The organism is Delftia sp. UME58 (genome assembly GCF_014170385.1).
GTDB lineage: Bacteria > Pseudomonadota > Gammaproteobacteria > Burkholderiales > Burkholderiaceae_C > Comamonas > Comamonas acidovorans.
Genome location: NZ_LZZV01000105.1, coordinates 1 through 113,574, shown reverse-complemented (window position 1 = coordinate 113,574; position 113,574 = coordinate 1). Strand labels below are relative to the sequence as shown.

Genomic DNA, 113,574 nt, shown 5'->3' with positions numbered 1-113,574 from the left:
TCGCGGTGGCCATGCATGTCTGATCTTCCCGACCTGGCGCAGACGCTGACCAAGGCGCCGCCGAGGCGCGCGCGCACGAGCAAGGGCGAAGCCCGGCGCCAGCGGCTGCTGGAGGTCGCCGCGCAGTCGTTTCTTGAACATGGCTACGCGGGCACTTCCGTCGGCCAGATCGTCGGGCAGGCCAAGGGCTCCGTGGCCACGGCGTACCAGCTCTTCGGCAGCAAGGAGGGCCTGCTGGCAGAGGTGCTGTGCCGTGAACTGGATGTGCTGGCTGGCATCGTCTTCGCAGCCATGCCCGGCGAGCAGTCTGCGCACGCGCGGCCGGTGCGCAGCGCCCTGCCGCTGCTGGCCCAGCGCCTGCTGGCAGCCTCGCTGGCCCCTCGTTCGCTGGCGTTCTACCGCCTGCTGACCACGGAATGCGAGCGCCTGCCGAAACTCATCGCCGACCTCATGGCGGCCGCAGACGACAGCATCTACGCGCCGCTGCAGGCCTGCCTGAGCCGGGCGGTGCAGCGTGGCGAGTTGGCCGTCGACGACCCGCACCAGGCAGCCCGGCTGCTGGGATACCAGATTCAGGGCATTGCCGCCGAAGCCCGGCTGGTGGCCGACTACCCTGCCACGCCGACGGTGCAGCACCGCCAGGCGTGCGAGTATGGGGTGCAGGCCTTTTTGCGTGCGTTCAGTGTTTGACCTGCGCGTGATCGCGCGCCATGTCTCGCACGACGAGTACAGGCGGGCCGTGGAGCAGTTGCCCGCCGCGCACCCAGGGCCTGCGAGGGGTCCAATGAGAACGGTTCTCAGTACAATCGCGACCCGTGCCTTTCCTCTCCATCCTGTCCGCTTCCTGCTCCTGGTCGGCAACCCGGGCCGCGCGCCTGTCTGCGGGAGCGGGCTCGTGAGCACGCGTGCGCCAGGCGCAGGCGATGAGACTTCGCTCTCGCTGCTGGCCCGCGTCTATGCGCGCTGGCATCAGCCGCTGCGGCGCCTGCTGGGGCGGCAGTTGCGCAACCGCGAGGATGCCGAGGATGCGGTGCAGGAAGTGTTCGTTCGCTACGCGGCCTCGGGCAAGGCGCTGCCGCCCGAGGAGCAGGAGCCCTATCTGCGCGTGATCGCGCGCCATGTCTCGCACGATGCCTGGCATGGTGCGGGCGGTGCGGCGCGGCGCGAAATGGTCTCGCTCGACGAGCACAGGCAGGCCGTGGAGCAGTTGCCGGCCGCGCAAGAGGCCGACCCTGCGCACGCGGCACACCAGCGCGAGCGCCTGCAGCGACTGGAGCAGGCCATGGCGGAGTTGCCCGCGCGCCGCCGCGAGGCCTTCATGCTGCACAGCATCGAAGGCCTGACGCAGACCGAGGTGGCCCAGCGCATGGGCATCTCGCGGCGCATGGTCTACAACCATGTGACGCTGGCGCTGGCCTACTGCGAACTGCGCGTGCAGTATGCGAGCGCGCAGGAGATGCGGCTCATGCAGGCGCTGCTGGAACCCTTGGCCGGGACCGACGAGGCATCGGAGGGGCCGGCATGACGCTGACCCCCGAACTCGTCGAGCTGCATGCCCGGGCCTCGGCCTATTTCGTGCGCCGCCGCGCCGCCGACTGGACCGGCGCGGACGAGCGCGAGTTCGATGCCTGGCTGGCCGCCGATGCCCGGCATCGCCGCATCTACGACAGCCTGGGCCGCACGGCCCTGGATCTGCAGCAACTGCGCAGGCCCAGGCTGGCGGCCGATGCGGCGAGCCCGATGCCGGTCCGCGCCGCGTCCGCATCGCCCGGAGTGCGGCAGCAGGCCCCGGCACCGCGTGCACAGGGGCGGCGGGCCTTCGTTCCGGCCCTGCTGTCCGTTGCCCTGCTGGGCGCCCTGGGCGGCTGGAATTGGTGGGACAACCATCCCGGCCATGTGAGTGAAATCGCCACCGGCCCCGGCCAGGTGCGCGAGGTCGAATTGCCCGACGGCTCCAAGGTCACGCTGAATTTTTCCTCCAGGCTGCAGGTGCGCTACTACCCGCGCCGCCGCGAGACGGTGCTGGACCAGGGCGAGGCCTTCTTCCAGGTCGCCGCCGACCGCTCGCGGCCCTTCACCGTGGACAGCGGCGCCAGCCAGGTCCGCGTGGTGGGCACGGCCTTCAATGTGCGCGCTGGGCCGCCCGCGCTGGTGGTGAAGGTGCTGGAGGGCAAGGTGGAACTGCGTCCCGATCGCCATTCGCCGGACGGCCTGCGCCTGCTGCTGGGCGCGGGCGCAGGCATGTCCGTCGATGCCCGCGACGGCACACGGCAGCCGCTGGCCGCAGGCGCGGACACGGTAGGTGACTGGCGCAGCGGCCATTTGGTGTTCCAGCAGGCGCCGTTGACGCAGGTGGCTGCCGACCTGGCACGCTACCTGGGCCAGCCCGTGCGTGTGGACGGCGATGCGCGGCTGGCCGCGCTGTCCGTGTCCGGTGTGGCGCTGACCGGCAAGCCCGAGGTCTTTCTGCGCTCGCTGCCCCATTTGTTGCCGGTTCGGGTGCAGGCAGAGGCGCAAGGCGTCTGGCGGATCTCGGCGTACTGAGTGCGCCTTCCCCCTCCTCCCTCTGTTTGTAAATAAATGTAAATAATCCGTTTTCCTGGCCTCGCCACGTTCCCACTTTGGCACGAAAGCGGGTTTTACCTTCATGGAGGGCGGGTTTTCTCGCCTCCATGGTTGCCAGCCAGGCCGCTGCCCAGTGCACAGCTCAGCCAACAACCGCGACGGCCGCGCACGCGCGTGGCGGGTGGACGCTCAACTGTCTGCCTGCCACCCACCGCGCACACCGCGACAGCGGGCAATGGACAAAGTGCAGCAGGAGCAGGGATGCAAGCAGGAAAAGAACACGGCAGCGCCGCCATGGGCGCGGGCATTTGGGGAGGAGAGTTTCAGCACAGGGGCAGGCCATGGCGGCGGGCAAGGATGCCGTCGCTGGTGGCCGCAGCCCTGGTTGCGCTGGCGCAGCCTGCGGTGCAGGCGCAGCAGCCATCGTCCGTGCAGGCGGGGCAGGCGGGGCAGGCGGGCCAGGCAGGGGAGCTGGCCTTCAGCATCGCGCCCCAGCCGCTGGCCGGCGCGCTGCGCCAGTTCACGCAGCAGGCCCAGCACCAGGTGCTGTTCGATCCGCAGATCGTTGCAGGCCGCACTTCGCCGGCCTTGCAGGGCCGCTTCACGCCGCGCCAGGCGCTGGACCGGCTGCTGGCCGGCACGGGCGTGACCGTGATCGACGCCGTACCGGGTGCCTACACGCTGAAGGCACCCGCCAGGGAGCCGTCGCCGGCAGCCGATGCGGCGCTGGGCACGGTGCTGGTCACGGCCCAGGCGCACGCTGGCGATACCACGGAGGGTTCGGGCTCCTACGCGGCCTCGCGCGTGTCGCTGGGCAAGGGGCAGAGCGTGCGCGAGACGCCGCAGTCCATTTCCGTGGTCACGCGTCAGCGCATCGAGGACCAGGGGCTGGTCTCCGTGGGCGACGTGATGCAGCAGACCACGGGCGTGACGGTGGACTACGCAGGCTCGGGTGGCCTGGGCGGCACGGCCAACAGCTTTTACGCGCGGGGCTTCCAGATCCGCAATGTCCAGATCGACGGTGCGGCGGTGGATGCCTTCAGCCAGGGCACCTTCGACCCCAACATGGCCATGTACGACAGCGTGCAGGTGATCCGCGGAGCGGACGGCCTGTACAGCGGCAATGGCGAGCCCGGCGGCTCCATCAACCTGGTGAGAAAGCGCCCCACGGCCCAGCCCCAGATGCTGGCCTCGGCCTCGGTGGGCAGCTGGAACCAGCGCCGGGCCGAACTTGATGTGGCGGGTCCCCTGGCTGCCGATGGCCGGGTGCGCGGCCGCGCCGTGCTGGCGCACAGCGACCGCGAGTTCTTCTATGACTACGCCGATGCGCGCAACACCTTGCTCTACGGCATCGTGGAAGCCGATCTCACGCCGGCGACCAAGCTGACCCTGGGCGGCAGCTACGACAGGTCGGCCAGCCTGCCCTGGCGCAGCGGCCTGCCGCGCGCGGCCAATGGCGACGATCTGCACCTGCCGCGCAGCACGGCGCTGATGGCCGGCTGGGGCCACTACGACAGAACCAACAAGGAACTGTTTGCCCAGCTGGAGCAGCGGCTGGAAGGCGACTGGCGCGTCCGTGCCCATGCCAACTACGTCAAGGTCGACAGCGACAGCCGTCTGGCGGACATGTCCGGGGCGGTGGACCCCTCGACCGGCCTGGGCGCGACGCTCAGCGGGTTCTCCAACGACTTCTATTCCACCAAGAAGGCGCTGGATGCCAACGTCAGCGGAACGTTCTCTCTGCTGGGGCGCAGGCACCGGCTGCTGCTGGGCGCGGACTGGGCCAAGATCCGCGACACGCAGGACACCTTTCTTTCCGAGGTGGATATGCCGGCAGGGGGGATCAGTGTGTTCGGCTTCGACCCGGGCGCCATTCCCTTGCCCAGCTTCGTCTGGAAGACGCGCAGCTTCGCGGGCTATGGCGCCACGCAGAAGGGCCTGTACGGCCGGCTCAACCTGAGCCTGACGGACCGGCTGACGGCCATCGTCGGCGCACGCCGCGCCAGCTATGCAACGCAGACGCCCTGGCTGCGCTTCGACCGGGCCGGCAATCTCACCAGCCGCATCGTGTCGTCCTATAGCGAGAGCGGCATCTTCACGCCCTATGGCGGCCTGGTCTACGACATCGACGACCGCTGGACGGCCTATGGCAGCGTCGCCGAGATCCACAAGTCCCAGGCCAATCAGCTGGGCGGGCCCTTGCCCGGCACGCCGCTGGACCCCATCAAGGGCCGCAATTTCGAGCTGGGTGCCAAGGGCGAGTTCAATGAAGGCCGTCTGCTGGCCTCCATGGCCCTGTACCGCATCGAGCGCAATGGCGAGGCCGTGGCCGATCCCTCCTACCCCAACACCGACATCGGCGACGCGGGCCTGAACTGCTGCTGGCTGAGCAAGGGCAAGGTGGTCAGCCAGGGCGTGGAAGGCGAGATCTCGGGCGAGCTGGCGCGCGGCTGGCAGCTGTTTGCCGGCTACACCTTCAACCGCAACCACAACAAGACGCCGGGCATCGAAGGCATCTACCACTCCGTCACGCCCAAGCATCTGTTCAAGCTGTGGAGCACCTACCGCCTGCCCGGCGAGCTGTCGCAATGGACGATTGGCGGCGGTGCCAATATCCAGAGCGCGCATTTCGTCAGCGGCTCGGCCAATGCCTTCAATCCTGACACGGGCAAGTTCGACGGCGCGGCCGTGCCCTTCAAGTTCAGCCAGGGCGGCTATGCCGTGTGGAATGCCAGCGTGCAGTACCGCATCAACCGCAACTGGCAGGCCGTGCTCAACCTGAACAACCTGTTCGACAAGGTCTACTACCGCACAGTGGGCACCAGCGGCGGCAACAACTGGTATGGCGAGCCACGCAACGTGATGCTGACGCTGCGCGGTAGTTTTTGAAGACCCCCTGAGGCGCTGCGCGCCTTCCCCCTGAAGGGGGACGACACCCTCGGTGCGAGGCGGCTCTTCCTCGGTGTCTCTGGTTCTGGAGCGCGCCGGTTTGCGAAGGGGCGGGCATCAAGGCCTAATCCTTATAGAATGAGAATCTTTCTCATTCATGTGGCGCACGGTTGCACGTGCTGCCGCGCCAGGAGCCTGTCTTGCCCGCCGCCCCCGCCGCTTTGCACCAAGAGGTCGATACGCTGTACCGCGTCCACCATGGCTGGCTCCAGGGCTGGTTGCGGCGGCGATTGGGCAACTCCACGGAGGCGGCCGATCTGGCGCAGGACACTTTCATGCGCCTGCTCGCGCGCAGCGAGCCCATTGCCGCACGCGAGCCGCGTGCCTTTCTGACCACGGTGGCGCAGGGTGTGGTGGCCAATTTCATGCGGCGCAGGCAGATCGAAGAGGCGTACCTGGCCACGCTGGCGCACTTGCCCGAGCCGCAGGTGCCGGGCCCCGAGACGCGCGCCATCCTGCTGGAGACGCTGGTCGAGCTGGACCGCCGCCTGGACACGCTGGCGCCGCCCGTGCGCCGTGCCTTCCTGCTGTCGCAGCTCGACGGCATGAAGCAGGCCGACATCGCGGCCGAGCTGCAGCTGTCGCTGGCCACCGTGCAGCGCCATATCGCCAAGGCCGCGCACTGCTGCTTCTTCGGCGGCTGAGCGCCAGCCCATGACCGAATTCCGCCACGCATCCACCGGCCTGCCCGTTTTTGAAGGCCCACCCGTTTCAGAAGCCGTTAGCCTGCAGGCCGTGCAATGGCTGGTGGCTCTGCAGGCCTGCGATGCCGGCGAGGACACGCAGGCCTCGTGGCGGCGCTGGCGTGCCGATCATCCCGACCATGAGCGCGCCTGGCGGCACATCGAGGCCTGCGGCCTGCACCTGCGCGATCTGCCCGCACCGCTGGCGCATGGGGCGCTGCAGCCGCGCCACAGCCGTGCGCGCGGCCGGCGCCAGGCCATGAAGCTGCTGGCCCTGGCTGCGTTCACGGGCAGCAGCGCCTGGTGGATACAAGGCGGCGATTGGCGCGAATGGTCGGCCGACCACCGCACGGCCACCGGCGAGCGCCAGGCACTGACCCTGGCCGATGGCACGCGCATCCACCTGAACACGGCAAGCGCCATCGACGTGCGCTTTGACGCCGGCCAGCGCCTGCTGCGGCTGCTGGGCGGCGAGGTGCTGGTCACCACGGCCAGCGACCCGCAGGCCCGCCCCTTTCTGGTTGAAACCGCGCAAGGGCGGCTGCGTGCGCTGGGCACGCGCTTTGCGGTGCGCCAGCGCGATGGCGCCAGCCATGTGGCCGTCTATGAGGGCGCGGTCGAGGTGCGGCCGGCCGACGCCCCGCAGGCCGTGCGCATTCTGGCCGCGGGCGAGCAGGCCGGCTTTGACCTCCGTGCCGTGGACGCACCCCAGCCCGCCGACGAACTGGCCGCCGCCTGGAGCACAGGCCTGCTGGCCGCGCGGGACATGCCGCTGACCGACTTCATTGCCGAGCTGGCGCGCCACCGCAGGGGCCGCCTGGCCTGCGATCCCGCGCTCGCCTCGCTGCGCGTCTCGGGCATGTATCCGCTGGACGATACCGACCGCGTGCTCGACATGCTGGTGCGCACCCAGCCCGTCGAGCTGACCGGCTTTGGCCGCTACTGGCTGACCGTGCGCGCCCGGCAGAACCGGACATGAGCCAAGACAGGCTGGATGGTTGTTGTTGTTGCGAATTGTTGCAATTTGATCAATGCCTGGACCCGTTGGCATGAGGTGTTTTCTTTTCTCGCGTGGCAAGTCCTGAAGAAGCCACTTTTCAGGGAAGAGATATTCCATGGTCCAACGACTTGCTCACACTGCGGCACCGGCCTTCCGGCGCCATTCGCTGGCACTGGCTGCCAGCACCACGCTGGCGCTGTGCGCCGTCAGCGCAGCCCTTGCGCCGCAAACCGCGCAGGCCCAGGCCCAGTCACCCTCCGAAGTGCGCAGCTACACCATACCGGCAGGCCCGCTGGAGGGCGCGCTGGCCCGCTTCGCCCAGGAAAGCCGCGTCATGCTGTCGTACACGGCGGCCGACATCGCGGGCAGGCGCAGCGCGGGCCTGAGTGGAAACCATGCAGCGCCTGCGGCCCTGGATGCGCTGCTGGCCGGCACGGGGCTGGCCGCCCATGCGCAGCCCAATGGCGGCTATGCGCTGCGCCCCTTGCCCGAGGTGCGCACATCGCGCGGCCAGGCCGCCGCTGGGGCAGAGGCGGGCCTGCCGGCCGTCATGGTGACCGACACGCGCATCCGTGACGGCGTCACCGAAGGCTCGGACTCCTACACCAGCGGCACGGTCACGCTGGGCAAGACCGCGCAGGCGCTCAAGGACATTCCGCAATCGGTCAGCGTGCTCACGCGTCAGCGCATGGATGACCAGGGCATGACCAACCTGCCCGACGCCATCCACAACGCCACCGGCATGGTGGCCGTGCAGGGCGTGGGCGCGGGCCTGGCCATCAATGCGCGCGGCTTCGCTGTGGACTCGCTGCAGTACGACGGCCTGCCGTTCACGCGCAATACCTACAGCCTGGGCAACTGGGAGCAGGAGTCGCTGGTGTTCTATGACCGCGTGGAGATCCTGCGCGGCGCGGCTGGCCTGCTGCAGGGTGCGGGCAGCCCCGGCGGCGCGATCAACCTGGTGCGCAAGCGCCCGGGCCGCGAGCGCTCCGTGGTGTTCACGGGCAAGCTCGGCTCCCATGACCACTACGGCCTGCAGATGGATGCCAGCACGCCGCTCAATGCCGAAGGCACGCTGCGCGGCCGCGTGGTGCTGGACGGGGACTACAGCCACGGGTTCACCGAATACACGCGCGACCGCGTGCGCAACATCTACGCGGCGCTGGACTACGACATCAGCGCCAGCACCACGGTGGGCCTGGCCGTGGGACAGCGCCACAGCCGCTCGCGCCCCATGATCGTGGGCCTGCCGCGCTTTGCCGACGGCAGCGACATCGGCCTGCCGCGCTCCACCTACACAGGCGCCATGTGGAACCGCGCAGGCAATGACCAGAACATGCTGTTCGCCGACCTGGAACACCGCTTCAATGCGGACTGGCGCTTCAAGATGGTGGGCATGGCCATGAACGAGAAGAACACCAACGTGCACCAGCGCGCCGTGGGTCCCATCAAGCCCGATGGCAGCGGCATGAGCTACGGCGATTTCGGCGTGGACTTCAACAACCAGCAGCGTGGCCTGGACATGTCGCTGTCGGGCCGTTTCAAGGCGCTGGGCATGGAGCAGGAAGTGCTGCTGGGAGCCAACTACGCTGGCTACACCACCAGCGACCGCTTCGTGCGCGCCTGGACCGCAGGCGGCAACATCTTCGATATAGACCACAACCGCCCCTGGCAGGACATGGAAAGCATCGCCGCGCGTGGCGTGGATGCGCGCAGCAACTACGACATCACGCAAAAGGGCCTGTACGGCACCTGGCGCGTCAGGCCCACGCAGGCGCTCACGCTGATCGCCGGGGGGCGCCTGGGCTGGTATGACTTCGCCTACCGTGCGCAATCGGGCGATTCTTCCACCAGCAAGACCACGGGGCGTTTCATCCCCTACGCGGGTGCCGTCTATGCGCTCAACGACAACTGGTCGCTGTACAGCAGCTACTCCACCGTCTTCGAGCCGCAGACCGCGCGCACCGTGCAGGGCGACCTCATCAAGCCGGTGCAGGGCCGCAACTACGAGGCCGGCATCAAGGGCGAGATGGCCGACGGCCGCCTGAACATGGCATTGGCCGTGTTCCGCTACGAGCACAAAAACCGCGCCGTCAACGACTACGACAGTGGCTTTGCCTGTGATGACTGGTACTGCTCGCGCTCCTCGGGCAAGGTGCGCAGCCAGGGCCTGGAGGCCGAGGTCTCCGGCAAGGTCGCCACAGGCCTGGAACTGGCGGCCGGCTACACCTACAACACCACGCGCTACCTGTCCGACCCCGACTACCAGGGCCAGATCTTCAACACCTGGACGCCCCGGCATATGCTGCGCCTGTGGGGCAGCTACCGCCTGCCGGGCGAGCTGGGCCGCTGGACGGTGGGCACGGGCGTGAATGCGCAGACCGACACCCTCAGCTCCGACCGGGCCTTCCGCCTGGCAGGCTTTGCGCTGTGGAATGCGCGCGTGGCCTACCAGGTCTCGCCCGAGCTGAGCGTGGCGCTCAACGTCGGCAACCTGCTGGACAAGCGCTACTACGTGCCTTCTTACAACACGGTGTCGGGCAACAACTACTACGGTGCGCCCAGGTCGCTGTTGCTGACGCTGCGCTACGCGCCGCGGATCTAGCGCGTGTTATGCGGCAGCGGCCGCCGCAACGCCAAACTCCTCGCTGTCCGCCTGGGCACCGTCGTCGAACACCAGGCGGCGCTCTGGCCAGCGCATGGCGGCGAGCTTGAAGCGCTGCTGCGGGTCCTCGCCGGCCAGGCGGGCGTTCCAGCGGCCGCCTACCGAGTAGTCCACGCAGAACACATTGCCGCGCCGGCCATGCCAGGACAACGGACCGGTCTGGCCGAAGAGGTTCTCGGCCTGGGCGCCGTGGAAGGACGGGCCGCCCCGGTTCAGGCGCCGCCAGTAGTGGCCCACGACCACGGCCTGGGCATCCTCATATTCGTTCCACCAGGCCACGCGCTCGACGAAGCGCCACTTGCCGCCCGCGTAGAAGGGATTGCGGCATTCACGCTCCACGCCCGAGGTCAGCACCTTCAGCGGATTGACCATGGCCTTGGCCAGTTCGCTCTCGCTGTGCGCGGGCAGGAAGGGCGGCAGCCAGTTGCGGTCTTCCAGGTCATGCGGCCATTGCTGGCGTTCGGCACGCATGCGCTCGGCCACCTTGTTGACCTGTGCCTGCTGGGCGGCCAGGGCCTCGTAGTGGTCGTAGGCGCTGCGTGCGCTGCCCAGCGGCAGCTCGCGCGCCATGGCGATCTGCTGCGGGCGCCAGGCCGCATGGACCACGCGCAGGTCCTCGCGCTCCATGGCAATGGGCAGGCGTTCCAGCAGGGCCAGGGTGCCAGGGATATCGCACAGCGGCATGCGCGCGAACGGCGCGTACTTGGGCGTATCGGAGGCCACGCGGCTGTCGAAGAACCAGCCGGAGCCGTCCTTGGCATCCTCGCGCAGCAGGTTGATTTCATGGTTGCCGAGCACGGCCAGCGCATGGCCCGATTCCAGCATGGGCACGACGCGGGCCAGCACGCCCGGGCTGTCGGGCCCCCGGTCGCAGAAGTCGCCCACGAAGACCAGGCGCCTGCCCTGGGGATGGCGGCCCAGCGCGTCGTAGCCCAGGTGCCCCAGCAGCTGGTCCAGCGCCTCGGACTCTCCATGGATGTCGCCGACGATGTCGAGCGGACCGGGGGGCAAGGGCTGGACGAGGCTCATGGCGAAGAGGCGCGAAAGACGGCGAAGGCGTGGAAAAACGACATTATTTGCACAGACCCGCCGCGCCCGCCAGCCCCGTGTGCGACAGGGGTATGTCAGCGTCGTTGCAGGCGCACAAAGCTGTAGGGCAGCCCGTTGGCGGCCACATGGCGGCTGCGTGACGCTTCCTGCCACTCGGGGCCGAGCGTGGGGGCGAAGGCATCGCCTTCGTAGTCGCGCTCTATCTCGGTCACCTCGATGCTGTCGGCCAGCGGCAGGGCCTGGGCGTAGATCTGGGCACCGCCCATGACCCAGACGTCGGCCGATGCCTGGAGGCCCAGCGCCAGGGCCTGCTCCAGGCTGGTGGCGTGCAGCACGCCGGGGGCGGCCGGCTCGGGCGCCCAGTCCGCCTGTCGCGTGACCACGATGTTGGTGCGCCCGGGCAGCGGCCTGAAGCGGGCCGGCAGCGAGTCCCAGGTCTTGCGGCCCATGACCACGGCCGAGCCCTGGGTCAATTGCTTGAAGTGCGCCAGGTCCTCGGGCAGGTGCCAGGGCATGGCATTGTCCTTGCCGATGACGCCGTTGGCGGCGCGTGCGTAGATGAGATGGATGGCCATCGGGCGGGTCTTTCTGCAGCCTCAGACGGCCACGGGGGCCTTGATGGGCTCGTGGTGCTGGTAGCCGACGACCTCGAAGTCCTCGTACTCGTAGTCGAAGATGGAGTCGGGCCGGCGCTTGATCTGCAGCGTCGGGTAGGCGAAGGGCTGGCGCGCCAGCTGGGTCTCGACCTGGGCGAAATGGTTGTTGTAGATATGGCAGTCGCCGCCGGTCCAGACGAAGTCACCCACCTGCAGGTCGCATTGCTGGGCCAGCATGTGGGTCAGCAATGCGTAGCTGGCGATGTTGAAGGGAACGCCCAGGAAGATGTCCGCGCTGCGCTGGTACAGCTGGCAACTGAGCTTGCCGTCGGCCACGTAGAACTGGAAGAAGGCGTGGCAGGGCATGAGCGCCATCTGCGGCAGGTCGGCCACGTTCCAGGCGCTGACGATGATGCGGCGGCTGTCCGGGTTGCTCTTGAGCTGCTTGACCACTTCGGCGATCTGGTCGATGTGGCCGCCGTCCGGCGTCGGCCAGTTGCGCCATTGCACGCCGTAGACCGGGCCCAGGTCGCCGTCCTCGCGGGCCCATTCGTTCCAGATGGTGCAGCCGCGCTCCTGCAGCCAGCGCACGTTGCTGTCGCCGCGCAGGAACCACAGCAGTTCCAGGATGATGGATTTGAGGTGCACCTTCTTGGTGGTGACCAGCGGAAAGCCTTCGGACAGATCGAAGCGCATCTGGTGCCCGAACACGCTGCGCGTACCCGTTCCGGTACGGTCGGTCTTGGACACGCCATGTTCGTAGACATGGCGCATGAAATCTTCGTACTGTGAGCGGGCAGGGCGGGGCGCGGCAGTCATGTTCATGGCGGGGATTATCCCTTGATGAATACGGCGCCTTGTCCGACGGTATCCATGCCCCTTGAAACAAGGTTTGCAACCCCGGGTGCGAAAATGGCTGCAGACGGGCGCCGGTGTCTTGCCTGGGCTTTCACACCGGCGCCCTGGTTTTTTCGCATCCGCTTTGACAAGGAGCTTGCGCATGTCTTCCATGCTCACCCCCTGGCAGGCCGGAGTCGCGCTGGGTGCCGCCATGCTGGCGCTGACAGCCTGCGATCCGCGCTCTCCCTCCGTTCCCACTCCCAAGGCCGTGCAGTCCGTGGCACTCGATGTGGCCGCGCCCGCGCCCGCATTGACGCTGAACTTTCCCGAGCGCACGCGCCTGCCGTCCACGGCCAAGGCTGGCGAGCCCGGCCTGGACAGCCTGGCCGAGTACCTGGGCAAGTACCCCTATGACGGCACCAACTACCTGGAGCAAGGCGTGCTGGCCGAGCGGCTCAAGGCGCTGCTGGGCACCAGCTACCCGACCCTGCTGAGCAATATGCGCACCGTGGGCCCGCTGACCAAGGAGGGCGATGTGTGGAGCATCGTCGGCCTGCGCCCCCACCAGGGCGGCGAGGAGATGGGCGCCATCGTGATCGACCCCGCGCGCAACGCACTGCGCGTGTGGCTGCTGACCGATGGCAAGCAGACCGACTTCTCCGACGCGGCCGGTGCCGACATCGCCTGGCCCAGCCAGGTGCAGAAGTCCTTTGCCGTGGTGGAGAGCAACAAGCCGGCTTCCTGATCTGCGCCTGGCCGCACCTGGCCGCGTTTGGATGCAAGAACGGGCAGCGCCGCGCTGCAGCCCTGCCCGTTCCTGAAAAGCCGGCGCTGCCCGATCAGGCGCGCGCCAGGATGCAGCCGGGATTCATCAGGCCTTGAGGATCCAATGCCTGCTTGATGGCGCGCATCATGCCCAGGGCCACGGGCGACTGGTACTTTTCCAGCTTGTCCACCTTGAGCGCGCCCACGCCGTGCTCGGCAGAGAACGAGCCTCCGAATTCGGCCACGGCCTCGTAGACCAGGTGGTTGACCAGGTGCTCGCGTTCATTGAGGAAGGCCTTGGCGTCGCCGCCTACGGGCGCCTGCACGTTGTAGTGCAGGTTGCCGTCGCCCAGGTGGCCGAAGTTGACCAGGCGCACGCCCGGGATCTCGCGCTGCAGCACGGCATCGGTGTGTTCGACGAAGGCAGGGATGCGCGATGCCGCTATGGAGATGTCGTGCTTGATGTTCAGGCCTTCCTCGGCCTGGGCCAGCGGAATGCTTTCGCGGATATGCCACAGCTCATGGGCCTGCGACAGGCTTTCGGCCACCACGGCGTCGAGCACGCAGCCGTCCTCGAAGGCCAGCTCCAGCAGCGCCTCGAAACGCTCGCGCGCATGCTGCTCGGACTCGCTGTCCGAGTTCTCGACCAGCACGTAATAGGGTGGCGCGCCGTCCAGGCCCGCAAAGGGCACGCGCAGCTGGGGCATGTGCTTGATCACCAGGGACAGCGCGAACTGGCCCATGACCTCGAAGCCCGTCAGCCCCGCACCCAGGTGCTTGTGCGCCATGCCCAGCAGGCGCACGGCCGCTTCCATGGAGGGCACGGCGGCAAAGGCCGTGAGCTGGGCCGCAGGCTGGGGGAACAGCTTCATGGTGGCGGCGGTGATGATGCCCAGCGTGCCTTCGCTGCCGATGAACAGGTCGCGCAGGTCGTAGCCGGTGTTGTCCTTGCGCAGGCCCTTGAGGCCGTCCCAGACCTCGCCCTGCGGCGTGACCACTTCCAGGCCCAGGCACAGCTCGCGCGTGTTGCCGTAGCGCACCACCTGGGTGCCACCGGCATTCGTGCCCAGGTTGCCTCCAATGGTGCAGCTGCCTTCGGCGGCCAGCGACAGCGGGAACAGCAGGCCCTCTTTCTCGGCCAGTTCCTGCAGGCTTTGCAGGATGCAGCCGGCCTCGACAGTGAAGCTCAGGTTGTCGCGATCGATATGGCGCACGGCATTCAGGCGCGTGAGGCTGAGCACGACCTGCGTGCCGCTGTCGTCCGGCGTGGAGCCCACCGACAGGCCGGTGTTCCCGCCCTGCGGGATGACGCTGGTGCCCGCGGCCGCGCATTCGCGCACCACGGCGGCCACCTCGGCCGTGCTCGCCGGGCGCACCACGGCCAGGGACTTGCCGCGCACGCGGCGGCGCCAGTCCTGTTCATAGGCGACGAGGTCGCCTTCGGTGAGGACATGGGCTTCGCCGACGATCTGGCGCAGGCGTTCAAGCAGTGCAGTCATGTTGCAACTTCTTTCAAAGACGTGAAGGCATGAAAACGGGGACTCAGCCGCCGGCCGCCTGGGCCGCGCGGCGCGCGCTGCGCTGGCGCCAGCGCACATGCAGGGCGCAGGCGGTGAACAGCATCAGGCACAGGAAAACTTCGAGCAGCGCCAGCCAGCGGCCGGGGGCGGGGTCGCTCCAGGCGCGCACCACGCCCTCGGTGAAGTAGATCCACACCAGCAGGCTGACCCAGCGGTAGGTATACATGCGGTGCTTGAGCAGGCCGATCAGCGGAATCGCCAGCGGCAGGGCCTTGAGCACCAGCCAGGAGCCCCCGGGCCGCATGGGCGCCAGCCACAGTTCCCAGGCCAGGCTCAGCACGATCAGACCCATGAGGCTGGAGACCGCCAGCCAGCGGGTGGCGGCGACGTCGGCGCCGGGGCGAGAAATGGAATCAGTCATCGGGGTGGCATCATATCGGCCATGGTCTTGACCTTTGAACATGTGATTGCTTGGGTGGCCGCGCCCGCTGCAGACATGCGCCTTGCGGCGGAGATGCGGCGATGAGCGGCGGCCCCGAAAAGGAGCCCGTCGATGGCCTGGAGGACGGCGCCCTGGCGCTGCCCGTTCCTGCCCAGGAGCGCAGCCTTTCCCTGGCGGAGCCGCCCGAGCCTGCGGTGCCGCGATCTTGGCGCGAACGCTGGCGCTGCTTTCCATGGCGCAATACCGCACACACGCTGCGCGAACGCTTTCGCGAGGACCGGCTGGGCGTGACCGCCAGCAGCCTGACCTTCACCACGGTGCTGGCCCTGGTGCCGTTCTTCACGGTGGCGCTGGCGCTGTTCACCGCCTTTCCCATCTTCTCGCGCGTGCAGATCGTGCTGGAGCGTTGGCTGATCGACAGCCTGATCCCCGAGACCATTGCCCGCCAGGTACTGGGCTATCTGACGCAGTTCGCCTCCAAGGCCAGCCAGCTGGGCATGGCGGGGTTTTCCATTCTGGTGATCACGGCGGTGGCGCTGATCCTCACCATTGACCGCACGCTCAACAACATCTGGCGCGTGCGCCAATTGCGGCCGCTGGGCCAGCGCGTGCTGATCTACTGGGCGGCGATCACGCTGGGCCCCCTGGTGCTGGGCCTGAGCCTGGTGCTGTCGTCCTATGTGATGTCGGCCTCGCGCGGGCTGGTCAATGCGCTGCCCGAGGGGTTGCGCTTCATCTTCGATTCCATCGAGTTCCTGGCGCTGGCCGCAGGCATGGCAGGCCTGTATCACTATGTGCCCAACACGGCGGTGCGCTGGCGCCATGCCTGGGTGGGCGGCCTGTTCGTGGCCACCTGCATGGAACTGGCCAAGAAGGCGCTGGGCCTGTACCTGGCGTCCGTACCCACTTATTCGGTGATCTATGGAACATTCGCCACGCTGCCCATCCTGCTGATCTGGATCTACATGGCCTGGGTGATCGTGCTGCTGGGCGCCGTGGTCACGGCCTACCTGCCCATCGTGATGGCGGGCGTGCAGCGCATGCCGGGCCAGCAGGGCTGGCAGTTCGAGATGGCCGTGGAGATCCTGCAATACCTCGCACAGGAGCGCGAGTCGCCCGCCAAGGGCTTGTACGCCAGCGATCTGGCGCGGCGCCTGCGTGTGGACTGGCAACAGATCGACCCGGTGCTGCAGGCGCTGTCGGTGCTGGACTGGGTGGGCACGGTGCAGGCCCCCGGCGCAGTGGCGGCCAGCGAAGGCCCCGAGCCCCGCTACATGCTGCTGGTGGAGCCCCATCGCACGCCGCTGGAGCCGCTGGTGCAGCGTCTGCTGCTGGCGCCGTCGCCGGCCGTGCAGCCGCTGTGGGATCGCACGGGGCTGGCCGCAATGACGCTGGCCGATCTGCTGGAGCAAAGGGCGCAGGCCCCGGTCTAGAGCGGGATGCGGCCCGTCAGGATGTCGCGCCACATCACCCAGTCGCCGCGAAAACTGTAGAGCGGGCGCTTGAAGCTGGCGGGCCGGTTTTTCTCGAAGCCGAAGTGTCCTATCCAGGCAAAGCCGTAGCCGAACAGCAGGCCGCCCAGCAGGAACCAGAAATCGCCGGTCAGGAACAGCGCGAACAGACACAGCAGCGCCAGCGTGGAGCCGACGAAGTGCAGGCGCCGGCAGGTGCGGTTGCTGTGCTCCTGAAGATAGAACGGATAGAACTCGGCAAAGCTCTTGAACTGGCGCGGGTCCACGGCGGCCTGTGCGGTGCCGGGCAGGGGAGCGGAAGCGTGTGACATGGCAGGCCTTCGCGTGCATGGGATGGCTTCAACTTATACGCCGCTCCCCGGGGCTGCACCATCGGAGGAACCCGCGCGCCAGGACTCGCAAAAGCTGCCCCTGGAGAGGCAAAAACTGCCGCATCTGGCGTTGCGCGTCACCCCGGCGTCGCCTGCCGGCGGCATGCAGGCGCATGATGTCTGCCGGGCCGGCACCGACCGGCATGGAGTTTTTCGATGCCTTCCTCGTGCATGACCGACATCCCTGCATCCCTGAACGAAATCCGCATTCCCACGCCCCAGGGCAGCATCTACGTCAGGCGCTGGCATGCGCCAGTGGCCGGCGAGCAAGGCCCGGCGCCCGCGCCCATCGTGCTGCTGCATGACTCGCTGGGCTCGGTGGCGCTGTGGCGCGATTTCCCGCAGCAACTTGCCGAGGCCACGCGGCGCGATGTGCTGGCCTATGACCGGCTGGGCTTTGGCCAGTCCGACCCCTATCCGGGCGCGCTGGGACCGGGCTTTGTGGCCCAGGAAGCAGAGACCGTGTTCCCGGCCGTGCACCAGGGGCTGGGTCTTGGGGATTTCATTGTGCTGGGCCACAGCGTGGGCGGCGGCATGGCCGCCATGGTGGCGGCCCGATATGGCGCGCAGTGCAAGGCAGTGGTCACGGAGTCCGCCCAGGCCTTTGTGGAAGATCGCACCTTGCAGGGCATTCGCGCGGCCCAACAGGATTTCGCCCGCCCCGGCCAGCTGGACCGCCTGGCGAAATACCATGGCGACAAGGCGGCCTGGGTGCTGTCTGCCTGGGTCGATACCTGGCTGTCACCGCCTTTTGCCGACTACCGGCTGGACGAGGCGCTGGAGCGCGTGCGCTGCCCGGTGCTGGCCATCCATGGAGAGCACGACGAGTTCGGCTCCCTGGTCCACCCCGAGCGCATCCGTGACCGTGCCAGCGGCCCGGTGGAGGTGGAGATCGTGGCCGGTGGCGGCCACGTTCCCCATCGCGAGCAGCCCGAGCGCATTGCCCAGCGCATCGCCCGCTTCCTGGCGCGCGTCTGAGTGCTCGCGCGCCGCTGGCGGCGCCCGGTTCAGCGCGCCAGAAAGTCCCTGATGGCGAACAGCGTCTGCTCGGGCGCTTCCGTCATCTGGTTGTGGCCTGAGGGCAGTTGCACGATCTGCACCTGCCGGCCTGCCGCCCTGGCCGCATCGATCAGGCCCCTGGCGGCCTTGGGCGGGGTCATCTGGTCCTGCTCGCCCAGTGCGAACAGCACCGGGCATTGCAGGGCGGCCATGGCCGCCTCGCCGCCTGCGTAGCTGTCGCAGGCCTTGAAGCCCGCATGCAGCAAGTTCGTGCCGGCATTGCTGGCCAGCACGCGCCGGCCCAGCGCCATGCCGGCGCCGAACACCCAGCTGCCCGCGCCATTGGGCGGTGCCAGCGTGGCGCGCGAGAACACATTGACCATGCGGATGGCCTGCTCCGGCGTGCTCAGCGCGGAGTCCAGCAGGGCGGGCGAGACCTTCATCGGATAGGCCGTGCCCACCAGCACGAGGTGGCTGGCGCGCGCGCCCAGTCGGGCGGCCGCTTCCATGGCGATCAGGCTGCCCCAGCTGTGGCCGACCAGCGCGGCCTTCCCGATGCCTGCCGCATCCATGAGCTGGCCGATGAAATCCGCCGCTGCCTCCACGCTGGCGGGCGCGTCACCCGCGCTGCGGCAGTGGCCGGGCAGGTCTATGGCCAGCACGTTCCAGCCGTGGTTTGCCAGGTAGCGGCTTTGCAGGGCCCAGACGCTGTGGTCGCACAGCACACCGTGGATGAGGATGGCCGTAGGCTGGGCGGGGTTGAAGGCCTTGCCGCCCGTATAGGCGTAGATGGCGTGGCCCTGAACATCGATCTTCATTGTTGGTATCTCCCTTGTCGGCTCACGCTGCCTTTTCAGCGGCCTTGAGGGCGCGCTTGAGGTCATCGATCAGGTCGTCGGCATCCTCCAGTCCGATGGACAGGCGTATCGTGCCCTGGCCGATGCCGGCCTGGGCCAGTGCTTCGTCGCTCATTCGGAAATGCGTGGTGCTGGCCGGATGGATCACCAGACTGCGGCAGTCGCCCACGTTGGCCAGGTGGCTGAAGACCTTGAGCGTCTCGATGAACTTGCGCCCCTGGTTGCGGTTGCCCTTGATGTCGAAACTGAACACCGAGCCCGCGCCGCGCGGCAGCAGCTTCTTTGCCAGCTGGTGCGAGGGATGGGTGTCCAGCAGCGGGTGGCCCACGCGGCCCACCAGCGGATGGCTGGCCAGGAATTGCACGACCTTCTCGGTATTGCGGATGTGGCGCTCCATGCGCAGCGGCAGCGTCTCTATGCCCTGCAGGATCAGCCAGGCCGTGTGCGGGCTCATGCAGGCGCCGAAGTCGCGCAGGCCTTCGCGCCGCGCGCGCAGCAGGAAGGCGCCGGTGCTGCTTTCCTCGCTGAACACCATGTTGTGGAAGCCGTCGTAGGGCTGGGTCAATTCGGGGAAGCGCCCCGACTTTTCCCAGTCGAAGCTGCCGCCGTCCACCACGATGCCGCCGACCACGGTGCCGTGGCCCGACAGGAACTTGGTGGCCGAGTGGTAGACGATGTCCGCGCCATGCTCCAGCGGCTTCATCAGCCAGGGCGAGGTGAGCGTGGAGTCCACCAGCAGCGGCACGCCGGCTTCATGGGCAATGGCGCTGATGGTGGGGATGTCCAGCACATCCAGGCCCGGGTTGCCCACCGTCTCGCCGAAGAACAGCTTGGTGTTGGGGCGCACCGCGGCACGCCAGCCGTCGATGTCGCCGGGCTTGACGAAGGTGGTCTCTATGCCGAAGCGCGCCAGCGTGTAGTGCAGCAGGTTCTGCGACCCACCGTACAGCGCCGTGCTGGCCACGATATGGCTGCCCGCGCCCATGAGCGTGGCCACCGACAGGTGCAGCGCCGCCTGGCCGCTGGCCACCGCGATGGCGCCCACGCCGCCTTCCAGGGCCGAGACCCGCTGCTCCAGCACAGCGTTCGTGGGATTGGAGATGCGGCTGTAGACGTGGCCGGGGCGCTCCAGGTTGAACAGCGAGGCCGCATGGTCGCTGGACTCGAACACGAACGAGGTCGTGAGGTGGATGGGCGTCGCGCGCGCTCCGGTGGCGGGGTCGGGCTGGGCGCCCGCGTGCAGCGCCAGGGTGTCAAAGCCGGGGTCCGAGTAGCCGGGCATTCCTGTCTCCATGGTTGTCAAGGCAAGCGGGCATTGTGGGCTATATTTCCCGTCAGACACGGGCTTGCCGCAACCACGGCGACACAGACAATTTTGGAGATACGGCATGAAAGTAAGTGACATCCTGCGCGTCAAGGGCAACACCCTCTACACGGTGTCGCCGGACGAAAGCCTGGCCAGCGCGGTGCAGGTGATGTCGGAGCGCGATATCGGCTCCCTCGTGGTCATGGAGCATGGCGACGTGGTCGGCATGCTGACCTTCCGCGAAGTGATCCAGGGCTTCGTCAAGCACGGCGGGGTTGGCGAGACGCTGGTGCGCTCGGCCATGGACGACGCTCCCATGACCTGCACCATGGAAACCGACATGGATGAGGTGCGCCGGATGATGCTGGACCGCCATGCGCGCTACATGCCGGTGATGGACAAGCGCATGCTCATGGGCGTGATCAGTCTGTACGACGTGGCCAAGGCCGTGGTGGACAGCCAGAACTTCGAGAACCGCATGCTCAAGGCCTATATCCGCGACTGGCCCGAGGGCGAGCGTCAGGGCGCGGACTGAATGACAGAGCGCCTCTGGCGCTCCAGGCCATCCAGGCCACACACCAAGGCCTCGGCCGCTGCAGGCGGCGGAGGCCTTTTGCTTTTCCTGCACTTGGCAGGCATGGCAGGCACAGGCAATCGGGCCGGCAGGCCGGGGCAGGCGCGGCCGTCGATGGACTTCTACATTGAAGGCACAGTCCATCCACCCAGGAGTGCCCTTGTCCCTCGAACCACCCTCTCTGTTGCAATTGCGCGAAGCGGCCCTGCAGTGCGCGCTGCCTGTGGACAGCGCTTCGCTGGATGCCTATGACCGCCTCGCACAACCCCTGGTTGCCTGCTACCGGCTGCTCGATGCCATCCCTGTCGACGCTGTCGCGTCGACAGGGATACGTGCAGCCCGGCAGCCCGATGCAGCCGAGGATCCACTGAACGCCTGGTATCGCTGCACGGACATCGTCAGTACGGATGCACTGGCGCAGGCCGGTGTACTGGGCGGTCGCGGCGTGGCGCTCAAGGACAACATCTTCCTGGCCGGCGTGCCCATGATGAACGGTAACGCTGTCATCGATGGCTATGTTCCCTCCTTCGATGCCACGGTGGTCACGCGGCTGCTGGCAGCCGGCGCGCGCATCAGGGGCAAGGCGGTCTGCGAGAACCTATGCCTGTCGGCCAACAGCTTCACCAGCGCCAGCGGGCCCGTTCACAACCCGCACCGCCATGGCCATTCGGCGGGCGGCTCCTCATCGGGCTGCGGGGCCCTGGTGGGGGCGGGCCTGGTGGACATGGCCATCGGCGGGGACCAGGGCGGCTCCATCCGGCTGCCGGCCGCGCTGTGCGGCATCTACGGCATGAAGCCGAGCTTCGGCCTGGTGCCCTACACCGGCGCACTGCCGATGGAGCCCACCATCGACCACCTGGGGCCCATGACGGCCTCGGTGGCCGACAACGCGCTGTTGCTGGAGGTGATTGCCGGCGATGATGGCGTGGATCCGCGCCAGCGCAATGTGCGCGTGCAGCGTTACACCGAGGCGCTGGGCCAGCCCATTGCCGGCATGCGCATCGCCGTTCTGGAGGAGGGCCTGGCCATGCCGGGAGCCCATTCCGGGGTCAACCAGCAGGTGCGCCGGGCGGCGGCGCAGCTGGCTCGGCTGGGCGCGGTGGTGGAGTCTGTTTCCCTGCCCGTCCATGCGCGCGCTGCGGGTGTGTGTCGGCCCATCCTGCTGGAAGGTTCCTTGCGCACGGTGTTCGGTGCCGGCGGCTTCGGTACGGGGCGCCACGACCGCTATCCCGAGGATCTCATGGTGCGCTTCCGCGAGGGCCATGCCCAGGCGCTGGACAGGTTGCCCCTGACCATCCGCGCCGCGCTGGTCGCGGGCACGCACCTGACGCGCATGAACGGCCACCGTTACTACGCCCGGGCCATCAACTTCGGCCAGAAGCTGCGCATCGCCTATGACGCGTTGCTGCAGCGCTTCGATGCGCTGCTGATGCCGACCACGCCGTCAGTGGCCCAGCGCCTGCCCGAGGGCCAGGCCGAGACGCTGGACTTCGTGGAAGCGACTGCCGGCATGGTGGGTAATACCCTGCCATTCAACGTCACAGGCCACCCGGCCATGTCGCTGCCCTGCGGACGTGTCGACGGACTGCCGGTGGGCTTGATGCTGGTGGCTGCGCATTTTGCAGAACCCGTCATCTACCGCATCGCCCACGCCTATGAGCAGTCCGTGGACTGGCGCGCCTTGTAGTGCGGATGCGACCACCGATCACCGATCACCGCATCGTCCGTACCGTACCCGCTGGCATCGATGCAAGGGAGAGACCCATGAACAAGTACATCGCCGGCGCCATCATTCTGGCCCTCGCCTCTTTGCTGGCCCACGCGCAAGCCAATGATTTTCCACGTCGCAGCATCACCATCATCGATCCCTACCCCGCCGGCGGCAGCACCGACGTGCTGTCGCGCCTGCTGGGCGAGCAGATGAGCCGTTCCCTGGGCCAGCCCATCGTGGTGGAAGCCCGCCCGGGCGCTGCCGGCACCATAGGTTCTGCCCAGGTGGCGCGTGCCAGGCCCGACGGATACACGCTGCTGGTAGGCAACCCGGGGCCCAATGCCATCGCGGCCAGTGCCTTCTCCAAGCTGTCCTACGACGTGGAAAGGGATTTCGCGCCCATCATGATCGCGGCCACGGTGCCGGTATTGTTTTGCGTGGGCAAGGACTCGCCGCTGAAGAAACCGGCCGACCTGATCGCCATGGGCAAGTCCGGCAAGCCCGCCAACTTCGGCTCCACGGGGCCCGGCGGCATATCGCATATTCTGGGCGAGCTGTTCAACCGCGATGCAGGCACGCACTTCAGCCATATCCCCTACAAGGGCGCCGCCCCCATGTCCGTCGCCATCATGTCCGGCGAACTGGACTTCGGGATGCTCACCGGTCCCGATGCCATGCCCCATGTGCGCGGCGGCAAGATGCGGTGCATTGCGACAGCGGGCGCAGAGCGCTCGCCCCACTTTCCCGATGTGCCCACCTGGACCGAGGCCGGCGTGCCGGGCATCAAGATAGATGTGTGGTTCGGCTATCTTGCGCCCGCAGGAACGCCGGCCGCCATCATCGACAGGCTGCATGGCGCTATGGAGGCTGCTCTGGCGACCCCTGCGGTCAAGAGCCGGCTGGATGAGCTGAGCATTGCCGTCAAGGCAAGCACTCCGCAGGCCTTCGCCCAGCGCATCCGTGCCGACCGGGAGCTGTACGGCGGCATTGTCAGGGCCATCAACCTCCGGCTCGATTGAGCACCGCGCTGGGCGGCACGCCATGGGCCTGACGGAACGCGCGGCTGAAGTGCGAAAAGCTCGTGAAGCCGCAGGCCAACGCCGCATCGGTCACACGCTGTGCCTCGCCTGACTCGAGCAGGCGGTGCGCCTGGTCCACCCGCTCGCTCCAGAGCCAGCGGCTGGGTGTGGAGCCTTCGTCTGCGAACAGGCGTGCCAGGCTGCGCAGGGATATGCCCAGGCTGCTTGCCACCTGCTGCAGCGTCAGCTCCGTGTCGTCAAGGCGCGCCCGCATGTACTGCTTGGCATCGGCTAGCCGGCTTGGCTCGGCACAAGGCCCACTGCTGAGCGTGGCGAACAGCACATGCAGCAGCGACGAGCGCAGATGCGCACCCGCCTTGGTGCCGTGCGGTGAGGGCAGGGCGGCGAGTTGGCGGACCATGCAAGCCAGCAGGCCGGTCGCTGGGCCACCTGCGGGCAGCAAGCGGCTGGCCGGAAGGTCCGGAACCATCCGGCTCAGCCAGGAACGGGGAAGGCGCACGCAGGTACTGGACATGCCCTGTTCATAGCGCCATTCATGCCGCTGGTCGGCATTCCAGAGCACGATGTCGCCCGTGTTCTGAACAAGGCACTGGTTGGCCGTATCCAGGATCACCGGTCCGGCCTCCAGCACGGAAAGAAACATTGCATCCGCCGGCTCGTGGCGCATGCTGCGCGCGCTGGTTCCTGGCGGGCGTGTCAATTGCAGCATCAGCAACCCCCCAAGATCCTGGCTGGCCAGGCGCAAAGGCGTGTCCAGGGCTGCCGGTTGGCTGCTGCGCAGAGCCGGGTACATCAGAAGGTCGGTCAGGCGACTGTAGCTTGCGAAGTTGCCCTGATCGCTGTGGCGCGATGAATCGAAATGAACCTGCATTGGAGAATGCCTCCCGGATAGGGAGCGGGCACCTTCGAAAGTACTCAGCAGGACCCACTCAGGCTGGCAGGCGGATTTTTGCCCATGGAAATTTGTGATCGGACAGCCCGGTCTTTTCGGCGGGCGATAGGGTGCCGCCAGGCTTCCAAGCGTGCGCCGTGGCCAGAAATGACTAGAGGTTCAGCGCCGGGGTTTCAGCAGGGCGCTGGGCGGCATGTCATAGGCCTGCCTGAAGACACGGCTGAAGTGCGAGAAGCTGGTGAAGCCGCAGGCCAGCGCCACATCGGTCACGCGCCTCGCGTTGTCTGCTTGAAGCAGCAGATGGGCCTGGGCCAGTCGCTCGTTCCAGAGCCAACGGCTCGGGGTCAGTCCTTCAGTGGCAAACAGTCGCGCTAGGCTGCGCAGCGACATGTCCAGACCCTGAGCTGCCTGCGAGGGCTTGAGCTCAGGATCATCGAGTCGGGCTCGCATGTATTGCTTGGCCTGGGCAAGCCGGTTGCGGGTTCTGAACTCAGCAGGGCTGGACGAGGTCAGCAGCGTGTTCAGCAGCACGGGCCTGAGGTCCTGCTCCTCGGCATCCTGCTGAAGGCTTGCCGATGGAAAGGGTAATTTGCTCCCAGAATCCTTGCGGTCCTGGCTTTGGGTCGAGTCGGAAGAGGCCTGCATTTCACGAACCTCCCGCAATTTGCGGCTGGTGCCTGTGTGATGATCCGCAGGCGGTTGGAAAAAGGGTGATTTGCAATTTTAACTATGAATGTATGCAATCCGATAGCCATATTGCGTCTCGCTGGGCGATGGCTGCCTGCGCAATGCACCGCCGCAGCGGGGGCGGCGTTTGCGGGCTGCCCGGGCATAATCGTTGGCCTATGAGCGGCAACACCTTCGGCACCCTATTCACTGTCACCAACTTCGGCGAGTCGCATGGCCCGGCCATAGGCTGCGTCATCGATGGCTGTCCGCCCGGCATGGCGCTGAGCGAAGCGGACATCCAGCAAGACCTGGATCGCCGCCGCCCCGGCACCAGCAAGTTCGTGACGCAGCGCAACGAGCCCGATGCGGTGGAAATCCTCTCGGGCGTCTACGAAGGCCGCACCACGGGCACGCCGATCGCGCTGCTGATCCGCAATACCGACCAGCGCAGCAAGGACTACTCCAACATTGCGCAGAGCTTTCGTCCCGGCCATGCCGACTACGCCTACTTCCAGAAATACGGCATCCGTGATCCGCGCGGCGGCGGCCGTTCCTCGGCACGGCTGACGGCCCCCACGGTGGCCGCCGGTGCCGTGGCCAGGAAGTGGCTCAAGGAAAAGTTCGGCACCGAGTTCCGCGCCTGCATGACCCAGGTGGGCGAGTTGTCCCTGCCCTTCGAGGGCTGGGAGCATGTCCCCAACAACCCGTTCTTCGCGCCGGTGGCCGATGTGACCCGCTACGAGGAGTACATGGACGCGCTGCGCAAGTCGGGCGACTCCTGCGGCGCCGCGCTGCGCGTGCAGGCCACCGGCATGCCGGTGGGCCTGGGTCAGCCGCTGTATGACCGCCTGGATGCCGACATTGCCTACGCCATGATGGGCCTGAACGCGGTCAAGGCCGTGGAGATCGGTGCCGGTTTCGACAGCGTGGTCCAGCGCGGCACCACGCACGGCGACTCTCTGAGCCCCGAAGGCTTTCGCAGCAACAACGCCGGCGGCATCGTCGGCGGCATCAGCACGGGCCAGGACCTGGAAGTGCGCATAGGCATCAAGCCCACCAGTTCCATCATCACGCCGCGCGAATCCATCGACGTGCAGGGCCAGAGCACCGAGGTCATCACCAAGGGCCGCCACGACCCCTGCGTCGGCATCCGCGCAGCGCCCATCGCCGAGGCGCTGCTGGCCCTGGTGGTGATGGACCATGCGCTGCGCCACCGTGCCCAGTGCGGTGACGTGGATTCGGGCCTGGCTCCCATCCCTGCCGCCGCGCCCTGAAAGCACACTGCCAGGCCACCAAAGAAAAAGCCGCCCAAGGGCGGCTTTCTTGCGTCCTGCCGGCCTGATCAGCCGGGATTGCGCACCTCATCCATGACGTTCTTGAAATCGTCCACATCCTCGAAGCTGCGGTAGACGCTGGCGTAGCGGATGTAGCCGACCTTGTCGAGCAGCTTGAGCTCGCGCATCACCATCTCGCCCAGGCGGCTGGAGAGCACTTCGCGCTCGCCCAGGTTGCGCAGCCGCTCCTCGATGCGCTCGATCGCGGCATCGATCTGCTCAGTGCTCACGGGGCGCTTGCGCAGCGCGATCTTGAACGAGCCCAGCAGCTTGGCGCGCTCGTACTCGATGCGCCGCCCGTCCTTCTTGACGATGGCGGGAAAGCTGACCTCGGGCCGCTCGTAGGTGGTGAAGCGCTTGTCGCAGCCGCCGCACTGGCGGCGGCGGCGGATGAAGCCCCCATCCTCGGCCTCACGGGTCTCCACGACCTGGGTGTCCGGATGGCTGCAGAACGGGCACTTCATGGCAGGCCTCTATGCGTGCAACTCAGGCGCCGTAGACCGGGAAGCGGGCCGTCAGCTCGGCCACCTGGGCGCGCACGCGGGCCAGGTTGGCCTCGTCGGCGGGGTTCTCCAGCACGTCGGCCAGCAGGTTGGCTGTCAGGCGGGCTTCCTCTTCCTTGAAGCCGCGCGTGGTCATGGCGGGCGTGCCCACGCGGATGCCGCTGGTCACCATCGGCTTTTCGGGATCGTTGGGGATGGAGTTCTTGTTGATCGTCATGTGGGCGGCACCCAGCGCGGCTTCGGCCGCCTTGCCGGTGATGCCCTTGGCGCGCAGGTCCACCAGCATGACGTGGCTTTCCGTGCGGCCGGAGACGATGCGCAGACCGCGTGCCGTCAGCGTTTCCGCGACAACCTTGGCGTTCTTCACAACCTGTTCCTGGTAGGTCTTGAACTCGGGTGACAGCGCTTCCTTGAAGGCCACGGCCTTGCCGGCGATGACATGCATCAGCGGGCCGCCTTGCAGGCCGGGGAAGATGGCGCTGTTGATGGCCTTCTCATGCTCGGCCTTCATCAGGATCACGCCGCCGCGCGGGCCGCGCAGGCTCTTGTGCGTGGTGGTGGTGACCACGTCGGCGTGGGGCACGGGGTTGGGGTACACGCCTGCGGCGATCAGGCCGGCATAGTGGGCCATGTCCACCCAGAAGATGGCGCCGACTTCCCGGGCGATCTTGGCGAAGCGCTCGAAGTCGATGGCCAGGGCGTAGGCCGATGCGCCGGCCACGATGATGCGGGGCTTGTGCTCGCGCGCCAGCGCTTCCATCTTGTCGTAGTCGATGGCTTCTTCGGCATTCAGGCCGTAGGAGACCACGTTGAACCACTTGCCCGACATGTTCAGCGGCATGCCGTGCGTCAGGTGACCGCCTTCGGCCAGGCTCATGCCCATGATGGTGTCGCCGGGCTTGGCAAAGGCCATCAGCACGGCCTGGTTGGCCTGCGAGCCGGAGTTGGGCTGCACGTTGGCGGCCTCGGCGCCGAACAGCTTCTTGACGCGGTCGATGGCGAGCTGCTCGACCACATCGACGTTCTCGCAGCCGCCGTAGTAGCGCTTGCCCGGATAGCCTTCGGCGTACTTGTTGGTGAGCTGGGAGCCCTGGGCTTCCATGACGGCAGGCGAGCAATAGTTCTCGCTGGCGATCAGCTCGATATGTTCTTGTTGACGCAGGTTCTCGGCCTGGATGGCGGCAAAGACTTCGGCGTCGACCTTCTCGACGGTATTGGTGCGTTGAAACATGGCAGTCCTGTGAACTTGAAATTCCCTTGAGGCCAAGGGCTGCCCAGGCGAACGGCGGAACACTCCAGATCCCGCGTGCGCATGGAGGCTGGGCGGTACGCTCCCCGGTGGTTCACAGAAGGTGGTCCTTCTCGGGCCTTCTGCTGGTTTCCACGTCAGCGGCAGCGGTGCGTGAAGCGGCTGCGCCTATCGCCAGTTGCGTACCCCGATAGTGTAGCTGAGCCGGTGGCGCCGAAGACCTGGCAGGGCGTTGCAGAAGGCGTTTGCGTGGGCCACCTGCAGTTGGATCGGGCATGAAAAAAGCTGGCCTCGGCCAGCTGTGCACTCACTATGCCGGGAAGTCAGGCTACAGCGCCGGCTCCTGGGACTGAAGGGCCACCTGCTCGGAGCGGGCAGAGGTGTTGCTCGAGCTGACTGGCACGGCTGCAGGCGCAGCCGATGCTGCCGGGCCCGAGGCCTCGGCCACGGGGGTGGCCGGCTTGGTGGAGGCGATCTGTACGGCCTGCCGGGGCTGATCGACCTTGGCGGTCATCAAAGGCACGGCACGCAGGCCGGCGGCCATGCGCAGGCGCTGGTGCTCGGCCAGCACCTTGGCAGCGTAGCCACCATCGGTGGGCAGGTTGGCCGCGCCCACGTAGTAGCGCAGGCCTCCTTCGATGGAGCCGGCGCGCTCGATGCATTCCTTGAGCACGCGCACGCCCACGCGCAGATTGCTGACCGGGTCGAAGGCAGCGTTCTGGCCACCGAAGTTCTCATATTTGTCGGTATGCACCGTGGTCATCACCTGCATCAGGCCCTGCGCGCCGACAGCGCTTTGCGCAAACGGATTGAAGCTGGACTCGATGGCCATGATGGCCAGGATCAGCGTCGGGTCCAGGCGGTTGACCTTGCCCAGGTCATAGGCCTCGCTGACCAGTGCCGCGATCGGCTCGGGCGCCACGCGGTACTTCTTGCTGAGCCAGAAGGCCACGGCTGCCTGCTCCTTGGGCAGGTTCTTGGGGTTGGTCGCCGTCGCCCGATCGCTGGCAGCGAGTTCGACGGGAACACCCAGCTCGGCCATCTGGCGAGCGGTCAGCCAGGAGCGCAGCTGGCTCTCTCCGGCGTCGCGCAGGTCAGGACGGGCGAACAGGGTGATGGCCATGAAGGCCACAGCAAGGCCCAGCAGGGCGAAGCTGTTGTGGATGATGGCAAGAAAACCGTTGGCCACATCGATGGCGAACGTTCGCGCGGCGGCGAAAAATTTTCCTGACGCTGGCATAGCTTTTTCCTTTCTAGGGGCACCAACCCGAAACGGCCTTCGCCGAAGCGAAGGCCGGTGAGGCTGACACCCTGGATTGGGTGCTGCGGATCCGGGAGGCTGGCGCTTGGTGCACCATTGCGTTGTAGGCCTGCGGGATCTGCTCAGTCGTGAGGCAGCAGAAACAAAAAACGCTCTATTCGAGCGCTGGCGGATTCTAGGAGTTCACCAAATACACGGTCAACACTATGAAATCAACTTTTTAGATCAATGAATAATAACAAACCATGGATGCAAACACAGTTTTGAGGTCTTGAAGAGCGGGTGGCGTGCTACCGATGTACGCCGCTTCCGCCGTTTTCAGAGTGCGTCATGAAATTGCAATGAAATGCAAAAGCACTGGCAGGCCGACCCTGCGTCCTTCTATATTGGAGGCGACTGCTCCTGCAGTCGTCTCGCCAAGGTGGAAGACAGGTAAAAGTGGTGTTCGATAGTGCGGACACCGTGGTTCAAGTCTTCCTCCGCGGCCTTCCTGGAAGCAATCTCTTGCTTCCAAGCAGCAAGGACCATCCTCTCCTTGACTGCGGAAAACGGTCGGGACTTGTGCCCGCCGTAAAGCCCGGAAGCCGGTTCACGGCTTCCGGGCTTTGTCGTTAAAGGATGGCCGCAACGTCAAGAAATGTGCCGTGGTGCGGACCCAGCCGTTGCTGCCGCCCCAATTTCTGGTGCAATGCAGCCGTTGCCCTGTCCTGTGTCCCTGGATGGGGCTGTACTAGTTACCAGAGCCCCATGCAATCTCTCTTCAAGCACCGCTGGCTGCGCAGGCTGGCCATCGCCCTTGTGGCCTTCCTTTTGCTGTGGCTGCTGCTGTGGGCGCTGGTGCCCGTTGTGGCCAGGAGTCAACTGGAAAAGCAGGCATCGGCCAAACTGGGCCGTCAGGTCCGTGTGGGTGCAGTGGAGTTCCGGCCCTGGTCGCTGGAGCTCACCCTGCGCGACCTGAGCATTGCCAGACGCCAGGCGGAAGGCACGGCGCCGGAGTCCGTGCCGTCTTCATCTTCTTCCCCCCAGCTTCAGATCGATCGCATCTATGTCAATGCCAGTATCCAGTCGCTGTTTCGGCTGGCGCCGGTGCTGGATGCCATCGAGGTCGATGCGCCGGTGCTGCGCCTGACCCAGCAGAGCCTGGGGCATTTCGATGTGGACGATGTGCTGGCCAGGCTGGCCGAACCCGGCGACACGCCGCCCTCCAGGCCCGTGGGCTTTGCGCTGTACAACATTGCGCTGCGCGACGGCCGCGTGGAGTTGCAGGACGAGGTCCAGCAGCGCCAGCACATGCTCGAGCAGTTGCAGCTGCGCCTGCCCTTCATCAGCAACCTGGAGTCCAAGCGCGAGATCAAGGTGCTCCCGCACCTGTCCTTTGCGCTCAACGGCAGCCGGTTTGAATCCAGCGCCCAGAGCACGCCCTTCACCGAGCAGCGCCAGACCGCTGTCGATCTGAGCTGGCAGGGCGTGGACCTGACGCCCTATCTGGGCTATGTACCCGCCACTGCACCGGTCAAGCCGCGCTCCGGCGTGCTGGATACCAACCTGCATATCTCCTTTGAGCAGGCCGAGCAGGCCGTGGTCCGCATCACCGGGGAGGTCAGCCTGTCCGGCGCCGAGCTGCATGACCGTGACGGCGCCCCCCTGCTGCGCTTCGAGCGCCTGGCCGCCGTGCTCAAGAACGTGCAGCCGCTGCAATCGGTTGCGGAGCTGGAGTCCGTGCAGTGGAGCGCCCCCGAGATTTTTGCGGCCCGCGATGCGCAAGGCCGCATCAATTGGATGGCGATGGGGGGGGCTTCCTCCCCGGATGCCAGGCCGGCAGCGGAAAAGCCTGCCCCCGACGCCCCCCAGCCATGGAAGGTCAGCCTGGACAAGCTGTCCGTTGCCGATGCCACGGTGCACTGGCGCGATGCTGCTCCCGACGCTGGAAAGTCCGGCGCTGCGCTGCAGGCGCGCGAGCTGTCGTTGCAGGTGCGCGATATCCGCTGGCCCTTGGAGCAACCGCTGCAGCTTGCTGCCAGCATGCAGCTGCAGCCCGAGTCGGCGGGGGAGGGGGCGAAACCTGCCGAGTTGCAGCTGAGCGGCGCCTTGACCGACAAGCAGGGCCAACTGGCCTTCTCCGCGCGGCAATTGCCGCTGCAACTGGCGGCACCGTACCTGTCTGCCCATCTCAAACCCGAGCTGACGGGTCTGTTGAGCGCCGACGCCGGCCTGGGCTGGAACGGTGCTGCCATGGTGGTTCAGGTGGCCGGGCTGGGCGTGGAGCAGTTGAGCCTCAAGGACAAGGCCGCGCCCGTCGATATCGCGCACCTGCAGCTGGAGCAGGTGCAGGTCAATCTGGCCAGCCAGCAGGTCTCCGTGGGCCGCCTGGCATTGCAAAAGCCGCAGCTGGCCGTGTTGCGCGATGCCCAGGGCCGGTGGATGTACGAGCAATGGCTGCCGCCCGCCTCCTCGGTGTCCGCATCGCAGGACGCCGGCAAGGACAAGTCCCGGCCCTGGGGCCTGAAGCTGCAGGCGCTGGAGGTCGATGGCGGCGCCATTGCGCTGCGTGACGAAGCGCCCGTGCGCAACGCGGATTCCGCGCGCACCGTGTCGCTGGACCTGGGTTCGCTGCGCCTTCGCATGGGCGCCATCGAGCCGCTGGCCGCCAAATCCGCGCCCACGCCGCTGGAGCTGTCCGCCCAGGTCGGCTCGGGCCGGCGTGTCCAGGCGGGCTCGCTGAGCCTGCGCGGGGACCTGGGGCTGGCGCCGCTGTCGCTTCAGGGCAAGTTGCAGGCGCGCAGCCTGCCGCTGCATGCGCTGGAGCCCTACTTTGCCGACATGCTCAATGTGGAGTTGGTGCGTGCCGACGGCAATTTCCTCGGACAACTGCGCTTTGTCAGCCAACCGGCCGGTCCCGAGCTGGCGGTGCAGGGGGATGTCGAGCTCGTGGACCTGCGCATGCGCTCCGCGCTGGCCTCTCCCGTGCAAGCGGCGGGCGAGGCCGCAGCGCAGGGCGCGCCACGCACGGCGGCAGGCGCCGTGGCTGCCGTGCTCAGCGAATCCACGGCCGACCGGGCCAAGGCCCAGTCGGCTGCCTTGGGACTCGGCCTGCGCGATGAACTGGTGGCCTGGAAGACGCTGGCCGTGCGCGGGCTGGATCTGCAGATGCAGCCTGCCCAGCCGCTGCGCCTGAGCGTGCGCGAGACGGCGCTCAGCGACTTCTTTGCGCGCGTCATCGTGCAGCGCAACGGGCGCATCAACCTGCAGGACATCGTCAAATCGGCGAAGTCCCAGCAGTCCCTGGAGCAGAACGCCACGCCGGCCGCGGATGGCACGACGGCTTCCGCCGAACCGGCGCCGCCGCAGGCTGCCTCAGGGCCTGCGCCCGTCATCAAGATCGGGCCGATTGTGCTGACAGGCGGCAGGGTCCAGTTCTCCGACTACTTCATCCAGCCCAACTACTCGGCCGACCTCAGCGAGCTGGCGGGCCGCCTGAGCGCCTTCTCGTCCGAGCAGCCTGGCAGCCAGCAGGCGCCGCAACTGGCGGATGTGGAACTGCGCGGCCGCGCCCAGGGCACGGCTTCGCTGGAGATCACCGGCCAGGTCAATCCGCTGGCCAAGCCGCTGGCCCTGGACATACGTGCCCAGATGCGCGACCTGGAACTGCCCCCTCTGTCGCCGTACTCCATCAAGTACGCGGGCCACGGGATCGAGCGCGGCAAGCTCAGCATGGACGTCAACTACAAGATCGAGCCCGATGGCCAGCTCACGGCGCGCAACAAGCTGGTGCTGCATCAACTCACGTTCGGTGAAGCCGTCGAAGGCGCGCCCGCCTCGCTGCCCGTGCGTCTGGCTGTGGCGCTGTTGGCTGACCGCAACGGAGTCATCGACCTGGACCTGCCGGTCAGCGGCTCGCTCAACGACCCGCAATTCAGGCTGGCGCCGGTCATCTTCAAGATTATTGGCAACCTGATCATGAAGGCCATCACCTCGCCGTTCTCGCTGCTGTCGGGCGCTTTTGGCGGCAGCAGCGAATCGGGCGTGGTGGCCTTTGCGCCGGGGCGTGCCCAGATCGACGGCAAGGCCCGCGAAAGCCTGGACAAGGTGGTCGCCTCCCTCAAGGATCGCCCGGCCCTCAAGCTCACCGTGATCGGCGAGGCGCGCGAGGCGCAGGACAAAGAGGCCTGGAAGCAGGCGGAGCTCGATCGCCTGCTGCTCGCCCAGAAACGCCGCCAGGTGCTGCGCGACGGCAAGTCGGCAGAGTCCGTGACCGAATTGCCTGCCTCCGAAGTACCGGCCTTGACGAAGGCGCTTTACAGTCGGGCCGACTTTGCCAAGCCGCGCAATGTCATCGGCATGGCCAAGGACCTGCCCACCGACCAGATGCGCAGCCTGCTGCTGGAGCAGATTACCGTGCCCGACGATGCCATGCGCGAGCTGGCGCTGGCCCGCGCCGTGGTCGTGCGCGACTACCTTGCCCAGCAGCAGTTGCCGCTTGAACGCCTGTTTCTGGGGGCTCCAAAACTGGACTCCGACGACCAGCAATGGAGTCCGCGCGCCCAACTCAGCCTGTCTACGCAGTAGCCCGGTTTTGGCTCCGCTTCAAATAACGGCGAGAATATGGTTTTCCCGGTCCGGCTAGCATGCCCGCATGCGGCCTGGCCGGCCGCGTCTGGCGGCCCGCGGCAGCCAGACATTCAACGATTGATTCATGTCTTCTCTTTCCCCCCGCAGCACCATGTCCGATGCACCTGAAGTGAGCCCTGCTTCTGCCAAGAATCCCGAACAACACCCCTTGGATGTGCTCACGGGCGGTGCCTTCTCCGCCGAAACCTCGGGTGATCGCGCCGCGCGCATCCGCGACTGGCTGGCAACCCAGCCTTCGGTCGAGCAATTGCAGGACGTCCTCAAGGAACTGAGCGCGCGCGACAAGGGTGCGGCCCGTGCCGTGCGTGAGCGCCTGGACGAAATCCGCCGCACCAAGGACCAGGAAAAGATCGCAGTGGAGTGGGCTGAAAAGGCCCAGGCGCTGCTGGTCGCATCGCCCTTCAATGCCGCCGACGCCATCGCCTGGCAGCGCGACGCCGCCAAGGCGGGCGCCCCGCTGTCGCGTGAACCTCTGTCGCAGCACAAGGCCCAGCTGGCCGAGCGTGTCAAGGCCATCGAGGAGCTGCAGCACCGCGTGCAGGTCCAGCGCGAAGTGGCCGTTTTGCTGGCCCAGCGCATCGAGGTCCTGTCCACCAAGCCCTGGCGCGATGCCCAGGCTGTGCTCGACAACCTGCGCGCCGACGTGGCCCGTTGGCAGGAGCAGGCCGGCGAACTGACCGGCGATGACAACTGGGCCAGCGTGGACGGACGTTTCCCGCCCCAGCTGGAAGCCGCCAGCGCACAGCTGATCCTGGTCTGGGATGCCTTCCAGTCGGCACTGGCGCTGACCGAAGCTGCCGCCGCCGATGAAGCCGCTCCGCTGCCCACCGTGCCCGTGTGGGCCGATGAGCTGCGCGTGGCGCGTGGCCTGCCTCCCGAGGCGGCGGCCGCCGAGCCGTCCAAGCCCGCTCCCGCTGCCCGCAGCGCAGCGCAGCCCAAGGCGAAGACATCGCCTGAGCAAGTGGCTGCCGCCAGCAGCGCACTGACCCAGGCGCTGGAGCAGCTCCAGGCCGAGACGGCTGCCGGCGAAAGCAAGGCGGGTTCCGCCGCCGTGCAGGCCGTGCGCGCCGCCATCAAGGCCCATGGCCGACTGGTGGACGATGCACTGGTCACCAAGGTGCATGAGGCCCTTCTGGCGGCTGGCGAGTCCGAGGGCTGGCCGCGCCAGAACGCCGACAAGCTGCGCGAGGAACTGGTTGCCAAGGCGGAAGCCCTGCTGAACCGCCCTGAAGGCCAGGCGCTGGGTGGCCGCAAGATCCAGGAATCGCTGCGCAGCCTGCGCGAGCAATGGAAGCTGGCCGACCAGGGCAGCGCAGCCAACCACGCACTGTGGAAGAAGTTTGACGAAGCCTGCAACACGGCCCACAAGGTGGTCGAGTCCTGGCACGACAAGCTGCGCACCGAAACCACCCAGTCCAAGGCACAGCGCCTGGCGCTGATCGAAGAGATCAAGGCCTGGGCAGCGCAGCAGTCCGCCAGCGAAGATCTCAAGGGCGCGGCGCGCGCACTGCGCCAGTTCGCTGAACGTTGGCGTGAAAGCGGCCATATCGGCGAGAAGCTGTTTGCCGAACTGCAACCCCAGTTCAAGCAGGCCATGGCCCTGGCCGAGGCTCCGTTGCATGCCGCGCAAAAGGCCAGCCTGCAGCGTCGCCATGCCATGATCGACGAAGCCACGGCGCTGGGCGCTGCGCCCAACCTGCGCATCGACGCCGTCAAGGCCCTGCAGCAGCGCTGGCAGGCCGAGGCGCAGGCAGTGCCGCTGGACCGCAAGCACGAGCAAAAGCTCTGGGATGCCTTCCGCAAGCCACTGGACGAAGCCTTCAACCGCAAGGGCAGCGAGCGTGGTCCCCGCGCCGCGGCTGTGGCGCTCAGCGACCATGATCGCCGCGTGCTGGAAGCGTCGCAGGCCGTGGAAGCTGCCAACACCTCGGGTGATGTGCAGCAAATCCGCGCTGCGGTGGAGGCTCTGGAGCAAGCGCTGCGTGGCCGTGCCGATGCTTCCGTGAATGCGGCCCAGCCAGCACAGGAGCCTGCCGCTGCTGCAGCGGGTTCGGAAGAATCCGAAGCCAAGCCGGTGCCGGTGCGCCCCGTGGTTGCCGTGCGCGGCGATGATCGTCCTGGCATGAAGAAGGAAGAGGGAGGTGCACGTGCTGCCCGTCCTGGCGACCGCCGCGATGGTGGCCGTGGCCGCGACGGCCGGGATGGCCGAGACAGCCGCGACAGTGGCCGTTTCACCCGCGAGCCGCGCGAAGAGCGCGGACCGCGCCTGGCGGACCCCGCCTTCCGCGCCCAGCGTGAAGCCATGGAACATGCCCAGGACGCCCTGCGCAAGCTCGCGGCCCAGGCCCATGGTGAAGCACTGACCCAGTTGATGGCGGCGTGGGAGTCGCGTGACGCTGCCCAGATGCCGGCTGCCCAGCAGCTTGGCGGCCGTGTGTCTGCACAAGTGCGCAGTGCCTGGTCGCAGGCCCTCGGCCAGGCACCCAAGGGAGACGCGGGCGAAGCCCTGCTGCGCCTTGAAATGGCCGCCGATGTCCCCACGCCCGCGGAACATCTGAGCGCCCGCCGTGCCCTGCAGCTGCAGCTGCTGACGCGTCGCAACGATCCTGCTCCGCAGGAAACCTGGGGCAACGATGCCGCCCGCGTGCTGGCATCGCCGCGCGATGATGCCAGCGCGCGCCGCCTGCAGAACGTGCTCAAGCAACTGCTGCGCAAGTGATGCACGGGAGGTGATCCTCTCATCCAGGAAGGGAGCCGCTGGCTCCCTTTTTTTTGCGCCATGGATGCGGCCTTCTGGAGTCGATGCGTCTGCAGCGCCCAAGAAAAAAGGCCGTTGCATGTGCAACGGCCTTTTCATGTTTGGTGCCCAGGAGAGGACTCGAACCTCCACGGAGTTACCCGCTAGTACCTGAAACTAGTGCGTCTACCAATTCCGCCACCTGGGCATTTCAGAGTGAGTAAATTATATAGCGCGAAATCTCCGTCTGAAGCCGATTTCCCAAGTTTTTGAGAAATTTCTGCGGGATGGGGGAGGGGCTTGCGACGGTGCCGGCGAGGCAAAGAAAAAAGGCCGTTGCGTGTGCAACGGCCTTTTCATGTTTGGTGCCCAGGAGAGGACTCGAACCTCCACGGAGTTACCCGCTAGTACCTGAAACTAGTGCGTCTACCAATTCCGCCACCTGGGCATTTCAGAGTGAGCAAATTATATAGCGTGAAAGCGATGTGCCGGGCAGGTTTGCGAAGATTTTCCTGAAATTTTCTTGGCGGCATGCCGTCGCCAGCATCTTGCAGCGATCGGAAAAGAAAAAGGCCGTTGCATGTGCAACGGCCTTTTCATGTTTGGTGCCCAGGAGAGGACTCGAACCTCCACGGAGTTACCCGCTAGTACCTGAAACTAGTGCGTCTACCAATTCCGCCACCTGGGCTTGCTGAAGCTGAAATTCTACTGCATTTTTTGCAGAAGCATCCCGATCTTCGTTTTTTTCTTGAGACTGTCATTTACCAAGTCATGAAGCCAGGGAACTGCCTTCTGCTGAAGATAGTTCCTTAGTTCACCGCAACCTCTGCAGGTTGTCGTTAAACTTGGTGCCCAGGAGAGGACTCGAACCTCCACGGAGTTACCCGCTAGTACCTGAAACTAGTGCGTCTACCAATTCCGCCACCTGGGCATCTCAGGAAAGATTTAGATTGTATACCAAGAAAATGAACCCTCACGCCAAAAGCGCCGACGCGAACGACGAAATCGAGGGTAGTGTGCAGGGGCACCGCGACGGACATGGCTTCGTCATCCGCGATGACGGCGAAGGCGACATCTTCCTTCCCCCCAATGAAATGCGTGCCGTGCTGCACAAGGACCGCGTGAAGGTCCGCATCGTGCGCCAGGACCGCCGCGGCAGGCCCGAAGGCCGTGTGGTCGAGATCATCGAACGCCCTGCGCACAACATCATTGGTCGCTTTTTGCAGGAAAGCGGCGTGTGGCTGGTGGCGCCCGAAGACAAGCGCTACGGCCAGGACATCCTGATCCCCGCCAATGCCACGGGCTCGGCCAAGATCGGCCAGGTGGTCGTGGTGGAGCTGACCGAGGCGCCCGCGCTGTTCGGCCAGCCCGTGGGACGCATCATCGAAGTGCTCGGTGAAGTCGATGATCCCGGCATGGAGATCGAGATCGCGGTGCGCAAGTACGGCGTCCCGCATGTGTTTTCCGATGCCTGCCTGGCGCAGGCCAAGGCGCTGCCGGACAGGGTGCGACCTGCCGACTGCAAGAAACGCATCGATCTGACCGATGTGCCCCTGGTGACCATCGATGGCGAGGATGCGCGCGATTTCGATGATGCTGTCTATTGCGAGCCCGCCAAAGTCGGGCGCAGCAAGGGCTGGCGCCTGCTGGTGGCTATTGCCGATGTGAGCCACTACGTGACCACGGGCAGCGCCATCGACATCGATGCCTATGACCGCGCCACCAGCGTCTATTTCCCGCGCCGCGTGATCCCCATGCTGCCCGAGAAGCTGAGCAATGGCCTGTGCTCGCTCAACCCCGATGTGGACCGCCTGTGCATGGTCTGCGACATGCTGATCACCGCCAAGGGCGAGATCCATGCCTATCAGTTCTATCCGGCGGTGATGCACAGCCATGCGCGCTTCACCTACACCGAGGTGGCGGCCATCCTCGCCAATACGCGCGGCCCTGAGGCTGCCCGGCGCTCGGAGCGCGTGGGTGACCTGCTGAATCTCCACGGCGTCTACCAGGCGCTGCTCAAGTCGCGCGAGGCGCGCGGCGCCGTGGACTTCGAGACCACGGAGACGCAGATCGTCTGTGACGAGAACGGCCGCATCGAGAAGATCGTGCCGCGCACGCGCAACGAGGCGCACAAGCTGATCGAGGAGGCCATGCTGGCCGCCAATGTCTGCAGTGCGGATTTCATCGAGCAAAGCGGTCGCGTCGGCCTGTTCCGCGTGCACGACAAGCCCTCGCTGGAAAAGCAGGACATTCTGCGCAACTATCTCAAGGCCATGGGGGTCGGTGTGGCGCTGAGCGAGAACCCGGCCACGTCCGAGTTCCAGGCCATTGCCAACGCCACCAAGGATCGTCCCGACGCCCAGCAGATCCACACCATGCTGCTGCGCTCGATGATGCAGGCCTTCTACACGCCCGAGAATTCGGGCCACTTCGGCCTGGCCTTCGAGGCCTATACGCACTTCACCAGTCCGATCCGCCGCTATCCCGACCTGCTGGTGCACCGCGTGATCAAGGCCGAGCTCGAAGGCACGCACTATCGCCTGCCCGAGCTGCCCACGCCCGGAGAGGCCGAGGCCAAGCTGGCCAAGCGTCTGGCCTCTCGCGTCAGCCCGCCCGGCCAGAAGCCGCGCAAGCGCGCGCCCGCTGCCGAGGTCCAGGCCTGGGAAGCCGCTGGCCTGCACTGCAGCGCCAATGAGCGCCGGGCCGACGAGGCCAGCCGCGATGTCGAAGCCTGGCTCAAGTGCAAGTACATGCGTGAGCATCTGGGCGAGGAGTTCGGCGGCATGGTCTCCGCGGTGACCACCTTCGGCATCTTCGTCACGCTCGACGCCATGTATGTGGAGGGGCTGGTCCACATCACCGAGCTGGGCGGCGACTATTTCCGCTTTGACGAGGCGCGTCAGGAGCTGCGCGGCGAGCGCTCGGGCATTCGCTATGGCATCGGCACGCGGCTGCGCGTGCAGGTCAGCCGTGTGGACCTGGATGGCCGGCGCATCGATTTCCGCCTGGTGCGCGATGGCGAAGAGCAGCCGGCCTCGGGCCGGCCCGGCAGGACGCCGGCGCGCACGGAAGCCCATCAGGGCGAAAAATGGGGCCGCCGCGATGCCAAGGAAAAGCGGGCGCAGCGCAACTCGGGAGGCTCCGGCGGTGCAAGGCCTGAGTCTGATGCAGCGGCGTCGGCCGGCAAGCAGGGGCGCAAGGCGTCTAAAAAGGCCATGGTCAAGGGCGTGAACCTGGCCGCGCTGGAAGCTGAATATGCGAATGCCCAGCCGCGCTCGGCTACCTCGGCGCGGCAGAGCGACATGGGCGAGGCGGTTGCGGAGCCATCATCCGCTGGCTCCGCTGCGCGACCCCGCAGAGGCCGGGCGTCCGAGGCACGCAAGTCCGAGGCACGCAAGCCTGCGGCCACGGATGCTGCTGCCCACGGCCTGCCGCAGCTGCCTCCACCGTCGCCGGTGCAGGCACTGCGCGCCTTGGGCAAGAAGGCCTTGGGCGCCGTCAAGTCCAAGGTGACGGGCAACACATCCAAGCCCCGGCGCAAGCCCTGAGGGTTTTTATGTTCCGAGCCGCTGGGCCAGTGCGCTGGCGCTGAACGGGATGTGCGCAGGCCAATGGTCTGCCGCAAATCCATGGCGCCAGGCCGCCAGGGCGGCTGCCTGCGTGGGCTGCAGGCCCTGGGCCCACAGCGCGGCAATCAGCCCGGCGAGCACGTCGCCGGTTCCTCCGGTCGACAGGCGGGCATTTCCCGTGGGATTGATCCAGCAGGGCGGTGCATCATTCTCTTCCTGGGGGCCGGCGACCACGGTGCCCGAGCCCTTGAGCAGCGCGGTGCAGTCGAAGCGCTGCGCCAGTTGCCTGGCGGCGCGCAGCCGCTGTGACTGGACCTGTGCGGTGTTTGTCTTCAGCAGGCGGGCGGCCTCCAGCGGGTGGGGCGTCAGCACCGTGTGCAGGTCGCGCCGGCGGCGCTCTTTCAGGAGCGAGGCCAGCGATTCATCTTCGGCAATGGCATTCAGTGCGTCTGCGTCCAGCACCAGCCTGGGGGCTTGATCCAGTATCTGGGGCAGCCAGGCGCGCACCGCCATGCCGCCCCCGCATCCGCAGGCCACGGTGGTGCCGCGCCAGTCCTGCGCTTCAGGGCTGCGCAGCATGATTTCGGGCCAGGGCGCGGTGGCCTGGCCTGACCCGGCCGAGGCATCGAGCAGAGCGAGCATCACGCGCCCCGCGCCGCCGTGCAGCGCGGCCAGGGCAGCCAGCCAGGCGGCGCCGGTCATGGAAAGGCCGCGCTGTCCCAGCCCCTCTCCGCCAAGAATGGCCACGTCGCCAAAGCTTCCCTTGTGGCTGGCATGCGGGCGCGGGGCGCTGGCGCCTGGTGAAAACAGTTGTGCGCAGGGCGGGGGCGTGAGGGGTGGCCTGCCTTTCGCCAGTCCCGTGTCCAGGTCATCCCACCATATCTGGCCGCAGGCATCGCGGCCACTTCCTGTGAACAGTCCGGGCTGCAGCGTCAGCAGGGCCAGTGTGTGCCGTGCGCTGGCTGGGGCGTTCAGGGGCGCGAATCCAGGCAGGTACTGCCCGGTGTCGGCATCCAGTCCGGAGGCTATGTCCGCGCAAAGGACCGGGCTGGTGCTGGACTGCAGGCCGCGCAGCACAGTGAGCAGGCGCTCATTCGTGCCGGTGTGTGGGCTTGCGGCGTCTGGCTGGCGCAGGCCGATGCCCAGCAATGCGTCAATGCATAAGTCCTGTGGCCCCATGTCGGCGGGCATGTGCTCGGTCCATTGCACGCCGGCTTCGTGGGCGGCGTCCCAGGCGGCGCGTGCATCGGCGGGCATGTGGGCGCGTTCGCGCACGCAGCTGACCAGAATGCGGCAACTGCGGCCCTTTTCTGGCGCCGCATTGAGGCTTTGTTGCAGCCAGGCGGCTGCCTGCAAGCCATCGCCGCCGTTGTTGCCGGGACCGCAGGCTATCCAGATACAGCGAGCATGGGGGGCGATGGCGCGTGCCAGGCGTGCCAGGCCCGCGCCCGCGCGTTGCATGAGGCTGTGCGCGGGCAGTCTGGCTGCCGCCTGCTGTTCCAGGGTGCGAGTGGCAGCCGTATCAAACAGCGGCAAGGCGGTGGATGTGGGAATGCGCAGCATGGACCGAGCATAGCGGTCCGCCGCCGGGTGGCGGAGGAGGGGGCGCCGGTCAGCCGAAGCGGCGCGGGTCGAGCAGTGTGCTGTCCAGGAAGCTGGTGCGGTTGTCCATCAGGTCGCTCAGCAGGCTTGCGCACCCCTGCGCGATGGCAGCGCCGCAACTGCCGTGGCCCAGGTTGAGCCAGATGCCGGGCAGTCCGCTGGCGCCCACCAGCGGCAGTCCATCCGCTGTGCACATGCGCGTGCCATGCCAGATCTGAACGCCCGAGGCCAGCACGGCGCTGCCGGGAAAAACCATGTTGAGGCGGTGGTACATGCGCTGCAGCGTGGCCTCATGCATGGGGCTGCGGCGGCCCAGTTCCGCGCCGGCCACGATGCGCATGCGCTGGCCCAGGCGCACCAGGGTCATCTGCTCACTCCAGTCCACGATGGCGTGGCGAGGTGCATAACCTTGTTCGCGCAAAGGGGCGCTGATGCCATAGCCGTGCAAGGCGATCATGGGTGGGCGCAGGCCCAGCGGCGTGAGCAGGTTCGCGGCCTCGGCGCCAGCGCAGACGACGATGGCGTCGTGCGAACGGGGAGTGTCTTCGCCCAGCAACTGCAGGCGTGCGGTGCGCCCGGCGCCGCCGGGCTGCAATCCCTGCACCAGGCGCTGCGTCTCGAAGCGTGCTCCCGCCGTCTGCGCCGCCTGGCGTTGCATCAGCGTGGCAAGGCGGCCGTTGGCGGCGCCTGCCTGCGGGAAGTACAGGGCGCCTGCGAGCGTGGTTTCCTCGCCCAAAGCGGGTTCGCGCAGCCGGGCCTGGGTGGCATCCAGCGCCTCGCAGCGTGTGCCGGCCTCGGCCAGTGCATCCAGTGCAGGCTTCAGTTGTTCGTGCTCGGCCTCGCTGCCCAGCAGCACCAGGCTTCCGGCGACATATTCCGGGTCAAGCTCCCACTGCCGCCACAGCGATTGCTGGAGCTGCTGGCTGCGTTGCGTGAGCGCCTCCAGCGCCCCCATGGCGGCTGTGGGCGCGTTGCCTTTGCGCAGTTGTCGTCCGGCCTGGCGCCATTGCCATAGCCAGCGCAGCTGGGCTGCGAGGTTTCCGGGGCCCAGGCGCGGCAGGGCCTGCCGGCCGGGAAGGGTGGGTGAGCGTTCGGCGGTCGAAAGGCCGGGGACGCTCCAGGGCTGGAACAGGCTGGGGCCCAGCCAGCCGGCATGTCCGAAGCTGGCTTCTTGCGCTGCGGTGCCGTGACGCTCGTAGACGGTGACCTCGTGGCCGGCCTGTGCCAGTGCGTGGGCTGTCGCAACGCCAATGCTGCCGGCGCCCACAATCGCGATGTTCATTTTGGGGTGGAATCTGCTGAAGTGCCCGGATTATCAAGCGGATGCAGCTATCACTACAGGAGTGTGTGCATCTTGTGCAACTGCCGTGGCCTTGAGGAGGCGAGCGTGCTTTGAGCGCGAAGCCTCGGCTGAGGGATGGCGTGTGCTAGAATCTTGCGGCTTTGCTAGGGGTTCACCCTGATTTTCTCCGGGATTGCCGGGTGTCAGGCGAAAGCTTTTGGGTGAGCGGTGTTCGTCAAGAATGCCTGCCCATGCTTGCGGCCCCCACGCAAAGTCAATCGCAAACCAGTCCCTTCAAGGTGTTGCTTCCTGTGTTTCAGGGGGCAATTGTCGGGCTGGATTTTAGACCTAACCTTTGAGGTATTCATATGTCCGTCACTATGCGCGAGATGCTGGAAGCAGGCGTCCACTTCGGTCACCAGACCCGTTTCTGGAACCCCAAGATGGCCCCCTTCATCTTCGGTCACCGCAACAAGATCCACATCATCAACCTGGAAAAGTCGCTGCCGATGTTCCAGGACGCCCAGAAGTTCGTCAAGCAACTGGCGTCCAACGGCGGCACCATCCTGATGGTCGGCACCAAGCGCCAGGCCCGCGAGATGGTGGCGGCAGAAGCCCAGCGCGCAGGCGTGCCCTTCGTTGACCAGCGTTGGCTGGGCGGCATGCTGACCAACTTCAAGACCGTCAAGACGTCCATCAAGCGTCTGAAGGAAATGAAGGCCCAGCAAGAAGCCGGCCTGGAAGCCATGAGCAAGAAGGAACAGCTGATGTTCGTCCGCGAACTGGAAAAGCTGGAAAAGGACATCGGCGGCATCCAGGACATGAACAGCCTGCCCGACGCCATCTTCGTGATCGACGTGGGCTTCCACAAGATCGCCGTGGCCGAAGCCAAGAAGCTGGGCATCCCCCTGGTTGGCGTGGTTGACTCCAACCACAACCCCGAAGGCATCGACTATGTCATCCCCGGTAACGACGACTCTGCCAAGGCTGTGCAACTGTACGCCCAAGGCATCGCCGACGCGATCCTGGAAGGCCGCGCTGCTGCACTGACCGACGTGGTCAAGGCTGCATCCGGCGAGAGCGGTGACGAGTTCGTGGAAGTGGAAGAATCCGCTGCCTGATTGAGCTTGTCCGGCTGAGCGACCTCGTCGCTGAATGAAAAGCGGGGCTCAGGGTAGCCCCGTTTTTTTAGCCGAAATCCTGTAACGAATCGAACTGACATTGGAGAAATACGATGGCTGCAATTACCGCAAGCATGGTGGCTGAACTGCGCGCAAAGACTGACGCGCCCATGATGGAATGCAAGAAGGCCCTGACCGAAGCCGAGGGCGATCTGGTCAAGGCCGAAGAGCTGCTGCGCGTCAAGCTGGGCACCAAGGCCGGCAAGGCTGCCTCGCGCGTGACCGCTGAAGGCGTGATCACCGCCTTCATCGATGGCAACAAGGGTGCCATGATCGAAGTCAACAGCGAAACCGACTTCGTGTCCAAGAACGACAGCTTCATCGCGATGGCCAATGCCGCCGCCAAGCTGGTCGCCGAGCAAAACCCCGCTGACGTGGCCGCGCTGAGCGCCCTGGCCTATGAGCAGGACGGTTTCGGCCCCACCCTGGAAGACGTGCGCAAGGGCCTGATCGGCAAAATCGGCGAGAACATGTCCTTCCGCCGCTTCAAGCGCTTCGAAGGCTCCAGCCTGGCTTCCTACCTGCACGGTTCGCGCATCGGCGTGATCGTCGAGTTCGAAGGCGATGCAACCGCTGCCAAGGACGTCGCCATGCACGTGGCCGCCATGAAGCCCGTGTCCGTGACCAGCGCTGACGTGCCTGCCGAGCTGATCGAAAAGGAGCGCACCGTCGCTGCCGCCAAGGCTGCCGAATCCGGCAAGCCTGCCGAGATCGTCGCCAAGATGGTCGAAGGCTCGGTTCAGAAGTACCTGAAGGAAGTCTCGCTGGCCGACCAGGTCTTCGTGAAGGCTGCCGACGGCAAGCAGACCGTGGCCCAGATGCTCAAGGCCGCCAACACCAACGTCAAGGGCTTCACCCTGTACGTGGTCGGCGAAGGCATCGAAAAGAAGGTTGACGACTTCGCTGCCGAAGTGGCTGCCCAAGTGGCCGCTGCCAAGGCCGGCGCCTGATTCGTCCGAGCGCCTGAACCGTTCCCTTCACCATCCACCACCATCCACCTTTCGGAGAAACACCATGTCCAACGCCGCACCGGCCCACAAGCGCATCCTGCTCAAGCTGTCCGGTGAGGCGCTCATGGGCGACGACTCGTTCGGCATCAACCGTGCCACCATCGAGCGCATGGTCTCCGAAATCGCCGAAGTCACCCGCGTGGGTGTCCAGGTGGCCGTGGTGATCGGTGGAGGGAATATTTTCCGTGGCGTGGCTGGTGGTTCGGTCGGAATGGACCGCGCCACTGCCGACTACATGGGCATGCTGGCCACCGTGATGAATGCCCTTGCCCTGGCCGATGCCATGGACAAGCAGGGCCTCATCGCCCGCGTCATGTCGGCCATTGCCATCGAGCAGGTCGTGGAGCCCTATGTGCGCCCCAAGGCCCTGCAGTATCTCGAGGAGGGCAAGGTGGTGGTGTTCGCCGCCGGCACCGGCAACCCGTTCTTCACTACCGATACGGCCGCCGCACTGCGCGGCGCGGAGATCGGCGCCGAAGTGGTGCTCAAGGCCACCAAGGTCGATGGTGTCTACACCGACGACCCGATGAAGAATCCCGACGCGACCCGCTATCACAAGCTGGCTTTCGACGAGGCCATTTCGCGCAACCTGGGCATCATGGACGCCACTGCCTTTGCGCTGTGCCGCGATCAGAAGCTGCCGATCCGGGTGTTCTCCATCAACAAGCCCGGCGCGCTCAAGCGCGTGGTCATGGGCGAGGATGAGGGCACGCTGGTGTACGCTTGAGCGTTTTGATCCCGCGTTTCACAGCTCTTCAAGGAACAAGAACATGACGATTGCAGACATCAAGAAGACCACCGAGTCCAAGATGGGCCAGTCCATCGAAGCGCTCAAGAACAATCTTGCGCGCGTGCGTACCGGCCGTGCCAACCCCTCGCTGCTGGACTCCATCCATGTGGATTACTACGGCTCCATGGTGCCGCTGTCCCAGGTGGCCAACGTGAACCTGCTCGATGCGCGCACCATCAGCGTGCAGCCCTGGGAAAAGAGCATGTCCGCCAAGGTGGAGAAGGCCATTCGCGAGAGCGATCTGGGCCTGAACCCTGCCTCGCTGGGTGATCTGATCCGCGTGCCCATGCCTCCCATGAGCGAGGAACGCCGCAAGGAAATGACCAAGCTGGCCCGCAACGAAGGCGAAGCCTCCAAGATCGCCGTGCGCAACCTGCGCCGCGACGCCAACGAAGCCGTCAAGAAGCTGGTCAAGGACAAGGAGGCCTCGGAAGACGACCAAAAGCGTTGCGAAGCCGATGTCCAGAAGATGACCGACAAGCACATCACCGAGATCGACGTGCTGGTGGCTGCCAAGGAACAAGACATCATGGCGGTCTGAGGCGTTCTGCCTCGCTTGCCTCAGGGCCTGTACCTTTGACAAACCAAGACTCCGGCGCGGTGCCGCGCCATATTGCCGTCATCATGGATGGCAATGGACGCTGGGCCAATCGCCGCTTTCTGCCGCGACTGGCCGGCCACAAGCAGGGCGTGGAATCGCTGCGCCGCTGCGCCCGCGCCTGCGTCCAGCGCGGCGTGCAGGTTCTGACCGTCTTCGCTTTCTCTTCCGAGAACTGGAACCGCCCCGAAGAGGAGGTTTCCGGTCTCATGGGCCTGCTGGCCAATGCCCTTGCCAAGGAAGTGCAGCAACTGAGCCGCGATGGCGTGCGCCTGCACTTCATCGGCGACCGCAGTGGCCTGAGCGAGAAAGTGTGCGCGGGCCTGGCCCAGGCCGAGCAGGTCACGGCGCACAACGACCGCCTGGTGCTCAATGTCTGCTTCAACTACGGCGGGCGCTGGGACATTGCCCAGGCAGCAGCCCGGCTGGCAGAGCAGGGCGAGCCCATTACCCCGCAGAGCCTGGACCGCGCGCTCGCGCTGGCCCATGTGCCCGATCCGGACCTGCTGATCCGCACCGGAGGGGAGATGCGCATCAGCAACTTCCTGTTGTGGCAGGCCGCGTATTCAGAACTCTTCTTCAGTGCCAGCCTGTGGCCTGATTTCGACGAGGCCTGCCTGGACGAGGCCATTGCCGCCTTCACTTCGCGCGAGCGGCGCTTTGGCCAGACCTCCGCGCAAGTACACCAATCACAACCGAAGTCGTCCCATCAACAGACGACCTGAACAAGGGGGAGCCATGCTCAAGCAGCGAGTCATCACCGCCCTGATCCTGCTGGCCATCTTGCTGCCTGCGCTGTTCTATCCGACGGGCGTTCCGTTCGCCGTGGTGGTACTCGTGCTCATGGCGGCGGGTGCCTGGGAATGGGGCCGTCTCAACGGCTTTGGTTCCGCTGGTGCCATTGGCATAGGTGCCATCTGCACGGCGATGTGCGTGGGAACCTGGGCTGCGGGCTGGCTTGAGCGTCCCCTGGCCGCTGTCTGGGTGGTCGCTGGCTCCGCCTGGGTGCTGGGCGGCGCGGCACTGCTGCGTGCAGGCGTGGCCGGCTGGCCGCGCATTGCGGGGCCTGTGCGTCTGGTCGGCGGAGTGCTGGCCCTGTGGCTGGCCTGGGTGGCCGTGGTGCAGGCGCGCATGATGGGCATCAACTTCCTGCTGTCTGTGCTGGTGCTGGTCTGGGTGGCCGATGTCTTTGCATATTTCGCCGGCCGGGCCCTGGGCCTGAAATTCACCAAGTCCAAGCTCGCGCCCTCCATCAGTCCTGGCAAGAGCTGGGAAGGCGTGTGGGGCGGCATGGCCGGCGTGCTGGTGCTGGCCTTGGCCTGGGTCTGGGCGGATCGCCACTACGCGGTGGCCGTGCCCAGTTTCTATTCGTTGCTGTTGGCGCGCGGGGCCTGGTTCCTGCTGCTGGCGGTTGTGTTCATGGCCGCGATGAGCGTGGTCGGCGACCTGGTCGAATCCCTGGTCAAGCGCAGCGTGGGCGTCAAGGACAGCAGTGGTCTGCTGCCCGGCCATGGCGGCGTGCTTGACCGTGTCGATGCCCTGCTGCCGACCCTGCCGCTGGCCATGATGCTCTCCTCTTTCGCGCATTCATGAAGCAGAAAATCACCGTCCTGGGCTCCACGGGCTCCATCGGTACCAATACGCTGGATGTGGTGGCGCGCCACCGCGAGCACTACGAGGTCTTCGCGCTCAGCGCAGCCACGCAAGTGGACCTGATGCTGCGCCAGTGCGCTGAATTCAAGCCTGCCTATGCCGTCATGGCCAGCGCGCCACACGCGAAGCTGCTGGCTGAACAGTTGCGCAGCAATGGGCTGGCGACCGAGGTGCTGCAGTCGCCAGACGCGCTGGAGCAGATCGCCTCGCATCCCGAAGTCGATGCCGTCATGGCGGCCATCGTCGGTGCAGCGGGCCTTGCGCCTTGTCTGGCTGCCGCGCGCGCGGGCAAGCGCCTGCTGCTGGCCAACAAGGAGGCCCTGGTCGTTGGCGGCGCACTGTTCATGGACACGGTCAAGCGCCACGGCGCGACCCTGCTGCCCATAGACAGCGAGCATTCGGCCATTTTCCAGTGCCTGCCGGAAGACCGAGCCAGCTGGCCCGATCGGGTGGACAGCCTGCTGCTCACGGCTTCGGGCGGACCCTTTCGCCTGCGCGATCCGGCCACCTTGTCCGAGATCACGCCGGAGCAGGCCTGCGCGCATCCGAACTTCTCCATGGGGCGCAAGATCTCCGTGGACTCGGCGACCATGATGAACAAGGCGCTGGAGGTCATCGAGGCACGCTGGCTGTTCGACATGGCTCCCGACAAGATCAAGGTCGTCATCCATCCGCAGCAGATCGTGCACTCCATGGTGCAGTTCAAGGATGCCTCGGTGCTGGCGCAACTGGGCACGCCCGACATGCGCGTGCCCATCGCCTGCGGCCTGGCCTGGCCGCGGCGCATCGCCAGCGGCGCGGCGCCCCTGGATTTCGCCAAGCTGTCGGCCCTGACCTTCGAGGAAGCGGATGCCGTGCGTTTTCCTGGCCTGCATCTTTCCTGGCAGGCGCTGCGCGCCAGCGAGGGAACTACGGCGGTTCTCAATGCTTCCAACGAAGTCGCCGTTGCCGCCTTCCTGGAGCGACGGCTGGCATTTGACCGTATTCACGCTGTGAATTTGCGCACTCTCGAAACCTTGCTGCCGCCTACACTGGGCAGCCTGGACGATCTGCTTGCCCTGGACGCCCAGGCCCGCGAAATCGCGCACACCATGGCGCGGCAGTGGCAGCTGCAATAACGGCTTCGCGGGCCAGACCGGGTTCCTCGGCGGGCGCGCAGCGGCATCCAGGCGCGCATTGGATTCAAAGGAGTATCAATTGTTGCTGACCGTAGTTGCATTCGTGGTCGCGCTGGGCGTGCTGATTGCCGTGCACGAGTGGGGCCACTACCGCGTCGCCGTGGCTTGCGGGGTGAAGGTGCTTCGGTTTTCCGTCGGCTTCGGTCGTCCCATCCTGCGCTGGAAGCGCAAAGGTTCGGACACGGAATTCGTCATCGGTGCACTGCCGCTTGGCGGCTATGTGCGCATGCTCGACGAGCGCGAGGGCGAGGTCCCGCCCGACCAGCGCCATCTGGCATTCAACACCCAGCCGCTGCGCGCGCGTGCGGCCATCGTGGCGGCAGGCCCGGTGGCCAATCTCGTGCTGGCCATCGCGCTGCTGGCCATCGTCAATTGGATGGGCATGCAGGAGCCCGTGGCGCGATTGGCCACGCCGCCGGCGGGCACGGTGCTGCAGATGGCGGGCGTGCAGGGCGGTGATCGCGTGCTGCGCATCGCCTTGGGCGACCAGGACTGGGAAGAGGTTCGCTCCATCAATGATCTGCGCTGGACACTGACCCGCGCCGCGCTCGACGATGAGTCGGTGCGCATGGAAGTGCTTCAGGGCCGGCGCACTGCCCCGTCCGAGCTGCGGCTGGCGCTGGCCGGCCAGGTGCAGGGCGAGCCGGATGCCGCTTTCTTCGAGCGCCTGGGTCTGCTGGGGCCCTGGACGCAGCCCGTGCTGGACAAGGTGATCGCCGGTGGTGCCGCCGAAAAGGCCGGCTTGCGCGAGGGCGACCTGGTGCTGCGCGTGGGCAGCACCCCGGTGGATGATGGCACCCAGCTGCGCAATCTCATCCGCAAGATGGGCGCATCGGGCCAGGTCCAGCAGCAACTGTGGCTGGTGCAGCGCGATGGCAGGCAGCTGCAGGTCCCCGTGCTGCCCGATCTGGGCCGCTCGGAAGATGGCAAGGAGAGCATCGCCCGCATCAGCGCCTACATCGGCAGTGCCCCCGAGATGGCTCTGGTGCAGCGCGGTCCGCTGGAGGGCCTGTGGGCAGGCGTGCAGCGCACCTGGGAGCTGTCGTCGCTGACGCTGCGCATGATGGGCCGCATGGTGATAGGCGAGGCATCGCTCAAGAACATCAGCGGACCCTTGACCATTGCCGACTATGCGGGGCGCTCGGCCAGCATGGGCCTGGTTCAATATCTCTCGTTCCTGGCGCTGATAAGCATCAGCCTGGGGGTTCTCAACTTGCTCCCCCTGCCGGTGCTCGATGGCGGGCACCTGATGTATTATCTTTGGGAGGGCGTGACTGGCCGAAGCGTGTCGGAAGTCTGGGCCGGACGCTTGCAGCGTGCAGGCGTGGCGGTTTTGATGATGATGATGTCCGTCGCCTTTTTCAACGATATCAACCGGCTTTGGGGCTAACTTTTCAGCCGTTTTCGGCAAGCCGCAGCGGCGGCAAATCCATTCATGACTAAACGTATCAATCGCCTGGGCGTGCGCGCTGCATCGACCCTGGCTGCCATGGTTTTGGCTGCCAATGCAGCCTGGGCGCTGGAGCCCTTCCGGGTACAGGACATCCGCATCGAAGGCCTGCAGCGCGTGGAGCCGGGCACGGTCTTCGCTTCCATCCCGCTGCGCGTGGGCGACCAGTATGACGATGACAAGGGCGCAGCTGCGATCCGCTCGCTGTTCGCGCTGGGGTTGTTCAAGGACATCCGTCTCGAGGCCAATGGCAACGTGCTCGTTGTCGTCGTCGAGGAACGCCCGACCATCGCCGAGGTGAATTTCGCCGGCACCAAGGAGTTCGACAAGGAAACCCTGCAAAAGGCCATGCGCGATGTGGGCCTGGCAGAAGGGCGTCCCTTCGACAAGGCCCTGGCCGACCGTGCCGAGCAGGAGCTCAAGCGCCAGTACATCAACCGCAGCCTTTATGGCGCGGAAGTCGTCACCACGGTCACGCCCATCGAGCGCAACCGCGTCAACCTGACCTTCACGGTGACCGAGGGCGATCCGGCCCGCATCAACGAGATCCACATCGTCGGCAACAAGGCCTTCAGCGAATCCACGCTCAAGGACCTGTTCGATCAGGACACCGGCAACTGGATGAGCTGGTACACCAAGTCGGACCGCTATGCGCGCAACAAGCTCAACGCCGACCTGGAAACGCTGCGCTCGTACTACCTGCAGCGCGGCTACCTGGAGTTCCGCGTGGACTCCACCCAGGTGGCCATCTCGCCCGACAAGCAGACCATTTCGCTCACGCTCAACGTCCATGAAGGCGAGCGCTTCGTCGTCTCCGGCGTGAAGCTGGAGGGCAACTACCTCGACCGCGACGACGAGTTCAAGTCCCTGGTCAAGATCAAGCCCGGCGAGCCCTACAACGCCGACCAGGTCACGGCGACGACCAAGGCCTTCACCGAGCACTTCGGCAACTTCGGCTTTGCCTTTGCACGCGTCGAGGCCGTGCCGGACATCGACCGTGCGACCAACCGCGTGGCCCTGGTGCTGCATGCCGAGCCGTCGCGCCGCGCCTATGTGCGCCGTATCAACGTCAGCGGCAACAATCGCACGCGTGACGAAGTGATCCGCCGCGAATTCCGCCAGTACGAAGCCTCCTGGTATGACGGCGACAAGATCCGCCTGTCGCGCGACCGCGTGGACCGCCTGGGCTTCTTCACCGAAGTCAATGTCGAGACCCAGGAAGTGGCGGGCTCGCCCGACCAGGTGGATCTGGTCATCTCGGTGGCTGAAAAGCCCACCGGCTCGCTGCAGCTGGGCGCTGGTTTTTCCAGCGCTGAAAAGGTTTCGCTGTCGTTCGGCATCAAGCAGGAAAACGTGTTCGGCTCGGGCAACTACCTGGGCGTGGACGTGAACACCAGCAAGTACCGCCGCACCATGGTGCTGTCCACCACGGATCCGTACTTCACGGACACCGGCATCTCGCGCACCTACGACCTGTACTACCGCACTGACCGTCCCTACTACGACGATGCGGCCTACAAGATCGTCACCTCGGGCGGCAGCGTTCGCTTTGGCGTGCCGTTCAGCGAGATCGACACCGTGTATTTCGGCGGTGGCGTGGAGCGCTCGGAAATCAAGCCCGGCACCTACCTGCCCCAGGCGTACAAGGACTATGCCGACAAGTACGGCTATGCCAACACCGGCATTCCGCTGACTTTGGGCTGGTCGCGTGACAGCCGTGACAGCGCGCTGGCGCCCAACTCGGGTCTCTACCAGCGCCTGAACACCGAGTGGTCGGTGGGTGGCGAGGCCCGCTATGTGCGAGCCAACTACCAGATCCAGCAGTACATCCCGCTGAGCAAGAAGTACACGTTGGCCTTGAACGGTGAACTCGGTTATGGCAAGGGCCTCAATGGCCGTCCGTTCCCGTTGTTCAAGAACTTCTTCTCGGGTGGTCTGGGCTCGGTGCGTGGCTTCGAGCAGGGCTCGCTGGGTCCGCGCGACTCTGCAGAGAACATTGCCCTGGGCGGCTCCAAGAAGGTGACTTTGAACGCCGAGTTCATGATTCCCTTCCCCGGTGCCGGCAATGACAGGACTTTGCGTCTTTTTACATTCCTCGATGTGGGTAATGTCTACGGCGCCAACCAGAACTTCGATCTCGGGGAGCTGCGGGCTTCCACGGGCCTTGGCATCAGCTGGATTTCCCCGCTGGGCCCCCTGCGTCTCGCCTTTGCTCAACCCATCCGCAAGCAGACCGGGGATAAAATCCAGCGACTGCAATTCCAAATCGGAACCTCTTTCTAATGAAATCTCTATCTAGCCATTTTTCCCTGGCTGTGCTGCTTGGCGCCATGGCTGTTTCTGCGCACGCTCAAGAGTTCAAGGCCGGCTTTGTGAACACGGACCGCATCTTCCGTGAAGCGTCGACAGCCAAGGCTGCGCAGTCCAAGCTGGAGCAGGAATTCTCCAAGCGTGAGAAGGAACTGGTCGACCAGGGCAACTCGCTCAAGAGCGCTTCGGAGAAGTTCGAGCGTGAAGCGCCCACCATGGCCGAAAGCCAGCGCGTCTCCCGCCAGCGTCAGCTGGTGGACCAGGACCGCGAGTTCCAGCGCAAGCGCCGTGAGTTCCAGGAAGACCTGAACTCCCGCAAGAACGAGGAACTGGCCCAGGTTCTGGAGCGCGCCAACAAGGTGGTCAAGCAAGTGGCGGAAACCGAGAAGTACGACGTCATCCTCCAGGAAGCCGTCTACATCAACCCCAAGTACGACATCACTGACAAAGTGATCAAGGCGCTGAACGGCGGCGGCAAGTAAGCCAGCGTCCAGGGCTGCATGCCGTGAGCGTATTGTTGGGTCAGATCCTCGATGCACTCGGTGGCGAACTGGTCGGTGGCGAAAGGGAGATGCCCATCTCCCGCATCGCGCCGCTGGATTCCGCCGGGGCAGGGGATCTCAGTTTTCTGAGCAACCCCCGCTACCGCCAGCAACTGGCCGCCTCCGAGGCGGCCTGCGTTATTGTGGCGCCCGCCATGCGTGAGCTGGCGCAGCAGCGGGGAGCCTGCATCGTGGTCCCTGACCCGTATGCCTACTTCGCCAGGGCCACGCAGTGGTGGAAGCGAAACTGCAGGTCCGTGGCGCCGGCCGGTATCCATCCAAGCGCGGTGGTGCACGAGAGTGCCATCGTTGATGTCTCTGCCACGATCGGCCCGCTCTGCGTGGTTGAAGAGGGTGCCACCATCGGTGCCCACACCGTGCTCAAGTCGCGCGTCACCATCGGTGAGAACTGCCATGTGGGCGCGCGCTGCCTGCTGCATTCCGGCGTGGTGCTGGGAGCGGACGGCTTCGGGTTTGCGCCCGAGAACGGGGCATGGGTGAAGATCGAGCAGCTCGGTGGCGTGCGGATCGGCGACGATGTGGAGATCGGCGCCAATACCTGCATAGACCGCGGAGCGCTGGACGACACGGTGATCGAGGACGGGGTCAAGCTCGATAACCTGATCCAGATCGGTCACAACGTGCACGTTGGACGGCATACGGCCATGGCCGGCTGTGTGGGGGTGGCCGGCAGCGCGCGCATTGGCGCGCATTGCACCGTGGGAGGCGGCGCCATCGTGCTGGGCCATCTGCGGCTGGCCGACGGGGTGCATATTTCGGCAGCGACGGTAGTGACTCGTTCGCTGACACAATCAGGTGTTTACACGGGCATGTTTCCCGTGGATGAAAACGCCAAATGGGAAAAAAATGCTGCGACGCTGAAGCAGTTGCACTCCATGCGCGATCGCATCAAGGCCCTGGAGCGGCAACTGCAGCAATCGGCGGATCAAGGCCATAACGGAACGCAATGATGGATATTCACGCAATTCTCAAGCAACTGCCCCACCGCTACCCCTTCCTGCTGGTGGACAAGGTCACGGAGCTTGAGCGCAATACACGCATCAAGGCGATCAAGAACGTCACGTTCAACGAGCCCTATTTCATGGGCCATTTCCCGGGCCGTCCCGTCATGCCGGGCGTGCTCATCCTGGAGGCGTTGGCGCAGGCTGCCGGCCTGCTGGCCTTCGATGCCATGGGCCAGGTTCCCGACGAGAACAACATCTACTACTTCGTGGGCATCGACGGTGCGCGCTTCAAGCGCCCCGTGGAGCCGGGCGACCAGCTGGTGCTGGAGATCACCATCGATCGCGTTCGCGGCGGCATCTGGAAGTTCAAGGGCGTGGCCCGCGTCGAGGACGAAGTGGCCTGCGAAGCCGAGCTGATGTGCACCATGCGCAACGTGGGCTGACGGACGCATGGCTGGCATTGAACGCATCCATCCCACGGCACTGATAGATTCCGCTGCACAGCTGGATTCGTCGGTGTCGGTCGGCCCCTATGCCGTCATCGGGCCGCATGTGGAAATCGGCGCCGGCACCACGATTGGCGCGCATTGCGTTGTCGAAGGCCATACCCGCATTGGTTGCGACAACCGGATTTTCCAGTTCGCGTCCCTGGGCGCACAGCCCCAGGACAAGAAGTACGCAGGCGAGCCCACGCGGCTTGTCATCGGGGACCGCAACACGGTGCGCGAGTTCTGCACCTTCAATGCGGGCACCGTGCAGGACCAGGGCGTCACGGTCATAGGCCATGACAACTGGATCATGGCCTATGTGCATGTGGCGCACGACTGCGTCGTGGGCAGCCACACCATCCTGGCCAACAACGCCACCCTGGCCGGCCACGTGCATGTGGGCGACCATGTGATCCTGGGCGGCCTGACGGGCGTGCACCAGTTCACCAAGGTGGGCGCCCATGCCATGGCAGGCTTTGCCAGCCATATCTCGCAGGATGTGCCGCCCTTCATGATGGTGGATGGCAATCCCCTGGCCGTGCGTGGCTTCAATATCGAAGGCCTGCGCCGGCGCGGATTCGGGCCGCAGCGTATCCAGGCCATCAAGCAGATGCACCGCCTGCTGTATCGCCAGGGGCTGACCCTGGAGGCCGCGCGCGACGCCATTGGCTCGCTGGCTGGCGAGCAGCCCGAGGCTGCTGCCGATGTATCGCTGATGCTGGATTTTCTGGCCGCTTCGACCCGGGGCATTGCGCGCTGATCCGGCGCGCGAAAGGACGGCATGACAGAGAGCGCGGCGCCATTGGCGCGCCTGAGTCCATCGATTGCCATGGTCGCCGGGGAAACCTCGGGCGACCTGCTGGCGTCCTTGCTCCTGGGTGGGTTGCAGGCTCGCTGGCCCGAGGCTTCGGCCTTTGGCATCGGCGGGCCCCAAATGCAGCAGCGCGGTTTTGAGGCATGGTGGTCCTGCGAGCGGCTGGCCGTGCATGGCTACAGCTGGGAAGTGTTTCGCCGGCTGGCCGAGATTCTGAACATCCGCCGGCAGTTGCGCCAGCGCCTGCTCAAGCAGCCGCCAGCCGTTTTTGTCGGCATCGATGCGCCCGACTTCAATTTGGGCCTGGAGACCGATCTGCGGGCTGCGGGCATCAAGACCGTGCATTTCGTCTGCCCCTCGATCTGGGCCTGGCGTGCAGATCGCGTCGAGAAAATCCGGCGTGCGGCCGACCATGTGCTGTGCATCTTTCCCTTCGAGCCCGAGTTGCTGGCCCGTCACGGCATAGACGCGACCTACGTGGGCCATCCCCTGGCCAGCGTGATTCCGCTGCAACCCGACCGTGCCGCCGCGCGCCGTCGGCTGGGTCTGCCGGAAGATGGTCTGGTGCTGGCCGTGCTGCCCGGCAGCCGACGCTCCGAAATCCGCTATCTTGCAGCCCGTTTCTTTCAGGCTGCAGCTTTGGTCCGGAAGGCGCTGCCAGCTATTAAAATAGTAGTGCCTGCCGTGCCTTCGCAACTGGACGAGTTGCGGCGCATTGCCCAGGAGTCCGGCATGGCCTCGTCGCTGCACATCGTGCGCGGCCAGTCCCATGATGCATTGGCAGCCTGCGACGTGACGTTGATCGCCAGCGGCACGGCCACGCTGGAAGCCGCGTTGTACAAGCGTCCCATGGTGATCGGCTACAACATGCACCCCTGGAGCTGGCGCCTGATGCGTGGCAAGCAGTTGCAGCCCTGGGTGGGCCTGCCCAACATCCTGTGCGGCGATTTCGTCGTGCCCGAGCTGATCCAGGATGCGGCAACGCCCCAGGCGTTGAGCGCGGCTGTGCTGCAATGGCTGCAGGCGTGCGAACATTCCCCTTCAACCGTCGAGGCGCTGGTACAGCGCTTCACAGCGCTGCACCATGAATTGCGGCGCGATACTGCCGAACTGGCCGCCCATGCGATCGAGAAAATCATTGCCCCCACTGCCGCCTGAACAGGCGTGCCTGCCCTGGCATCCGCCGGGGCTGGTTGCGGGCGTGGACGAAGCGGGCCGCGGCCCGTTGGCCGGCCCTGTCGTGGCCGCTGCTGTCATTCTTGACGATCTCAATCCCATCGAGGGCCTGAACGATTCCAAGAAGCTCACGGCTGCGCGCCGCGAGGCACTCTATGACGAGATCCGTGCCAAGGCGCTGTGCTGCAGCATTGCCGAGGCCTCGGTCGAAGAGATCGATCGCCTGAACATCCTGCAGGCCACGCTGCTGGCCATGCGCCGCGCGGTGCTGGGCCTGCGCCTGAAGCCGGTGCTCGTGCTGGTGGATGGCAACCAGCTGCCCGTGCTGGATGTGCAGGCCGAGGCCATCGTCAAGGGGGACTCCCTGGTGCAGGCCATCTCGGCCGCCTCCATACTGGCCAAGGTCACGCGCGACCGCTGGTGCGAACGGCTGCATGAGCAATATCCGGAATACGGCTTCGACGGCCACAAGGGCTACGGCACGGCGGCCCACCTTGCGGCGCTGCGCCTGCACGGTGCCTGCGAGGAGCACCGACGAACCTTCGCGCCGGTGGCCCATGTCGTGAGCATTGCCCGCATGGCCGAGCCCCTGGCCGCTGCCCGCGTGGCAGCTGCGGCGCAGGGTGCGCAAGCCCTGCTGCTGTCTGCCTGAGCGCCTTTGCCGTTTCTTTCTGCGCCCGTGGCGCGCTGTTCCCTTTGCCCGAAAGCCTCACCATGAGCCGACAACCCGCCGCCACATTGATCCAGTCCCGTGACAACGTCCTGGTCAAGGATTTGCGCAGGCTTGTCCAGGACAGTGGGGCCTACCGCAAGCAAGGGCGCGTCTGGCTGGAGGGGGACCATCTGTGCCGTGCCGCGCTGGCGCGTGGCATGCAGCCCTCCGTGGCCGTGGTGGCCGAATCCTTCTGGCCGCTGGTGCCGCTGGAATGGGTGCAGGGCGCAGGCAAGTGCGTGGTGCTGGCAGATGCCCTGTTTGCCGAAGTCAGCGGTCTGGAGTCCCCGGCGCGCATCGGTTTTCTGATGGACTGGCAGGCATCGGCGGTCATCCGTGCCGGCGTGGCCACGGTGGTGTTGGACCGCGTGCAGGACGCAGGCAACGTGGGCTCCATCCTGCGCAGTGCCGCTGCCTTCGGTTTCAGCCAGGTCGTGGCCCTGAAGGGCACGGCTGCGCTGTGGAGTCAGAAGGTGCTGCGCGCCGGCATGGGGGCGCATTTCGGTCTGCAATTGATTGAGTCGGCCTTGCCGGAAGATCTGGATGCGCTTGGCTTGCCCCTGATCGTGACCAGCTCCCATCAGGGCGAACTGATCCACAATGCCGCGCTGCCCTGGCCTTGTGCCTGGGCCATGGGCCATGAAGGGCAGGGTGTTGGCGAGGCGCTGATGCAGCGCGCAGCGCAGCATGTGCGCATCGGCCAACCGGGCGGTGAGGAGTCGCTGAACGTGGCTGCTGCAGCGGCAATATGCCTGCACGCAAGCAGCGTGAGTGCCGGCTTACGTCAAGGGTAATCCCGGCTCCTGTCAGGAGGCTGAAGCACGACCAGCCTATAATGGGCGGCTTTCAAGCATTCCACACTACGCCTAGCGACGCTTCCTCGCCACCCCCTGCAGACAAGCTATAACCCGCCCGGATCCGTCCGTGCGGCACGCTGGGCGTAACCGTAATTAGAACCGGAGAACCCAGTGCTTTTGTCTCTCAAGGGAGCATTCCCATCCGCCATCCTGGCGCTCGCAGACGGCACGGTCTTTGTTGGCAACTCGATCGGTGCGCAAGGCACCACGGTTGGTGAAGTCGTTTTCAACACGGCAATCACCGGCTACCAGGAAATCCTCACCGACCCCAGCTACTGCCAGCAGATCGTGACGCTCACGTATCCGCACATCGGCAACTACGGCGTCAACGCAGAGGATGTCGAGGCTGGCAAGGTCCATGCGGCGGGCCTGATCATCAAGAACCTTCCGCTGCTGGCCAGCAACTTCCGCAAGTCCGAGACCCTGCCCGACTACCTCACGCGCAGCGGCACGGTGGCGATTGCCAACATCGACACGCGCAAGCTCACACGGCTGCTGCGCGACAAGGGCGCACAAAACGGCGCCATCGTCGGTTTGGCCGCTGGCGAAGAAGTGACCCAGGCGCGCATCGACGAGGCACTGGCTGCGGCCAAGGCGGCCCCCAGCATGAAGGGCCTGGATCTGGCCCAGGTGGTGAGCGCCGCCCAGCAGTACGAATGGACGGAAACCGAGTGGAAGCTGGGCGAAGGCTACGGCCAGCAGCAGGCCCCGCGTTTCCATGTGGTGGCCTATGACTTCGGCGTGAAGTTCAACATCCTGCGCATGCTGGCCGAGCGCGGCTGCAAGCTGACCGTGGTGCCGGCCAAGACGCCCGCCAAGGATGTGCTGGCACTCAACCCCGACGGCGTTTTCCTGTCCAACGGCCCTGGCGACCCGGAGCCCTGCGACTACGCCATTGCCGCCACCAAGGAGCTGGTGGAGTCCGGCAAGCCCGTCTTCGGCATCTGCCTGGGTCACCAGATCATGGCCCTGGCCGCTGGCGCCAAGACCTTCAAGATGGCCAACAGCCACCACGGCGCCAACCACCCCGTCAAGGACCTGGACAACGGCCGGGTCAGCATCACCAGCCAGAACCACGGTTTTGCCGTGGAGATGGAGTCCCTGCCCGACACGCTGCGCGCCACGCACATCAGCCTGTTCGACGGCACGCTGCAAGGCCTTGAGCACAAGGACAAGCCTGCGTTCTGCTTCCAGGGCCACCCCGAGGCTTCGCCCGGCCCGCACGATATCGCCTACCTGTTTGACCGCTTCACGGCGCTGATGGAGAAACACAAAAATGCCTAAGCGCACCGACCTCAAAAGCATTCTGATCATTGGCGCCGGTCCCATCGTCATCGGCCAGGCCTGCGAGTTTGACTACTCCGGCGTGCAGGCCTGCAAGGCGTTGCGCGAAGAGGGCTACAAGGTCATCCTGATCAACAGCAACCCTGCCACGATCATGACCGACCCGGCCACGGCCGACGTCACCTACATCGAGCCCATCACCTGGCAGACGGTCGAGAAGATCATCGCCAAGGAGCGTCCCGACGCCATCCTGCCGACCATGGGCGGCCAGACCGCGCTGAACTGCGCGCTGGACCTGTGGCGCAACGGCGTGCTGCACAAGTACAAGGTCGAGCTGATCGGCGCAACTCCCGAGGCCATCGACAAGGCCGAGGACCGCCTCAAGTTCAAGGATGCGATGACGCGCATCGGCCTGGGTTCGGCACGCTCGGGCATCGCCCATTCGATGGACGAAGCCTGGGCCGTGCAAAAGGAAATGGGCTTTCCCACCGTCATCCGCCCCAGCTTCACGCTGGGCGGCACGGGCGGCGGCATTGCCTACAACCCCGAAGAGTTCGAGACCATCTGCAAGCGCGGGCTGGAAGCGTCCCCGACCAATGAGTTGCTGATCGAGGAATCGCTGCTCGGCTGGAAGGAGTACGAGATGGAAGTCGTCCGCGACAAGGCGGACAACTGCATCATCATCTGCTCCATCGAGAACCTGGACCCGATGGGCGTGCACACCGGCGACTCGATCACCGTGGCACCCGCGCAGACGCTGACCGACAAGGAATACCAGATCATGCGCAACGCCTCGCTGGCGGTGCTGCGCGAGATCGGCGTGGACACGGGCGGCTCCAACGTGCAGTTCTCGGTGAATCCGAAGGACGGCCGCATGATCGTCATCGAGATGAACCCGCGCGTGTCGCGTTCCTCGGCGCTGGCCTCCAAGGCCACGGGCTTCCCCATCGCCAAGGTCGCTGCCAAGCTGGCCGTGGGCTACACGCTGGACGAACTCAAGAACGACATCACGGGCGGCAAGACGCCCGCTTCGTTCGAGCCCTCGATCGACTACGTGGTCACCAAGATCCCGCGTTTCGCGTTCGAGAAGTTCCCCGCTGCCGACAACCGCCTGACCACGCAGATGAAGTCCGTGGGCGAGGTCATGGCCATTGGCCGTACCTTCCAGGAGTCCTTCCAGAAGGCGCTGCGCGGCCTGGAAGTGGGCGTGGACGGCATGAACGAAAAGACCCAGGACCGCGAAATCCTCGAAAAGGAACTCGGCGAGCCCGGTCCGGACCGCATCTGGTATGTGGGCGATGCCTTCGCTGCCGGCTGGACGCTGGACGAGGTGCACAACATCACCAAGATCGACAAGTGGTTCCTCGTGCAGATCGAAGAGATCGTGAAGATCGAACTCGAGCTGGACCAGGTCTACGAGGAAAAGGGCGATGCCGCGCTGGCCGCACTGGACGCCACCACGCTGCGCACGCTCAAGCAAAAGGGCTTCTCCGACCGTCGCCTGGCCAAGCTGCTGCACAGCAATGAGAAGGCCGTGCGCGAGGCACGCAAGACACTGGGCGTGCGCCCCGTGTTCAAGCGTGTGGACACCTGCGCTGCCGAGTTCGCCACCGACACGGCCTACATGTACTCCACCTATGACGAGGAGTGCGAAGCCGAGCCGACGGACAAGAAAAAGATCATGGTGCTGGGCGGTGGCCCGAACCGCATCGGCCAGGGCATCGAGTTCGACTACTGCTGCGTGCATGCTGCACTCGCCATGCGCGAGGACGGCTATGAAACCATCATGGTCAACTGCAACCCCGAGACCGTGTCCACCGACTACGACACGTCGGACCGCCTGTATTTCGAGCCGCTGACGCTGGAAGACGTGCTCGAAGTCGTGGCTGTCGAAAAGCCTGTTGGCGTCATCGTGCAGTACGGTGGCCAGACGCCCCTGAAGCTCGCCCTGGGTCTTGAAAAAGAAGGCGTGCCCATCATCGGCACCACGCCCGACATGATCGACGCGGCCGAAGACCGCGAGCGCTTCCAGAAGCTGCTGCATGAGCTGGGCCTGCGCCAGCCGCCCAATGCCACGGCCCGTACCGAGCCCGAGGCGCTGGAAAAGGCGGCCGGCCTGGGTTACCCCCTGGTCGTGCGTCCCAGCTATGTGCTGGGTGGCCGTGCCATGGAAATCGTGCACGAGCAGCGCGACCTGGAGCGCTACATGCGCGAAGCGGTCAAGGTCAGCAATGACTCACCCGTGCTGCTGGACCACTTCCTGTCCAATGCCATCGAGTGCGATGTGGACTGCGTGCGCGACCGCGAAGGCGCCGTCTTCATCGGCGGCGTGATGGAGCACATCGAGCAGGCTGGCGTGCATTCGGGCGATTCCGCCTGCTCGCTGCCGCCTTACTACCTCAAGCCCGAGACCGTGGCCGAGATCAAGCGCCAGACTGCCGCCATGGCCAACGCGCTGAGCGTGGTAGGCCTGATGAACGTGCAGTTCGCCATCAAGGAAACGGCCGAAGGCGACGTGATCTACGTGCTGGAAGTCAACCCGCGTGCCTCGCGCACCGTGCCCTTCGTCTCCAAGGCCACCGGCATCCAGCTGGCCAAGGTGGCTGCGCGCTGCATGGCCGGTGACACGCTGGCCCAGCAAGGCATCACCAAGGAAGTCACGCCGCCGTACTTCAGTGTCAAGGAAGCCGTCTTCCCGTTCGTGAAGTTCCCTGGCGTGGATACCATCCTCGGCCCCGAGATGAAGTCCACCGGCGAAGTCATGGGCGTGGGTAAGACCTTTGGCGAAGCCTTCGTCAAGAGCCAGCTGGGCGCCGGCGTCACGCTGCCGACCCAGGGCAAGGTCTTCCTGACCGTGAAGAATGCCGACAAGCCGCGTGCCGTGGCCGTGGCCAGGGAGCTGGCTGCGATGGGCTTCGTGCTGTGCGCCACGCGCGGCACGGCAGCGGCCATCTCCGAGGCGGGCATCGAGGTGCAACTCGTCAACAAGGTGACCGAAGGCCGCCCCCACATCGTGGACATGATCAAGAATGGCGAGATCGCCATGGTCATCAACACGGTGGAGGAGCGCCGCAACGCCATCGCCGACTCGCGGGCCATCCGCACCAGCGCGCTGCTGGCCCGCGTGACCACCTTCACGACCATCTTCGGTGCAGAAGCTGCCGTCGAAGGCATGAAGTCCATGGGCAACATGGACGTGCACTCGGTCCAGGAATTGCACGCCCAACTGCAGGCTGCCTGAGGTCTTTCCATTGCCGCTGCGCCTGTTTTTTTGATGGCGCGCAGCGAGCGGCACTGTCCGACAGTGCCGCCGGGTTTTCCCACCATTCCGGGTGGGTAAACGCGGCATAATGGAACGAATCATTCGATGAAACCGCCGCGCGGCAACGTGCGGCGGTTTGCTTTTGGGGTGCAGGCCCAGCCGCAAAGTCGCCGGCACGCCTGTACCGAAGAAGCCGCGCAGCGCGCGGCGTTCGCTGAACATGGAGACTTTTCAATGGCCACCATTCCCATCACCAAGCGCGGAGCCGAGAAGCTCAAGGACGAACTGCACCGCCTGAAAACCGTGGAGCGTCCCTCCATCATCCAGGCCATCGCCGAGGCCCGTGCCCAGGGCGACCTGAGCGAAAACGCCGAATACGAGGCCGCCAAGGACCGCCAGGGCTTCATCGAAGGCCGCATTGCCGAAGTCGAGAGCAAGCTGTCGGCTGCCCAGATCATCGATCCCTCTGCCGTGGATGCTGGTGGCCGCGTGGTCTTCGGTGCAACGGTTGAACTCGAGGATGAAGACAGCGGCGACACGGTCAAGTACCAGATCGTCGGCGAGGACGAGGCCGACCTCAAGCTGGGCCTGATCAACGTCTCCAGCCCCATCGCGCGCGCGCTGATCGGCAAGGAAGAGGGCGATACCGCCGTCGTGCAGGCACCAGGCGGCGAGCGCCGCTATGAAGTGGTGTCGGTGCGCTACCTCTGATGCGTCAGTGCCTGTGCCTCGATCATTGAGGAAGGCCTAAGCCCATGAGCAACCTGTACGAGCGCATTCCCCTGCTGGCTGCTGCCCTGTGGTGGGGCAGCCTGTCGGCCATAGGCTTCATGGCGGTGCCCATGCTGTTCGCCCACTTGCCCACGCCGGCTGTCGCGGGCTTCATGGCTGCCAAGCTGTTTGCCGCGCAGACCTGGGTGTCGATCGCCTGCACGGCCCTGCTGCTGGTCCTGTCCCGGCGCAACAAGGAGCAGGTCCTGCAGCCCTGGGCCAAAGCCTGCCTGGGCTTTGTGATCGCAGGCATGCTGCTGGCATTTGTCGTCCAGTACGGCGTGTCGCCGCGCATCGTTGCACGCGACAACCTCAAGTTGTGGCACAGCGTGGGCACCGTGATGTATGCGCTGCAGTGGCTGTGCGCGCTCGTCGTGCTGTGGCGCATAGGCAGTCCGTCTCAAGCGAACAACGAGGCCACGGCCTGACCCCGGTCCTGCCGGTTCGGCGCCCTGGCAAACGAAAACGCCCGCAAGCGCGGGCGTTTTTTGCGGGGCTCGAGCTTGCTCACTCGTGCCAGTGCTCTGCCACCCAGCCGGCAGGCCGGATATAGCGAAAGCGCCGATTGCGCCGGCCGGCCAACGCGTCGGGCGGATTGCATTCTCCGTGGAAGATCACGACGCGTGCACCATCCGGCACGAAGGGCGGCTTCCAGTAGTTTGTCGGCCATGCGGGGATGCAGTGGTACTTGAAGCTGGGGCACCAGGCCTGGGGCCAGTATTTCAGCTTGCCCTGCTTGTGCAGCATGTCGGACAGATAGGCTTGCTCGTTGCGAAAGTTGCGGCGTATCTCTTCGAAATGCGTGCGGAAATAGTCCAGCACCTCGGGGTGAGCACCGAGCTCGAAGCGGTACACCGAGGAATTGCCGGTGATGCGCCACGGACGCTTGTAGTCGTGGATGATGAGGAATTCACCGGGCTCGGTGAAAAAATCGTCCAGCGGCCCGGTGATGACCACGTCCACGTCAAGAAACAGCGCCGTGCCACGCAGGCCATGCAGGTCGGCACTGAACGTGGCCAACTTGTTCCAGCCGCGCTCCGGAATGCCTGCAGGCAGGTTCAGCGGAGGAATCGGCAGGCATTCGACCTCGTCACGAATCCCCACGCCGTCATCGGTCAGGCAGACAAGGCGAAAATCGCCCTGCAGATGCCGACGCACCATGGCGTAGAGCCTGTTGACATACTCCGGACCGTACTTCTTGCCCCACTTCATGCAGATCACGAAGCGCTGCTGCGCAGAGGGGGAGGCGGAGGGCGGTTGCGCGGCCTGGGCCACGCTGGCGGCATGGGATGCTACGGTCATGGATACGGCGGACTCAGTCTGCCTGACGCTTCTTGACCGACTTTTGCTTGGGCTTGGCGCGCTTGACCTGGCCACCTGCCGTCAGGCGCTGGTTGCCCAGCACGCGGATCTGCTTGACCTCGGGCTTCTGGCCGGAGCGCTTGCTGAACTTGAGCAGCTTGACATCGCGAGGACCGGGCATGCGGTTCTCGTCGATGGCTTTTTCCTTTTCCGGCATGGGGCGCCAGAGCACCAGCAGCTTGCCGATGTGTTGAATGGGTGCAGCGCCAAGTTCGTCGCACAGTTGCAGATACATCTGCTCGCGTGCGGCGCGGTCGTCGTTGAAGACACGGACCTTGATCAGGCCATGTGCGTTAAGGCCGGCGTTGACCTCCTTTTGCACGGCAGCCGTCAGGCCGTCACCTCCGATGAGGACCACGGGGTCCAGGTGGTGTGCGTTGGCGCGGTGTTCCCGGCGCTCGGCGGGAGTCAATTGAATTTGGGGCATGGCCGTATTATCGAGGCTGAAAGAATCCAGCATGAAAGTCCAAACAAAAAGCAAGAAGGTCAACAAGGCTTGGCTCAACAGCCACGTCAACGATCCTTACGTCAAGGCCGCCCAGAAGGACGGCTACCGCGCTCGCGCGGCCTACAAACTCAAGGAGATCGACGAGCAGCTCAAGCTCATCCGGCCGGGGGGCACGGTGGTGGACCTGGGCTCTACGCCAGGGGCGTGGAGCCAGTACGTGCGCCGCTGCCTGTCGCCAGAAGGCGCGGCGGTGGGCGCGCTCAATGGCCGCATCATCTCGCTGGATCTGCTGCCCATGGAGCCCATCGAGGGCGTGCAGTTCATTCTGGGCGACTTCCGCGAGGAGCCGGTGCTGGCGCAGCTGCAGGAGGCTCTGGGCGGGGGCAAGGCCGATGTGGTGGTCTCCGACATGGCTCCCAACCTGTCGGGCAACGGCACGACGGATGCGGCGCGCATTGCGCTGCTGGTCGAACTGGCGGTTGATTTTTCCATCCACCATATGAAACCTGAAGGGGCTTTGGTCGTGAAGCTCTTCCACGGCGGGGCCTACGATGACCTGGTAGCGCTGTTCCGGCAGACCTTCAAGGTGGTCAAGCCGATCAAGCCCAAGTCCTCGCGCGACAAGTCTTCGGAGACGTTTCTGGTGGGCATGGGGCTCAAGTAGCCCTGTCCAGCGCCCGGCGCTGCCCTGACGCGGGTCAAGACCGCATTCAAGCTATGGCTGCTATAGAGGGATATAGGCGACCAGCCAGCTTGAAACACCTAAAATGGACCGCAAATACGCTTCGAGCACGCTGGAAGTCGTTTTATCTGTATCCCCATTGGAGCCCCGCTTGAACAATCAGTGGTTTTCAAAAATTGCCGTCTGGCTGGTCATCGCCATGGTGCTGTTTACGGTGTTCAAACAATTTGACACCCGTGGCGGCGCTGGCGCGTCCCATGTCGGTTACTCCGAGTTCCTGGAAGAGGTGCGAAGCAACCGCATCAAGAGCGCCACCATCCAGGAAAGCCCCGGTGGCACCGAGATCGTGGCCACGACCAACGATGATCGCAAGGTGCGCACGACAGCCACCTACCTGGATCGCGGGCTCGTGGGTGATCTGATCAACAACAACGTCAAGTTCGACGTCAAGCCCCGCGAGGAAGGCTCGGTCCTGATGACCTTGCTCGTCAGCTGGGGCCCCATGCTGCTGTTGATCGGCGTGTGGGTGTACTTCATGCGCCAGATGCAGGGCGGCGGCAAGGGCGGTGCCTTCAGCTTCGGCAAGAGCAAGGCCCGCATGCTGGACGAGAACAACAACACCGTGACCTTTGCCGACGTCGCAGGCTGCGACGAAGCCAAGGAAGAGGTCAAGGAAGTCGTGGACTTCCTCAAGGACCCCAACAAGTTCCAGAAGCTCGGCGGCCGCATTCCGCGCGGCCTGCTGCTGGTCGGGCCTCCGGGTACCGGCAAGACCTTGCTGGCCAAGTCCATCGCTGGTGAGGCCAAGGTTCCGTTCTTCAGCATCTCTGGTTCCGACTTCGTGGAAATGTTTGTCGGCGTGGGCGCGGCCCGCGTGCGCGACATGTTCGAGAACGCCAAGAAGAATGCCCCTTGCATCATCTTCATCGATGAAATCGATGCCGTGGGTCGCCAGCGTGGCGCAGGCCTGGGCGGCGGCAATGACGAGCGTGAGCAGACACTGAACCAGATGCTGGTCGAGATGGATGGCTTCGAGACCAACCTCGGCGTGATCGTGGTGGCTGCGACCAACCGTCCCGACATCCTGGATGCGGCGCTGCTGCGCCCCGGCCGTTTCGACCGCCAGGTGTACGTGACGCTGCCCGATATCCGCGGCCGTGAGCAGATCCTCAATGTCCACATGCGCAAGATCCCTGTCGGTCAGGACGTGAACCCGGGCGTGATCGCGCGCGGCACGCCGGGCATGTCGGGTGCCGATCTGGCCAACCTCTGCAACGAAGCAGCCCTGATGGCCGCGCGCCGCAATGCGCGCACCGTCGAGATGCAGGACTTCGAGAAGGCCAAGGACAAGATCATCATGGGCCCCGAGCGCAAGAGCATGGTCATGCCCGAGGAAGAGCGCCGCAACACTGCCTACCACGAGGCAGGCCACGCGCTGATCGGCAAGCTGCTGCCCAAGTGCGATCCCGTGCACAAGGTCACCATCATTCCGCGCGGCCGTGCGCTGGGCGTGACCATGAGCCTGCCCGAGAAGGATCGCTACTCCTTCGACAAGGAGTACATGCTCAACCAGATCGCCATGCTGTTCGGTGGGCGCATTGCCGAAGAAGTGTTCATGAACCAGATGACCACGGGCGCAAGCAACGACTTCGAGCGGGCCACGCAGATCGCACGCGACATGGTCACCCGCTATGGCATGACCGATGCGCTGGGCCCCATGGTCTATGCGGAACAGGAAGGCGAGCCTTTCCTGGGCCGCTCGATGAGCAAGACCAACAACGTCAGCGAGCAGACGATGCAGAAGGTGGACCAGGAGGTGCGCCGCATCATCGACGAGCAGTACGGACTGGCGCGCAAGCTGATCGAGGACAACTCCGACAAGATGCACGCCATGGCCAAGGCCATGCTCGACTGGGAAACCATCGATGCCGAGCAACTCGATGACATCATGGCAGGCCGTGAGCCACGTCCTCCCAAGGACTGGGTGCCTCGCAACCCGCCCTCGTCCGACGGTGGCAACTCGTCTGGCGGCACGCCCGCAGTGGATGCCGACCCGTCGCCCACCACGGCCTGAGCTGCTTGCCGCAGAATCGGCCAATCCCATGCAAAGGGCCCTGAGGGGCCCTTTTGCTTTGCTTGCCGGATGTGTTCAAGCACCTGCACCGGCCAGTGATGAACCCACGCTCGAGCGAGCGCCTACCTTCAGGAAATCCCATGCCGCATCAATGGCAGACTTCGCGCTTCGTTCTAGACCTTCAGCGTCCACTGGTCATGGGCATCGTCAATGTGACGCCCGACTCGTTTTCCGACGGCGGGCGGCACAACACGGTGGAGCAGGCCTTGCGGCATGCAGAGCAGTTGGTCAGCGAAGGTGCGCACATCCTCGATATCGGCGGCGAGTCCACCAGGCCCGGCTCACCGGCCGTGCCGCTGGATGAGGAGTTGCGGCGCGTGCTGCCCGTGGTGCAGGGCGCGGTGCAACTGGGCGTGCCTGTCTCCGTCGATACCTACAAGCCCGAGGTCATGCAGGCTGTGCTCGATCTGGGGGCCGACATCGTCAACGACATCTGGGCGCTGCGCCAGCCGGGCGCGCAGCAGGTGGTGGCCGCCCACCCGAGCTGCGGCATCTGCCTCATGCACATGCATGGCACGCCGCAGGACATGCAGACCACTCCCATGCAAGGAGATGCCGTACCTGCCGTGCGCGCGTTCCTGCAGGCGCACACCGATGCCCTGATGGCCCGGGGCGTGGCACGGGAGCGCATCGTCTGGGACTATGGCATCGGCTTCGGCAAAAGCGTGGCACAGAATTTTTCCCTGCTTGCACGCCAGCACGAATTGCTGGGCCTAGACTTCCCGCTGCTGGCCGGCTGGTCGCGCAAGGGCTCGCTCGGGCAGGTCAGTGGCCTTGCGCAAGGCCGGCGCATGGTGCCCAGCGTGGCTGCGGCACTGCTGGCGGTGGAGCGCGGCGCGCGCGTGGTGCGCGTGCACGACGTGGCCGATACGGTGGCGGCATTGACGGTCTGGCAGACCATGCACGACAACAACTGAACAACAAAGGAGCACTATGGCACGCACATATTTTGGTACCGACGGAATTCGCGGCCTGGTCGGCCGCTCGCCCATCACCCCCGACTTCGCGCTGCGCCTGGCGCATGCCGTGGGCCGTGTGCTGCGGCGCAAGGAAGCCCGTCCGATGGTGCTGATCGGCAAGGACACGCGGATCTCGGGCTACATGCTGGAGAGCGCGCTGGAGTCCGGGTTCAACTCTGCCGGCGTGGACGTGATGCTGCTGGGGCCCCTGCCCACGCCGGGCGTGGCCTATCTGACGCGCGCCCAGCGCGCCAGCCTGGGCGTGGTCATCAGTGCCAGCCACAACCCTTATTACGACAACGGCATCAAGTTCTTCAGCGCCCAGGGCACCAAGCTGCCCGATGCCTGGGAGGAAGAGGTCGAGCAGGCCCTGGCCGAGGAGCCTGTCTGGGCCGACTCCGCTGCGCTGGGCAAGGCACGGCGCCTGGAGGACGCTGCGGGCCGCTACATCGAGTTCTGCAAGAGCACTTTCGACCATGCGCTCACGCTCAAGGGCGTGAAGATCGTCGTCGATGCGGCTCATGGTGCGGCCTATCAGATTGCGCCCAAGGTCTTCCATGAGCTGGGTGCCGATGTGGTTGCCATAGGCGTCGCACCCGACGGACTGAACATCAACGAAGGCGTGGGTGCCACCCATCCCGAGGCGCTGGTTCTGGCCGTGCGTGCCAACAAGGCCGACTTCGGTGTGGCGCTGGACGGCGATGCCGACCGCCTGCTGCTGGTCGATGCGGCCGGGCGGCTCTACAACGGCGACGAACTGCTGTATCTGCTGGCAGCCGACCGGCTGGCGCGCGGCGAGGCCGTGCCGGGCGCCGTGGGCACGCTGATGACCAATATGGCCGTGGAGGTGGCGCTGAAGTCCCAGGGCGTGGGCTTTGTGCGTGCCAAGGTGGGCGACCGCTATGTGCTGGAAGAGCTGCACCGCCAGGGCTGGACCCTGGGTGGTGAGGGCTCGGGCCATTTGCTGGCGCTGGACAAGCACACCACGGGCGACGGCCTGGTCAGCGCATTGCAGGTACTGCAGGCCTGCGTGCGCTCGGGCAAGAGCCTGTCGCAGTGGCTGTCGTCCGTGCAACTGTTTCCCCAGGTGCTGCTCAACGTGCGGCTGCAGCCGGGCCAGGACTGGAAGCGCAACACCCAATTGGAAGAGGCCACCGAGGCTGTCAAGGCCGAACTGGGAGATACGGGGCGCGTGCTCATCCGCGCCAGCGGTACCGAGCCTTTGCTGCGCGTGATGGTGGAGGCGCGCGATGGCGATCAGGCCAGCCGCTGTGCCGAGCGCCTGGCCAGCGTGGCCAAGAATTCGCCGGTTGCCTGAGCGGTTGCGCGCTCCTGCGCATGGAAGGCCGAGGCTTCATGCCCCGGCTTTTTTTCGTCTGGATTGCGGTGCGCGAGGTGATGCGATGCGCGCGGTGATGCGACCCGGTCAGCCCTGGCTGCGCAAGAAGGACTCCAGCGCCTCTGGTGCCAGTGGGCGGCTGAAATGGTAGCCCTGGGCCTCATCGCAGCCCTGCTCGCGCAGGAACTCCAGCTGTGCCTCGGTCTCCACGCCCTCGGCCGTGGTCTGCATGCCCAGGGCCTGGGCCATGCGGATGATGGCGCTGACAATGGCGCGGTCGTTGCTGTCGTGGTCCAGATCCTGGATGAAGGACTGGTCGATCTTGAGCTTGTAGATCTGAAAGCGCTTGAGCTGGCTCAGGGATGAATAGCCGGTGCCGAAGTCGTCCATGGCCAGGCGCACGCCGTGCTCGCGCAGCCGGTCCATGGTGGCTGTCGCCTGGCGCGGATCATGGATGGCCACGCCCTCGGTCAGCTCCAGCTCCAGAGAATCGGCCGGCAGGTCGCTGTCGAGCAGGATGCGGTTGATGATCTCGGGCAGTTGCTGCTGATGGAACTGGATGGCCGAAAGATTCACTGCCACCTTCAGGTCGCACAGGCCCGCATTGCGCCAGGCCTGCAATTGCTGCATGGCGCTGCGCAGCACCCATTCGCCTATCTGCAGGATCTGGCCGCTGTCCTCGGCCACGGGAATGAACTCGGCCGGTGAGACCGAGCCCAGTTCCGGGTGCTCCCAGCGCAGCAGCGCCTCCACGCTGCGCACGCGGCCCGTGCTCAGCGTGATCTGCGGCTGATAGTGCAGATACAGCTGATTGCGCTCCAGCGCCCGGCGCAGCGCGTTCTCCAGCTGCAGGGCGCGCAGGGACTGGGCCTGCATCTGCGGCGTGAAGAAGCGGTAGGTGTTGCGGCCGGCCTGCTTGGCGTGGTACATGGCCGCATCGGCTGCCTGGGTGAGCGAGTCGATGTCGTGGCCGTCGCGCGGGTACAGCGCAATGCCCATGGACGGTGCGATGGTCAGTTCATGGCGGTCGATCTGGTAGGCCTGGCGCGACGCCTCCTGCAGCTTGCCGGCCACGCGGGCCGCGCCCTGGGCATTGGCGCCTGGCAGCAGCAGCACGAATTCGTCGCCGCCGATGCGCGCCACCGTATCGCGGTCGCGCACGACGGCACGCAGGCGGCGGGCAATCTCCACCAGCAGGGCATCGCCCACGCGGTGGCCCAGCGAATCATTGACATGCTTGAAGTGGTCCAGGTCCAGGAACATCACGGCCAGCGGCGTGTCGTTGGCCTTGGCCAGCTCGATGGCGCGGGCACTGCGTTCGGCCAGCAGCGTGCGGTTGGGCAGGCCGGTGAGCGCGTCGTAGTGCGCCATCCAGTAGATGCGTTCCTGGTCCAGCTTGCGGTCGGCGATCTCCCGGTGCAGGTTCTCCACCGTGGCGCTGAGTTCGCGTGTGCGGTCGCGTACCTGCTGCTCCAGCAGCTCGTGGGCCTGGCTCAGGGCCTGCTGGGCACGCAGGCGGTCGTCGATATCGCTCACGATCCAGATCGATCCCTCGCGCGCATCGCCCGGATTGATGAGCCGCCCCGTGAGCTCTCCCCAGAACAGGCTGCCGTCCTTGCGGCGCAGGCGGCGCTGCGTGCGAAAGGACAGGCCGGCACTCAGCGTGCGGTAGGCCTCGCGTCCCAGGCTGCGCAGCTCATCGCGGCTGGGATGCAGGTGTTCGCTGTTGATGCCCACCAGCGCATGCTCGCCCGCGTAGCCGAAGATGTCTGCGTAGCACTGGTTGCAGCGGACGATGACGCGTTGGCGAATGAAGACGATGCCGACGCCGGCATTGTCGAGCAGGGCCTGCTGTTCGCGCAGGCTGCGTTGCAGGGACGCCGCCATCATCGAAGACGGACGTTCGAGTACAGGGTCGTACGCAATCGTCGGCGCGGACATGGCGAAGCGGTGGGGCGGTGATGGAGGGAGGTTGGGAGGCTTACAAAGTGTAGCACTTGTGCGAAAAACACTCTATCGGCCTTACCTGACGCAAGCAGGGCTTGGGCAGTCATGGGCCGGGTGAATCCGGCCTGCGCCTGTGTTTTCCGGAGGCTTCGGCATCCAGCCTATCGGCCAGCTCATACAGCACGCCATGTCGCAGGGCGCCATGCGTCACGCGCATGCGCTCGATGCCCAGGCTGGAGAAGATCGCCCGCATCACGCTCATGCCGCCGCCGATCATGGGGCGCAGCTCTTCCTTGAGCCCGTCCATGTTCACGCGGCTGACATGCCCTGCACGCAGCAACTGCGCCTGCAGCCAGTCCAGTCCCTGCCGCGTGATCCAGCCGGCCGTGCCATCGGGCGCATGGGCCAGCACCTTGACGATGGCACCGGCCGTGCCCGAGGACCCATAGGCATGGCTCCACTGCCCGGCGGCAAACCGCGCGGCTTCGGGCGCAATGACGTCGGCCACCGCTGCTTCGGCCTGGGACAGTGCCTGGGCCGACAACTCTCCATCGGGAAAGTGGCGCAATGCCCAGGTCACGCTGCCGAAGGCGAAGGAGCGTGCCTGCAGCACCTGCCGCTGCTGACCAAGGCACAGCTCGGTCGATCGGCCGCCGATATCCACCACCAGCCGCCGCTGGGGACCGGGCGGCAGCAACTGGGCGACGCCGCGATAGATCAGGCGTGCTTCTTCCTCGCCGTCGATGACTTCGATGGCGCAGCCCAGGATGCGCTGGCCCTCGTCCAGGAAGACCTGGCGATTCGATGCCTCTCTCAGCGTCTGCGTGGCCACGGCACGAACGCGATGGCGGGGCAGGTCGCCCAGCACCTGCGCATAGCGCTCCAGGCAGGCCCAGCCACGCTGCATGGCCTCCAGGCTCAGGGCGCCCTGTGCGTCCAGGGCGCTGCCCAGTCGTATGGCTTCCTTGCGGTGGCTGAACAGCTGTACCTTTGCGCCGTCGCTGCGGGCCATGGCCAGCAGGCAGCTGTTGGAGCCAATGTCGATGGCAGCCAGGCGGCTTTCGGGGGGATTGGAAGAGGGCATGCGCGAAAGGTGGACGACGCGACACGGCTGCGGCAGGTGTGCAGCAGCCAACGCCATCCAGGGGATGGCAGCGAGCTTAGCACCCTGGCGATACAGCGCGGCCCTCGTGGCTGCGTGACCTGGTCATGACCTTTGCATGACAGCGCCAGCGCAGCCATCCCATGCTGCAAGTCGCTTGTATGACAGGTGTCATGCATGGACGGGATTTGTGTCATGAACGTGTCACAAACCCGGGGCAGACTGCCCGAATCCCCGGTCCACGGGGTGATTAACGGGTCCGGCAAAGGCCGGGCCCCCGCCTCCATGCCCCAGACATTCACGCCGATTCCCGCCAGCGCCTCTGCCGCGCCTGCCGAACCAGAACATGAACAGGGGCTGCGCACCATGCCGGCCGGGCCCGCCTCGCTGGGCATGGCCCGCGAGACAGCGCCCATACCCGTCTCTGCACCCTTGAATGTCCCGATGATGCCCCTGGCCGAAAGCCTTTCCACCGCCCTGCTGCAATTGCGGGGCCAGGCGACGCCAGCGTCTGCCCCGGTCTCTGCTGCGGGGCTGGCCGCCGCGGCATACACTGGCCCGTACGCCACAGCCGAAAGCGGTGAAGTGCAGCAACAGCAACAGCAACAGCAACAACAGTTTCTGGACCGCGACCATTGCATCCTGGCGTTCAACGAGCGCGTGCTGGACTGGGCTGTGCGCGAGGATGTGCCGCTGCTGGAGCGGCTGCGCTACCTGTGCATCGTCTCGTCCAATCTCGACGAGTGGTTCGAGGTGCGCTGCGCCCCCCATGTGACGGCGGCCAAGGCCGGCGACACCAAGGGCCTGTATACGCTGCAGAGCTTTCGCTCGCTGATGGACAAGGCGCATGAGCTGGTATTGCGCCAGTACACGCTGTACAACCAGTCGCTGATTCCTGCTTTTGCGGGGCAGGGCATACGCGTGGTCTCCCATGGCGAGCGCAGCAGCGCCCAGCGCAAATGGGTGCGCGAGTATTTTCTGCGTGAAGTCCAGCCCCTGCTCATGCCCGTGGGCCTGGACCCATCCCATCCATTTCCCCAGGTGGCCAACAAGGCGCTGAATTTCATCGTGCGCCTCAAGGGTGTCGATGCCTTTGGTCGCGCCAACGAGGTGGCGATCGTCAAGGTCCCGCGCGCCTTGCCGCGCCTGGTGCGCCTGCCGGAGAAGATCGCGGGCAAGCAGCGCCTGTTCGTGAGCATCTCCAGCATCGTGCGTGCCCATCTGGTCGAGCTGTTCCCGGGGCGTGAGGTGGCGGAGTTCGCGCAATTCCGTGTCACCCGCCATTCGGACCTGGCGGTGGACGAGGACGACGTCAGCGACCTGCGCATGGCGTTGCGCCAGGGGCTGCACCACCGCCACTACGGCCAGGCCGTGCGGCTGGAGGTGTCCTTTGCCTGCTCGCCCATGTTGTCCGACCTGCTGCTGGGCCAGTTCGGCCTGCCGACCGAGGCACTTTTCCGCGTCAAGGGGCCCGTGAACCTGGTGCGCCAGTCGCAGCTGGTCGATCTGGTCGATGACCCCGCGCTGCTGTTCCCGCCGTGGCGGCCGGCATGGCCGCGCCAGCTGCAGCCGGGCCGCTCGGTGATGGCCCAGATCCGCAAGCGTGACGTGCTGATCCACCAGCCTTTCGAGAGCTTCGACGGCGTGCTGGAGCTGCTGCGCGAGGCCGTCAACGACCCCGAGGTGCTGGCCATCAAGCAGACCATCTACCGCACCGGGTCCGACTCCGAAATCATGCAGTTGCTGGCCGAGGCGGTGCGCCGCGGCAAGGAGGTGCTGGCTGTGCTGGAGCTCAAGGCCCGCTTTGACGAAGAGGCCAACATCAACTCCGCCGAGAAGCTGGAGGCGCTGGGCGCCCAGGTGGTGTACGGCGTGCTGGGCCTGAAGACGCACGCCAAGATGCTGCTGATCACGCGGCGCGAAAAGCGCAGCGGACAGCTCAAGCGCTACGGCCACCTGTCCACCGGCAACTACAACGTGCGCACGGCACGCCTGTACACGGACATCAGCCAGTTGACCTGCGATGCGCAGATCACGGCGGACATGGATGCCGTGTTCAGCCACCTGTCCAGCCACAACCGTTTGCCCAAGCTGCACCAGCTGGTGATTGCACCGTTCCAGCTGCACGACCGCATGCTGGCGCTGATCGCCCAGGTGGGCGAGGCGGCGCAGCGCGGCGAAGAGGCGCGCATCGTGCTCAAGATGAATGCGCTGACGGACGAGCTGCTCATGCAGGCCCTGGTGCGTGCCGGCCAGCAGGGCGCGCGCATCGATCTCATCGTGCGCAGCGCCTGCATGCTGCCACCGCAGCGCAAGGGCTGGACGGACAACATCCGCGTGCGCTCCATCATCGGCCGTTTCCTGGAGCACTCGCGCGTCTTCTACTTTGCCTGGGGCAAGCAGCAGGAACTGCTGCTGTCCAGCGCCGACTGGATGAACCGCAACATGATGCGCCGGGTGGAGCTGGCCTGGCCCGTGCGCGACCCCGTGCTGCGCCAGCAGGTGATAGATGAATGTCTGGTCGCCAGCCTGTACGACAACCGCGATGCCTGGACCCTGGAGGCCAATGGTGCCTACCAGCGTGCACCCTATCCGACCACGGGCCTGGGTGCGCAGCGCGCCCTGATGGAGCGCTACGGGCCCCAGGTCTGAACTGCGTCACTGTTGCCCCTGCGCCAGCCAGGCGCAAGCAAAAGGCCCTGCCAGCAGATTCGCTGGCGGGGCCTTTTGCCTTGCCGCCGAAGAGGGGGCGTGCTCAGTGCAGATGCAGTTGCAAGGTCCAGGGCGTCTTTTGCCAGGCCACGGCCTCGGTGCGCAGCAACTGTGCGGACTGGGGGTAGCTTCTGGCCCAGCCTTCCGGCGCGGTCAGGTGAAAGACGCTGTCCGAGCGGTGCAGGCGCATGCCCTGCAGATCGGGGTCACGCCGGGCATGGCACAGCTGCACGGCCAGCCGCAGTGCCAGCAAGGGCCAGGCCACGGCCTGGTCCTCGATGGCTGCGTCGAGCTTGCGCAGCTTGCCCTGGTGGCCGAGCACGAGCTGGGTGATGCGCGCGCGCAGCTCCACAGGCCATGTCGCGGCACCGCAGTGCTCGGTGATGTAGGCGCCGTGCCGGTGGTAGGCGCTCAGGGAGATGCGCATGCCGATCTCGTGCAGGCTGGCGGCCGTGTCCAGTGCATGCGTGGACAGGGCATCGGACGGCTGTTGTGCCTGCAGCGATTGCCAGGCCCAGCGTGCCACCTTGCGCACGCGCAGCGCATGCGGGGCGTCAATGCCGAAGTCCTGCTGCAGCGCGGCAATTTCGGCTGCCTCGCGGTCGGCGGGGGGCTCGTGCTCCAGCAGGTCGTGCAAAACGCCCTGGCGCAGCGCGCCCTGGGCGACTTCCAGTTCGGTGATGCCCAGCAGGCCCAGGGCCGCAATCAGGATGCTCAGGCCTCCGGCGATGACGGCGCGGCGGTCTTCCTTGAGTCCGGCCAGCCGGATGCGGTCCACATGGCCGGCTTCCATCAACTGCTCATGCAGCCAGCGCAGGCTGTCGGGCGTGATCAGCCCGCCGGAGTACCCGTTGGCAGCCAGGATGTCGCCTACGGCGTTGGCCGTGCCCGACGAGGCATAGGCGCAGTCCCATGCAGTGGCCGGGTAGGCCGAGACGGTCTGGGTGAGGGCCGCCTGTGCGGCCTTGATGGCGGCCGAGAAATGTGCGCGCGACAGCGTGCCTTCGCCAAAGAACTGCGTGCTCCAGGCGACGCTGCCTATGGGGTAGGAGGCCACCTGGCGCGCCTCGCCGTGCTGGCCGATGATGACTTCGGTCGAGCGGCCGCCGATGTCCACCACCAGGCGCCGCTGCTGCGAGGGCGGCAACAGGCTGGAGACGCCGCGATAGATCAGCCTGGCTTCTTCCTCGCCCGAGATGACCTCGATGGGAAAGCCCAGCAGGGCGCTGCCGCGTGCGATGAAGACATCGCGGTTGCGGGCCTCCCGCAGGGTTTGCGTGGCCACGGCACGGACCTGGTCGGCAGGAAAGCCGGCCAGGCGCTCGCCAAAGCGCGCCAGGCAGTCCCAGCCGCGTTGCATGGCCTCGTCGGTCAGCTCATGGTGCTCGTTGAGCCCATTGCCCTGGCGTACGGTCTCCTTGAGATATTCCACGCGCTCTATGCGCTGGTGGCTGCCGACGCGGCCTATTTCTAGGCGAAAGCTGTTGGATCCGAGGTCAACGGCGGCGAGCAGGGATTCTGGTGCCATGGGAGAAACGCCAATCAAGATTCGTCGAGCAGGAATGCGCAGCGGTGCCGGGTGGCAGGGCTGCGCTTGTCTGGTGCCAGCTCGTGCGAGGCACAAGACTAAGACGGAATTGTGACACCGCGATGACCTCGGTCTTACAGAGCATGGCCCGGTATTTGTGACGCCTTTTCTTCATGTCATATCAATGTCACAAAGCCTTCTTACAGTCCAGCCATCGCATCTTTCAACCCCTAAGAGGTCTGTACATGAAGTTGTCTGTGATTCACATTCTGGTGGCTGGTGCTCTGTCTGCGGGCGGCATGGGGCAGGCCCTGGCCCAGCAGGAGGCCACCGGCGCCGGCGCCAGCTTCCCTGCGCCGCTGTACTCGAAGTGGGCCGCCGATTACCACAAGGCCACCGGCGTGAAGATCAACTACCAGTCCGTGGGCTCCAGCGCAGGCATCAAGCAGATCGAAGCCAAGACCGTGGACTTCGGTGCCTCGGACGAGCCGCTCAAGGACGACGAACTGGCCAAGAAGGGCCTGGTGCAATTCCCCACCGTGATCGGCGGCATCGTGCCCGTGGTCAACATCAAGGGCATCCAGCCCGGCCAGCTCAAGCTGACCGGCCAGGTGCTGGGCGACATCTACCTGGGCAAGATCACCAAGTGGAGCGACGAGGCCATCAAGGCCCTGAACCCCGGCGTGGCCCTGCCTGACGCCACCATCGCTCCCGTGCGCCGTGCTGACGGCTCGGGCACCACCTTCGGCTTCACGAACTACCTGTCCAAGGTCAATGCCGAGTGGAAGGAAAAGGTTGGCGAAGGCAAGGCCGTGAACTGGCCCACGGGTGCCGGTGGCAAGGGCAATGAAGGCGTGGCCGCCTTCGTGGGCCGCCTGCCCAACTCCATCGGCTACGTCGAGTACGCCTATGTCAAGCAAAACAAGCTGACTTACACGCAGCTGCAGACCGCTGGCGGCGCCTTCGTGTCGCCCGACGACGCCACCTTCAAGGCCGCTGCCGCCGGTGCCGACTGGGCCAAGAGCTTCTACCAGATCCTGACCAACCAGCCCGGCAAGGATGCATGGCCCATCACCTCGGCCACGTTCATCATCATGCACAAGGCCCAGGACAAGCCCGCACAGGCCGCTGCCTCGCTGAAGTTCTTCGAGTGGGCCTACAAGTCCGGCGACAAGACCGCCGCCGACCTGGACTACGTGCCCATGCCTGACGCCGTCAAGAACGTGATCTTCCAATCCTGGGGTCAAGTCAAGGACACCTCGGGCACCGCGATCTCCCTGAAGTAAACCCTGAAAAGGGGCCTTGGCGCACCGCCGGCAGGTGCATCATGGCCCCCCTGATCTCCCCACAAACCGCGAATAAAGGCGCCTCACGTGTCCACAACGTCGCCCTCGAACTCGCTGGCCGCCTCTGCACAGGCTTCCCAGCGACGCACCCCTTCTCCGCTACGCCCCCCGATGCTCTCGGGGCGCGTGGCGGATCGCTTGTTTGGCGCTCTCGCGCGTCTGGCCGCGCTGCTGACGCTGGGCCTGCTGCTGGCCATCCTGGCCTCGCTGCTGGTCGGTGCCTGGCCCGCCATCTATGAATACGGCCTGAGTTTCCTGGGCCGCAGTGTCTGGGACCCCGTTCGCAACGAATTCGGCGGCCTGGTCATGATTTACGGCACGCTGGCCACTTCGGCCATCGCGTTGCTGATTGCGGTGCCCGTGAGCTTTGGCATCGCCCTGTTCCTCACCGAGCTGTCGCCGGCCTGGCTCAAGCGCCCGCTGGGCACCGCCGTCGAGCTGCTGGCCGCCGTGCCTTCCATCGTCTACGGCATGTGGGGGCTGATGGTCTTCGGTCCCGTGCTCTCCACCTATGTGCAGCAGCCGCTGCAAAAGCTGTTTCAGGGCGTCCCTTATCTGGAAGCCTTCGTGTCCGGCCCGCCCGTGGGCATCGGCATCCTGTCGGCCGGCATCATCCTGGCCATCATGATCATCCCCTTCATCGCCTCGGTGATGCGCGACGTGTTCGAGGTCACGCCGGCCCTGCTCAAGGAGTCGGCCTACGGCCTGGGCTCCACGACCTGGGAAGTGGTCTGGAAGGTCGTGCTGCCCTACACCAAGACCGGCGTGCTCGGTGGCGTGATGCTGGGCCTGGGCCGTGCGCTGGGCGAGACCATGGCCGTCACCTTCGTGATCGGCAACATGAACCAGCTCAACTCGCTGTCGGTCTTCGAGGCTGCCAACAGCATCACCTCGGCGCTGGCCAACGAGTTTGCCGAAGCGGGCGAAGGCCTGCACCAGGCTTCGCTGATCTATCTGGGCCTGGTGCTGTTCTTCATCACCTTCGTGGTGCTGGCCTGCTCCAAGGTGCTGCTCAACCGTCTGCAGAAGAATGAAGGAGCCCGCTCGTGAGCAGCACCTCCACCAAGATGATCAATGCCGCCGAGCTGACGCGCGTGCGCCAGGCCAAATACGCCAAGCGCAAGCGCGTGAACCAGGTCGCGCTGACCCTGTCGCTGGCGGCCATGGCCTTCGGCGTGTTCTGGCTGATCTGGATCCTGTGGGAAACCATCACGCTGGGCATAGGCGGCCTGAGCCTGGCGCTGTTCAGCGAAATGACGCCTCCGCCCAACGAGGCGGGCGGCATTGCCAATGCCATCTTCGGCTCGCTGATCATGGTGGCGCTGGCCACCTTCGTCGGCACGCCCATCGGCGTGATGGCCGGTGTCTACCTGGCCGAATACGATGCGCGCGGCTGGCTGGCCAATACCACGCGCTTCGTCAACGACATCCTGCTGTCGGCGCCTTCCATCGTGATCGGCCTGTTCGTCTACACCGTGGTCGTGGCGCGTTTCAAGAGCTTTTCCGGCTATGCGGGCGTGGTGGCGCTGGCGCTGATCGTGATTCCGGTGGTCATCCGCACCACCGAGAACATGCTGGTGCTGGTGCCCGCCAGCCTGCGCGAAGCCGCCTACGCGCTGGGCACGCCCAAGTGGAAGGTCATCATCATGGTGACGCTGCGTGCAGCGCGTGCCGGCGTGATCACCGGCGTGCTGCTGGCCGTGGCCCGCATTGCCGGGGAAACCGCTCCGCTGCTGTTCACGGCGCTGAACAACCAGTTCTGGAATGCCGACCTGTCCAAGCCCATGGCCAGCCTGCCGGTGACGATCTTCAAGTTCGCGATGAGCCCCTACGAGAATTGGCAGCAGCTGGCCTGGGCCGGCGTGTTCCTGATCACCGTGGCGGTGCTCGGCCTCAATATCCTGGCGCGGTTCCTGACCCGCCAGAAGTAATGCAGCAACAAGCAATCAACAAGGACAAGGATCACGCAATGACTGCGACCTCTTCCACCGCGCTGAACTCCTCCAAGCTGACGGTTCGCGACCTGAACTTCTACTACGGCAAGTTCCACGCCTTGAAGGGCATCAACCTGGACATCCCCGAAAAGAAGGTCACGGCCTTCATCGGTCCTTCGGGCTGCGGCAAGTCCACGCTGCTGCGTACCTTCAACCGCATGTTCGAGCTGTACCCGGAGCAGCGCGCCGAAGGCCAGATCATGCTGGACGGCGAGAACCTGCTGACCAGCAAGCAGGACGTGGCGCTGATCCGCGCCAAGGTGGGCATGGTCTTCCAGAAGCCCACGCCGTTTCCCATGTCCATCTACGACAACATTGCCTTCGGCGTGAAGCTGTTCGAGAACCTGAGCTCGTCCGACATGGACGACCGTGTCGAATGGGCGCTGCGCAAGGCCGCGCTGTGGGGCGAGGTCAAGGACAAGCTGCAGCAAAGCGGCTCGGGCCTGTCCGGCGGCCAGCAGCAGCGCCTGTGCATTGCACGCGGCATTGCCATCAAGCCTGAAGTACTGTTGCTCGACGAGCCTTGCTCGGCCCTGGACCCGATCTCCACGGCCAAGATCGAGGAGCTGATTGCCGAGCTGAAGAACGACTACACCGTCGTCATCGTGACGCACAACATGCAGCAGGCAGCGCGCTGCAGCGACTACACGGCCTACATGTACCTGGGCGACCTGGTGGAATTCGGAGACACCGAACAGATGTTCTTCAAGCCCCAGCGCAAGGAAACGGAAGACTACATCACAGGCCGCTTCGGCTGAGCAGGAGCAATCGATGAACGAAAAACACCTTTCCAGCCAGTTCGACAGCGAACTCAACCGCGTCTCTGCGCGCGTCATGGAGCTCGGCGGTCTGGTCGAGTCCCAGATCCGCCAGGCGGTCTATGCGCTGTCGCGCTTCAGCATCGAGGCCGTGGAGCAGGTCGATGCCGCGGAAAAGCGCGTCAACGCCATGGAAGTGGAGATCGACCACGAACTCTCGTCCATCATCGCCCGGCGCCAGCCCACGGCGCGCGACCTGCGCCTGCTGATCGCCTTCTCCAAGGCCACGGCCAATCTGGAGCGCATGGGTGACGAAGCGCACAAGATGGCGCGCATGGTCAAGTCCATCATCGAAAGCGGTGCTGCGCGCTCCCTGCCCACGGGCGACCTGCGCACGGCGGCCGAGATGGCCTCGGGCCTGCTGCGCAAGACGCTGGACGCCTTTGCTCGCCTGGATACCAAGGCGGCCGTGGCCATCCTCAAGGAAGATGATCTGATCGACCAGGAGTTCGACGGCTTCGTGCGCAAGCTCATCACCTACATGATGGAAGACCCGCGTACCATCTCGGCCAGCCTGGACCTGCTGTTCCTGGCCAAGGCGATCGAGCGCATCGGCGACCATTCCAAGAATGTGGCCGAGCTGATCATCTATCTGGTGGAGGGCAAGGATGTCCGTCACCAGACCATGGATGCCATCGAGTCGGCAGTGCTGTAAGTGCCGGAGGCGAACAACGGATGAAGAAGATGCCCATGGTCCTCATCGTCGAGGACGAGCCCGCCATCGCGGAGCTGATCGCTGTCAACCTGCGGCACAACGGCTTCCAGCCGGTCTGGGCCGAGGACGGCGTGACGGCGCAGCGCGAGCTCGATGCCGTGCTGCCCGACGTGATCCTGCTCGACTGGATGCTGCCCGGCGCCAGCGGCCTGTCCCTGGCGCGCAAATGGCGCGCGGACAGCCGCACCAAGGCCGTGCCCATTCTGATGCTCACGGCGCGCGGCGATGAACCCGACAAGGTGGCGGGGCTCGATGCGGGCGCCGATGACTACATCACCAAGCCCTTCTCGACCCAGGAGCTGCTCGCGCGCATCCGTGCCGTGCTGCGGCGCCGTGCGCCCGAGCAGATTCAGGACAAGGTCAATATCGGCGAGCTGGTGCTCGATGCCGCCGCGCACCGCGTGAGCTGGCAGGGCGACATGATCAAGGTGGGGCCCACCGAGTTCAAGCTGCTGCACTACCTGATGAAGCACCCCGAGCGCGTGCACAGCCGTGCCCAGTTGCTGGACAAGGTCTGGGGCGATCACGTCTTCATCGAGGAGCGCACGGTGGACGTGCACGTCAAGCGGCTGCGCGAGGCGCTGGGCATGGCCGGTGCATTGATCGAGACGGTACGCGGCGCCGGCTACCGGCTCAGCGCGCAGGCGCTGGCCTGAGGTCGTTTTTTCCGCATGAATCCACGCATGGCCTTCGCGGGCCATGCCAGGGCGCCGCTGCCCAGGGCAGCGAATACAACGCAAAGAAGGCGCAAGTATGGGTTGGCGAGGTTTTCGCTTGTTGGCGTCCCAGATCGCGGGCGCATTGCTGGGTTGGTGGCTCTGGGGCGTCATGTCCGCCTCCAGCCCCGGCATGGCCGCCCAGGCCGTGGCGGCCCTGACGGGGGCGCTGTGCGCGGGCTGGATCTGGTGGCTGGTGGACAGCTGGAATGCCATGCGCCTGCTGTCCTGGCTGCGCCAGTCCGAGCTGCGGGAGGCGCCCGAACTCAGCGGCATCTGGGGCGAGGCCAGCGTGCGCATGCGCCGGTGGCTGCGCCAGAGCGTGCAGCAGGTGCAGCAGGGCGATCAGCGCCTCAACGACATTCTTTCGGCCCTGCAGGCCAGCCCCAATGGCGTGGTCCTGCTGGACGCCGATGGGCGCATCGAATGGTGCAACCAGATCGCGGCGCGGCAGTTCGGCTTCGATGCCGAACGCGACCTGCTGCAAAGCATTGGCAACCTGGTGCGCGATCCCGAGTTCAGCGCCTATTTCGCCACCCAGGACTTCTCACGCGACCTGGTCATGCAGGGCCGCGAAAGCACGGCCTCGCGGCCCGTCAAGCTGTCGGTACAGCTGTATGGCTATGGCGAAGGGCGCAAGCTGCTGCTGGCGCGCGATGTCACCGCGGTGGAGCAGGCCGAGGCCATGCGCCGCGACTTCGTGGCCAATGTTTCGCATGAGATCCGCACGCCGCTGACCGTTCTCGTAGGCTTTGTGGAGACGTTGCAGAACCTGCCGCTGGAGCCCGAGGAGCGCAACCGCTACCTGGGACTGATGGCCCAGCAGGCCGAGCGCATGCAGCATCTGGTGGAAGACCTGCTGGCGCTGTCGCGCCTGGAGGGCAGCCCCTTGCCCAGCAGCAACGAATGGGTGCCCGTGGCCCAGCTGATGCAGCGCTGCGAGAACGAGGCGCGCGGCCTGTCTTCCATGCTCACGCGCAAGCAATCCCTGCCGCATGCGCTGAGCTTTCCGTCGGCCGAGGTGCTGGCGCAGGCCGGTGAGGTGGCCGGCGCCAGCGCCGAGCTGCAAAGCGCTTTCTCCAATCTGCTGGCCAACGCCATGCGCTACACGCCGGCAGGCGGGCGCATCGAGGTGGCCTGGGAGACCTTGCCTGATGGATCGGCACGCTTTGCCGTGCACGACTCCGGGCCTGGCATCGAACCCAAGCACCTGGCACGCCTGACAGAACGCTTTTACCGTGTGGACCGCAGCCGTTCGCGCGACACCGGCGGCACGGGCCTGGGCCTGGCCATCGTCAAGCACGTGCTGCAGCGCCATGGCGCCAAGCTGGGCATCACCAGCGCGCCGGGCCAGGGGTCGGAATTTTCCGTGACCTTTCCGGCCAGCCGTGTCCGCGTTGCGGCCCCAGGCACGCGCGAAGTCGGCGAGGCCCGCGAAAGCCGCGCAGCATAGGGGTGGCCCCGTGTGAACGGCCAAGGCCGTTCAGCGGCTTGTGGCTTTGCGCACGATGGTGCTGAACACCAGGGCCGTCACCAGCAGCGCACAGGCACTGCCGGCCCAGAACGGGGCGGGCGTGCCATGGTGCAGCCAGGCGGGCAGGGCGCTGTCCGTGCCGTAGGCCAGCCAGTATCCGCCGGCCAGTCCGCCGCCCCACAGCAGCAGGCAGTAGATGACCAGCGGCGCCACGGTGATGCGGTAGCAGCGCAGCACGAAGAGGCAGAAGGTCTGCACGGCGTCGGCCACATGGTAGGCAGCCACCCAGGCCAGCAGGCTGGCGGTAGTGGCCACCACCTCGGGGTTGCTGCTGTAGATGCGGGCCAGGCCCTCGCGGGACAGGAACAGTGCCGAGGCCAGCACCAGTCCACCCGTTGCCGCAAGCCGCCAGCCCATGGTGACAAGGCGGCGCGCCATAGCCTCGTCCCCCGCGCCGCGCCAGTAGCTGATCCGCGCGCTGGTGGCAATCGCCAGCGACAGGGGCACCATGTAGCACAGCGCCGCAAGATTGGCAGCAATCTGGTGGCTGGCCGAGGCCAGCGTGCCCTGGCGCGCCACGAACAAGGCCATCAGCGTGAACGAGGTCACCTCCACCAAAATTGCCAGCCCTGCAGGAACGCCCAGTCGAGCGAACTGCACCAGTTGCGGCCAGTCCGGGGGCTCCATGCGCCGCCACAGCGCCAAGGGCGCATACAGGCCCTGGCTGCGCATCAGCACGAATGCGAGGGCAACCATGGCGTAGTTCACCACCAGCGTGGCCCAGGCACAGCCCTCGGCGCCCAGCGCAGGCAGGCCGGCGCCGCCAAAGGCCAGCCAGATCGACAGGGGGATTTTCAGCAGCAGCGACAGCAACTGCAGCCAGGTCACCAGCAGGGGATGGCCCAGCGCCTGGTTCAGTGTGCTGTAGATGCGAAACAGCAGCGCGGCCGGAAGGCTCCAGGCCAGCACCGAAAGATAGGCCCGCACCTCCACCTGCAGCGGTGGCGGCACATCGGCCCAGCGCAGCAGCGCATCGGGAAACAGCAGCACGCCCATGCCCAGGGCGCAGGCGGCCAGCAGCATGTACATGGCCTGGCGCAGCGTGCGGCCTATGGCCTCGGGCTGTCCGGCCCCGCGATGCTCGGCCCACAGCGGCAGCAGGGCCTGGAAGATGCCCATCAGCGAGACATAGACACTCACGAAGATGGCCGAGCCCACGGACAGCGCTGCCAGCGCCTCTTCGGCGTAGCGGCCCGCCACGATGGTGTCGGTCACGCCGAAGGCCATCACCGCCAGCTGCCCGGCCAGCACGGTCAGCGCGTGCTGGGCGATGGTGCGCCGTTCGGTACCCAGTGGCGCGCGCGCAGGCTGGCTCATGGCCTGGCCTGGGCGGGGCCTGCCTCGGGCCTGCGCTTCAAGACCAGCAGGAAGTCCTTGCGATCGGTGGGGCGCACCACGCGGGCCACGGTTTCCCAGGTGCCCTGCAGGCGTGCACTGTGCGGGTCCAGCCAGGTTTCTTCCTCGGCCACCATCCAGTCGCAGCGGGCGGCGCCGGCCATGCTCAGGCGTTGGGTGTCGATGTCGCCGTAAAAGCGCAGCGCCGCAATGTGCGCGCGGGGCAGGCCATAGGTTTGCACGCAGCTGCCATCCCTGGGCAGTTCGGCCAGCACCTGGCGTATCTGCGGCTCGAAGCTGCGCGCATGGTCCAGCAGCGGCAGCCACAGCGTCATCAGCAGCAGCCAGCCCAGCGTGGCGCCGCTGGCCGGCAGCACCAGGCTCTTCCAGATGGCGGCGCGGTTGCGCGATGTGCGCCAGGCGACGAGCACGCACCAGGCCAAGGTGGCGGCAACCGCCACGGCGAAGGAGAACACCGAGAATTCGGGCGTGAACTGCGGGGCCAGCCTGGCCACATTGGCGGCCGGCTTTGCGGGAATGCCGGTCTGCAGCGAGAGCCAGATCACCCAGATGGCAATGGCGGCGGCACTGAAGAACAGCAGGGTGAACCAGTCGATCAAGGCGCTGATGCTGCGGCGCAGCGTCGGCAGGGCAAAGGCTGCCAGCGTGGCGATGGCGGGCAGGCCCAGCAGCAGGGCGCGGTCCGCAGGCAGCGTGCTCAGCGAGGCGATCACCGGAATGATGGCAAACCATAGCGGCAGCGCCAGATGGGGATAGCGGCGAGGCGTGGCGATCTGGCGGCGCCAGACCCACAGGGTCCACATGGCCAGCGGCCAGGCCGGCCAGCTGAACCACAGCAGCAGCCGAACCAGGCTTTGCCACTCCTTGGCGGTGCCGCTGTCCACAAGGCGCCAGGCCCATTGGTCCAGCCACAAGGACAGTGCCGCCGCCAGCAGCGTGACGCCCAGCCACAGCGCGGTCCAGATGCGTGCCTCGCGCGGCGCGGGCGAGGGCTCGTCACCCCAGGTACGCGAGAAAAACGCCATGGCCGCACCGCCCAGGCCGAACAGCGTGGCCACGGTCGGCGCGCCGCTCAGCGCCAGGCCGGGCAGGCCCAGCAGCAGCGCCAGCATCGCGGTGCGGCCGTGGTAGGGCATGGCTGCGGCGGCAAAGAACAGCAGGGCCGCGCAGCCGAGCTGGGTCATGTAGCTGGTGGTCTCATGGGAAAGCTGGGCCAGGCCCAGGCAGGCCACCAGGGCCAGCAGGCCGCCATCGGCCATGGCGCGTGCGTAGTCGGTGGGCTGTGCCTCGCCGCCAAAGGCAAAGGCCACGGGGCGCGCGCCCGGCGTGCGCGCCAGGTAGTACACGCCCCACCAGGTGGCCGTCAGCGTGAGCACCAGCATGGCGATGAAGGGCAGGCGTGCCGCCATCTCCGGATGCAGCCAGGAAGGCGCTCCCTGCATGGCCAGCGCACCGAGCCAGTACGACAGCAGGCCCTCGGATTCGGGCAGCAGGCCCGCCATGCGCGGTGCCAGCCACGAGGTATGGCCCAGGGCCAGCTCCCGCATGTAGCCGAAGGCCTCCATGTCGGCCATGCGCCAGGGGCTGCGCCCCACATATCCGGGCACGACATAGGCCAGGCACAGCAGCAACAGCGACCAGCGGGGCAGGCGGCGCACGGCGCTTTGGGCAACGATGGCAGGGGTGGGCTGGTTCACTCACAGGACTTTCTGCAACGGAGGGCGCAAGAATACGCGAAGCAAGGGCCTCGAAAAGCGTGGGACATGACTGGCCGGCGGGGATTGGCCGGACTGCGAAAAACAAAAGGGCAGCGCGGTTGCCCGTGCTGCCCTTCTGGCCGGAGAAGCAGGATTTACTTCTTGCCGAAACGGTTGCGGAAGCGCTCCACACGGCCGCCCATGTTGTCCACCGACTTTTGCGTGCCGGTGTAGAAGGGGTGCGACTCGGACGAGGTGTCCAGCTTGAACAGGGGGTAGTCCTTGCCTTCGAAGGTGTCGGTTTCCTTCGTGTTCACGCAGGAGCGGGTCACGAACTTGAAGCCGTTGGACAGGTCCACGAACAGAACTTCGCGGTAGTTGGGGTGGATGCCTTCTTTCATGATCTTTCCTTCTGATGCAAGTGCGGTAGCCGTGCCTGACCCGCTGCAACCTTTGTAGCGGTTCAAATCAAGCGTACTTTCCGCAAGAAAAAGCCCTGCATTATTGCATAGTGCTCAGTTGCGTGCCAAGCCGCCGGGCCTGGGGCCCGTGTACGCCGCGCGCGGCCGAATGATCTGCCGGGTGGCGCGCTGCTCCAGCGCCTGCGCCAGCCAGCCTGCGCAGCGGCCCAGAGCGAACAGCCCGAAGGCGCTGCCCGCCGGCAGCTGCAGGTGGCGCCGCAGTGCCACCAATGCGAAATCGACCGAAGGGGCAAGGCCAGTGAGTGCCATCACTTCGGCCGCCAGGGCCGCCGCCGGTCCCTGCCTGGGCAGCATTTCCAGCAGCAGGGCGGCGCGCACATCGCCTTCGGGGTAGAGGTGGTGGCCGAAGCCGGGCAGGGTCTCGCCGCGCGCCAGGCGCTGGCGCAGGCGTGCCGGGGCCTGCGCCTCGCCCAGCTCGTCCCAGAGCGCCTCGACACGCGCGGTCGTGCCGCCGTGGCGCCCGCCCGTCAGGGCGGCAAGGCCTCCCACCACGGCCGCCCGCAGGCTGGCGCCCGTGGATGCCACGCAGCGCGCCGTGAAGCCGGAGGCGTTGAGTTCATGGTCGGCGCACAGCACCAGGGCCATGCGCACCAGGTCGGCGCCTTGTGCGTCCAGCGCCCAGGCCTGGGCGCATTGCAGGTGGATGGGGGTCTTGTCCGGCGCCGTGCCCAGCAGGCAGGCCGCCAGCAGGCGCAGGAGCGCTCCGCAGCCAGCCGCCAGCCGTTCTGGCGATTGCTGCCATGCGGCAGTGGCCGCGTCATCGCTGGCGACGGTGAACAGGGGCAGCAATGTGTTTTCGCACGGTTGGCCGGCCATGCGCTGCTGAAGGTCGGACAGCAAAGGCGCGGCCTCCACGGCGTTTGCCGCGAAGGCCTCCGTGGTCGGGCATTGCCAGAGGAGGGCGGCCGTCTCCTCCAGCGTGCGGGTTCGCGCCCAGTCCACGGCATCCTCGCCTCGGTAGTACAGGCGACCCTGTTCTATCAATGTGATCGATGACTCCAGCACCGGCAGGCCCCAGCTGAGCGCGGCCTGGGCCACTTCGCGCGGCTTGCGGCCCTGGCCGCGCTGGCGTGCGAGCTGCTCGACCTCCTCGCGCAGGTAGCGGCTTTCGCGCGGCGTGTCTGCCGCGTGGGCGTGCAGCAGTCCTCGGCTGACATAGGCATACAGCGTGGCGCGGCTCACGCCCAGCAGTGCGGTGGCTTCGGTCGAGTTCAGGTAGTCGGGCATGGGTGTGATGATATGTTGATTTATTTAATCAATATTGACAATATTTTCTGGAAATCTATGGTGCGGGTTCCAACCCTTGTTTCCGTTGCCAGGAGTGCTCCATGTCCAGTCTTCCGACCTCTTCCGCTTTTGATCACTGCGCCGCCCAGATCTGGGCGGCATTGGGAGGTGCCCACGGCGCGCTGCACCGTCTGGAGATGCGCGGGCAAGGCGCCTTGGCCTCGGTGTTCCCGGTCTCCGATCTGGCGGCAGCCAGCCTGGGTGTGGCAGGCCTTGCCATCTCCGAGTTGGTGGCCCAATGCGGCGCTGCCGCGCCGCAGGTGGTTGTGGACCGCAGGCTCGCGTCCCTGTGGTTTGGCAGCAGCCTGCATCCACTGGGCTGGGAGATGCCCGCGCTGTGGGACGCCGTGGCCGGTGACTACCGCACGGCCGATGGCTGGATCCGCCTGCATACCAATGCGCCCCACCACCGCGCAGCGGCGCTGGCCGTGCTCGGCGCACCGGCTGACCGGGAGGCTGTGGCGACGGCGGTGAGCCGCTGGACGGCGCATGAGTTGGAGTCGGCCGTTGTCGCGCAGGGAGGCTGTGCCGCCGCCATGCGCGGGCTGGCTGCCTGGGCTGCGCATCCGCAGGGGCAGGCCGTGCAGCAGGAGCCTTTGCTGGCGTGGCAGGCGCATCCGCAGCCGGGCCAGCCCTTCAGTTTCAGTACTGGTGCGTGGCAACCATCGGCGCAGCGGCCGCTGCAGGGGCTGCGCGTGCTGGACCTGACGCGCATTCTGGCCGGCCCCGCTGCCACGCGATGGCTGGCGGGCCACGGCGCCGAGGTGTTGCGTATCGATCCACCGGGCTGGGAGGAGCCTGGCACGGTGCCGGAAGTCACGCTGGGCAAGCGCTGTGCCCGGCTGGACCTGCGGGCGCCGCAGGATCGTGTCGTGTTCGAGCAACTGCTGGCCGGTGCCGACGTGCTGGTCCACGGTTACCGGGACGGTGCGCTGGAGGGGCTGGGATTCGGGGCCGCGTGGCGCCGTCGGCTGAATCCCTGGCTCATCGATGTGTCGCTCAATGCCTATGGCTGGAGCGGGCCCTGGCAGCAGCGGCGCGGCTTCGACAGCCTGGTGCAGATGAGCGCCAGCATCGCCGATGCAGGCATGCACCGGCTGGGCCGTGACCGACCCACGCCGCTGCCGCTGCAGGCGCTGGACCACGCCACCGGCTATCTGATGGCTGCCGCCGTGGTGATGGCGCTGGTGCGGCGCATGCAGGGGCAGGGCGGCAGCACGGTGCGCGCCTCGTTGGCGCGCACGGCCCATCTTCTGGCGGGGCATGGCGTGGGCGACCCGGATGCCTGCCTGCTGGCGCCGGTGAACGGTGCCGAGGATTTCAGCGCGGCGATCGAGGCGACCTCCTGGGGCGCGGCGCGGCGCCTGCGGGCGCCGGTGGAGGTGGCGGGTGCGCCCATGCATTGGGAGCGCGCGGCCTGTGCGCTGGGCACGTCTGTCGCAGCTTGGTGAGACGGGCGGCTGGAATGCAAAACGCCCCGCGTGAGCGAGGCGTCTGTAGGGGCCGTGGGCTGGATCGCTGCGATCAGCCGCCGCGGCGCATCATGTCGAAGAAGTCCACGTTGGTCTTGGTGGCCCGCATGTTCTTGATCATCAGCTCCATGGCCTCGATCTCGTCCATGTTGTACATGAACTGGCGCAGGATGCGGGTCTTTTGCAGGATCTCGGGAGCCAGCAGCAGTTCTTCGCGGCGTGTGCCGCTCTTGTTGAGTTCGATGGCGGGGAACACGCGCTTTTCGTAGAGGCGGCGGTTCAGGGCCAGTTCGCTGTTGCCCGTGCCCTTGAACTCTTCGAAGATCACTTCGTCCATGCGGCTGCCGGTATCGACCAGGGCCGTGGCGATGATGGTCAGCGAGCCGCCTTCTTCCACATTGCGTGCCGCGCCGAAGAAGCGCTTGGGGCGCTGCAGGGCGTTGGAGTCCACGCCGCCCGACAGCACCTTGCCCGACGAGGGCACGACGTTGTTGTAGGCGCGGGCCAGGCGGGTGATGGAGTCCAGCAGGATGACCACGTCCTTCTTGAGCTCGACCAGGCGCTTGGCGCGCTCGATCACCATCTCGGCCACGTGCACGTGGCGCGTGGCGGGCTCGTCGAAGGTGGAGGCGATGATTTCGCCCTTGACCGAGCGCTGCATCTCGGTCACTTCTTCGGGGCGCTCATCGACCAGCAGCACCATCAGGTGCACGTCGGGATGGTTGGCCGTGATGGAATGGGCGATGCTCTGCATCATCATGGTCTTGCCGCTCTTGGGCGGTGCGACGATCAGCGCGCGCTGGCCGCGGCCGATGGGGGCGATGATGTCGATGATGCGGCCGGTGATGTTCTCCTCGCCCTTGATCTCGCGCTCCAGGCGCAGCTGCTGGGTGGGGAACAGCGGGGTCAGATTCTCGAACAGCACCTTGTGCTTGTTCTGCTCGGGCGAGCCGCCGTTGACGGAGTCGAGCTTGGTCAGTGCGAAATAGCGCTCGCCATCCTTGGGCGTGCGCACTTCACCTTCGATCATGTCGCCGGTGTGCAGGTTGAAGCGGCGGACCTGGCTGGGCGAGATGTAGATGTCGTCGGTGCTGGCCGTATAGCTGGTGTCGGGGCTGCGCAGAAAGCCGAAACCGTCCGGCAGGATTTCCAGCACGCCGTCGGCGAACACTTGTTCGCCTGCCTTGGCTCGCTTTTTGATGATGGCGAACATCAACTCTTGCTTGCGCATGCGACCGACGTTTTCGATCTCAAGCGCTTCGGCCTGCTTCAGGACTTCAGACACGTGCAGTGCCTTGAGTTCATTAAGGTGCATGGAGTGACTCCAGAACGGAGTGGAAAGAAACCAGGGGAAGGCGTTGAGCCAAGCGAAACACTGTGGAAGTGGGCTGGCTTGCCTGAGGGTCTCAGCGCGGCCTTCAATGCATAAGGCCGGTGATGAAGGGCATTATGACAGGAAAAAATCCGAAGGTCACAGGGAAATTTGCGCTGGCGCCTCGTTTGTGCGCCAGTGCGATGCGGAGCGGCGGTCAACGCCGGCCCGCATCTGTGACGGCCCCGTGTGCGGGGCCGTCGGGGGAATCAGGCCAGGTGCTGTTCCAGGAAGGCGGACAGCTGTGCCTTGTTGAGGGCGCCCACCTTGGTGGCGGCCAGCTGGCCATCCTTGAACAGCATCAGCGTGGGGATGCCGCGGATGCCGAACTTGGCGGGGATCTCGCGGTTCTCGTCCACATTCATCTTGGCGATGGACAGCTTTTCCTTGTAGGTCTGCGCTGCTTCGTCGAGGATGGGGGCGATCATCTTGCAGGGGCCGCACCATTCGGCCCAGTAATCGACCAGCACCGTGGTGCCAGGCTGCAAGACGTCGGCTTCAAAGCTTGCGTCGGAGATGTGTTTGATCAGTTCGCTGGCCATGGGTGGAGTCCTTGATTTTTCGCAATGAGGAAGGCGCAGGAAAATCCGCACCGCAAAAAGATTGTGACAGAAACCTATCACCTGCTGCACCGTATGGGCGGTAGCTCAATGCTATGACTGTCATAGCTGTTTATGGGGTGGCGACAGGGTTGCCGGGACTCCGGGAATTAGTGGCGCCTGCGCGCAGACCGGCCTGCGGCAGGGTATTCTGCGCGCCCGCGCTGCAGGCATATGTGCCGGCCGGCAGCGCCAAGTTGAATGCGAGCATGGAATGGAAACTGATGTGATGGATGCTTTTGAACCCGGTGCGGCAGCGCGCACGATGAACTGCGATGTGGCGGTGATCGGTGCGGGGCCTGCGGGCCTGATGGCGGCCGAAGGGCTGGCCGGCAAGGGGCTGGATGTCCATGTGTTCGAGGCCAAGTCCTCTGCTGGGCGCAAGTTCCTCATGGCAGGCAAGGGCGGGCTCAACCTGACCCATTCCGAAAACCTGCCCGCCTTTGTCTCCCGCTACGGCGAGCGCAGTGCCGAGGTGTCGCGCTGGCTGGAACTGCTGTCCCCGGATCAACTGCGTGCCTGGGCCGGTGAACTGGGCGTGGAAACCTTTGTGGGCAGCTCGGGCCGCGTATTCCCCAAGGACATGAAGGCTGCGCCCTTGCTGCGTGCCTGGCTGGTGCGTCTGCAGACCCAGGGCGTGGTGCTGCACACGCGCCACCGCTGGCTGGGCTGGCAGGACGGCGATGCGCTGGGCTTTGATACACCCGAAGGGCGGCTGCAGGTGCGGGCAAGGGCCGTGGTGCTGGCATTGGGCGGTGGCAGCTGGGCGCGCCTAGGCTCGGATGGCGCCTGGCTGCCCTTGCTGGAGCAGCGCGGTGTTGAAGTCGCTGTGTTGAAGCCTTCCAACTGCGGGTTCGATGTGGGTCTGGATGGCGCGGCTTCGGGCGGACAGATCGATCGCCGGGAGTTCATGGCCGAGCTGCTGGGCGCCAGCCCCCAGCCTGCGCGCGGCTGGAGTCCTTATTTCACCGAGCGCTTTGCAGGTCAGCCGTTCAAGTCGGTGGCACTGTCCTTTGATGATGGCAAGGGCCATGTTTTCTCGCGCAAGGGCGAATTCATTGCCACGACCACGGGCGTGGAGGGCAGCCTGATCTATGCCGTCTCTGCGGCGTTGCGCGAAGCGATTGCGCGCGACGGGCAGGCCACCGTCCATCTCGACCTGCTGCCCCAGTTGACGCCCGAGCGCGTGCTGGTGGAAGTGCGCCATCCGCGCGGCTCGCGCAGCCTGGCCAGCCATCTGAAGGGGCGCCTGGGTCTGGACGGCATCAAGGCCGCCGTGCTGCATGAGGTGCTGGGCAAGGAAGGTGTAGCTGACCCTGTGCGGCTGGCCCATGCCATCAAGGCCCTGCCCATCACCGTGGTGGCGGCCCGACCCATTGACGAGGCCATCAGCACGGCAGGCGGCGTGCGGCTGGAAGCTCTGGACGCCAACGGCATGTGCGCAGCCGCTCCTGGCGTTTTCTGCGCCGGCGAGATGCTGGACTGGGAGGCTCCCACGGGCGGCTACCTGCTGACGGCGTGCATGGCCAGCGGTCTGCAGGCGGCGCAAGGCGTTGCGCGCTATCTCAAGGTGGATGGCGCAGAGCGTTAAGGAGGAGTGGGTGCCGCAGCGGGCCTGGACGGGGCAGGCGCCCGCAGGGCCTGCTGTTCAATGAAGGTGACGAGCCTTGCCCTCGGCACTGGTTTCACGGTTAGGGCTGCTTGGTTCCCCACCTGACCCGGTTGGCCGCTTCCCCATGCGAGGAGGCCCGTCACTCTCGATTATAGGGGCAAACACCGGGCCGCCCGGACGACATGGCCGGCCAAACCCGGGTCGCCTCAGGCAAGGGCGCCCAGCCCCGTAGAATCGCGGGATGTCTTATCTTGTGCTGGCCCGCAAATACCGCCCCCGCAATTTCTCTGAAATGGTGGGGCAGGAGCATGTCGTTCAGGCGCTCACCAATGCCCTGACGCAGCAGCGCCTGCACCATGCCTATCTGTTCACCGGCACGCGCGGCGTGGGCAAGACCACGGTCTCGCGCATTCTGGCCAAGTCGCTCAACTGCCAGGGCGCCGATGGCCAGGGCGGCATCACGGCAACGCCCTGCGGCGTCTGTGCGGCCTGTATCGAAATCGACAGCGGGCGCTTTCCCGACTACACGGAGCTGGACGCTGCTTCCAACCGTGGCGTGGACGAGGTGCAGAGCCTGCTGGAGCAGGCTGTCTACAAGCCGGTGCAGGGACGCTTCAAGGTCTTCATGATCGACGAAGTGCACATGCTCACGAACACGGCCTTCAACGCCATGCTCAAGACGCTGGAGGAGCCGCCCGAATACCTGAAGTTCGTGCTGGCCACCACCGATCCGCAGAAGGTGCCCGTGACCGTGCTCAGCCGCTGCCTGCAGTTCAACCTGCGGCCCATGGCGCCCGAGACCGTGCTGGAGCATCTGGGCCAGGTGCTGGGGCAGGAAGGCGTGGCCTCCGAACCCCAGGCCCTGCGCCTGCTGTCGCGCGCCGCGCGTGGCTCCATGCGCGATGCGCTGTCGCTGACTGACCAGGCCATTGCCTTTGGCAGCGGACAACTGCAGGAGGCCACGGTACGCCAGATGCTGGGCAGCGTGGACCGCAGCCATGTGTTCCGCCTGATCGAGGCACTCGCCCAGGCCGATGGCCAGGTGGTGGTGGAAACCTCCGACGCGCTGCGCCGCAATGGCCTGTCCGCTGCCTCCACGCTGGAGGAAATGTGTGCCGTGCTGCAGCGCATGGCCGTGGCACAGGCCGTGCCGCAGATGGCTGCCGACGCCAGCGATCCAGAAGCCGCAGAGATCGCCCGCCTTGCGGTGCTGATGCCGCGCGACGAAACCCAGCTGCTCTACAGCATCTGCCTGCATGGCCGGGCCGAACTGGGCCTGGCACCCGACGAGTACGCGGCGCTGACCATGGCGCTGCTGCGGCTGCTGGCGTTCAAGCCGCAATCTGCAGAGCCCGCCCTGGGCGCGGCTGAAAAAAAAACTCCAGCGCTGACCCCCTCCACGGCGAAGCCTGAATCTCCCGCGCCCGTGGCGCAGCCGCGGCCCGCACAGCCCGCTGTGCCTGAGGCTCTCGCTGTGCCCGAGGCCCCCGTTGTCCCAGCCAAGGCGGCCATGCCCGTCCCGGTCGCGCCTCCTGCTCCTGTCGCGCCTGTCGCATCTCCCGTGACCGCTGCGCCCGCCGTGGTCGCTCCCGTGGTGCAAGCCGTTGCGGCTGCAGCGCCTGTTCAGGCGCCCGTGGCCGTGGCGGCAGTTGCCCGGCCGGAACCTGTGCTTGCGCCTGTCCAGGAGGCCAGGCCTTCCGCTGCTCCAGAGGTGAAGCCGGCCGCCGGTGTCGCCCAAGAGCCCCTGGACGATGTGCAGGAAGACGAAGACTCTTCTGCCGATGAGGCGCCGCAGGCGCAGGATGTCTATGCACCGGACGAGGGTGCCTGGGCCGGGATGCCCGATGAAGGCTGGGCCGACGAAGGCCGCTGGAGCGATGACGGAGATCTGGCCCTGGAGCCGCCTGCCGCTGCCGTGGCACGGCAGGCCGAACCGCAGATCGACACTCAGATCGATGTGCAGGACTTCGCTCCCGAACGTGGCCGCCAGTCCCCCGCTGCGCCTCCCGCGCCGACCGTGGAGCGCACGCCCGAGGGCGATGTCTGGCACGCTGCCGTCCAGCAACTGGTGCAGGCCGAGGCCGTCACGGCGCTGGCGCGGCAGCTGGCGCTGCAGTCGCAACTGGTGGCGCGCGATGGCGATGCATGGACGCTGCGCGTGGAAAGCAGCTCGCTGGCCCAGCCCGCCACGCGTGAGCGCCTGCGTGCAGCGCTGGAGGCCGCTGGCCTGGCGCGGCAACTGCATGTCGAGCAGGGCGCCGTGGTGGACAGCCCCGCGCGGCGCAATGCGGTGGCCAGCCATGAGCGCCAGCGCATTGCAGAAGACATCGTGATGAATCATTCTCTGGTGCAGACCCTGATCCGCAGCCATGGCGCGAAAATCGTGCCCGGCAGTATCAAGCCCGTATCCATTCAGCCCTGACACGCTCTAGAGCGTTTCGTTTTTACCCTACAGAAGAAGGAACTCACATGTTCAACAAAGGACAACTGGCCGGCCTGATGAAGCAAGCCCAGGCCATGCAGGACAACCTCAAGAAGGCCCAGGATGAACTGGGCAACATCGAGGTGGAAGGCGAGTCTGGCGCGGGCCTCGTGAAGGTGGTCATGACCTGCAAGCACGACGTCAAGCGCATCACCATCGACCCCAGCCTGCTGGCCGAAGACAAGGACATGCTGGAAGACCTGGTGGCTGCCGCCTTCAACGCCGCCGTGCGCAAGGCCGAAGAGACTTCCAACGAGAAGATGGGCAAGCTCACGGCCGGCATGCCCGGCCTGCCGGGCGGCATGAAGTTCCCGTTCTGAGGCAGGCCCCAGCGGTTGTGCCGAACAGCCTGGAGAGGCCATGCCGGCTTCTCCAGCTGCCCACTCGTGTGGAGTGGCCATCGAGCGATCTGCCCCTGCAGATCGCTTTTTTTCTGAGAACCTTCTCCATTGAAAGGAAGCTGCCATGTCGGACGTGCAATCGCTCGATGGCCTGATCGAGGCCTTGCGCAGGCTCCCGGGTGTGGGCATCAAGTCGGCGCAGCGCATGGCCTTCCACCTGCTGCAGCGCGACCAGGACGGCGCGCGGCAACTGGCCCGTGCCCTGACCACGGCCGTGGAGTCGGTCACCCACTGCGAGCGCTGCCATACCTTCACCGAAGGCCGCATCTGCTCCATCTGCCAGGATGAAGGGCGTGACGCGGCCCGGCTGTGCGTGGTGGAGGCGCCCGCCGATATGGCGGCCATGGAGCGCACGGGTGCCTACCAGGGCTATTACTACGTGCTGATGGGGCGGCTGTCGCCACTCGACGGCATAGGTCCTCGCGATCTGAACCTGTCATCCCTGCTGGAGCGTGCCGGCGACGGCAAGGTGCAGGAGGTGATCCTGGCCACCAGCTTCACGGCGGAAGGCGAGGCCACGGCCCATGCGATCAGCGAGGCCCTGAAGGCGCGCGGCATCCATGTGACGCGGCTGGCGCGCGGCGTGCCCATAGGCAGCGAACTCGAGTACGTGGACCTGGGTACGATCGCCCATGCGCTGGTGGACCGCCGGTAGTGGCCGAGGCGGCTGGCGTTTCTTGTCTTTTCATCAGGAGCCTGTATGCCGACCTCTGTCATCCTGCCGCCCGGCGGCTTCTCCATAGCGCATTGGTGCCTGCTGGTGGCGGCCCTGCTGCCGCTGGCCTGCGCCTACATCGCCAAGGCGCCCGGCATGAAGCACCGGCCGGGGCAGCGCGGTTTCGACAACCACGAACCCCGGGCCTGGCTGGCGCAGCAGACCGGCTACCAGGCACGGGCCAACGCGGCGCAGGCCAATAGCTTCGAGTGCCTGCCTTTCTTCATTGGCGCCCTGCTGGTTGCCTGGCAATTGGGCGCACCGTCCGCGCGTGTCGATGGCCTGGCCGTGGCCTTTGTTGTGTTGCGCATTGCCTACATCGCCTTCTATGTGACGGACCGTGCCACGCTGCGCAGTCTGGCCTGGGCGCTGGCGCTGGTGGTGAATCTGCTGCTGTTTTTCGCAGGCTACCGCTGAGGCCTGCGTGAGGGCCGGGCGCGTGTCCATCATGCGCAGGACGGCCCTGAGGCCTACGGTGTTTCACATACGGGCAAGCACCGATGCTGTGCATGCGGGCTCTGGGCATGATCGTGTTGCACTGCAGCAAAATAACCATCATGTCTTCCCACGTGCTTGATCGCCGAACCTTGCTGAGCCTCATGGGGCTGGGTTCCCTTTGGTCGTTTCCTTCCCTCGGTTCGGCCGAGCTGGTGACGATTTCCGTGGGCGGTCAGGGCCTGCTGTATTACCTGCCGCTGGTGATTGCCCAGCAACTGGGGTACTTCGAGGCCGAGGGCCTGACCGTGCGCATCGATGACTATCCGGGCGGGTCGCAGTCGCTGCAGGCGCTGGAATCGGGCGCCGCCGATGTGTGCGCGGGTGCCTATGAACACACGCTTGTCGCCCAGCAGCGCGGCAGTCTGCTGCGTGCCTTTGTGGTGCAGGGGCGTGCGCCGCAGATTGCGCTGGGCGTGTCCTCGCGCTGGATGCCGCGCTACCAGGCGCTGGCCGATCTGCGCGGGCGGCGCGTGGGCGTGTCCTCGCTGGGTGCATCCACGGCCCGGGCCGTGCAACTGATGTTGCTGGGCGAAGGGCTGGAGGCCGATCTGGTGCAACTGGTGGGTGTGGGCTCGGGGCCCGACGCCATGGAGGCGCTGCGCACCGGGCGCGTGCATGCGCTGTGCCATGCGGACCCGCTGATGAGCGTGCTGGAGGACAAGGGTGCCGTGCGCATCGTCAGAGACCTGCGTGACCTGCGCAGCAGCGCGCAGCTGTACGGCGGATCCATGCCCTCGGGCACGCTGTACGCGACCCAGGCCTTTTTGCGCAAGAACCCGGCCAAGGCCCAGGCGCTGAGCAATGCCATGGTCCGATCACTCAAGTGGCTGCAGACCGCCGCGCCCATGGATGTGCTCAGGGCCGTGCCTGCACCCTATCTGCTGGGCTCGCGGCGCGCCTATCTGTCGGCCTTCGAGCACATGCGCACCACCATCTCGCCGGATGGCCTGATGCCCGATGACGGGCCTGCCACGGCCCTGCGTGCCCTGGTCCGTCTCAACCCTGCGCTGGCGCGCAGCGGTATCGACCTGGAGCGTTCGTTCACCAACGAGTTCGTGCGGCAGTCCCGCCAGCGTTTCCACACCTGAGCCCCGGGCCGCACGCAAAAGAGCCCGCGAAAGCGGGCTCTTTGGAGTGGGGCAGTGACGGTGCCTTTAGCTCCTTCCGCGCCTTCAGCGCCTTCAGCGCTTTTTCACCTTGGATGGCTTGCCGCCACGTGGCGCCGTGGTGACCGACACCTTGGCGTTGCGGTTTTGCGGCTGCACGGCTACCTTGCGCGCGGCCCCGGTGGGCTTGGCTGCCCTGGCATTGCCGCCGCCGCTGGCGCGCACCGGCAGGTAGGCCACCAGTGATTGGCCGGCATGCAGGGTGGCGGAGGATTTCAGGTCATTCCAGTCCGCCAGATTGGACGCGCTGACGCCGTAGCGGTTGGCCACGCTGATCAGCGTGTCGCGCTTGCGTGCCTTGATGGTGGTGCGGCGCGTGACGATCTCGGGGGCAAAGCTGATCTGGCCGTTGTCGGCCACGTGCCCTGCCACGTCGGCTCGCACGTTGGCGCCGCGCGGCACCATGAGCGCGGAGCCGGCCTTGATCAGCATGCGCGGGGGGATGTTGTTGAGGGCGCGCAGGTCGGACTCGCCCAGGCCCACGCGCTGGGCCGCCTCGGCCACGCTGATGGTGGAGGGCACGGTCCACACGGTCCAGCTCGCGTACTGGCCTTCGTCGAAGGCCTGCATGTTGCGTCGGAACACCTTGGCGTTGTCCCAGGGCAGCAGGATTTCCGGCGTGCCGGCCGCAAAGATCACCGGCTTGCGGAAGCTGGGATTCAGCGCCTTGAAGTCATCGGTCGATACATCGGCCAGCTTGGCCACCAGCTCCACGTCGATGTCGCGGGTGATGGTGACGGTCTGGAAGTAGGGGTGGTTCTCGATCAGCGGCAGCTCGGTGTTGAACGCATCGGGGTTGGCCACGATGTTCTTGACGGCCTGCAGCTTGGGCACGTACATGCGGGTCTCGGCCGGCATCTGCAGGTCGGTATAGCCCGTGGGCAGGCCCAGCTTCTCGTTGCGCTTGATGGCGCGGCCCACGCTGCCTTCGCCCCAGTTGTAGGCGGCCAGGGCCAGGTGCCAGTCGCCGAACATGTCATGGAGCTTTTGCAGGTAGTCCAGCGCGGCACGCGTGGAGGCCAGCACATCGCGGCGGTCATCGCGGAATGCGTTCTGCTTGAGGTCGAAATAGGTGCCGGTGGCCGGCATGAACTGCCACATGCCTGCCGCCTTGGCGGTGGAGACGGCCTGCGGGTTGAAGGCGCTCTCGATGTAGGGCAGCAGCGCCAGCTCGGTGGGCATGTTGCGCCGCTCCAGCTCCTCGACGATGTGGAACAGGTACTTGCTGGAGCGCTCGGTCATGCGCTGTATGTAGTCGGGCCGGCTGGCATACCACTGCTCGCGGTCCTTGACCAGATCCTGGTCCAGATCGGGCATGGCGAAGCCCTGGCGAATACGTACCCACAGATCGCCCGTGGTCTCCAGCGAGGCCACGCCGCCGTTGCCGGCGCTGCCTGTGCCCAGCGGGCTCAGCGGTCCGTTGGGATACATCGGGGAGTGTGGTGCGGTGCTGGGGGCAGGGGCCGTGCCGGCCAGGTCCGGGCTGCTGGTGGTGGCGCAGCCCGCAAGAACCAGCAGGCTGCCCAGCAGCAGGGTGTGTAGCAGTTTCATCAGAAGACGTTTTTCCATTGGCGCAGGCCGGCCAGCACGCTGGCGGGGTCCTGCTGTCTTACCTGTGCGTCGAAGCCTGCGGCGGCGGCGGCCACTGCGGATTCGCGCGTTCTAAGAAAGGGATTGACGGAGCGCTCGGTCTCCATCAGGGAAGGCAGCGTGGGCCGGCCGGCCTCGCGCAACGCCTGACAATGCCTCTGGTAGTGAGCCAGGGCCTGGTTGTTTGGTTCCACGGCCTGCGCAAAGCGCAGGTTGGACATTGTGTACTCATGTGCGCAGCAGACCAGGGTGTTGTCCGGCAGCGCGGCCAGATCGTCCAGCGATTGCTGCATCTGCTGCGGCGTGCCTTCGAACAGGCGCCCGCATCCCCCTGAAAACAGCGTATCGCCGCAGAACAGCACGGGCTGCGCCTGCGCCGCCGTGCTGTAGAAGGCGATGTGGCCGCTGGTATGGCCGGGCACGTCAATGACCTGCCAGGGGCCGCCCAGGGCCTGCACGGTATCGCCACCCTGCACGCGCTGCACGGGTTCGGGCAACTGCTCGTAGGCGGGGCCCCAGACCTGGGCGCCCGTGGCCTGGCGCAGCTGCGCCACGCCGCCGACATGATCGGCATGGTGGTGGGTGACTAAAATGCCCTGCAACTGCAAGTCCAGCTGGCGCAGGCTGGCCAGCACGGGCGCTGCATCGCCGGGATCGACGACCAGGGCCCGCCCTGCGTCGTACAGCAGCCAGATGTAGTTGTCGGAAAAAGCGGGGATGGGCAACAGGTTCATGAGCAGCAAAATTATAGGGACGCATCACTGGACGCAATCTGCCCTCGGCCACTACCTGCTGGAATGGGAGCAGCAGCGCTGCGACGAGGCGGTGGCCGATATTTTCGGCTATCACAGCCTGCAGTTGGGCATGCCCATGCTCCAGGGGCTGCGCGCCAATCGCATGCCGCACCGCTGGCTGGCCCTGGATTCCATGCAGGATGCGGTGCCAGCCGAGGGCGTGCCGCCGCTGGAGGTTCCCGTGGCGCTGCTGGCCGATCCGGCCGCGCTGCCATTTCCCGAGGCCAGCCTCGACCTGGTCGTGATGCCCCATACGCTGGAGACCTCGCCGGACCCGCATGCCGTGTTGCGCGAGGCGGCCAGGGTGCTGATGCCCGAGGGCCGTATCGTCGTGTGCGGGCTCAACCCCGCCAGTCTGCTGGGCGTGCAGCGCCGTGCCGAGCGCGGCGTGTATCTGCCCGATGTGGGCTGGGGCGTGGGCTACTGGCGGCTGCGCGACTGGCTGCGATTGCTGGCCTTCGAGATCGAGGCCGTGCAGTTCGGCTGCTATCGTCCTGCCGTGCAGACGGATCGCTGGCTGCGGCGCTGGCAGTTCATGGACCGCGTGGGGCGGCTGGGCTGGCCCATGCTGGGCGGCGTGTACTGCGTGGTGGCCGTCAAGCGCGTGCCGGGTGCACGCATGCTGGAGCCTGCCTGGCGTGGCCGCGCAGCCGTGTCGGGCGCCTCCGTGCCTGTGGCCCACCGCATGCCGGCGCAGGCGGTGCAGGGCAGCGATCCGCATTCCAACCGGCCTGAAGGCCGGGCCATTCAACCCAAGGAAATTTTTTGAATCAAGTTGTTATCTACACGGACGGCGCCTGCAAGGGCAATCCGGGTCCCGGCGGCTGGGGCGTGGTGCTGGAGGCCGGCAGCGCCAGGAAAGAGCTGTTCGGCGGCGAGCTGAACACCACCAACAACCGCATGGAGATGATGGCCGTGATCGAGGCGCTGTCCGCGCTCAGGCGGCCCTGCGATGTGGTGCTCTACATCGACAGCCAGTACGTGCTCAAGGGCATCACCGAATGGATCCATGGCTGGAAGGCCAAGGGCTGGAAGACGGCCTCCAAGGAGCCGGTCAAGAACGTCGAGCTGTGGCAGCGGCTGGACGCCCTGGTCCAGGGCGGCGGCCACCGCATCGACTGGCGCTGGGTCAAGGGCCATGCAGGCGACCCTGGCAACGAGCGGGCAGACGCCCTGGCCAACAAGGGCGTGGACCAGGCACTGGGGCGCTGAGCGCCTGGTGCGAGGGCGGGTGCAATGCCCGTCCCTTGTTTCCACGTCCCGAGACCTACCTCCAACGCGGTAGATGAAAACCCCAGAACCAGGATTCGGTCGGCGCAGCTAATATTTCCATAAGTGGAAATTAGTTCGCGCCCTGCCAGGCATCTTCCGTGGCGTGGTGTTAAAAATTGCCACTTGTGGAATTTTTTACCCATCTCACGATGAAAGAGCCTTGCGATGAAATACAAAGCCATTGCCGCATTGGCGATGCTGGGCGGCGCGGGAGCGGCGCTGGCCCAGAGTTCGGTGACGCTGTACGGCAGCATGGACCTGACCATGCCCTGGATCAGCGATGTGCGCGGGAGCCGGCTGACGCGCATGGATTCGGCCATTTCCCAGCCTGACCTCTGGGGTCTGCGCGGATCGGAGGATCTGGGCGGTGGCATGAAGGCCTCGTTCCAGCTGGAGAACGGATTCCTCACGGACATCGGCTCGCCGATCTCGCCGACCAGCTACTTCAACCGGGCTTCCTGGGTGGGTCTGGACAGCGCGTCGATGGGCTCGGTGCGGCTGGGTCGCCAGGTCGATTTCACGGCCGGCACGCTGAGCCAGTGGGGCAACGGCTACCAGCTCTACAACTTCTATCTCTACCACCCCGGCAACCTGGACGGCCTGTCCAGCCAGTTTCCGGTGGACAACTCCGTGGTCTACCTGACGCCCGGCATGGGCGGCATGCAGTTCGGCGCGCAGTACGGCTTTGGCGAGGTGCCGGGCCGCTCGCAGGCCAACCGCACCTACAGCGTCATGGGCAGCTATTCCAGTGCCAAGCTCAATCTGGCCGTGGCCTATACCGATGCGCGTGGACGTGCCTTCGATATCGCCGGGCGCACGGGTCTGGCGAACGCGCTGGGCCAGGACCTGGTGGCGGGCCGGCCCCTGGTGCTCGATACCTTCCAGGTGCTGGGCATCGGCGGCGGTCACCAGCTCGATGCGCTTCCGGTCCGGCTCAACGCGCTGCTGACGCGTTCCACGCTCAAGTACGGCGGGGCCTCCAGCAACATGAGTGCGCTCGACCTGGGCCTGGCCTGGCAGACCAGCCAGGCCGTGACCATCAACACGGGCTACTCCTTCAGCCGCTTCGAGCAGACGAAGTGGAACCAGGTCCACCTGGGCGCGCGCTACGCCTTCTCCAAACGCACGCAGCTGCATGCCTCGGTCACGCACCAGCGCGCCTCGGATGGCGTGGCGGCGATGAATTCCGTGGGCGTTGCCAGCGGGCGCACGCAGACCGTGATTGCGGCAGGCATACACCACTCGTTCTGAGAGGCATGAGACATGCAGCCCCGGCAACGCGGGCGCATTGGAGACCCCACGATGAAATTCACCCTCAATTCCCGAAGCGTGGCCTTTGACGGCGACGGGCAGACCCCGTTGCTGTGGGTGCTGCGCGATCACTTCAAGCTGCCCGGCACCAAGTTCGGCTGCGGCATCAGCATGTGCGGGGCCTGCACGGTCCATGTCGATGGCGAGCCGATGCGCTCCTGCGTGCTGCCCGTCTCGACGGTGGGCGGCAAGGCGGTCACGACCATCGAAGGGCTGTCCAGCAACCGTTCCCATCCCATCCAGAAGGCCTGGATGGACAAGGACGTGCCGCAGTGCGGCTACTGCCAGTCCGGCATGGTCATGGCCGCTGCCGCGCTGCTCAAGACCCATCCACAGCCCACCGATGCGCAGATCGACGAGGCCATGACCAATCTGTGCCGCTGCGCCACCTACCACCGCATCCGGGAGGCCATCCATGCCGCAGCGTCCAAGCAATGAACGGGGCCGCACGGCCGGCTCTGCCATCTCGCTGCGGCGCAGGCATCTGCTCCAGGGCGCTGCCGCGCTGCTGGTGGCCCCTGCTGCCGGCAGCCTGCTGGTTCCGCTGGCGCAGGCCGCGCCAGCGGGGGCCGGTGCAGCGGCAGCAACGGCCTCTTCCATCGGCGACTGGCTCTGGATCGAGCCTTCGGGCCAGGTGGTGATCGGCGTGTCGCAGTGCGAGGTGGGCCAGGGCATCTACACGGGCCTGCCCCAGGTGCTGGCCGACGAGCTCGATGCCGACTGGGCCAGCGTGACCGTGCGCTTCGTCACGGGGCGCGACGCCTATCGCAACGATGCGGGCGAGATGCCGTTCCAGCAGTTCGTGGGCGCGTCGATGTCGATGAACTATTTCTACGAGCGCATGCGCCTGGCCGGTGCCCAGGCCCGTGATGTGCTGCTGCGTGCCGGCGCGGCCCGGCTGGGCGTGCGGCCATCCCAGTGCAGCACGCGCGCCGGCCGCGTGCTGCACTCCGCGACGGGCCGCAGCGTGGGCTACGGCGAGATCGTGGCCGAGGCCTCCAGGCTGTCCATCGCCGCGCGCCCGCGCATGAAGTCGGCTTCCGAGCAGGGCCTGATCGGCCGCAACCTGCGGCGGGTGGACACCCCGGCCAAGGTCGATGGCAGTGCGGTCTTCGGCATTGACGTCGAGGTGCCCGGCATGCTGATCGGCGCCGTGCGCATGGCGCCCAGCGTGACGGGGCGCATCGTGCGCATCCGCAACGAGGCAGAGGTGCGCGCGCGCCCCGGCGTGCATGCCGTCGTGCGCACCACGCAGTGGCCCGACCCCGCGCCCAGCACCGTGGTCGTGGTGGCCGATTCATACTGGATCGCCAAGCAGGCCGCCGACGCGCTGGACATCGAATTCGACGCCGGCGCGGCGGCCGGCGTGCACAGCGAGCGCATCCATGCGCAGTTCGTCGCAGGCTTGTCGAACGACAAGGCCGTCGTTGCCCGCAGCCTGGGCAAGCCGCGCGAAATGCTGGCGGCGGGCAAGCCGATCACGGCCGACTACCACTCGCCCTACATCACGCACGCCACCATGGAGCCGCTGGCCGCCACTGTCCATGTGCGCGACGGCGAGGTCGAGACCTGGGGGCCCTACCAGGGCCAGGACTTCCTGCGTGGCGAACTGGGCAAGGCCTGCGGGGTGCCTGCGGACAAGGTCATCGTGCACACCACCTTCCTCGGAGGCAGCTTCGGGCGCAAGTACATGCCCGACTTCGCCTTGCATGCGGCAGCGGCATCCAAGGCCGTGGGCCGGCCCGTCAAGGTCATCCGCTCGCGCGAGGACGACATACGGCATTCCTACTACCGGCCCGGTGCCTCGGGGCGGCTGAGTGCCGTGCTGGGCGCCGACGGCATGCCGGCCGCGCTGCATGCGCGCATCTCGGGCCAGTCGCTGTACGGGGCCATCAACCCCAAGAAGATGGCCGATGCAGGCGGCTGGGACGAGACCATGGTCGAGTCCATCTACGACCTGATCTACGGCGTGCCCAACCTGCTGGTGGATGCCGTGGACGTGCAGCAGCCCATACCGCTGAGCTATCTGCGCAGCGTGGGCACCACGTCCAGCGTGTTCTTCCTGGAAAGCTTCATCAGCGAGCTGGCCCACACCGCAGGCGTGGACGACTACCAGTACCGGCGCCGCCTGCTGGCCGGCCAGCCGCTGGCGCTGGGCGTGCTGGATGCGGCGGCGCAGGCCGCGCGCTGGGAGCAGCCCGCGCCGGCAGGCCTGCACCGCGCCATGTCCTTCAACGTCTACACGGGGCGGGGCGAGAGCTTCCAGACCTTCGTCGCACTGGTCATGGAATTGCGTGTTGTGGAAGGCCGCGTGCGGCTGGAGCGCGCCATCTGCGCCATCGACGCGGGCCGCGTGGTCAACCCGGGACTGGTCAAGGCCAATGTCGAAGGCGGCATCGGCTTTGCGCTGACCAACACCTTCAAGAGCCGGCTGGGCTTTGACAAGGGCGTGGTGCAGCAAAGCAATTTCCACGACTACCCGCTGCTGCAACTGGCCGAAATGCCCCGCGTGGAGGTGGTCCTGGTCGAAAGCGACCGGCCGCCCCAGGGCTGCGGCGAAGTGGCCCTGGGCCCCACGGCGCCTGCCGTGGCCACGGCCCTGTTCCATGCCACCGGCCGCCGGTTCCGCTCCATGCCGCTGCCGCAGGACATCGCGTCCGCCTGATCACCCACCCCTCCCCTGTTTTTTCAGCAAAGGAATTTCATGCAAGTCGAACACATCACCCCGAGCATAGGATCGGAAATCCACGGCATAGCTCTCTCGGACCCGGCGCAAGTACGCGATCATGCGGACGCGCTGCGCCGGCTGCTGGCCGAGCGCCAGGTCATCTTCTTCCGCGACCAGACGCTGAGCCCCGCGCAGCAGGTGCGCGTGGCCCAGGTGTTCGGCAAGGTCGAGCCCGTGTCCTCCACCTTTCCCTCGCACCCGGACGATCCCCATGTCGAGCTGCTGATCAGCCAGGGCACGCGCACCGGCACCGACATCTGGCATGCCGACCTGACCTGGCAGACCAGGCCGCCCGCCGGTGCCTGCCTCTACGCCGTGGACGTGCCGCCCACGGGCGGCGACACCATGTGGGCCAGCATGACCACGGCCTTCGCCTCGCTGGCGCCCGAGCTGCAGGCCTATCTGCGCAAGCTGCGCGCCACCCACAACTGGGAGGCGCCAGCGCTCAGGCAAAGCCTGATGCGCCGAGATCCGTCTGGCGAGGCCTATCGCGCCACCCGCCTCAAGCATCCGCCGCTGGAGCAGCCCGTGGTCCTGGAGCACCCGGTCACCGGGCTGCCCGTGGCCTTTGTGAACTCGCTCTACACCACGCACATAGAAGGCGTGACCAGCGACGAGAGCGCGGCCCTGATCGCCATGCTCAGCGGGCTGGCCAAGGTGCCTGAATGGCAGGTGCGCTTTCGCTGGCGCAAGGGCTCGGTGGCCATCTGGGACAACCTGGCCACGCAGCACTACGCGGTCAATGACTACCACCCCGCAGCGCGGCGGATGCACCGCGTGGCGATACGCCAGGCGTGAGCCCGGCAACGACCTTTGCTGACAATGAAAAAACCACGATGAAAGCCTCTCCATGAAAGCGAAACGCAGAACGCTCGCCCTGGGCGCGGCCATGGCCCTGGCGCTGCTCGCCGGGCCGGCGCAGGCCCAGACGCAGATCTACCCCCACAAGCCGGTCACCATCGTCGTGGCCTACCCCGCTGGCGGCGATACCGACGCGCTGGCGCGGCTGCTGGGCGAGAAGCTGTCGGCCCGCATCGGCCAGTCCGTGCTCGTGGACAACCGCGCGGGCGCCAGCGGCACCATAGGCAGCAGTTTCGTGGCCAAGGCACCGGCCGATGGCTACACGCTGCTGCTGGCGCCCAATACCTTTGCCATGGCCCAACTGGTGCTCAAGCTGGGCGCGGGCCACGGCTACGACGTGCTCAATGGCTTCACGCCCGTGATCGAGGTCGGCTCCACTTCGCTGTTCCTCGTCGCCGGGCCCGGTGCGGGCGTGCGCAGCTTCAAGGAGGCCATCTCCTCCAGCCAAGGCCGCTCGCTGGGCTATGCCACGCCGGGCAACGGCTCGCCCATGCACTTCCTCGGCGAGATGGTCCGGCGCGCCACGGGCGCCCGCTTCGAGGCCATACCCTACAAGGGCGTGGCCCCGGCCGTCACCGATGTGGTGGGCGGCCATGTGCCCTTCACCTACAGCACGCTGGGCTCCATCGCTCCCTACCTGCCCGGCGGCAAGCTGGTGGCGCTGGCCGTGGCCGACGCCCAGCGCTCACCGCTGGCGCCCGACGTGCCCACGCTGGCCGAGCTGGGCTACAAGGACGTGGAGCTGACCGCCTGGTACGGCCTGTTCGGCCCCAGGAACATGCCCGCCGAGGTGGTCAGGCTCCTGAATACGCACCTCAACGAGATCCTCAGGATGCCCGACGTGGTGGCGCGCATGGCCACGCTGGGAACCGTCCCTGTGGGCGGCCCGCCCCAGCGCCTGGGCAAGACCAATGCCGGCGATTTCGAGCGCTTCGGGCGGCTGGTAAAGGAGCTGGGCATACAGCCGGACTAGATTGAACAGGCGCTGAACGAAAGGAGGGAGGAAGCAGCGGGCGCCGGCGCAAGTCATCCCGGGTGGTGGCCCGGGGACGGAGGGTGGTCTTGCGCCGGCGCATCCTGCCTGATGCGCTCGGCCAGCAGATGGGACATGAAGCGCAGGTAGCGCTCGATCTGCTGGTCTGCCTCGGGTCCCTCACCGAACAGCTCGGCCAGCAGCGGCCGTGCCGTGGGCAGGAAGGCCGAAATGCTGAGGATGGCCAGGTGGATGAAGCGCGGGTCCACCTGTGCCGGGTGGCTGGCCTGCGCTCCGTCCATCAGCATGGTCGAGGTCAGCTCCAGCCCGCGCCGCGTGATGCGCTGCAGCGGCGTGCCCGAGGGCGGCGGCTCTTCTTCGCTTTCGTAGTGGTAGATCTCGGAGAGCGCCAGCCGCTCGAACTGCGGGTGCTCGCGCATGAAGTCCAGCCGCAGCAGCAGGCGCTGGTAGACACGCTCTTCCACCGTGCCCTGCGTCCTGAGCGCCACTTCCATGCGGTTTTGCAACTCGCGCATCAGGGACTCCGTCACCTCCTGCAGCAAGCCCTTGAGGCTGCTGAAGTAGTAGCGCACCAGGGCGCGCGTGACACCGGCTGCCGCCGCGATTTCCAGAATGCTCAGCTGCTCCGGCGTGCGGGTCTTGAGCAGGTTGACCGTGGTCTGCAGGATGATGTCCCGTCCCACGGCATCGTCGGCCAGCGGGCGGCCGCTGTTGCGGCGGGGCTTCTTGGGCGTGGATTCGGTTGGCTTCTTTTGAGGCGGCATGCGGGCCATTGTCGGCGATACACAGGCAGCGGCCGCGCCGCAAGCGTCAGTGCCGGGCGGTGATGCGGGCCAGCGCGTCCTCGATCTCGCGGGCCTGCTGTGGCCGCACCAGCCTTTCCACCTCCTGCCCGTCACGCAAAAAGATCAGGGTGGGCCAGAGCTTGACGCGGTAGCTGCGGCCCAGGGCCCGGCCGGGGCCGTCTTCCACCTTGATGTGGGCCACCTGCGGGGCGGCATCCAGCGCCTGGGCAATCAGCGGTTGCGCGCCCTGGCAGTGGCCGCACCAGGCGGTTCCGAACTCCAGCAAGGTAGCGCCGGGCAGCGTGTCGACGGTGCTGCGATCGGGGGCGTCGGTCAGGTGCTTGGACTGGAAGGGCATGTGCAATCTCCTGTCAGGGAAAGGCCTGCAGCGGCAGGATGGACACGGTTTCGCCGGCTTGCACGGCACCGCGCTCATGTTCGAGCACGATGAGGCAGTCGGCCTCGGCCATGGAACTGAGTACGCCCGAGCCCTGTGGCCCCGTGGTGCGCACTCTGCAGCGACCATCGGCGCCCATGGACAGAATGCCGCGCTGGTACTCGGTGCGGCCCGGCCGCTTGGACAGGGCCTGCGCAGCCACAGCCTGGGGCAGGGCGGCCGGTTCACCGTCACGGGCGGCTCCCATGAGCTGCAGCAGCGCCGGGCGCACAAAGACCAGAAAACTCACCATGGCAGCCACGGGATTGCCGGGCAGTCCGATCAGCACCGTGGTGCGTGCCGGTGGCCGGCTCGCGGCAAATGGCGTGCCCGCATCGGACTGCAGCAGGCCCACGGCCAGCGGCCGGCCCGGCCGCATGGCCAGGCGCCAGAAATGAACGCAGCCCATGCGCTGCAGCATGGCGCGCGTATGGTCGGCCTCGCCTGCGCTGATGCCGCCGCTGGTCAGCACCACGTCGGCCAGGGAGGCGGCTTCGCGCAGGCGCTCCTGCAGGGCCTCGGGCTCATCGGCCACCACGCCCAGGTCCAGCACCTGCACGCCCATGCGCTGCAGCAGGCCGATGAGGCTGAAGCGGTTGCTGTCGTAGACCGCCCCCTCGCGCGGCGCCGTGCCGGGGTGCAGGATTTCATCGCCCGTGGAGAAATAGGCCACGCGCAGCCGCCTGCGCACGCGCACCTGGGGCTGGCCCAGGCTGGCGATCAGGCCCAGGGCCGCGGGATGCAGGCGCTGGCCCGCCGCCAGGGCCACGCGGCCCAGGCTCAGGTCCTCGCCGCGCAGGCGCCGGTTGTCCCCGGCACGCACGCTGCCTGCCGTAATGCCGATGTGGTCAGTGCCTGCGGACACGGTGCGTTCATGCGCGACCACCGTGTCCAGCCCGCTCGGCAACACGGCGCCGGTCATGATCTTGATGCACTCGCCGGCCTGCACGGTGCCGTGCCAGGGTTTGCCGGCCAGGGCCTGGCCGACCACGCGCAGCGCCAGCGGTGCAGCGGGCGAACCGGCGTGAGCAGCCTGCAGCTGGCAGCCATCGAAGGCATAGCCATCCATGGCGGCGTTGTCATGCGCTGGCACATCGACGGGGGAGACGATGTCTTCGGCCAGCACGCGGTCCAGTGCATCGGCCAGCGCCAGCGTCTCCACCTCTGCCACCGGGCCCAGGGGCTGCAGCAGGCTGGCCAGCTGTGACAGGGCCTGATCGACCCTCAGGTCCTGGGGGGATGCGGTGGTGGGGGATGCGGGCTGGAAGGATGCGGTCATCAGAACGGAATCCGGTTGGGCAAGGCGGCGTGCGGGCCGGCGGCGCGGGGCACTACGACGGGGTGGCTGCGGCGCGCGCCAGCGCCTGCAGCTCCTGCTGCGTGTTGGCGTTGGCAAAGGCCAGCGGGCTGTCGCCCGCGCGGTCGAAGAGGGCCGTGGCGCAGCGGTGCTGGCCCGTCCATGCATCGATCTTGCGGCCGCCCGAACGTATGAACGATTGCAGACTATCACGCAGCGATGACCGCATCAGGCAGAACACGGGCTGGGCCCGCAGCAGGGATTGATCTGCGTCAAGCGAGCGCTCCCAGCCATGGGCGACGACGATGTCGGCCGCAGGCTGCTGCGACAGCGCCGCCTGCACAAGCCGCTCCACAAGGTCCAGCGGGAACAGCGGCGTATCGCAGGGCACGCAGACCAGCCAGGGCGTCCGGCAGTGCATCAGGCCGCTCAGGAAGCCGGCCAGCGGGCCGGGATAGTCGGGTTCGGCATCGGGCCAGACCGGCGCACCGTAGGCCGCGCCCAGTTGCGCATAGGCCTCGGCATGGCGATTGGCATTGATCAGCAGATGCCCGACCTGGGGAGCCAGGCGGTCCAGCGCATGGGCTGCCAGCGGCTGACCCAGAAAGGGCTGCAGCCCCTTGTCGATGCCGCCCATGCGCATGCCGCGCCCGCCTGCCAGCACGCAGCCCGTGATGTCGTTCAGGGGCAGGGGGGCGTCTGCTGATCAATGCCAATCGCCATGCCGAGGCCTATGCGCAACTGGGCGCGGCCTACGGTGCGCCGGTCTGGCCCGATGCCGAACCCGACTATCCCGGCCCGCTGGCCGGCTTCCTGAGCGGCCTGATGCACTGCCGGACGCCCTGGCTGGTCTGCGTG

General features: G+C 66.3%; 95 protein-coding genes, 4 tRNA genes, 1 other RNA gene, 1 pseudogene and 1 riboswitch. Of the genes and pseudogenes, 64 read left to right on the top strand and 37 right to left on the bottom strand.

Annotated features, from left to right (window positions below):
- Positions 1-15: 15 nt before the first annotated feature.
- The 7 genes from A9976_RS27350 to A9976_RS27320 all read left to right on the top strand — a co-directional run bounded on the left by A9976_RS27350 (position 16) and on the right by A9976_RS27320 (position 9,802).
- On the top strand, positions 16-690 hold the full coding sequence (locus A9976_RS27350; RefSeq protein ID WP_183021583.1) for a TetR/AcrR family transcriptional regulator: 675 nt from the start codon (positions 16-18) through the stop codon (positions 688-690).
- A 205-nt stretch (positions 691-895) separates the two neighbouring features.
- Positions 896-1,525 carry an RNA polymerase sigma factor gene (locus A9976_RS27345; protein WP_183021582.1) on the top strand — a complete coding sequence of 210 codons (630 nt, stop codon included), beginning with the start codon at positions 896-898 and terminating at the stop codon, positions 1,523-1,525.
- A complete protein-coding gene (locus tag A9976_RS27340; protein WP_183021581.1) occupies positions 1,522-2,544 on the top strand; it encodes a FecR domain-containing protein in 1,023 nt (340 codons plus the stop codon). Before A9976_RS27345 ends, A9976_RS27340 begins: the two co-directional genes overlap by 4 nt.
- A 282-nt stretch (positions 2,545-2,826) precedes the next feature.
- Positions 2,827-5,454: a TonB-dependent siderophore receptor gene (locus A9976_RS27335; protein WP_183021580.1), complete on the top strand. Its 2,628-nt coding sequence runs from the start codon at positions 2,827-2,829 to the stop codon at positions 5,452-5,454.
- Between the two features lie 200 nt (positions 5,455-5,654).
- Positions 5,655-6,158 (top strand): sigma-70 family RNA polymerase sigma factor, encoded by a 504-nt coding sequence (locus tag A9976_RS27330; protein WP_183021579.1) that lies wholly within the window; start codon positions 5,655-5,657, stop codon positions 6,156-6,158.
- Positions 6,159-6,168: 10 nt separating this feature from the next.
- Entirely contained in the window at positions 6,169-7,176 is a 1,008-nt protein-coding gene (locus tag A9976_RS27325) for a FecR domain-containing protein (RefSeq protein ID WP_183021578.1), read from the top strand.
- Between the two features lie 136 nt (positions 7,177-7,312).
- Positions 7,313-9,802: a TonB-dependent siderophore receptor gene (locus A9976_RS27320; protein WP_183021577.1), complete on the top strand. Its 2,490-nt coding sequence runs from the start codon at positions 7,313-7,315 to the stop codon at positions 9,800-9,802.
- Between the two features lie 6 nt (positions 9,803-9,808).
- Here A9976_RS27320 and A9976_RS27315 read toward each other — a convergent pair whose 3' ends face one another.
- From A9976_RS27315 to A9976_RS27305, 3 genes are all read right to left on the bottom strand, one after another.
- Positions 9,809-10,891 (bottom strand): metallophosphoesterase, encoded by a 1,083-nt coding sequence (locus A9976_RS27315; protein WP_183021576.1) that lies wholly within the window; start codon positions 10,889-10,891, stop codon positions 9,809-9,811.
- Positions 10,892-10,986: 95 nt separating this feature from the next.
- The gene (locus tag A9976_RS27310; protein ID WP_183021575.1) at positions 10,987-11,487 is read right to left on the bottom strand and encodes a dihydrofolate reductase; all 501 of its coding nucleotides are present in this window, start codon (positions 11,485-11,487) and stop codon (positions 10,987-10,989) included.
- Between the two features lie 21 nt (positions 11,488-11,508).
- Positions 11,509-12,333 (bottom strand): thymidylate synthase, encoded by an 825-nt coding sequence (locus A9976_RS27305; RefSeq protein WP_183021574.1) that lies wholly within the window; start codon positions 12,331-12,333, stop codon positions 11,509-11,511.
- 175 nt (positions 12,334-12,508) lie between these two features.
- Between A9976_RS27305 and A9976_RS27300 the strand changes: the two genes are divergently transcribed.
- The gene (locus tag A9976_RS27300; RefSeq protein WP_183021573.1) at positions 12,509-13,093 is read left to right on the top strand and encodes a hypothetical protein; all 585 of its coding nucleotides are present in this window, start codon (positions 12,509-12,511) and stop codon (positions 13,091-13,093) included.
- A 94-nt stretch (positions 13,094-13,187) separates the two neighbouring features.
- On the opposite strand, the gene A9976_RS27295 is transcribed toward A9976_RS27300, so the two are convergent.
- A complete protein-coding gene (locus A9976_RS27295; RefSeq protein WP_183021572.1) occupies positions 13,188-14,612 on the bottom strand; it encodes an FAD-binding oxidoreductase in 1,425 nt (474 codons plus the stop codon).
- 43 nt (positions 14,613-14,655) lie between these two features.
- Positions 14,656-15,054: a DUF2069 domain-containing protein gene (locus A9976_RS27290; RefSeq protein WP_016451330.1), complete on the bottom strand. Its 399-nt coding sequence runs from the start codon at positions 15,052-15,054 to the stop codon at positions 14,656-14,658.
- 101 nt (positions 15,055-15,155) lie between these two features.
- On the opposite strand from A9976_RS27290, the gene A9976_RS27285 reads away from it, so the two are divergent.
- Positions 15,156-16,508, top strand: coding sequence for a YihY family inner membrane protein (locus A9976_RS27285; protein WP_183021571.1), 1,353 nt, complete (start codon positions 15,156-15,158; stop codon positions 16,506-16,508).
- On the opposite strand, the gene A9976_RS27280 is transcribed toward A9976_RS27285, so the two are convergent.
- On the bottom strand, positions 16,505-16,858 hold the full coding sequence (locus A9976_RS27280; protein ID WP_183021570.1) for an Mpo1-like protein: 354 nt from the start codon (positions 16,856-16,858) through the stop codon (positions 16,505-16,507). The two genes, A9976_RS27285 and A9976_RS27280, sit on opposite strands and share 4 nt — an antisense overlap.
- A 216-nt stretch (positions 16,859-17,074) precedes the next feature.
- Here A9976_RS27280 and A9976_RS27275 point away from each other — a divergent pair, with 216 nt between their 5' ends.
- Positions 17,075-17,896 carry an alpha/beta fold hydrolase gene (locus A9976_RS27275; RefSeq protein ID WP_183021569.1) on the top strand — a complete coding sequence of 274 codons (822 nt, stop codon included), beginning with the start codon at positions 17,075-17,077 and terminating at the stop codon, positions 17,894-17,896.
- Between the two features lie 29 nt (positions 17,897-17,925).
- Here the strand turns inward: A9976_RS27275 and A9976_RS27270 are convergent, their stop codons facing one another.
- Both A9976_RS27270 and A9976_RS27265 read right to left on the bottom strand, forming a co-directional pair.
- On the bottom strand, positions 17,926-18,735 hold the full coding sequence (locus A9976_RS27270) for an alpha/beta fold hydrolase (RefSeq protein ID WP_183021568.1): 810 nt from the start codon (positions 18,733-18,735) through the stop codon (positions 17,926-17,928).
- Positions 18,736-18,757: 22 nt separating this feature from the next.
- Complete coding sequence (locus A9976_RS27265; RefSeq protein ID WP_183021567.1) at positions 18,758-20,056, bottom strand: O-acetylhomoserine aminocarboxypropyltransferase; 1,299 nt, start codon at positions 20,054-20,056, stop codon at positions 18,758-18,760.
- 106 nt (positions 20,057-20,162) lie between these two features.
- Between A9976_RS27265 and A9976_RS27260 the strand changes: the two genes are divergently transcribed.
- The 3 genes from A9976_RS27260 (at position 20,163) to A9976_RS27250 (ending at position 23,384) form a co-directional block, all read left to right on the top strand.
- Entirely contained in the window at positions 20,163-20,615 is a 453-nt protein-coding gene (locus tag A9976_RS27260; RefSeq protein ID WP_012206758.1) for a CBS domain-containing protein, read from the top strand.
- A 199-nt stretch (positions 20,616-20,814) separates the two neighbouring features.
- Positions 20,815-22,341: an amidase gene (locus tag A9976_RS27255; protein ID WP_183021566.1), complete on the top strand. Its 1,527-nt coding sequence runs from the start codon at positions 20,815-20,817 to the stop codon at positions 22,339-22,341.
- Positions 22,342-22,418: 77 nt separating this feature from the next.
- Positions 22,419-23,384, top strand: coding sequence for a tripartite tricarboxylate transporter substrate binding protein (locus A9976_RS27250; protein WP_183021565.1), 966 nt, complete (start codon positions 22,419-22,421; stop codon positions 23,382-23,384).
- Here the strand turns inward: A9976_RS27250 and A9976_RS31230 are convergent.
- Entirely contained in the window at positions 23,365-24,276 is a 912-nt protein-coding gene (locus A9976_RS31230) for an AraC family transcriptional regulator (protein WP_220808906.1), read from the bottom strand. The genes A9976_RS27250 and A9976_RS31230 overlap by 20 nt on opposite strands.
- A 180-nt stretch (positions 24,277-24,456) precedes the next feature.
- On the bottom strand, positions 24,457-24,942 hold the full coding sequence (locus A9976_RS27240) for a helix-turn-helix domain-containing protein (protein ID WP_183021564.1): 486 nt from the start codon (positions 24,940-24,942) through the stop codon (positions 24,457-24,459).
- A 200-nt stretch (positions 24,943-25,142) separates the two neighbouring features.
- Between A9976_RS27240 and aroC the strand changes: the two genes are divergently transcribed.
- A complete protein-coding gene (aroC, locus tag A9976_RS27235; RefSeq protein WP_183021563.1) occupies positions 25,143-26,240 on the top strand; it encodes a chorismate synthase in 1,098 nt (365 codons plus the stop codon).
- Positions 26,241-26,308: 68 nt separating this feature from the next.
- Here aroC and nrdR read toward each other — a convergent pair whose 3' ends face one another.
- The 3 genes from nrdR to A9976_RS27220 form a co-directional block, all read right to left on the bottom strand.
- Positions 26,309-26,764 carry a transcriptional regulator NrdR gene (gene nrdR / locus A9976_RS27230; RefSeq protein WP_012206755.1) on the bottom strand — a complete coding sequence of 152 codons (456 nt, stop codon included), beginning with the start codon at positions 26,762-26,764 and terminating at the stop codon, positions 26,309-26,311.
- A gap of 22 nt (positions 26,765-26,786) precedes the next feature.
- Positions 26,787-28,034, bottom strand: a complete 1,248-nt coding sequence (gene glyA, locus A9976_RS27225) for a serine hydroxymethyltransferase (protein ID WP_034396192.1) — start codon at positions 28,032-28,034, stop codon at positions 26,787-26,789.
- A gap of 34 nt (positions 28,035-28,068) precedes the next feature.
- Positions 28,069-28,244, bottom strand: a riboswitch (ZMP/ZTP riboswitch).
- 136 nt (positions 28,245-28,380) lie between these two features.
- A complete protein-coding gene (locus A9976_RS27220; RefSeq protein WP_088164096.1) occupies positions 28,381-29,292 on the bottom strand; it encodes a lytic transglycosylase domain-containing protein in 912 nt (303 codons plus the stop codon).
- Positions 29,293-30,060: 768 nt separating this feature from the next.
- Between A9976_RS27220 and A9976_RS27215 the strand changes: the two genes are divergently transcribed.
- Positions 30,061-33,879: a DUF748 domain-containing protein gene (locus tag A9976_RS27215; protein ID WP_183021562.1), complete on the top strand. Its 3,819-nt coding sequence runs from the start codon at positions 30,061-30,063 to the stop codon at positions 33,877-33,879.
- Between the two features lie 154 nt (positions 33,880-34,033).
- Positions 34,034-36,661 (top strand): DUF349 domain-containing protein, encoded by a 2,628-nt coding sequence (locus tag A9976_RS27210; RefSeq protein WP_183021634.1) that lies wholly within the window; start codon positions 34,034-34,036, stop codon positions 36,659-36,661.
- Positions 36,662-36,802: 141 nt separating this feature from the next.
- On the opposite strand, the gene A9976_RS27205 is transcribed toward A9976_RS27210, so the two are convergent.
- The 4 genes from A9976_RS27205 to A9976_RS27190 form a co-directional block, all read right to left on the bottom strand.
- Positions 36,803-36,887: transfer RNA gene (locus A9976_RS27205), tRNA-Leu, on the bottom strand.
- 155 nt (positions 36,888-37,042) lie between these two features.
- Positions 37,043-37,127 (bottom strand) — tRNA-Leu (locus A9976_RS27200).
- Positions 37,128-37,282: 155 nt separating this feature from the next.
- Positions 37,283-37,367, bottom strand: a tRNA-Leu gene (locus tag A9976_RS27195).
- Positions 37,368-37,525: 158 nt separating this feature from the next.
- A tRNA-Leu gene (locus A9976_RS27190) sits at positions 37,526-37,610 on the bottom strand.
- Between the two features lie 34 nt (positions 37,611-37,644).
- On the opposite strand from A9976_RS27190, the gene rnr reads away from it, so the two are divergent.
- On the top strand, positions 37,645-40,227 hold the full coding sequence (rnr, locus tag A9976_RS27185; protein WP_183021561.1) for a ribonuclease R: 2,583 nt from the start codon (positions 37,645-37,647) through the stop codon (positions 40,225-40,227).
- Positions 40,228-40,233: 6 nt separating this feature from the next.
- Here the strand turns inward: rnr and A9976_RS27180 are convergent, their stop codons facing one another.
- On the bottom strand, positions 40,234-41,811 hold the full coding sequence (locus tag A9976_RS27180) for an NAD(P)H-hydrate dehydratase (RefSeq protein WP_183021560.1): 1,578 nt from the start codon (positions 41,809-41,811) through the stop codon (positions 40,234-40,236).
- A gap of 49 nt (positions 41,812-41,860) precedes the next feature.
- Positions 41,861-43,132: an FAD-dependent oxidoreductase gene (locus A9976_RS27175; protein ID WP_183021559.1), complete on the bottom strand. Its 1,272-nt coding sequence runs from the start codon at positions 43,130-43,132 to the stop codon at positions 41,861-41,863.
- Between the two features lie 368 nt (positions 43,133-43,500).
- Here A9976_RS27175 and rpsB point away from each other — a divergent pair, with 368 nt between their 5' ends.
- The 20 genes from rpsB to A9976_RS27075 all read left to right on the top strand — a co-directional run bounded on the left by rpsB (position 43,501) and on the right by A9976_RS27075 (position 64,601).
- Positions 43,501-44,253 carry a 30S ribosomal protein S2 gene (rpsB, locus tag A9976_RS27170; RefSeq protein WP_012206747.1) on the top strand — a complete coding sequence of 251 codons (753 nt, stop codon included), beginning with the start codon at positions 43,501-43,503 and terminating at the stop codon, positions 44,251-44,253.
- A 113-nt stretch (positions 44,254-44,366) separates the two neighbouring features.
- Entirely contained in the window at positions 44,367-45,263 is an 897-nt protein-coding gene (gene tsf / locus A9976_RS27165; protein WP_183021558.1) for a translation elongation factor Ts, read from the top strand.
- Positions 45,264-45,327: 64 nt separating this feature from the next.
- Positions 45,328-46,050, top strand: coding sequence for a UMP kinase (gene pyrH / locus A9976_RS27160; RefSeq protein ID WP_183021557.1), 723 nt, complete (start codon positions 45,328-45,330; stop codon positions 46,048-46,050).
- Positions 46,051-46,093: 43 nt separating this feature from the next.
- Positions 46,094-46,654 (top strand): ribosome recycling factor, encoded by a 561-nt coding sequence (gene frr / locus A9976_RS27155; RefSeq protein WP_088164102.1) that lies wholly within the window; start codon positions 46,094-46,096, stop codon positions 46,652-46,654.
- A gap of 35 nt (positions 46,655-46,689) precedes the next feature.
- A complete protein-coding gene (gene uppS, locus A9976_RS27150) occupies positions 46,690-47,436 on the top strand; it encodes a polyprenyl diphosphate synthase (RefSeq protein WP_183021556.1) in 747 nt (248 codons plus the stop codon).
- 13 nt (positions 47,437-47,449) lie between these two features.
- Positions 47,450-48,304: a phosphatidate cytidylyltransferase gene (locus A9976_RS27145; protein WP_183021555.1), complete on the top strand. Its 855-nt coding sequence runs from the start codon at positions 47,450-47,452 to the stop codon at positions 48,302-48,304.
- Positions 48,301-49,482, top strand: coding sequence for a 1-deoxy-D-xylulose-5-phosphate reductoisomerase (gene ispC, locus A9976_RS27140; RefSeq protein ID WP_183021554.1), 1,182 nt, complete (start codon positions 48,301-48,303; stop codon positions 49,480-49,482). The genes A9976_RS27145 and ispC overlap by 4 nt, the downstream gene beginning before the upstream one ends.
- A 79-nt stretch (positions 49,483-49,561) precedes the next feature.
- Positions 49,562-50,932: an RIP metalloprotease RseP gene (gene rseP, locus A9976_RS27135; RefSeq protein WP_183021553.1), complete on the top strand. Its 1,371-nt coding sequence runs from the start codon at positions 49,562-49,564 to the stop codon at positions 50,930-50,932.
- 45 nt (positions 50,933-50,977) lie between these two features.
- On the top strand, positions 50,978-53,275 hold the full coding sequence (gene bamA, locus A9976_RS27130; protein WP_183021552.1) for an outer membrane protein assembly factor BamA: 2,298 nt from the start codon (positions 50,978-50,980) through the stop codon (positions 53,273-53,275).
- The gene (locus A9976_RS27125; RefSeq protein WP_183021551.1) at positions 53,275-53,784 is read left to right on the top strand and encodes an OmpH family outer membrane protein; all 510 of its coding nucleotides are present in this window, start codon (positions 53,275-53,277) and stop codon (positions 53,782-53,784) included. The genes bamA and A9976_RS27125 overlap by 1 nt, the downstream gene beginning before the upstream one ends.
- A 23-nt stretch (positions 53,785-53,807) precedes the next feature.
- A complete protein-coding gene (gene lpxD, locus A9976_RS27120) occupies positions 53,808-54,815 on the top strand; it encodes a UDP-3-O-(3-hydroxymyristoyl)glucosamine N-acyltransferase (RefSeq protein ID WP_183021550.1) in 1,008 nt (335 codons plus the stop codon).
- On the top strand, positions 54,812-55,252 hold the full coding sequence (gene fabZ, locus A9976_RS27115; protein ID WP_012206736.1) for a 3-hydroxyacyl-ACP dehydratase FabZ: 441 nt from the start codon (positions 54,812-54,814) through the stop codon (positions 55,250-55,252). The genes lpxD and fabZ overlap by 4 nt, the downstream gene beginning before the upstream one ends.
- A gap of 7 nt (positions 55,253-55,259) precedes the next feature.
- Positions 55,260-56,057, top strand: coding sequence for an acyl-ACP--UDP-N-acetylglucosamine O-acyltransferase (gene lpxA / locus A9976_RS27110; protein WP_183021549.1), 798 nt, complete (start codon positions 55,260-55,262; stop codon positions 56,055-56,057).
- 21 nt (positions 56,058-56,078) lie between these two features.
- On the top strand, positions 56,079-57,269 hold the full coding sequence (gene lpxB, locus A9976_RS27105; RefSeq protein ID WP_183021548.1) for a lipid-A-disaccharide synthase: 1,191 nt from the start codon (positions 56,079-56,081) through the stop codon (positions 57,267-57,269).
- Entirely contained in the window at positions 57,232-57,939 is a 708-nt protein-coding gene (gene rnhB, locus A9976_RS27100; protein WP_012206733.1) for a ribonuclease HII, read from the top strand. The genes lpxB and rnhB overlap by 38 nt, the downstream gene beginning before the upstream one ends.
- Positions 57,940-58,001: 62 nt before the next feature.
- Complete coding sequence (locus tag A9976_RS27095; RefSeq protein WP_183021547.1) at positions 58,002-58,793, top strand: RNA methyltransferase; 792 nt, start codon at positions 58,002-58,004, stop codon at positions 58,791-58,793.
- Positions 58,794-58,967: 174 nt separating this feature from the next.
- A complete protein-coding gene (carA, locus tag A9976_RS27090) occupies positions 58,968-60,140 on the top strand; it encodes a glutamine-hydrolyzing carbamoyl-phosphate synthase small subunit (protein ID WP_016447475.1) in 1,173 nt (390 codons plus the stop codon).
- Entirely contained in the window at positions 60,133-63,381 is a 3,249-nt protein-coding gene (gene carB, locus A9976_RS27085) for a carbamoyl-phosphate synthase large subunit (protein ID WP_183021546.1), read from the top strand. Before carA ends, carB begins: the two co-directional genes overlap by 8 nt.
- Positions 63,382-63,636: 255 nt before the next feature.
- Positions 63,637-64,113, top strand: coding sequence for a transcription elongation factor GreA (greA, locus tag A9976_RS27080; protein WP_016447473.1), 477 nt, complete (start codon positions 63,637-63,639; stop codon positions 64,111-64,113).
- A 44-nt stretch (positions 64,114-64,157) separates the two neighbouring features.
- Positions 64,158-64,601, top strand: a complete 444-nt coding sequence (locus tag A9976_RS27075; protein WP_183021545.1) for a DUF4149 domain-containing protein — start codon at positions 64,158-64,160, stop codon at positions 64,599-64,601.
- A gap of 79 nt (positions 64,602-64,680) precedes the next feature.
- Here A9976_RS27075 and A9976_RS27070 read toward each other — a convergent pair whose 3' ends face one another.
- Complete coding sequence (locus tag A9976_RS27070; protein WP_183021544.1) at positions 64,681-65,475, bottom strand: glycosyltransferase; 795 nt, start codon at positions 65,473-65,475, stop codon at positions 64,681-64,683.
- A 13-nt stretch (positions 65,476-65,488) separates the two neighbouring features.
- On the bottom strand, positions 65,489-65,962 hold the full coding sequence (locus tag A9976_RS27065) for a YhbY family RNA-binding protein (protein ID WP_012206726.1): 474 nt from the start codon (positions 65,960-65,962) through the stop codon (positions 65,489-65,491).
- A 31-nt stretch (positions 65,963-65,993) separates the two neighbouring features.
- On the opposite strand from A9976_RS27065, the gene A9976_RS27060 reads away from it, so the two are divergent.
- The 4 genes from A9976_RS27060 to glmM all read left to right on the top strand — a co-directional run bounded on the left by A9976_RS27060 (position 65,994) and on the right by glmM (position 71,076).
- A complete protein-coding gene (locus A9976_RS27060) occupies positions 65,994-66,647 on the top strand; it encodes an RlmE family RNA methyltransferase (RefSeq protein ID WP_183021543.1) in 654 nt (217 codons plus the stop codon).
- A 169-nt stretch (positions 66,648-66,816) separates the two neighbouring features.
- Positions 66,817-68,739: an ATP-dependent zinc metalloprotease FtsH gene (ftsH, locus tag A9976_RS27055; RefSeq protein ID WP_183021542.1), complete on the top strand. Its 1,923-nt coding sequence runs from the start codon at positions 66,817-66,819 to the stop codon at positions 68,737-68,739.
- A 140-nt stretch (positions 68,740-68,879) separates the two neighbouring features.
- On the top strand, positions 68,880-69,716 hold the full coding sequence (folP, locus tag A9976_RS27050) for a dihydropteroate synthase (RefSeq protein WP_183021541.1): 837 nt from the start codon (positions 68,880-68,882) through the stop codon (positions 69,714-69,716).
- 16 nt (positions 69,717-69,732) lie between these two features.
- Complete coding sequence (gene glmM, locus A9976_RS27045) at positions 69,733-71,076, top strand: phosphoglucosamine mutase (RefSeq protein WP_183021540.1); 1,344 nt, start codon at positions 69,733-69,735, stop codon at positions 71,074-71,076.
- A 108-nt stretch (positions 71,077-71,184) separates the two neighbouring features.
- Here the strand turns inward: glmM and A9976_RS27040 are convergent, their stop codons facing one another.
- Both A9976_RS27040 and A9976_RS27035 read right to left on the bottom strand, forming a co-directional pair.
- A complete protein-coding gene (locus A9976_RS27040; RefSeq protein WP_183021539.1) occupies positions 71,185-73,038 on the bottom strand; it encodes an EAL domain-containing protein in 1,854 nt (617 codons plus the stop codon).
- Between the two features lie 109 nt (positions 73,039-73,147).
- Positions 73,148-74,128 (bottom strand): Ppx/GppA family phosphatase, encoded by a 981-nt coding sequence (locus A9976_RS27035; protein ID WP_183021538.1) that lies wholly within the window; start codon positions 74,126-74,128, stop codon positions 73,148-73,150.
- A gap of 213 nt (positions 74,129-74,341) precedes the next feature.
- On the opposite strand from A9976_RS27035, the gene ppk1 reads away from it, so the two are divergent.
- Entirely contained in the window at positions 74,342-76,798 is a 2,457-nt protein-coding gene (gene ppk1, locus A9976_RS27030) for a polyphosphate kinase 1 (RefSeq protein WP_183021537.1), read from the top strand.
- A gap of 103 nt (positions 76,799-76,901) precedes the next feature.
- Here the strand turns inward: ppk1 and A9976_RS27025 are convergent, their stop codons facing one another.
- Positions 76,902-78,386 (bottom strand): Ppx/GppA phosphatase family protein, encoded by a 1,485-nt coding sequence (locus A9976_RS27025; protein WP_183021536.1) that lies wholly within the window; start codon positions 78,384-78,386, stop codon positions 76,902-76,904.
- Between the two features lie 245 nt (positions 78,387-78,631).
- On the opposite strand from A9976_RS27025, the gene pstS reads away from it, so the two are divergent.
- The 7 genes from pstS to phoR all read left to right on the top strand — a co-directional run bounded on the left by pstS (position 78,632) and on the right by phoR (position 85,428).
- On the top strand, positions 78,632-79,672 hold the full coding sequence (gene pstS, locus A9976_RS27020) for a phosphate ABC transporter substrate-binding protein PstS (RefSeq protein WP_183021535.1): 1,041 nt from the start codon (positions 78,632-78,634) through the stop codon (positions 79,670-79,672).
- 171 nt (positions 79,673-79,843) lie between these two features.
- The gene (gene pstC / locus A9976_RS27015) at positions 79,844-80,782 is read left to right on the top strand and encodes a phosphate ABC transporter permease subunit PstC (RefSeq protein WP_016447461.1); all 939 of its coding nucleotides are present in this window, start codon (positions 79,844-79,846) and stop codon (positions 80,780-80,782) included.
- 17 nt (positions 80,783-80,799) lie between these two features.
- A complete protein-coding gene (gene pstA / locus A9976_RS27010) occupies positions 80,800-81,663 on the top strand; it encodes a phosphate ABC transporter permease PstA (RefSeq protein ID WP_183021633.1) in 864 nt (287 codons plus the stop codon).
- A 38-nt stretch (positions 81,664-81,701) separates the two neighbouring features.
- Positions 81,702-82,484 (top strand): phosphate ABC transporter ATP-binding protein PstB, encoded by a 783-nt coding sequence (pstB, locus tag A9976_RS27005; protein WP_012206714.1) that lies wholly within the window; start codon positions 81,702-81,704, stop codon positions 82,482-82,484.
- Between the two features lie 13 nt (positions 82,485-82,497).
- Entirely contained in the window at positions 82,498-83,199 is a 702-nt protein-coding gene (phoU, locus tag A9976_RS27000) for a phosphate signaling complex protein PhoU (protein WP_012206713.1), read from the top strand.
- 20 nt (positions 83,200-83,219) lie between these two features.
- On the top strand, positions 83,220-83,915 hold the full coding sequence (gene phoB / locus A9976_RS26995; RefSeq protein ID WP_012206712.1) for a phosphate regulon transcriptional regulator PhoB: 696 nt from the start codon (positions 83,220-83,222) through the stop codon (positions 83,913-83,915).
- Between the two features lie 118 nt (positions 83,916-84,033).
- Positions 84,034-85,428 (top strand): phosphate regulon sensor histidine kinase PhoR, encoded by a 1,395-nt coding sequence (gene phoR, locus A9976_RS26990; RefSeq protein ID WP_183021534.1) that lies wholly within the window; start codon positions 84,034-84,036, stop codon positions 85,426-85,428.
- A 30-nt stretch (positions 85,429-85,458) separates the two neighbouring features.
- Here phoR and A9976_RS26985 read toward each other — a convergent pair whose 3' ends face one another.
- From A9976_RS26985 to A9976_RS26970, 4 genes are all read right to left on the bottom strand, one after another.
- Positions 85,459-86,826, bottom strand: a complete 1,368-nt coding sequence (locus tag A9976_RS26985) for an MATE family efflux transporter (RefSeq protein WP_183021533.1) — start codon at positions 86,824-86,826, stop codon at positions 85,459-85,461.
- Positions 86,823-88,562, bottom strand: coding sequence for a hypothetical protein (locus A9976_RS26980; RefSeq protein ID WP_183021532.1), 1,740 nt, complete (start codon positions 88,560-88,562; stop codon positions 86,823-86,825). Before A9976_RS26980 ends, A9976_RS26985 begins: the two co-directional genes overlap by 4 nt.
- Before the next feature lie 155 nt (positions 88,563-88,717).
- A complete protein-coding gene (locus A9976_RS26975) occupies positions 88,718-88,963 on the bottom strand; it encodes a type B 50S ribosomal protein L31 (protein WP_013801474.1) in 246 nt (81 codons plus the stop codon).
- 114 nt (positions 88,964-89,077) lie between these two features.
- Complete coding sequence (locus tag A9976_RS26970; protein WP_183021531.1) at positions 89,078-90,271, bottom strand: citrate synthase family protein; 1,194 nt, start codon at positions 90,269-90,271, stop codon at positions 89,078-89,080.
- Positions 90,272-90,372: 101 nt separating this feature from the next.
- Here A9976_RS26970 and A9976_RS26965 point away from each other — a divergent pair, with 101 nt between their 5' ends.
- On the top strand, positions 90,373-91,782 hold the full coding sequence (locus A9976_RS26965; RefSeq protein WP_183021530.1) for a CoA transferase: 1,410 nt from the start codon (positions 90,373-90,375) through the stop codon (positions 91,780-91,782).
- Positions 91,783-91,855: 73 nt separating this feature from the next.
- Here the strand turns inward: A9976_RS26965 and rho are convergent, their stop codons facing one another.
- Together rho and trxA are read right to left on the bottom strand one after the other, a co-directional pair.
- On the bottom strand, positions 91,856-93,118 hold the full coding sequence (gene rho / locus A9976_RS26960; RefSeq protein ID WP_012206705.1) for a transcription termination factor Rho: 1,263 nt from the start codon (positions 93,116-93,118) through the stop codon (positions 91,856-91,858).
- A gap of 266 nt (positions 93,119-93,384) precedes the next feature.
- Positions 93,385-93,717, bottom strand: a complete 333-nt coding sequence (gene trxA, locus A9976_RS26955; RefSeq protein ID WP_012206704.1) for a thioredoxin TrxA — start codon at positions 93,715-93,717, stop codon at positions 93,385-93,387.
- A gap of 271 nt (positions 93,718-93,988) precedes the next feature.
- On the opposite strand from trxA, the gene A9976_RS26950 reads away from it, so the two are divergent.
- Positions 93,989-95,365, top strand: a complete 1,377-nt coding sequence (locus tag A9976_RS26950) for a TIGR03862 family flavoprotein (RefSeq protein ID WP_183021529.1) — start codon at positions 93,989-93,991, stop codon at positions 95,363-95,365.
- A gap of 65 nt (positions 95,366-95,430) precedes the next feature.
- Here the strand turns inward: A9976_RS26950 and ffs are convergent.
- Positions 95,431-95,527, bottom strand: an RNA gene (gene ffs / locus A9976_RS26945) — signal recognition particle sRNA small type.
- Between the two features lie 100 nt (positions 95,528-95,627).
- Between ffs and dnaX the strand changes: the two genes are divergently transcribed.
- The 5 genes from dnaX to A9976_RS26920 all read left to right on the top strand — a co-directional run bounded on the left by dnaX (position 95,628) and on the right by A9976_RS26920 (position 100,570).
- Positions 95,628-97,808 carry a DNA polymerase III subunit gamma/tau gene (dnaX, locus tag A9976_RS26940; protein WP_183021528.1) on the top strand — a complete coding sequence of 727 codons (2,181 nt, stop codon included), beginning with the start codon at positions 95,628-95,630 and terminating at the stop codon, positions 97,806-97,808.
- Positions 97,809-97,855: 47 nt separating this feature from the next.
- Positions 97,856-98,188, top strand: a complete 333-nt coding sequence (locus A9976_RS26935) for a YbaB/EbfC family nucleoid-associated protein (RefSeq protein ID WP_012206701.1) — start codon at positions 97,856-97,858, stop codon at positions 98,186-98,188.
- 145 nt (positions 98,189-98,333) lie between these two features.
- Positions 98,334-98,924: a recombination mediator RecR gene (gene recR, locus A9976_RS26930; protein ID WP_012206700.1), complete on the top strand. Its 591-nt coding sequence runs from the start codon at positions 98,334-98,336 to the stop codon at positions 98,922-98,924.
- Between the two features lie 45 nt (positions 98,925-98,969).
- The gene (locus A9976_RS26925) at positions 98,970-99,401 is read left to right on the top strand and encodes an MAPEG family protein (RefSeq protein ID WP_012206699.1); all 432 of its coding nucleotides are present in this window, start codon (positions 98,970-98,972) and stop codon (positions 99,399-99,401) included.
- An 83-nt stretch (positions 99,402-99,484) separates the two neighbouring features.
- Positions 99,485-100,570: an ABC transporter substrate-binding protein gene (locus tag A9976_RS26920; protein ID WP_183021527.1), complete on the top strand. Its 1,086-nt coding sequence runs from the start codon at positions 99,485-99,487 to the stop codon at positions 100,568-100,570.
- Between the two features lie 93 nt (positions 100,571-100,663).
- On the opposite strand, the gene A9976_RS26915 is transcribed toward A9976_RS26920, so the two are convergent.
- Complete coding sequence (locus A9976_RS26915) at positions 100,664-102,199, bottom strand: transglycosylase SLT domain-containing protein (RefSeq protein WP_183021526.1); 1,536 nt, start codon at positions 102,197-102,199, stop codon at positions 100,664-100,666.
- On the bottom strand, positions 102,199-102,972 hold the full coding sequence (gene gloB, locus A9976_RS26910; protein WP_183021525.1) for a hydroxyacylglutathione hydrolase: 774 nt from the start codon (positions 102,970-102,972) through the stop codon (positions 102,199-102,201). The genes A9976_RS26915 and gloB overlap by 1 nt, the downstream gene beginning before the upstream one ends.
- Between gloB and A9976_RS26905 the strand changes: the two genes are divergently transcribed.
- From A9976_RS26905 to A9976_RS26875, 7 genes are all read left to right on the top strand, one after another.
- On the top strand, positions 102,971-103,801 hold the full coding sequence (locus A9976_RS26905; protein ID WP_096913653.1) for a class I SAM-dependent methyltransferase: 831 nt from the start codon (positions 102,971-102,973) through the stop codon (positions 103,799-103,801). The genes gloB and A9976_RS26905 overlap by 2 nt on opposite strands.
- Positions 103,798-104,244 (top strand): ribonuclease HI, encoded by a 447-nt coding sequence (gene rnhA / locus A9976_RS26900; RefSeq protein WP_013801482.1) that lies wholly within the window; start codon positions 103,798-103,800, stop codon positions 104,242-104,244. Before A9976_RS26905 ends, rnhA begins: the two co-directional genes overlap by 4 nt.
- Positions 104,245-104,469: 225 nt before the next feature.
- A complete protein-coding gene (locus tag A9976_RS26895; protein WP_183021524.1) occupies positions 104,470-105,555 on the top strand; it encodes a porin in 1,086 nt (361 codons plus the stop codon).
- Positions 105,556-105,606: 51 nt separating this feature from the next.
- Entirely contained in the window at positions 105,607-106,053 is a 447-nt protein-coding gene (locus A9976_RS26890) for a (2Fe-2S)-binding protein (protein ID WP_183021523.1), read from the top strand.
- Entirely contained in the window at positions 106,031-108,280 is a 2,250-nt protein-coding gene (locus A9976_RS26885) for a xanthine dehydrogenase family protein molybdopterin-binding subunit (protein ID WP_183021522.1), read from the top strand. The genes A9976_RS26890 and A9976_RS26885 overlap by 23 nt, the downstream gene beginning before the upstream one ends.
- Before the next feature lie 39 nt (positions 108,281-108,319).
- Positions 108,320-109,141, top strand: a complete 822-nt coding sequence (locus tag A9976_RS26880; protein WP_183021521.1) for a TauD/TfdA family dioxygenase — start codon at positions 108,320-108,322, stop codon at positions 109,139-109,141.
- A gap of 52 nt (positions 109,142-109,193) precedes the next feature.
- Entirely contained in the window at positions 109,194-110,177 is a 984-nt protein-coding gene (locus A9976_RS26875; protein WP_183021520.1) for a tripartite tricarboxylate transporter substrate binding protein, read from the top strand.
- A 53-nt stretch (positions 110,178-110,230) separates the two neighbouring features.
- On the opposite strand, the gene A9976_RS26870 is transcribed toward A9976_RS26875, so the two are convergent.
- The 4 genes from A9976_RS26870 to mobA are packed head-to-tail and all read right to left on the bottom strand — an operon-like array spanning position 110,231 to position 113,407.
- Complete coding sequence (locus tag A9976_RS26870) at positions 110,231-110,962, bottom strand: TetR/AcrR family transcriptional regulator (protein WP_232245746.1); 732 nt, start codon at positions 110,960-110,962, stop codon at positions 110,231-110,233.
- Between the two features lie 46 nt (positions 110,963-111,008).
- Entirely contained in the window at positions 111,009-111,341 is a 333-nt protein-coding gene (locus A9976_RS26865; RefSeq protein WP_183021518.1) for a thioredoxin family protein, read from the bottom strand.
- A 13-nt stretch (positions 111,342-111,354) separates the two neighbouring features.
- A complete protein-coding gene (glp, locus tag A9976_RS26860) occupies positions 111,355-112,698 on the bottom strand; it encodes a gephyrin-like molybdotransferase Glp (RefSeq protein WP_183021517.1) in 1,344 nt (447 codons plus the stop codon).
- 52 nt (positions 112,699-112,750) lie between these two features.
- Entirely contained in the window at positions 112,751-113,407 is a 657-nt protein-coding gene (mobA, locus tag A9976_RS26855) for a molybdenum cofactor guanylyltransferase MobA (protein ID WP_183021632.1), read from the bottom strand.
- Between the two features lie 2 nt (positions 113,408-113,409).
- Here mobA and A9976_RS31595 point away from each other — a divergent pair.
- Positions 113,410-113,574 (top strand): annotated as a pseudogene (locus A9976_RS31595) (molybdenum cofactor guanylyltransferase MobA); the annotation flags it as partial.

What these genes read in the sequence shown, in the direction of transcription:
- pstC (WP_016447461.1), top strand. Translation starts at nt 79,844, where the DNA reads ATGCTCTCGGGGCGCGTGGCGGATCGCTTGTTTGGCGCTCTCGCGCGT.
- A9976_RS27310 (WP_183021575.1), bottom strand. Translation starts at nt 11,487, where the DNA reads ATGGCCATCCATCTCATCTACGCACGCGCCGCCAACGGCGTCATCGGC.
- nrdR (WP_012206755.1), bottom strand. Translation starts at nt 26,764, where the DNA reads ATGAAGTGCCCGTTCTGCAGCCATCCGGACACCCAGGTCGTGGAGACC.
- carB (WP_183021546.1), top strand. Translation starts at nt 60,133, where the DNA reads ATGCCTAAGCGCACCGACCTCAAAAGCATTCTGATCATTGGCGCCGGT.
- A9976_RS27210 (WP_183021634.1), top strand. Translation starts at nt 34,034, where the DNA reads ATGTCCGATGCACCTGAAGTGAGCCCTGCTTCTGCCAAGAATCCCGAA.
- A9976_RS27035 (WP_183021538.1), bottom strand. Translation starts at nt 74,128, where the DNA reads ATGCCCTCTTCCAATCCCCCCGAAAGCCGCCTGGCTGCCATCGACATT.
- A9976_RS27270 (WP_183021568.1), bottom strand. Translation starts at nt 18,735, where the DNA reads ATGAAGATCGATGTTCAGGGCCACGCCATCTACGCCTATACGGGCGGC.
- A9976_RS27300 (WP_183021573.1), top strand. Translation starts at nt 12,509, where the DNA reads ATGTCTTCCATGCTCACCCCCTGGCAGGCCGGAGTCGCGCTGGGTGCC.
- A9976_RS27240 (WP_183021564.1), bottom strand. Translation starts at nt 24,942, where the DNA reads ATGCAGGCCTCTTCCGACTCGACCCAAAGCCAGGACCGCAAGGATTCT.
- A9976_RS26890 (WP_183021523.1), top strand. Translation starts at nt 105,607, where the DNA reads ATGAAATTCACCCTCAATTCCCGAAGCGTGGCCTTTGACGGCGACGGG.
- A9976_RS27295 (WP_183021572.1), bottom strand. Translation starts at nt 14,612, where the DNA reads ATGACTGCACTGCTTGAACGCCTGCGCCAGATCGTCGGCGAAGCCCAT.
- glyA (WP_034396192.1), bottom strand. Translation starts at nt 28,034, where the DNA reads ATGTTTCAACGCACCAATACCGTCGAGAAGGTCGACGCCGAAGTCTTT.
- A9976_RS26975 (WP_013801474.1), bottom strand. Translation starts at nt 88,963, where the DNA reads ATGAAAGAAGGCATCCACCCCAACTACCGCGAAGTTCTGTTCGTGGAC.
- A9976_RS26870 (WP_232245746.1), bottom strand. Translation starts at nt 110,962, where the DNA reads ATGCCGCCTCAAAAGAAGCCAACCGAATCCACGCCCAAGAAGCCCCGC.
- A9976_RS27145 (WP_183021555.1), top strand. Translation starts at nt 47,450, where the DNA reads ATGCTCAAGCAGCGAGTCATCACCGCCCTGATCCTGCTGGCCATCTTG.
- gloB (WP_183021525.1), bottom strand. Translation starts at nt 102,972, where the DNA reads ATGAACCTGTTGCCCATCCCCGCTTTTTCCGACAACTACATCTGGCTG.
- dnaX (WP_183021528.1), top strand. Translation starts at nt 95,628, where the DNA reads ATGTCTTATCTTGTGCTGGCCCGCAAATACCGCCCCCGCAATTTCTCT.
- A9976_RS26935 (WP_012206701.1), top strand. Translation starts at nt 97,856, where the DNA reads ATGTTCAACAAAGGACAACTGGCCGGCCTGATGAAGCAAGCCCAGGCC.
- A9976_RS26875 (WP_183021520.1), top strand. Translation starts at nt 109,194, where the DNA reads ATGAAAGCGAAACGCAGAACGCTCGCCCTGGGCGCGGCCATGGCCCTG.
- glmM (WP_183021540.1), top strand. Translation starts at nt 69,733, where the DNA reads ATGGCACGCACATATTTTGGTACCGACGGAATTCGCGGCCTGGTCGGC.
- A9976_RS26965 (WP_183021530.1), top strand. Translation starts at nt 90,373, where the DNA reads ATGTCCAGTCTTCCGACCTCTTCCGCTTTTGATCACTGCGCCGCCCAG.
- greA (WP_016447473.1), top strand. Translation starts at nt 63,637, where the DNA reads ATGGCCACCATTCCCATCACCAAGCGCGGAGCCGAGAAGCTCAAGGAC.
- recR (WP_012206700.1), top strand. Translation starts at nt 98,334, where the DNA reads ATGTCGGACGTGCAATCGCTCGATGGCCTGATCGAGGCCTTGCGCAGG.
- pstA (WP_183021633.1), top strand. Translation starts at nt 80,800, where the DNA reads ATGATCAATGCCGCCGAGCTGACGCGCGTGCGCCAGGCCAAATACGCC.
- bamA (WP_183021552.1), top strand. Translation starts at nt 50,978, where the DNA reads ATGACTAAACGTATCAATCGCCTGGGCGTGCGCGCTGCATCGACCCTG.
- pstB (WP_012206714.1), top strand. Translation starts at nt 81,702, where the DNA reads ATGACTGCGACCTCTTCCACCGCGCTGAACTCCTCCAAGCTGACGGTT.
- A9976_RS26905 (WP_096913653.1), top strand. Translation starts at nt 102,971, where the DNA reads ATGAGCAGCAAAATTATAGGGACGCATCACTGGACGCAATCTGCCCTC.
- A9976_RS27125 (WP_183021551.1), top strand. Translation starts at nt 53,275, where the DNA reads ATGAAATCTCTATCTAGCCATTTTTCCCTGGCTGTGCTGCTTGGCGCC.
- lpxB (WP_183021548.1), top strand. Translation starts at nt 56,079, where the DNA reads ATGACAGAGAGCGCGGCGCCATTGGCGCGCCTGAGTCCATCGATTGCC.
- A9976_RS27025 (WP_183021536.1), bottom strand. Translation starts at nt 78,386, where the DNA reads ATGGCACCAGAATCCCTGCTCGCCGCCGTTGACCTCGGATCCAACAGC.
- A9976_RS26915 (WP_183021526.1), bottom strand. Translation starts at nt 102,199, where the DNA reads ATGAAACTGCTACACACCCTGCTGCTGGGCAGCCTGCTGGTTCTTGCG.
- A9976_RS27265 (WP_183021567.1), bottom strand. Translation starts at nt 20,056, where the DNA reads ATGCCCGGCTACTCGGACCCCGGCTTTGACACCCTGGCGCTGCACGCG.
- rpsB (WP_012206747.1), top strand. Translation starts at nt 43,501, where the DNA reads ATGTCCGTCACTATGCGCGAGATGCTGGAAGCAGGCGTCCACTTCGGT.
- fabZ (WP_012206736.1), top strand. Translation starts at nt 54,812, where the DNA reads ATGATGGATATTCACGCAATTCTCAAGCAACTGCCCCACCGCTACCCC.
- A9976_RS27290 (WP_016451330.1), bottom strand. Translation starts at nt 15,054, where the DNA reads ATGACTGATTCCATTTCTCGCCCCGGCGCCGACGTCGCCGCCACCCGC.
- A9976_RS27060 (WP_183021543.1), top strand. Translation starts at nt 65,994, where the DNA reads ATGAAAGTCCAAACAAAAAGCAAGAAGGTCAACAAGGCTTGGCTCAAC.
- A9976_RS27250 (WP_183021565.1), top strand. Translation starts at nt 22,419, where the DNA reads ATGAACAAGTACATCGCCGGCGCCATCATTCTGGCCCTCGCCTCTTTG.
- pstS (WP_183021535.1), top strand. Translation starts at nt 78,632, where the DNA reads ATGAAGTTGTCTGTGATTCACATTCTGGTGGCTGGTGCTCTGTCTGCG.
- ppk1 (WP_183021537.1), top strand. Translation starts at nt 74,342, where the DNA reads ATGAACGTGTCACAAACCCGGGGCAGACTGCCCGAATCCCCGGTCCAC.
- A9976_RS27040 (WP_183021539.1), bottom strand. Translation starts at nt 73,038, where the DNA reads ATGTCCGCGCCGACGATTGCGTACGACCCTGTACTCGAACGTCCGTCT.
- A9976_RS27215 (WP_183021562.1), top strand. Translation starts at nt 30,061, where the DNA reads ATGCAATCTCTCTTCAAGCACCGCTGGCTGCGCAGGCTGGCCATCGCC.
- A9976_RS27350 (WP_183021583.1), top strand. Translation starts at nt 16, where the DNA reads ATGTCTGATCTTCCCGACCTGGCGCAGACGCTGACCAAGGCGCCGCCG.
- A9976_RS26970 (WP_183021531.1), bottom strand. Translation starts at nt 90,271, where the DNA reads ATGCCCGACTACCTGAACTCGACCGAAGCCACCGCACTGCTGGGCGTG.
- A9976_RS26865 (WP_183021518.1), bottom strand. Translation starts at nt 111,341, where the DNA reads ATGCCCTTCCAGTCCAAGCACCTGACCGACGCCCCCGATCGCAGCACC.
- A9976_RS27335 (WP_183021580.1), top strand. Translation starts at nt 2,827, where the DNA reads ATGCAAGCAGGAAAAGAACACGGCAGCGCCGCCATGGGCGCGGGCATT.
- rnhB (WP_012206733.1), top strand. Translation starts at nt 57,232, where the DNA reads ATGCGATCGAGAAAATCATTGCCCCCACTGCCGCCTGAACAGGCGTGC.
- A9976_RS27075 (WP_183021545.1), top strand. Translation starts at nt 64,158, where the DNA reads ATGAGCAACCTGTACGAGCGCATTCCCCTGCTGGCTGCTGCCCTGTGG.
- A9976_RS31230 (WP_220808906.1), bottom strand. Translation starts at nt 24,276, where the DNA reads ATGCAGGTTCATTTCGATTCATCGCGCCACAGCGATCAGGGCAACTTC.
- A9976_RS26985 (WP_183021533.1), bottom strand. Translation starts at nt 86,826, where the DNA reads ATGAGCCAGCCTGCGCGCGCGCCACTGGGTACCGAACGGCGCACCATC.
- A9976_RS27285 (WP_183021571.1), top strand. Translation starts at nt 15,156, where the DNA reads ATGAGCGGCGGCCCCGAAAAGGAGCCCGTCGATGGCCTGGAGGACGGC.
- A9976_RS27340 (WP_183021581.1), top strand. Translation starts at nt 1,522, where the DNA reads ATGACGCTGACCCCCGAACTCGTCGAGCTGCATGCCCGGGCCTCGGCC.
- trxA (WP_012206704.1), bottom strand. Translation starts at nt 93,717, where the DNA reads ATGGCCAGCGAACTGATCAAACACATCTCCGACGCAAGCTTTGAAGCC.
- pyrH (WP_183021557.1), top strand. Translation starts at nt 45,328, where the DNA reads ATGTCCAACGCCGCACCGGCCCACAAGCGCATCCTGCTCAAGCTGTCC.
- lpxA (WP_183021549.1), top strand. Translation starts at nt 55,260, where the DNA reads ATGGCTGGCATTGAACGCATCCATCCCACGGCACTGATAGATTCCGCT.
- A9976_RS27325 (WP_183021578.1), top strand. Translation starts at nt 6,169, where the DNA reads ATGACCGAATTCCGCCACGCATCCACCGGCCTGCCCGTTTTTGAAGGC.
- A9976_RS26920 (WP_183021527.1), top strand. Translation starts at nt 99,485, where the DNA reads ATGCTGTGCATGCGGGCTCTGGGCATGATCGTGTTGCACTGCAGCAAA.
- aroC (WP_183021563.1), top strand. Translation starts at nt 25,143, where the DNA reads ATGAGCGGCAACACCTTCGGCACCCTATTCACTGTCACCAACTTCGGC.
- phoU (WP_012206713.1), top strand. Translation starts at nt 82,498, where the DNA reads ATGAACGAAAAACACCTTTCCAGCCAGTTCGACAGCGAACTCAACCGC.
- rho (WP_012206705.1), bottom strand. Translation starts at nt 93,118, where the DNA reads ATGCACCTTAATGAACTCAAGGCACTGCACGTGTCTGAAGTCCTGAAG.
- A9976_RS26895 (WP_183021524.1), top strand. Translation starts at nt 104,470, where the DNA reads ATGAAATACAAAGCCATTGCCGCATTGGCGATGCTGGGCGGCGCGGGA.
- A9976_RS27175 (WP_183021559.1), bottom strand. Translation starts at nt 43,132, where the DNA reads ATGAACATCGCGATTGTGGGCGCCGGCAGCATTGGCGTTGCGACAGCC.
- frr (WP_088164102.1), top strand. Translation starts at nt 46,094, where the DNA reads ATGACGATTGCAGACATCAAGAAGACCACCGAGTCCAAGATGGGCCAG.
- A9976_RS27260 (WP_012206758.1), top strand. Translation starts at nt 20,163, where the DNA reads ATGAAAGTAAGTGACATCCTGCGCGTCAAGGGCAACACCCTCTACACG.
- rnr (WP_183021561.1), top strand. Translation starts at nt 37,645, where the DNA reads ATGAACCCTCACGCCAAAAGCGCCGACGCGAACGACGAAATCGAGGGT.
- tsf (WP_183021558.1), top strand. Translation starts at nt 44,367, where the DNA reads ATGGCTGCAATTACCGCAAGCATGGTGGCTGAACTGCGCGCAAAGACT.
- A9976_RS27280 (WP_183021570.1), bottom strand. Translation starts at nt 16,858, where the DNA reads ATGTCACACGCTTCCGCTCCCCTGCCCGGCACCGCACAGGCCGCCGTG.
- A9976_RS26880 (WP_183021521.1), top strand. Translation starts at nt 108,320, where the DNA reads ATGCAAGTCGAACACATCACCCCGAGCATAGGATCGGAAATCCACGGC.
- A9976_RS27315 (WP_183021576.1), bottom strand. Translation starts at nt 10,891, where the DNA reads ATGAGCCTCGTCCAGCCCTTGCCCCCCGGTCCGCTCGACATCGTCGGC.
- A9976_RS27095 (WP_183021547.1), top strand. Translation starts at nt 58,002, where the DNA reads ATGAGCCGACAACCCGCCGCCACATTGATCCAGTCCCGTGACAACGTC.
- A9976_RS27320 (WP_183021577.1), top strand. Translation starts at nt 7,313, where the DNA reads ATGGTCCAACGACTTGCTCACACTGCGGCACCGGCCTTCCGGCGCCAT.
- A9976_RS26885 (WP_183021522.1), top strand. Translation starts at nt 106,031, where the DNA reads ATGCCGCAGCGTCCAAGCAATGAACGGGGCCGCACGGCCGGCTCTGCC.
- ispC (WP_183021554.1), top strand. Translation starts at nt 48,301, where the DNA reads ATGAAGCAGAAAATCACCGTCCTGGGCTCCACGGGCTCCATCGGTACC.
- A9976_RS27220 (WP_088164096.1), bottom strand. Translation starts at nt 29,292, where the DNA reads ATGCCAGCGTCAGGAAAATTTTTCGCCGCCGCGCGAACGTTCGCCATC.
- A9976_RS27065 (WP_012206726.1), bottom strand. Translation starts at nt 65,962, where the DNA reads ATGCCCCAAATTCAATTGACTCCCGCCGAGCGCCGGGAACACCGCGCC.
- folP (WP_183021541.1), top strand. Translation starts at nt 68,880, where the DNA reads ATGCCGCATCAATGGCAGACTTCGCGCTTCGTTCTAGACCTTCAGCGT.
- A9976_RS27275 (WP_183021569.1), top strand. Translation starts at nt 17,075, where the DNA reads ATGCCTTCCTCGTGCATGACCGACATCCCTGCATCCCTGAACGAAATC.
- A9976_RS26925 (WP_012206699.1), top strand. Translation starts at nt 98,970, where the DNA reads ATGCCGACCTCTGTCATCCTGCCGCCCGGCGGCTTCTCCATAGCGCAT.
- A9976_RS27070 (WP_183021544.1), bottom strand. Translation starts at nt 65,475, where the DNA reads ATGACCGTAGCATCCCATGCCGCCAGCGTGGCCCAGGCCGCGCAACCG.
- phoB (WP_012206712.1), top strand. Translation starts at nt 83,220, where the DNA reads ATGAAGAAGATGCCCATGGTCCTCATCGTCGAGGACGAGCCCGCCATC.
- glp (WP_183021517.1), bottom strand. Translation starts at nt 112,698, where the DNA reads ATGACCGCATCCTTCCAGCCCGCATCCCCCACCACCGCATCCCCCCAG.
- A9976_RS27305 (WP_183021574.1), bottom strand. Translation starts at nt 12,333, where the DNA reads ATGAACATGACTGCCGCGCCCCGCCCTGCCCGCTCACAGTACGAAGAT.
- A9976_RS26950 (WP_183021529.1), top strand. Translation starts at nt 93,989, where the DNA reads ATGGAAACTGATGTGATGGATGCTTTTGAACCCGGTGCGGCAGCGCGC.
- A9976_RS27180 (WP_183021560.1), bottom strand. Translation starts at nt 41,811, where the DNA reads ATGCTGCGCATTCCCACATCCACCGCCTTGCCGCTGTTTGATACGGCT.